We start from the raw sequence: 115,343 nt of genomic DNA, 5'->3' as shown, positions 1-115,343 counted from the left end.
CGAGGAGTTTTTCAAAGACGTGGTGTTATGTCAGCAAATGCCCAAGCTGGCTGGCGTGTTACTAGCCAAAGCTGAGCAAGCATCAGATATTGAAAACGCTCATAACATGACTGGACTGTCCGTCATTGCATTAATAGAGACAGCGCTTGGTTTATATCAAATCGATAGTATGGCAAAATCTGCTGGACTGCTTGCATTCAGCTATGGGTTTTTAGATTTATGCAATGATTTACAGGTGCACATAGGTACAGCGGCAGCAGATGTTATTGCTAATCAAATTCGTTATCAGCTTTTACTCACATCAAAAGTACATCAATTATTAGCACCTATTGATACGGTTTATACTGATTTTAACGATGGTAAGGGGCTTGGGCAGCGAGTACAATTATGGTCACGAATGGGCATGTCCGGAATGCTTTGTATCCATCCAAAGCAAGTAGCAACTGTTAAGCAATCTCTGCAACCGACTGACGCCGATATTGAGTTTGCAAGACATGTGATAGAAGAATACGAGCAAAGCGGGCAGGCGATATTTAAAATAGATGGCGAGATGGTCGATGCGCCCGTGATTGAGCGCTGCCGTCAGTTGCTGAGTTCATAAGAGGTTTTTTAATAGAATGTTCCTTAACAGACTAAAACAGCAAAAAAGGCGCGGTACGACTGGCTTTTGATTTTGCGACTTCTGCTGGTGTGCCTTCTGCCACAATAAGACCGCCTTTGTCACCAGCGCCCGGCCCAATATCGATAATCCAATCACTATTACTAGCGACTTGCATGTCGTGTTCGACCATAATCACAGTGTTACCAGCGTCAACGAGTCCGTTCAATTGTGCCATCAATAGCGACACGTCCGAAGGATGCAGGCCAGTTGTTGGTTCATCAAGGATATAAAGCGTGTCTCCTCGTTGTGTTCGTTGCAGTTCGGTGGCAAGCTTAATGCGCTGTGCTTCGCCGCCCGAAAGCTCGGTTGCGGGCTGACCAAGGCGTAAGTAGCCAAGCCCGACTTTTAGCAACGCGTCTAATGCTCGTAGGATAGGTGCTTCTTCTACAAAGAATTCATAAGCAGATTCGACGGTGAGATCGAGGATTTCAGCGATGTTTTTGTCTCGATAAGTAATCTCAAGGGTTTCATCGTTGTAGCGTTGCCCATGGCACACTTGGCATGGCGAGTAAACGCTCGGTAGAAATAGCAGCTCAACGCTCACAAAACCAACACCTTCGCAATTTGGACAGCGGCCTTTCTTAACGTTAAATGAGAATCGACCGGCATCGTAACGTCGTGCCTTGGCTTCTGGCGTTGCGGCAAATAATTTGCGCACATGATCGAACAGGCCGGTATAAGTAGCAAGGTTTGAGCGCGGCGTACGACCGATGGCTTTTTGATCGACGGTCACCAATCGACTTACGTGCTCCATACCATTAGCAATCTTACCGCTGGTCTGAGTTTCTAGCTCTTGCTCTAGTAAATCAGCTTCGCCAGTCGGTGCTTCGATGATTGTCTTCTGCCCTAATTCGCTATAAATGAGATCGACCAGCGCTTGACTGACTAGACTTGATTTGCCTGAACCTGATACGCCCGTCACCGTTGTCATCACCCCTAGAGGAAACGCTACATCTAGCCCTTGTAAGTTGTTGCGTTCGATATTGACCAGCTGTAGCGAGGATTTCGCTTTTCTTGGGGTATGCTCAACTGCCCCTTCAGTCTCAAAAAGATACTGCCCTGTGCGTGATTGCGCAACGTCCCGCAAGCCTGCTACAGGGCCACTGTAAATAACTTCGCCGCCATGGGTTCCAGCCTTTGGCCCCACATCGACAATCCAATCGGCGTGCCGAATTACGCTGACGTCATGCTCAACAATAAATAACGAGTTACCAGCCGCTGTCAGCTCATCCAATGCGCCCAATAGCGCTTGAGTATCGGCAGGATGTAATCCAGCAGACGGCTCGTCAAGCACATAGACCACACCAAAAAGCTTAGAGCGAATTTGGGTAGCGAGTCTTAGGCGTTGTAATTCACCCGGAGACAAAGTAGGTGTAGTGCGTTCAAGTGAAAGATACCCTAAGCCTAGTGTGGTCAACGCCTCAACTCGAGACAGAATGTCACTGGCAATACGTTGAGCAACAATGGCCTTTTCTCGGTTTGGCATGTTGTCAGTTGGTTTAGTCTTGGCAGCATCCTGAAGTTTGAGCGCCATTTCGGTTAGGGTTAATTGAGACAGTTCACCAATATCAAGACCCGCGAACTTCACCGATAGCGATTCTTTTTTGAGTTTTTTGCCGTGGCATTCTGGACATTCAGAGATTTGCATAAACTGGGAAACGCGCTTTTTGGTACGCGGACTTTGAGTGCTAGCAAAAGAGTGCAATACGAAATTCTTTGCACTGGTAAACGTCCCTTTATAATTGGGTTTTTCACCTTTTTTAATAGCGTCACGTACTTGTTCAATGTTGTACTCTGGATAGACAGGGACTTCTGGCGTGTCTTCGGTAAAGAGAATCCAATCACGAGTTTTTTGGGGCAAGGTATTCCACGGCTTATCGATATCGTAACCCAGTGTGGTCAGGATGCGGCTTAGGTTTTGACCTTGCCACGCAGGCGGCCAAGCAGCAATCGCGCGTTCGCGAATGGTTTTGGTATTGTCAGGAACTAGCAATTCTTCTGTCACCTCAAACACGCGGCCAATACCGGAGCAAGTAGGGCAAGCGCCATCTGGCGTATTTGGAGAGAACGCGTCGGCGTAAAGTATGCCTTGACCAGCAGGGTATTCGCCCGCTCGTGAGTAGAGCATGCGTAAACCATTCGAAATCGTCGTGACACTACCAACCGATGAGCGCACAGACGGCGTGCCTCGTTGTTGTTGCAGGGCAACGGCGGGCGGCAAGCCTTCTATCGAATCGACGTCAGGCTGATCCACTTGATCGATTAAGCGTCTGGCATAAGGCGATACTGAGTCAAGATAGCGATGTTGTGACTCAGCAAAAAGAGTACCAAATGCTAACGAAGATTTGCCTGAGCCTGATATACCCGTAAATACCACAAGGGCATTACGCGGCAAATCAACATCGACGTTTTTTAGATTGTGAACCCTTGCGCCTCTGACTTGGATGCTGTGAGCTGGGTCGCAAGCGATATTTTTAGTGGCATTGTCATCAACTTTTGCAGTGGGTTTTACTTTTTTATTTTTAGTGGTCATAAAACAGTTATTCCTATCAAATCGTATTTTTAGCTATATTTTGAAAAAGACGGGTAAAGTTTTGGCCAAGAAACTGCTTGCTAAATAGTTAGCTAATTAAGCAATGTCTTGGCTTAAGCAACATCTTGGCAATCTAAAACCATCCTAGCATGTCAATATCGAATCCTGAGGTAGGCTTACGCTTTACAGACAGATGACAGACATAGCAATGCCAAACAATAACATTTATGAGGTTTCATCTCTGAATTGCAGCTTATAAGTCTTGAAAAACTGCTTTTAAGACATGCGGATTTTTGAAGTGGGTGAGCTGGCAAGTGGCGAGGTAGCTGATAATGGTTTATCATTAATCATAACTATCAATTATTTATAAAAGCATCCTATGATTTTTATCAGCAATACCATTAGTCTAAATGACAGTGACGTAGATATTAGCGCCATACGTGCGCAAGGCGCAGGCGGGCAAAACGTCAATAAAGTCTCTTCTGCGATTCATCTGCGTTTTAATATCCATGCCTCAAGCTTGAGTGATGTCATTAAGCAGCGTTTGCTTGATAGTAAAGACAGCCGAATTACCAAAGAAGGCGTGCTCATTATTAAGGCGCAGCAATTTCGTACCCAAGAACGTAATAAAATTGATGCGTTTGAGCGCTTACAAAGTTTTATCACCAAAGCTACTTACGTCAATAAAACACGCAGGCCGACCAAACCGAGCAGAAATGCTAAGCGTAAACGTGTCGATCAAAAAACTCAGCGCGGTAAAACAAAAGTATTACGCGGTAAGGTGGATTTTTAATTAGGTAGCTCTTTTTTGCCAATTTTTAAATGAAGCAAAAAGCAAAATGCCAGCCCATCTAAGTGGCTGGCATTTTTTTGTGCGCTGAATGAACTTTGGTTAATCTGCCCTTAGCTAACCAAGCCTTTTACTTAACTCAGGAAAGCGCTTTATCATAAATAGCATCAGTAGCAATGCCATAACCGCGATAGCCGCCCCTACATAGCCCACGCTCGATAGTGAAATATGAGTCACAGCATAGCCTCCGAACAGTGCGCCCGTCCCAATGCCTAAATTGATAATGCCTGAGAACATCGACATCAGCATGTCTTGTGCATTGACATCGACCATGATGACCTTGGCTTGCATGGAGATAATCAGCAGCATGAGCGCCGCGCCCCAGAGTAGGGCAATCAAGCTGAGCGCCCATATTGAGGTTACCGCAAATAACAGCATGAGCATAGACAATAGTATCAGTATCGTCGATATCAGCATTAATCTGGTATTGAATTTATCACACCAACGACTGAATATCACACTGCCCGCAATCCCTGCGACACCGAACAATAGCAGCACAACCGTTGCGGCGTTTTCACTGATTGAGCCGACTTGACGCATAAAAGGCTCGATATACGAGTAAGCCGTATAGTGCGCGGTAAAGACCAGTAAAATTAGTAGATATAGGCAGACCAATAAGGGGTTTTTGAGTAATTCTGGAATCTTTCTAAAAGACCCTTCAAACATACTAGGCAGCGTGGGCAACAGTCTCATTTGCAGAATAAATACGATAAGGGCAAGCCCACCAATACCACCAAAAGTCGCGCGCCAGCCAAACCATTGACCGACCACGCGTCCTAAAGGCACACCCAAGACCATCGCTAATGACGTACCGGTCGCAAGCACGCTAAGCGCCAGTGCTTTTTTGCCCTCCGGTGCCACACGTATCGCAATCGCTGCGGTGATGGACCAAAATATCGCATGCGTGAGCGCAATGCCAACTCGGCTGATGAGCAGCACTTCAAAGCTCCACGCAAATACTGACAACACATGACTGGCAATAAATACTGCAAATAAAGCTAAGAGCAAACGCTTACGCTCAAATCGACTGGTCAGTAGCATCAATGGCAATGACATGGCCGCGACAATCCACGCATACAGCGTCAACATCCAGCCCGTTTCTGCTGTAGTAATCGCAAAGTCTTGCGCAATGTCAATTAATAACGCAACGGGAACGAATTCGGTGGTATTCATAATAAAGGCGCTAACCCCCATCAAAAATACTTGGAAATACTGAGTGCGGCGAGCGTCTGAGCTCACCTCAAGGTTATGTTTCATATGATCCAACGGTCAGAAAGAATGCTAAAAAACTAGCGTAAAAACGGGGCAGAAAGTGAGATGTTCATAGAAAAGCTAAGCAAGATAGCAAGTCAATGGCTTTAGTTAAAGGGGTTTTTTGCTAATGTCATTAATGCTTAGCCTTTTAATGATAAATACTGACTTCGACAATAGGTTTATCTGGTTTGTCAAAATGGATAAATCAGAGGATAATTCCAAACAATATCATACTTATTTAGAAGTTATATTATGCTCATCAATGCAGAATTTTCATGCCGTGCTGCCTTAGCACCTGAACACTATCAGTGGGTCCAATCACCACAAAACGGCGTCGAGCGCGTGATGCTTGACCGTGTTGGTGCCGAAAAAGCACGTGCTACCAGTATCGTACGCTATGCCCCTGAGTCAAATTTTCCGCATCATCTGCACCCAGGTGGCGAAGAGATTCTGGTATTGTCAGGCACTTTTTCTGCGGATAATAGTGATTATCCTGCTGGTTGGTATCTACGCAATCCACCGACTTCAGGGCATCAGCCTTATAGTCATGAGGGAGCTGTTATTTTTGTCAAACTTAGGCAGATGACAGTCGACGAGACCCGTCATGTCGCTATCGATACTAACGATACTGACAACTGGCAAGAACAAGGCGGCCGCGAGGTTTGCTATTTATACTCGGATACAAAGGAGCAGGTGAGCTTGCAACGTATAGATGCAGGTGAGGCATTGTTTACAGATATTATCGTAGGAGGTGCTGAGCTATTGGTGCTAGAGGGTACTTTGATAGAAGCGGGACAGATTTATCAGCGCGGTGGTTGGATACGTCTGCCTATCGATGCGACATCGCAAATAACAGCAGGAGAGAATGGTGCCACGGTTTATCTAAAAACTGGACATTTATCACAAATCATCGGTATCGATGTTCACTGAGTTTATAAGTACTGTTGAGAAAAATAATATGAAGAAAGCATCGGTAGCGATTATTGGCGGCGGTCTAAGTGGCTTGTATGCTGCTTATTTATTGGAGAAAAAAGGCATCGATTATGTGCTGTTAGAGGCGCGTCCGACGTTAGGTGGTCGTATCGTTACTGCAAAATTTTCGAGAGATAATAAAAATATAGATAGTTTTGATTTGGGACCTTCTTGGTTTTGGCCAGACTATCAGCAGCAGTTGGCGCATCTTATTGCAGAACTGCAATTAGAGACCGTAACGCAGTTTGAAGACGGCGATATGATGGTCGAGCGCACGCCTGATATGCCTGCTATTCGTACCCACGGCTATAAAAGCGAGCCACCATCCATGCGACTTAAAGGCGGTATGGCAGCATTGATAGAAGCTCTGTATCTTCGCTTAGATGCATCACGAATTTTAACTGGTCAAATCGTATATCAACTTAATCATGTTGGTCAATATATTGAGATTGCTAGTAAAGATATATCTGAGCAAGTAATGACTTGGCAAGCGCAACATATACTGCTTGCACTACCGCCACGTTTGGTACAAGAAAGTATTACGTTTCAACCTGCTTTACCTTCCCATCTAGCTGTGCAGTGGCAGCAGACAGCCACTTGGATGGCACCACATGCAAAATATGTGGCGGTTTATGACACGCCTTTTTGGCAAAAACAGGGTCTTTCTGGAGCGGCGAGAAGCGCCCAAGGTCCTATGGTTGAGATTCATGATGCTTCGGTGACAGACGGTAGTGGTGCGCTGTTTGGTTTTATAGGTGTACCTGCAGAAATACGTCAAAATATTTCTGAAGCCCAATTAAAAATCCATTGCCGTGCACAGTTGGTAAGACTGTTTGGCGTAGAGGCAGAGAATCCTAAAAGAGAATATCTCAAAGACTGGGCGCAAGAACCGTTTACAGCGACTGCTACTGACGCGAGTGGCAATGGTCAACATGCGTCAGCACCTGTATCTAAAGCAATATCTGGCGTATGGGAAAATTGTCTGACGGGTATTGGCAGCGAATGGTCAACACAATTCCCAGGTTACCTTGCTGGGGCGATCGATGCTGCTAGCATAGGGACGCTAAACCTTCCTGAGTCAGTCTTGACTTAATTAATCCTGCTTATACCAATATAAAGAACCGCCTCTAAACAGTCGTTTTTGGATCAGCTCTTTCCTTGCTATACGGGCGTTTCACTCTTTATAGTAAGGAAAGGTTTGAGCTCAATGCAAAGTGCTGTGCGTCAAGTAAAGCCATATTATCAGTCCGCCTTGCCCCTATAATTCCATCTAGCCTTATCTCATCTAAAATAAACAAAATACATATTAACCCTTCACATTGCTAGATTATTTCTATAAAATACCGACCGTGTGGTTTCTTTAATGTATATACATTATTAATATATGCTCAATTTGAGACAGGTATCCTAATTATGAGTCCTACCACGATTGCTTACGGTTACCTTGCCATTGCTATCATTTGTGAAGTCATTGGCACTACCTTTTTAGCTAAGTCAGAGCAGTTTACACGTTTGGTGCCGACCCTGATTATGGGTGTGCTCTACGCCATCTCGTTTTACTTATTGACACAGACTATCAAGACCATACCGCTTGGTATCGCTTATGCGTTGTGGGCTGGACTTGGGATTGTATTGACCTCATTGGTAGGCTTGGTGTTTTTTAAGCAAACACTGGATACAGCAGCCGTGGTCGGTATTGCGATGATTGTGGGCGGTGTCGTCGTGATGAATTTACTATCTAATTCTGTCGGGCATTAATTGTGTATCTGGAGATAAAAATGGAAGCTGAAAACGCGCATAAGCGCAAAAAACAACCAGAAGTAGTGCGTCGGGCATTACTTGACCAAGCGGCACGCATTACTTTAGAGCAAGGTTTGGCCAAGGTGACCTTCCAAGCGGTTGCTGATGCAGTTGGGGTAACCAAAGGTGGCGTGATGCATCATTTCACCACCAAAAACGCCTTAGTCATGGAAGTATTTCATGACGCTATGAAAAAGTTTGAGCTAGAGGTTGACTCGGCTATGGCAAAAGACCCTGTACGTTTTGGCTCTTTTACCCGTGCTTATATCAATGCCACGATTAGCTTGGGCGAAAAAGGGCAGCATGAGTTCAATAGCCAAGCGACATTATATGCATTGATGCTAGGCGATAGTGAGCTACGTGACTTATGGGCAGAGTGGGCAAATGCACAATTAAAGAAACATGAAACAACCGACAATACCGAAACCTTATGTATGGTGCGTTTAGTCGCTGATGGTATTTGGCTCTCTGATTTTTCAGGAATTAATATCTCAGATAAAACATCTATTCATAAACGCTTGATAAGCATGACGCAATCTGAGAAAGAGTAAGACGCTGCTCTCAACTGATTTATCGAAGAAGCGTTTTTTATTATAGAAGCATTGAACGAACAGCTTATAGAAATAGACGATATAAATTTATTTTAAATACTTAACCCATGACGAGATTATTTGGTATTAACTTTTTTATAAAGCTTTTGCCAGTCGTTGTAAGGAGAAAGAACACATGACAGATTCAAAAACAGTGCTAAATAACTTAACAGACATTATCGGCTTAGAACAAGTTCAAACTGCTTATATTAACGGCCGTTACCTAGCTATTGATGACTCATTAACCACCTTTGAAGATATCAATCCAGCGACGGGTGAAGTGCTGGCGACGATTCAACAAACGACCAATGAGCAAATTGATGAGGCTGTTAAAGCGGCACAAAAAGGTCAAAAAGTTTGGGCAGCACTGACAGCAGTTGAGCGTGGTCGAATCCTATCAAAGGCGGTTGAGATATTACGCGAGCGCAATGACGTACTGGCATTGCTCGAAACGAAAGACACAGGTAAAGCGTACTCTGAAACCAAGTATGTCGATATCGTCACTGGTGCGGATGTCATTGAATATTATGCGGGTCTGGCACCGATGATTGAAGGTCGTCAGATTCCGTTGCGTGATACCAGCTTTGTTTATACTCGCCGCGAGCCACTTGGCGTGGTTGCTGGTATTGGTGCATGGAACTATCCGATTCAAATCGCGATGTGGAAGGCAGCACCGGCACTAGCTGCTGGTAATGCGATGATCTTTAAGCCATCAGAAGTGACACCATTGACCGCATTGAAACTGGCAGAAATTTTGACAGAAGCAGGCTTACCAGATGGCGTATTTAACGTCGTGCAAGGCAATTATAAAGTAGGTGAGGCATTAACTCAGCATCCTGATATCGCCAAAGTATCGTTTACCGGTGGCGTACCGACGGGCAAAAAAGTCATGTCGAGCGCGGCATCATCGTCTCTTAAAGACGTGACATTAGAGCTGGGTGGTAAGTCCCCACTAATTATCTTTGATGATGCAAATATTGACACTGCTGCTGACATCGCCATGATGGCGAACTTCTATAGCAGTGGTCAGGTATGTACCAATGGCACGCGCGTGTTTGTTCCTAAAGCGTTACAAGCCAAGTTTGAAGAAGCCATATTATTGCGTGTTGAGCGTATTAAATTGGGTAATCCAATGGATGAAAACATCAACATGGGCCCACTAGTCAGCTTCCCGCATATGGAAAGAGTGCTTGGTTATATCGAGCAAGGTAAAGCCAGTGGCGCACGCTTGCTAACAGGTGGTGACCGTGTGATGACAGGCGAATTGGCAAATGGCGCATTCGTTGCCCCAACGGTATTCACTGATTGCACCGATGAGATGACTATCGTGCGTGAGGAGATATTTGGCCCAGTGATGTCTATATTGATTTATGAGACCGAAGAAGAAGTCATTCGCCGTGCTAATGATACCGAGTATGGATTGGCAGCTGGGGTCGTGACTGCTGATCTGACGCGCGCACATCGAGTCATTGCTCAAATAGAAGCGGGTATCTGCTGGTTAAATACATGGGGCGAATCCGCAGCACAAATGCCAGTTGGTGGTTATAAGCACTCAGGTGTTGGCCGCGAAAACGGCATTGAAGCCCTTGAACATTATACTCAGACCAAATCTATCCAAGTAGAATTGGGCGCATTTGAGTCTGTCTTTTAATTACTTTTATTGAGAAAGTTTTTGATCAGTTTTTAATCAGTAAAGTAGTTCAGTAGAGCTAATTTGTTTTTTGTTTGACTTTACTGATAGTAAATGATTTATTTTTCAATATTATGGAGCGTTTTATGACATCAACCACACCTGAGTATGACTACATCATCGTTGGCGCAGGATCAGCAGGCAATGTGCTGGCCACGCGTTTGACCGAAGATGCCAACATTAAGGTGCTACTACTAGAAGCAGGCCGTCCAGACCATCGCTTAGATTTTCGTACGCAGATGCCAGCGGCGCTCGCCATGCCGTTGCAAGGAACGACTTATAACTGGGGCTATAAGACAGATCCTGAGCCGAATATGAATAATCGTGTGATGGACTGCGGTCGCGGTAAAGGACTTGGCGGCTCATCATTGATTAACGGTATGTGTTATATCCGTGGCAATGCACTAGATTTTGATGATTGGTCTAAGATTAAAGGCTTAGAAGATTGGACGTATTTGGACTGCCTGCCGTATTTTAAAAAGTTAGAAAACCGTGATGCGGGCGAAAACGACTATCATGGTGTGGGTGGTCCTGTTGAGATGACGACCTCAAAACCTGGAGTCAATCCACTGTTTCAAGCGATGATTGAAGCAGGCGTGCAAGCTGGCTATCCGAGTACCGACGATTTAAACGGCTATCAGCAAGAAGGCTTTGGGCCAATGGATCGTTTCGTGACACCTAATGGTCGCCGTGCTTCAACTTCCCGTGGCTATCTGGACCGTGCCAAACCGCGCAGCAATATAACGATTTTGACGGGTGCACTGACCGATGTGATTTTATTTGATGGCAAGCGCGCTGTCGGTGTCAAAGTCGAGCATCAAGGTGAAACCAAGAACTTTCATGCCTCTCGTGAGGTGATTGTTTCATCGGGTGCAATTGCTTCGCCACAATTATTGCAGCGTTCTGGTATTGGCCCCGGTCAATGGCTAAAAGATCTAGGTGTCAATGAGATTATAGATTTGCCGGGTGTTGGTAATAACCTGCAAGATCATTTAGAGCTGTATATGCAATATGAATGTAAGCTGCCTGTGTCGATTGCACCTGCCAATAAATGGTGGAACAAGCCCGCCATCGGTGCTGAGTGGTTATTCAATGGCACGGGTCTTGGCGCGTCAAATCAGTTCGAAGGTGGCGGCTTTATTCGTACCGATGAGAAATTTACCCACCCAAATATCCAGTATCATTTCTTGCCATTAGCAGTACGCTACGATGGTCGCAGTGCCGTGAAGTCTCATAGCTTCCAAGCGCACGTGGGCTCATTACGCTCGCCAAGTCGTGGTCGTGTCAAGCTGACGTCGAAAGACCCAAGTGCTCATCCGAGTATCTTGTTTAACTACATGTCTCATGATCAAGACTGGCAGGAGTTCCGTGCTGCCATGCGTATAACGCGTGAGATCATGCATCAGCCAGCACTTGATCCGTATCGTGGTCGCTCGATTGCACCAACGGATGATTTAGTGACTGATGCGCAGTTGGACGAGTATGTCCGTAACCATAGTGAGACGGCTTATCATCCATCTTGTACCTGTGCGATGGGCGAAGACAATGATTCGGTCGTAAATGGCGAAGGGCTGGTACATGGTATCGATGGCTTGCGCGTCGTTGATGCGTCAATTATGCCAAATATCATCAGTGGTAATCTAAACGCGACCACCATTATGCTGGCAGAAAAAATCGTCGATAAAATGCGCGGTGTGCAGTTGCCACGTTCGACGGTAGATTATTATATCGCTAATGGTGCACCGCTCAGAGCAGAGCCGATGCGGAGTTATAGTTCTACGGTACAAGCAGTTGAATCATCAATCATATAAGACAGTTTTAATAAGAAGGCCTTTTACAGTAAAGGTCTTTTTTATCAGCGCTAACGTTTAAGAAGATGAGTGCCGTTATGGCTGCCTCTGTTTATCGTTTGCTTTGCTATTTTTTCACATTGTTGACTTAGCAAATTTCATCTATTGGTACTGCTTTGTGCGTCATGCAGTTATTTGTATGTCATGCGGTTATCAGTCATAAAATTATGACGGACAAAGCAATATCAGACCCTGTTTAATTTACCTATTGAGGTCTTTTATGTACAGCTCGCCATCAAAGGATGCGACGAAACCCCTGACTCTAAATAAGACGGTTTTTTTAGGCTCAGCTATTATTTCTATTTTATTGATAATCTGGACGATTGCGTTTCCAGATTATAGTGAGGCATTATTAAGTTCAAGTATGGCATGGGTATCAGAGAGTTTTGGCTGGTATTACATGCTGGTGGTTGCCGCTTATAGTATATTTGCCTTGTTTGTGGGCTTTTCTAAGTATGGCGATATCAAGCTTGGTCAAGATCACGAAAAAGCACAATTTCCCTTTTTAGCGTGGGCCGCGATGCTGTTCTCCGCGGGTATTGGTATTGACCTATTGTTCTTTGGTGCGTCTGAGCCGTTGATGCATTATCTGACGCCGCATACGGGGTTAGAGCCTGCCAGTGAGGCGGCCATGCGTGAAGCACTTGCGCAGACCTTTTTACATTGGGGGCTACATGGCTGGGGCATTTATGCCTTAATCGGGATGGCATTGGCGTACTTTGCTTATCGTAAAAACATGCCACTCGCGTTACGTTCACCACTGACGCCTATCTTTGGCGAGCGCTTAATTAAAGGCTGGCTTGGTGATGGTATTGATACCTTTGGTGTGGTTTGTACCTTGATGGGTATCGCTACCAGTTTGGGTATTGGTGTATTGCAAGCCAATGCTGGTTTGACTCACGTTTTTGGGATTGAATCCAGCAAAATGGTTCAAACCTTTATCATCATAGGTGTTGTCGCTGCCGCGGCGATCTCTGCGATGACTGGTGTAGAAAGAGGCGTCCGCCGTTTATCCGAATTTAATATGCTATCTTCGATATTGCTATTAATCGCGATATTGGTGATGGGTAACACGGTTTATTTGCTGAATACCTTTACCCAAAATATTGGTCAATACTTCCAAACCATCGTTTTCAAAACCTTTGATGTTTATGCTTATGATGGTCAAGCTGGCGCTGATTGGAAATCAGGCTGGACGATATTTTTCTGGGCATGGTGGGTCGCTTGGGCACCGTTTGTAGGCCTATTTATTGCGCGTATTAGCCGTGGTCGTACCCTGCGTGAGTTCGTATTTGGTGTGATGTTTATCCCACTTGGATTCATCTTTGCTTGGTTCTCTATCTTTGGTAACTCAGCGATAGATTTGGTTGCCAATGGTGCCACTGAACTTGGTGAAATCGCAGTCAATGATGCGGCAATGGGCATGTTTGCCTTGTTTGAGTATTTTCCTTACAGCGAAGTGCTATCATTTGCAGGTGTTGTGATTGGGCTAGTATTCTTTGTGACTTCAGCTGACTCAGGCGCGTTAGTATTAGCAAACTTGAGCTCACGCGGCATGACCAATGATACGGATGCACCTGTTTGGTTACGCTTATTTTGGGCAGCAGCGACCGGTCTTATTACCTTAGGATTATTGTTTGCTGGTGGTTTTGCCTCATTACAGTCCGTATCCGTCATTGCAGGCTTACCGTTCTCTCTTATCCTTGTACTCTATATGATGTCGATGTGGAAGTCGCTCAAAGAGGAAGGTAATAAGCGTAAAGCCAGTACGATTGGTACGGCTAATGTGCTTGATAGTGGTAAAAGCTGGAAAGCACGCTTGCAACGTATTGTGAGTTTCCCAAGCCATGCACAAGTTGAACGGTTTTTACAAAATGTGGTCAGACCTGCCATGACGGAAGTTGAAAAAGAGTTTGCCGCAGGCGGTCTAAAGACGTCTTTGGATATCCGTAACCCTGAACATATCGGACAAGATATAGATGAAGGTATGGATGAGAGTAGCGGTCAAATAGATGGTCTGAAATTACGGGTTGGACATGGTGATGAAGACGACTTTATTTATGAAGTGAATTTGATCAAAGCGGAGCGTCCTAACTTTACATTGAGCACCTCAACTAAGAATGCAGAGTACTATTATCGTGCAGAAGTGTTCTTAAGCGAAGGCTCGCAAGAGTATGACTTGGTTGGTTACTCCAAAGAGCAAGTGTTGGTCGATATCTTAAACCAGTACGAGCGCCATTTGCAGTATCTACATTTAGAGCGTTAATAGCTAAGTAATATACTCGACTTTACACTGACCCTATAAGTTGAATGCAGCTTATAGGGTTTTTTAAATGTCAGTATTATAGTCGATTCACTCTAAAAGGAATAGGATATATACTGCTACGTTTTATAATGAAGATTAACAGTATTACCATTATCTGATGTGCTATCATTATTAAAAATGGTCATTCAGACCTATCGTGGGTTTAATGGTTTCGTAGTTTTCACTTGCCATTGTGAATCAATCAATGACAGCGCTACAAGCCTTGCAACTTCCAGCACGATATAAAATAACTCTGGTAAAGCGCATGAGCCTTTTCTCCGACAAAGTCATCCATGCCTTATTTGATTTGCCGAATTTGGCTTATTATTATACTTTTATTGTCGGAGTTATAGGAGTCTCACTTGTTTAATCTTCCTGCTACTCATTCCAAATATACCCGCTATTATAGACCGCAGCATTCTTTGGCGCGCCGTATCATTAATCAAATCGATACGTGTGAGCGCCGTCCCCAAGATATTACCAAAGCCATGGGCTATCCGCTTAAGCATACTATTCCTGCCTGTGATCGCCTGCGTCACGTATTGTCTAGCGAAAAATTGGGCTTGGATGGCAGTTATATCGATGCTTATTTTACCCCTGAGCAATTCTTAGAAAAGCTGGTTTCAGTACTTGATATGCAGGATGAGACGTTTGAAGAAGATATCGCTCAAATCAAGTATGATTTGGCGCATTATGCGTATCCTTTGCCTAAATATCGGTTAAGAGCAGATGTTGATTTTAAGTTTACTGCCGGCGCAAATTGGATGTCCCGTGGTGGCGCGGCTCAATTGGCTCATGCTCACTTGCCTGAAAATATTGCTCGAATGACTGAGACAGAACGTGAGGTCATCGTACAAAAGTGTATGGATGAGCATTACAAAAACTACAATGGCAATTTGCCATATGGCGGCGTGATTAAAGGCTACTGGCTAACGATTGAGCAGTATGGTGAGGTTATTAACAAAGTGGAATACGGGCTGCCAGTTAAATCATGATAGTACGCACCATGACAAGACGTAAGAAAAAACCTTAAAAAGCCTATTTAAAATCCATTTCAATAGAAAACCGCCAAGCACTTTTTAGCATTTGGCGGTTTTTTTGAGCTTCAATATATAAACTATCAGCAACTAAGATTGATTCAAACCGTTTAGTAAGTGCTGCTAAGACCGACAAACAAACTCGTTGATTTGTCATCATCACCTTGCGAGTGCGTAACACCAGCATTGGCATTTAATTGACCAAAGCTTTTGGATACACCAAGCGTCATACCAAAATTATCATCGTCGGTCTGTACCATTGGCGTATCAAAACTGATATTTGCTATGGTGTTAAGACGCGCAGAAGCCGCTTCACGATTGTCACTCAACTGCTTTTGATAATGAACATCCCCGAATACATTAAGTGAATCGCCTAGATTATGGTTGGCTTTCACGCCAAGTTTGCCATACGTGGTAGTATATTTTTGCTCATCGAACTGCATGGCGATACCAGACATTTCTTGCTCTTTTAGCGCGTCCAATCTCACACGGCTAGCCGTTGCACCGATATATGGCGTGATAGCAAGGCTGCTGAGCTGCATCGGATATCCTGCCTGTAAGTTGGCATAGTAACGTTTGCCATCAGCATTAGAATTAAACTCTTGTTTATTGCCACCAAGTGAGACCGCACGTGTGACATCAACGTCTAGATTACCAAAGCCAACCGCACCATTAAGCTGCACGCCGCCAAGCTTATCTAGCGTATTGCTATGATAAACACCAAAGCCTACTTCTTCTAAGTCGATATTGCTTAAGCCAGTGCGAACCCCGGAATTCTCAAAATCCTTTTGAGTGATATTGCCATACAAGCCTGTTACCGCATGTGCTGAGTTAGGATGAGCAAAATCTACACCTAATAATACTTGGGTATTACTATCGCCTTCAAACCCTGCAATATCTTGATTTTCAAACTCACCGGTTGCCCATAACTTACGGGCAGGTTTTTGTTCACTACTTTGGATTTGATTGATGTGAGATTGCAAGCGCTCGCTAGTTGCTAGCCCTGCTGTCGTCGCAATGTGCGGCAACACGCCAATAAGACTAGGAGCGGTAACGATGGCACTGGCGTAATCTGCAATCATCTGGTGCGCACGTCCCGACGGATGGATACCATCAGCAAAGAAATAGCTTTCATTGGCACCTGGCACGACTAAATTACTTGATCCACATAAAAGCGAGCTTGAAGTGTTGCAAGCTTTTTGAGTCATATTAGTAAAGCCGTAAGCTTTAGGATTGGCAGCGACTTGTTGTAATAAGCTAAAAGTATCGAGCGGTATGATATTTGCGCCAGTAGCTACTGCGCCACTATACATAGTTTGGTTATATAAATTTGCTAACATCGTACCAGACGATTGAAACCCTGCTCCTGCAGCGATAGCAGTAGGTGTTAGACCTATATCAGGGATATTAGGTACTAAAATATAGTTGGCCCCATTATCTTTTAGCGCTTTAATAGCGGCGACTTGGCTGCCAGCCGCTGAAGAAATCGTATTTATCGCATTAGCAGGATTTGCAGCTGCCGCAAGTAAATCGTTTGCGCCTCCCCACACCACATACATACCATTAGGATCAACTTTTTTATTAGCCAGATAACCATTAACTTGAGTGTTCACAGACGCAACAGGAACGTTAACGCCAAAGTCCGTATTAACGATATCCTTGCCTGCTCTTGCACCACCAATAGCATAGTTATTACCAGCTTGATTTCCAAGATAAACGATGGGAACAGCTGTTGTACCTAGCTGCTCAGCGAATGACGTTGCCCATACGTTATCAGGATTGGTCGTAAATTGACCTGACTCTTTAATACCGAGCTTGCCTTGGGTAATGGGACTAAAATAACCGCCATCGGTCAAGCTATCACCAAAAAATGTCACACTGCTATAAAGCTCAGCATGCGCTAGACCTGCCATTGATAGCGAGATGGCAAGTATACTTTTGGTCAATGTTTTAAGGGTGGTAGGGTTAACAATAGCGTGAGAGGTATTACGAGGCATATCGACTTCCTTGTCGTGAATGTAGCGGTTTATTAAGGAAGTGTAACTGCTTTAGAAAATCCTATCAATCGAATTTATCGTAAATCCCAATATAAGTTGGATAAGTTAACAAGTATAAAAATTTTAACCATGGTGCTGTAAATATCGTTCTAACTTAGTGCTCTATCTTCTAAATTATCCAGACCATCGTTGAATGCAATTACTTGCATTGTTATGATGTGTAAATGAAGGTATCGTCCCTAGCATTTTTAAAATGATGACACGCCCTAGTAATAATCAACCTCCACGTCTAAACTTATTAATCTCAATTCAACTACGAACCCTACCTATGACTTCCTCTTATCATTGCCTGTATTCTTTTCGTCGCTGCCCTTATGCCATGCGCGCCCGTCTCGGCATACTGTTTGCTGAGCTACAGGTAGAGCTGCGCGAAATAACACTGAAAAATAAGCCGTCGCAGATGCTAGCCATTAGCCCAAAAGGTACGGTGCCTGTTTTACAGCTTTTGGATGGGACGGTGATTGAAGAGAGTACAGAGATAATGATATGGGCGCTTGAGCAGCAAGATCCGCAAGGGCTTTTGGAGGCAGAGGTTTTGCAGCAGGCAAATGCTTTGATTGATAAAAACGACAACGAATTTAAATATTGGCTCGATCGCTATAAATATGCCGATCGTCATATAGACATGACCCAAACAGAGTATCGACAGAAGGGTGAAATATTTTTACAAGTGTTAGAGGAGTTGCTGACTAAAAATCCTTATTTGCTAGGGAAAACTGTAACGATTGCCGATATTGGTATTATGCCTTTTGTCCGTCAATTCGCTCATGTCGATCGCGATGTTTTTTATAGCCTCCCTTATCCAAATCTACAGCGATGGTTACAAGATTGGCTGCAGCATCCGTTTTTTTTGCAAACGATGACCAAATTTCAGCCGTGGCAGGATGGGGATGAAGCAGTAATTTTTTGCTGAGATGCTCTCTAAAATATTTAACAAGTGTTAATACTTTGAAATTTTTGTCTCATGTTTGTTAAGGTTACTACCCTCCAGCTATCTATCTTATTGAATTACTACAAGATTCACAGTACGGATTAACTAAAAATAGGATTGAGCTGCCATAATTTTTACCAATGTGTAAAGAAATAATTTGACAATTATGTACGGTTGGCTTATAAGAGATAAACAGTATGGCTGTTTGCCCATAAGTGCTTTTTTATAGTGCCTATTTGCATTAATTAAGCTCATACACATATCAAGGGAAGCATCTTCTACCCTGATGGTACATCGCAATTTATCTGCACTACTCGTTTTATGGTTTTTAGGCAATCATTGCACAACTGATGACATTCGATGACAGCTACTAGGCTGCCACTGTCCACTGTCACTCTAACCTCACCCGCGCACGTGAATGTATTTTCTCATTTTGCTATTGTCAGCCAATTTGCTGACGATTCAGCGATGTATGTCGCGCTGGGCCTATAAAAAAGGTTTCCAATCGCATGACGATTTTATTTTCTATGCCTGTGCATCCGCAGCCAATCATAGATTCTGGGCATCGTTTTGATGCCAGCCGCCATTGGCCAGCCTCATTAACTTTAGGGTTTGCAGCTTATCCTGAAGCGGACACTCGCATTACTCGCATGAATGTCGCACGTCACTATGGTCCACTGCGGGTACAGCGCGCTTTTTACCCTGAAGGTCGTGATGGCTGCTGTCATGTGTATCTTCTGCATCCGCCCGGCGGTATTGCCAGCGGTGATTCTTTAACCATCGATGTTACGGTGTCTGAAAACGCCCACGCTTTATTAACCACCCCAGCTGCCAACAAACTGTATCGAGCCGATAGCAATAATGTCGCTTGGACACAGCATACTCATCTTAAAATCGAAGACGGTGCCACGCTTGAATGGCTGCCACAAGAAACGCTGGCTTTTGATGGGTCACGCGGTGAGCAAACGGTGATTATTGATTTGGCTGAAACGGCTAAATGCTTGGGCTGGGAAATTATTGGCCTTGGCCGCCCAGCCAGCGACTTACCTTATGTCAGCGGCATCATTGAACAGCGTTTTCAGCTTAGCCGAAAAGGTCAGCCACTATGGTTAGAGCGCCAAGCTATTGACCCGACACATCCTCGCTTTTTAGGTAAATGGGGACAAGGCGGCGCTACGGTTCACGCTACCCTTTGGGCTGTCGGACTGAGTGACCCTGCTGACACCATTATCGAACTACGCGACAAAATACCTGCCAACCACAATTGGGCGGTGACTTATCGCCGCGGTGTGCTCTTACTTCGCTATTTGGGCATGGAGCGCAATGAAGCATGGGATTTATTGCAACAAGCGAGGGAAATTCTGCGTCCTAGATTAACCAGTTATAAAGCCGTCATACCGCGCATTTGGTTAACCTAATAGTTTTTTGCGATTCAATCGGTTTTCAGCACAACAATATCAATAATAATGGAGACAATAATGGAATTAACCCCCAGAGACAAAGACAAATTAATGCTTTTTACTGCTGGGCTTTTGGCCGAGCGCCGTAAGGCAAAAGGGCTGAAGCTTAATTATCCAGAAGCGATTGCTCTGATAAGTTGTGAGATTATGGAAGGCGCACGAGAAGGGCGCACGGTGGCAGAAATGATGGGTGCCGGTCGCGAAATTTTAACTCGTGATGATGTGATGGAAGGTGTACCTGAGATGATTGAAAGTATTCAGGTCGAAGCGACTTTCCCTGATGGCACCAAACTGGTGACTGTTCACAGCCCTATTATCTAATAAGAGCATAAAGCTTAAGGAGAGCATGATGATTCCGGGTGAATATCAATTAAAGAAAGGTGATATTGAACTGTGCGTAGGTCGAGACAGCTTTGTGATTGAAGTGGCCAATACCGGCGATCGCCCTATACAAGTGGGCTCTCACTATCACTTTGCTGAAACCAACAGCGCACTGAGCTTTGATCGCAAAAAAGCCTATGGCCATCGCCTAGCTATACCTGCTGGCACCGCTACACGTTTTGAGCCAGGTCAAAAACGTGAGGTGTCGTTACTGCCTTATGCAGGATTGCGCCGTATCTTTGGCTTTAGAGGTGAGGTGATGGGTGCGCTAGATGACAATTCAGATTCAGGAGAAACACGATGAAAATATCTCGCGATGCCTATGCCAATATGTATGGTCCGACCGTTGGCGATCGCCTCCGTTTAGGCGATACTGAGCTTTGGATCGAGATTGAAAAGGACCATACTCATTATGGCGAAGAGGTAGTATTTGGTGGCGGTAAAGTGATTCGTGATGGTATGGGTCAAAGCCAATTGTGCTCAGAATCAGTGATGGATACTGTGATTACCAACGTGATTATTATTGATTGGTGGGGCATCGTAAAAGCCGATGTTGGCTTAAAAGATGGCCGCATTGCCGCTATTGGTAAAGCCGGCAACCCAGATACGCAGCCAGATGTTGATATTATTATTGGTGCCGGTACTGAGATTATCGCTGGTGAAAACCAAATCTTGACGGCAGGCGCGGTAGATACTCACGTGCACTATATCTGCCCGCAGCAAGTAGATGAGGCGTTAATGAGCGGTCTTACCACGATGATTGGTGGCGGTACTGGACCTGCAACTGGCTCAGTCGCTACCACCAATACTCCTGGACCGTGGCACATTGGTAAAATGATGCAAGCCGTGGATGACCTGCCTATTAACATCGGATTTTTGGGTAAAGGCAGTGCCAGTACGCCTGCAGCACTTGAAGAGCAAGTCAAAGCCGGCGTTATGAGTTTAAAAGTTCATGAAGATTGGGCGGCAACGCCAGCAACGATTAGTAATGCGCTTGATGTTGCTGACCGTTACGATATTCAGGTAGCGCTACATGCTGATAGTTTAAATGAGTCAGGATTTGTTAAAGATACGCTAGAGGCCTTTAAAGACCGCTGTATCCATTCGTACCATACTGAAGGTGCGGGTGGTGGTCACGCGCCAGATATTATTGTCGCTTGTGGTCAGCCAAATGTTTTACCGTCATCGACCAATCCAACACGCCCGTACACCATCAACACTGTTGACGAGCATCTCGACATGCTGATGGAGTGTCATCACTTAGACCCAAATATTCCTGAAGATGTGGCCTTTGCTGATTCGCGTATCCGCCGTGAGACCATTGCTGCAGAAGATATCTTGCACGATCTTGGTGCGATTTCGATGATTTCGTCGGACTCGCAAGCCATGGGCCGTATTGGTGAAGTGGTCTGCCGTACATGGCAAACCGCGCACAAAATGCGCTTGCAACGTGGTCTGCTACCAGAAGATCAAGAGCGCGGTACTGATAACTTCCGAGTTAAACGTTATATTGCCAAATATACCATCAATCCTGCCATCACCCATGGCGTATCACATGAAGTGGGCTCGGTAGAGATTGGCAAAATGGCAGACTTGGTACTATGGCGTCCTAAGTTTTTTGGTGTTAAGCCGTCCATTATCTTAAAAGGCGGCATGATTGCTGGTGCTGCAATGGGTGATCCTAACGCAGCGATTTCGACCCCGCAGCCAGTGCATTACCGCCGTATGTTTGGCGCGCTAGGACGTGCAGTTTCTGCTACTCGCGTTACTTTCGTTAGCCAAGCTGCGATGGACACGGGACTCGAAGAAAAACTGGGGCTAAGAAGCCGATTGGTCGCGTGTAAAAACGTTCGTAGCATGCGCAAAAAAGACATGAAGCTGAACGATTACTGCCCGAATATAACAGTAGATCCAGAAACTTATGAAGTTCGTGTAGACGGTGTGCTTTTAACGTGTGAGCCGCTCTCTGAACTGCCATTAGCTCAGCTTTATCATCTGTTTTAGGTCATTTGTTTTAAATCGTTTGTAAGGATAATAATATGCTTGAATTAATAAAAAGAATGGATGCTAATGCTTCGGTTGATATTTATGACACCTTGACCTTGCCTTATGAGCTGCGTATCCGTGGCCGTCTAAAAGCAGTCAGTGATAATGACCGTAACGTGGGTTTATTTCTTGATCGAGGCCCTGTGCTTCGTCATGGTGATTTGCTACAAGCAAATAGTGGTGAAGTGATTCAGGTTCTTGCTGCTGATGAGCCAGTAGCTAGCGCTTATATCGAAAGCGGTTTACCACTCGCTAGACTTTGCTACCACTTAGGTAATCGACATGTGTCGCTCGCCCTGGGTAGCGATGAAGATGGGCGTCATTGGGTGCGTTTTCCTCCAGATCATGTGCTTGAAGAGCTGGCAGTACTATTGGGAGCCGACTTGATACATCATGACGCACCGTTTGATCCTGAATCTGGTGCTTATGCGCAGGCTGGTCGCGAGCACTCGCACTCAAATAGTCATGCGCATTCTCACTCTCATTCTCATGACCACGACCACGATCATTCTGAACACGACGGTCATAACCATGCGCATTGATGAGCCGTCAAATGCTGTGAGCGATCTGGCATTGTTAGGTTTGATGCAATTAATTAGCCCAGCATTACCTATTGGTGCTTTTGCTTGGTCACAAGGTTTGGAAAGTGCGTTTGAGCTGGGTTGGGTCAATAATGAAGCTCAACTGGGCGAATGGTTGGAAGGCGTTTTAGGAGATGGTTTGACGCGTTGCGAACTGCCTGTCTTAGCACGTTCACAGAGATGTTGGGCAAATAACGACGGTGATGGTTTGGCTTTTTGGAATGACTGGCTACACGCCAATCGGGAAACGGCTGAGCTTAGCGATGAAGACACACGTTTAGGTCAAGCATTGATGCGTTTACTCAACAGTTTAGAGTTGCAGCCACAGACAGCGTTAGGTCATGCCGAGCTACCAAAGGAACCGGGCTATGTCACTTTCTTTGCGTGGACGGCTCATCAAAGGCAGGTGCCTGTACGTCAAGCTCTACTGGGATTTGCTTGGGGCTGGCTAGAAAATCAGCTGGCGGTTGCCTGTAAAGCCCTGCCACTCGGTCATACCGCTGCACAACGTTTGAACGAGACCTTGCGTCCGCAACTGGTGGCGGCAGTTGATAAAGCGTTAGCATTAACTGATGAGCAATTGGGTCCGATTTTACCCGGCTTAGCACTGGGTAGTGCTCAGCATGAAACTCAATATTCACGATTATTTCGAAGCTAAATTATTGCTTCGTTTTTAGATAAGGAAAATATACATGAAACATTGTTTAAGAGTAGGCGTTGGTGGTCCGGTTGGTTCTGGAAAAACAGCTCTATTACGTCAGTTATGTAGTGCGCTAAAAGATCACTATGATATCGCTGTGGTTACTAACGACATCTATACGCGTGAAGATGCTGATTTTTTATTAAAACATGATGCCTTGCCTGCCGATCGTATCTTGGGCGTAGAAACAGGCGGCTGTCCACATACGGCTATCCGCGAAGATGCTTCGATGAATTTGGCCGCTATTGATGATTTGCAAACGCGCCATCCTAACCTAGAGCTGGTGTTAGTAGAGTCTGGTGGCGATAACTTGGCAGCGACCTTTAGCCCAGAGCTTTCTGATTTGACCTTATATGTCATTGACGTCGCTGCTGGTGACAAAATCCCTCGTAAAGGTGGCCCAGGTATCACTAAGTCAGACCTGCTGATTATTAATAAAATTGATATCGCCGAATATGTCCATGCTTCGCTAGATATCATGGAGCGTGACTCAAAGAAAATGCGCGGAGAACGTCCTTTTATCTTCACCAACTTATATGACGGCGTAGGCGTAGAAGAAATCATTAGCTTTATCTTAAAGCAAGGTATGTTGCCTGAGCGTCGTCCTGAAAAGCTAAGCGCCAATGCTTAATGCTTAATTGCTCGCACTTAATAATTACAGTCAGTCCTAAATAAAAAAATGCAAATATTGTCAATCACTACTGGGGTTAATTTTTCTTGCTTGCTGTGGCTACGCAGACAGAGGCTGCGAATAATCAACTCCAGTAGTTCTGTACTCTTTTAAAAGTGGATCAACTATAAGTAGGCGGACAGTACTTCAAAGTACTGACTAGACCAATCAATCAGACAACAGAAAACAAAAAAATAGGAGAGAAAAATGAACAAAATGACTAAATTTCTGCTGACAGCAGGGCTAATGATGACAGCTACTTTGGCGATGGCCCACCCTGGCCATGGCGAGCAGGTGAGCAATGGTTTCCTTAGCGGCTTACTGCATCCGATGATGGGTCTTGACCATTTATTGGCTATGGGCGCGATTGGTTTTTGGAGTATTCGCCAAAACACTACGATGAAACGTGGTACGCCTTTATTTGTCGTAGGTGGCATGATAGCGGGCGCAGGCCTTGCTTGGGCGGGTGTCAGTTTGGCTGGGATAGAGACCGGCATCGCCATGTCTGTATTGCTAGTTGGTGTACTGATCGCTACGTTGGCAAAACTGCCGACTGCTGTTGGTGGAACCTTAGTTGCGCTGTTCATGGTCGCCCACGGTTATGCTCACGGTACTGAAATGACACAAGGTTCAAGCTTATTGCTTTATATGGCTGGCTTCGTTGTCGCAACTTTAGCTATTACCTTTATCGGTCGAGGTCTAGGTACCATGATGCTCAAAGCCGACAATCGTATTACCCGTTCATTAGGCGGCGTGGTTGCTATCATTGGTGGAGTATTAGCTGCTGGCTAATATGTATTAATCAAAAAGTTCTATCTTTTCGCATTAAGCTAAGAAGCCGTAGGGACTTCCTACGGTTTTTTTAGTTTCTCATATTCCTTTTCGCATCTAATAAAGATCTTAAAGCGACGACAGCGGGCTAGATGCCTGCTTCATTAATAAATATATCAAATAGGGATTATCACGATATGAATGATACCATCATAAAATTATCTAGAAACACTGACCGTGCGCCGATTAGCTCAACCTCAACTCAGAGCGTCGCTTTTTCTCATTACAATAATATCTCAGCACAATTACCAAATGATCCGAAGACTGGAACATTAATCGCTGCTGATATCGCAGGACAAGCCAAACAGTGCTTGGATAATATCAAGGCGATTGTAGAAAGCACCGATCATCTCATGGATGATGTGATTAAAATTACTGTATTTTTAAAAGATATTGCAGATATGCAGGCAGTAGATGCTGTCTATCGTACTTTCTTTACCGACTATTTGCCGACACGTAACGTAGTGATGGTCGCAGAGCTGCCTATGGACAATGCGTTAGTACAAATGGATGCATTACTTTCAAATGGTGAAGGCACTCATCCGCAAGCACCTTGCGAGCTAGTAAAAGTGGCAAAAAACACCGATAACGCGCCAATCGATTCCCTATCTACCCAGACAGTTGCTTTTTCTCATTACAATAACGTTTCAGCACAATTACCAATTGATTCTACCTCAGGGCAAATAGTGGCAGGCGGTATAGCAGCGCAGACGGCGCAGTGCCTAACCAATATCAAGGCAATTTTGACTAGTATCGCTGTTGGTGTTGATGACATTGTCAAAATAAATATTAGTCTAACCAACCTTGCTGATATCGCAGCCGTGGATAATGTTTATAGCACTTTTTTCCCAGACACTGCTATTGCCAGAGCCGTCAATTATGTACCAGCGCGTACAGTGACCATGGTTTCAGGGCTACCTATGGGTGCTTTGGTACAGATTGAAGCTGTGGTATCACACGGAGATGGCACACCGCCACAAGCCGTTGAAGATCGACACGGTATCGTGATTAAAGCCAATAATACTGAGCAGGCGCCAATAGATTCTCTATCTACCCAGACAGTTGCTTTTTCTCACTATAATCATCTTTCGGGTCAACTACCTATCAATCCTAAAACGGGTAAGCTTATCGACGGTGATATAAAGGCGCAGACTAAGCAGTGCTTAGAGAATATCAAAGCCATTGTCGAGAGTATCGATCATAAAATGGATGACATCGTTAAAGTAACTATCCAACTCAAAGACATTAGCGATATTGACACGGTCAATGATGTTTATACCACGTTTTTTAACGGTGAGTTGCCCGCTAGGACAGTATTTGGCGTATCAGCAATCCCTATGGATGCATTGATACAAATCGATGCTGTGCTCTCTAATGCCGAAGGTACACCACCTGTAAGATAATGGACATCCAGATTTTGCCATAACAATTGGTTTGACGCGCGTTTGCTAGAGCGTCATAATCAAGTCATGACTAATCACTTAACTTGAATAAAAAAGGCTTTCAAATATTTGGAAGCCTTTTTGTATGTGAAAGATATAACTAAATAGGTAAAAGGAGACAGACAGCGTAAGGTCTAAATAAAAAAGAGTCATTCATATTAGCGCTGTAGCGTTTCGAAATTGAATAGACTATAGTTAGCTAGCAATAGCATTCAGGGAATGTATATCTAAAAAAAGGAATTATAAAATGAAAGGGATTACCCGTTTTTCGAATAGCCTGATGGAGAAGTATTTACCGGATCCATTTTTATTCGTTATTATCTTAACAGTGGTTATTTTTGCACTGGGTTTAGGATTAACTGATTCGTCACCAGTACAGATGGTGGCATTTTGGGGTGAAGGGTTTTGGGCATTACTCGCATTCTCTATGCAAATGGTACTGGTATTAGTCACAGGTTTTGTGTTGGCAAGTAGCCCAATATTTAAAAAAGGGCTAGGTAAACTGGCAAGTTTGGCAAAATCGCCGGGCAGTGCGATTATCTTAGTGACCTTGGTATCCCTTGCAGCAAGCTGGATCAACTGGGGCTTTGGGCTGGTCATTGGAGCGTTATTCGCCAAAGAATTGGCGAAGCGTGTTGAACATGTCGATTACCGTTTATTGATTGCTAGTGCCTATTCTGGCTTTATTATTTGGCATGCTGGGTTTTCGGGATCTATTCCGTTATCTATTGCTACAGAAGGGCACCCGTTCGCTGATAAAATCGGTATTATTCCGACCAGTGCCACTATCTTTGCCAGCTATAACTTAATTATCGTTGTGGCATTAATTATCATCGTTCCTCTATTAAATCGTCTGATGATGCCGAAAAAAGAAGATGCGGTTACCGTCGATCCGAGACTTCTGGTTGATCCAGTTGATGAAGTCTTGCCGGCAAAGTCCGATATGACACCAGCAGAGCGTTTGGAAAATAGCTGGATTCTGTCAATGGTCATCGGCGTATTGGGCATAGCCTTTATTGTCTATTATTTTGTGCAAAACGGCTTTGCTTTGACGCTTGATCTGGTTAACTTTATGTTTTTATTCTTTGGAATTATCTTCCATGGGACGCCTCGCAAGTATTTGATTGCTGTTCAAGAAGCGGTCAAAGGTGCCGGTGCTATTATCGTTCAATTTCCGTTTTATGCAGGAATCATGGGTATGATGACAGCATCGGGCTTAGCAGGCGTGATGTCAGAAGCATTCGTCAATATCTCGTCAGCTGAGACATTACCGCTTTTTGCATTCTTAAGTGCAGGACTTGTCAACTTCTTTGTGCCTTCAGGTGGTGGACAGTGGGCAGTACAAGCGCCCATTATGTTAGAGGCGGCCGAGATGCTTGGCAGTGATCCTGCAAAGGTTGCCATGGCAGTTGCATGGGGTGATGCGTGGACAAATATGATTCAGCCGTTTTGGGCATTGCCAGCCTTGGCAATCGCGGGGTTAAAAGCCAAAGATATCATGGGATTCTGTGTCATCGTCCTGATTGTCAGTGGCGTTGTAATTGGTCTAGGACTCTTGTTTTTATAATTAACACCTAGCACTAGTGGTATAACTTAACGTGTAGACCTTACCTATCAAATAGGTAAGGTCTTTTTTATGAAAATAATTGAACGGTCATGTCTATCGCTGTCTATCTAAAATTGTCCAAATAAGCGACAATACCCGCATAAATTTTAAGCGCATATTAAGAGTGATATATGCGCTTAGAGACGCTCATTTTTTTTGATAGCAGACATTTATTAAATCTAACATATATAAAAGGCCGTCCCAAATGACCAATGATAACCCATATGATTTTTTACCATTACAGTCTACCGGTAGAAACGAGACTGATACTGCCAATACTTACGCGCCCGAAGACATGATCAAGATATACGAGCAGCAATTTCTCATACCAGTGCCTGAAGAGCAGTTGACCGAATTTTTACCTGCTTTAAAGAGCTTCTATGATATTGACAATCATACTCTAGATGTTAGCGCCATTATTTTCGAAGCAATCGCGGATGCGAGTATTATTTACAATCACAAAATAAAAGCAGGGCGCTACCAACTCCTAGAAGGCTTGGTAAAAGAAGAGCTTGAACGTGGCGAAGACGACAAAAATGACTCAGGCGTTGACAGTAATGACAGTGAAGAGGCACTAGCCTATACCCTAGAGTGTAAGCGTACCTTTTTTATTAATGATATAGAGATGCCCTATTATTTTAATTTATTTATTCAGGGCGATAGCTATTCAACATTAACCAAACAAGACACCTTGCTAGAGCAGATGTATTGGTTCGCGAGTGACGGTACCGATGACAACGAGCGCTTAGGGACTATCAATGCGCAGTTAGCTAGCTTAGATATTCGCGCAATGGATCTGACGACGCTCTATCAGATAGTGGATTATGTAGAAGACCACATCATAGATGACCCCATGATAGAAACCCTTAATAAATTATTAGATGATGCTGAGTAGTAAATAACACCAAATAGTTAATCAAACTCTGTATGTGACTTTAAGTTATAACACTTTCTCTTTATACGGTCTGCCAAGGAGAGTGACACGTGGTACATCATAATAACGCCAATATTGAAAGCAAATCAGCATGGGCTGTTTTTCTTATCTTCCTTAGATTGGGGTTGACCTCATTTGGTGGCCCTGTCGCTCATTTGGGCTATTTCCGTGATGAGTTTGTAATACGCCGCAAGTGGCTGACTGAGAATAGCTATGCCGATTTAATCGCGCTCTGTCAGTTTTTACCAGGACCTGCCAGCAGCCAAGTTGGCATTGCTATCGGGTTATCTCGAGCAGGATATACGGGCGCGCTTGCTGCTTGGACTGGTTTTACCTTACCCTCTGCCATAGTGCTTATGTTGTTTGCCATAGGTATTAGCAGTTATGGGGATATTGTTCCACTTGGTGTATTGCATGGTTTAAAGGTCGCGGCAGTGGCTGTGGTTGCGCAAGCGGTATGGGGTATGGGGAAAAATCTCTGTACCGATGTTGCGCGAATCTCTATCATGGCGCTGGCTGCTTGTTTTGTACTTTTGGTGCCTTCTGCATTAGCTCAAGTAAGCGTTATTGCGATTGCCGCCATTATTGGGCTGCTATGGTTCAAACCTGAAAAAGTGATTGCTCATGACCCGCTTCCTATTACTGTGAGACGTCGGACTGGGCTTGTTTGGTTGTTCTTGTTTTTTTTATTGCTCATTGGCTTACCGCTGCTGACTGCATTGTATCCAAGCCAAACCCTATCTATGGTAGATACCTTTTTTCGTGCAGGATCACTTGTATTTGGTGGCGGACACGTAGTATTGCCATTATTACAGGCTGAGATTGTTCCCGCAGGCTGGATAAGTAATGATACTTTCTTAGCAGGTTACGGAGCTACGCAAGCAGTGCCAGGACCTTTATTTACCTTCGCAGCATTTCTAGGTAGCTCGATGAATCAAGCTCCTAGTGGCTGGCTAGGAGGGGTGATTTGCTTGATAGCAATCTTTGCGCCGTCATTTTTATTGGTTATGGGCGCACTGCCATTTTGGGAGAGTCTACGCCAAAATCTGCGCACAAGAGCCGCACTATCTGGTATCAATGCAGCGGTCGTTGGTTTGTTATTGGCAGCGCTTTATCAGCCTGTATGGACAAGCGCTATCATTGAAGCAAAAGATTTTGGTCTGGCATTGGTCGCGCTCATTGCTTTGATGTTCTGGAAATTCCCTGCTTGGCTGGTAGTGATTGGCTGCGGAGCTGCTGGATGGTTATTAACACTATAAGATGGCAATTGAGGTGGTACTAATGACAGACAACTATTTGTATATCGAGCAAATACATTCAGAAATTTCTAATTTTAAAAATTGCTCATTATTAAGCAGTTTTTTCTAATTTTGGAAGGTTTAACTCTCTCAAGAGTCACCACATGAAGTTACGTTTCAACATCCACCTCAAACGGTAAAGCCGAAATTCATCAAATTTATCTTTACCGTTTATGCAGCATAGCTCAAGGTTATTGATAACGCTAAAATAGAGCAGGATAAATGACCCATAATAAGATAAACTGCCCCGCGAGCGCTGATTGGATTCGATATATTTCGGACTGGGCAGACGCACTTAATCAGTTATAAAAGAACATTGATAAAAGATTATTGATATAAGGTACATCACGATGGAACAAGCACAAAGCGCGGTAGAAAAAAGACCTGTATTCATGCCTAGAGTGAACAGTGATAATTTGGTAAAAACAGACATGGTTCGGTTTGAGCGCCATGTGGGATTTGCGAGTCGGCAAAAGAAAAAATCTATCAATGATATGCATCAAGTTATTCGCAAAAAATATGGCTTTAATCACGTTTTAGAGCTGTCGAGTAAATCGGGTAATAAGTTGAGTTTTTTACTCAGCCCTTTGAGTCTAAAGCTAACTAATGAGAATGGTGGCGAGCAGTATAGTGTCGAAAACGCCTTCCAAAGCAGTATGGTTTTTGAGGACGGTGGCCCCTATATTGACTTGCTAAGTGCACCGCCAAGACAAGCCAAAAAAGATGAGCGGTTAATCACCTCGGGTGAACTCATTGGCTATAATTATTTCGGTATGGAGTGGAGTGTAGAGCCATTAACAACGTTTTATGATTGGTTGTATGTGAATGCGCTAAAGCAAAACCCTCAGCTGCATGAAGAGGTCATGCAATATCAAGCCTTTACTGATATGGAGTTTAATCCAAAGAAATCTATCCATGGTGCAGCTTATGCACTGGCTATGTTTGTGGCGCTCAATAAACGAGAGCTACTGGATAATGTTGAAGATCCAGCGGTATTTTTTAACTTATATCATGACTTTAAAGTGAGTAACACCGAGGAGCTTTTGGAAGCAGGTTGGATCTGATAACTAGACCAGCGCTCAATTTAGTATAAGAAATTGGTTAACCAATGTTCTTGCTAGGCTGTAGTGGCATACTAACCTTAGACTGTGCTTAAAAGAAGCGATGTGATACGAATTACCACATCTATTATCATGGAAGAAAATAAAAATAGACTATGAAAACTGATACCAATCCTTCGCTTGCGTTTAGAAGATATCCTTCGACGACTGCGCTGCAATGCTTCGAGACAGCGGCTCGTCACCTAAGCTTTACTAATGCCGCCTTAGAGCTGCATATGACGCAAAGTGCGATTAGTAAGCAAGTGGCACAGTTAGAAGAGATGCTGAATATCTCTTTGTTTTATCGTACCTCGCAGCGTATTTCGTTAACGCCTGCCGGCAAAGCTTACTATATCGATGTACTAAGTATTCTTAAGCATATCGAGACTGCGACGACCAATTTGATGTCGCATAGCAGTAATTTGGAAGTGCTAAAAATGGTCTCGCATCCCACTTTTTGTGCACGTTGGCTGATTCCTGCGCTTCACGGCTTTAGTCAGGAAAATCCTTTAATTAGGCTGGATATTAAAGAGCAGGTAGGTCCATTTTTCTCCGAAGAGCATGATATCGATATTGCGTTTTTATACGGTGAAGGGACGTGGTCAGGGATGCAAAATGTTAAATTGTTTGATGAGTACTGTGTGGCGGTTTGTCGGCCTGATTATTTGCAAGGTAAAGACTTGCAACCGCAGCAGTCGGACAGCTATGTGCTGCTACAGCTGAGCTCACGTCCTAGCGCATGGTATGAGTACTTTAAGCAGCAGCAGATTAGCTTGGATGGTACGTTTGTAGGCCCACGCTTCGATACGTTTCATGCCTGTATTTCGGCAGCATTAACCGGTTATGGCGTTGCCTTGGTGCCGTTACGTTTGGTGGCTCCTGAGCTACAATCGGGTCAGCTGGTGATGGCTTGGCATTATGCGGCTAAGGGGAGAGGGGCTTACTATATGTCTTATCCTTTATCGCTTGGCAACTCGCACAAGACCAAAGTGATGCAAGAGTGGATTGCACGCTACTTAGAGACGTCCAGTCAGAGTCAGGTGGAGTTAGCCAGTTTGCTTGGCATCACTTGTACGAGTGTCAGCCATGGATAACGACAGTAATGTGATTAACCGCTAAAAGCCAGTGGTGAAAAAAACAATCGCTCCAATCAGACACGATGACAAAAAGGAATGCCCGCCCAACTATTATTCGTTTGCCCAAATCCTAGGTTTTTGTTGAAATGAGCGTCTAACTCAAGGAAGATGAGAGACGTTCATGGATTCGTTGTATAACGTTACCGATGCATTCACCATGGTGCATCCAGTGACCCTTAGCAAAGGTAAAAATGCGCACGTTTGGGATACGAATGGCAAGCGCTATATTGATTTCGTCGGTGGTATCGGCGTATTAAATTTTGGTCATTGTCATCCGCATATCGTGGACGCTATCATCGATCAATCACAAAACCTCATTCACTACGCCTACAATGCGGCAGGTCACCTGCCTTACCAAAAGCTCATGCCGAGACTTTGCGATTTAGTTCCTATTGCAGGCGAGCTTGCAGGCATGTTAACCAATTGCGGCGCCGAAGCAACCGAAAACGCGATCAAAATTGCCCGTATGAAGACTGGTCGTGTCGGTGTGATTGCTTTTGATGGCGGTTTTCATGGCCGTACCCTCGCAGCTGTCAACCTTAATGGTAAAGTGGCCCCGTATAAACGCGGCCTTGGCCCTCTTGCCGGCAGTGTCTATCATATTCCATTCCCAAGCCCTGACAATGATATCAGTGACGAGCAAGCCATTGACGCTTTGCTGCGCCTGTTCGAAGTTGAAACGGATATTGCTAATATCGGCGCTATTATCGCAGAGCCTGTACAAGGCGAGGGCGGTTTTCAATTAATGTCGCCAAAATTTGCTCAATATTTACGTAAATTCTGTGATGATCATGGCATCTTGCTCATTATGGATGAGATTCAGTCAGGCTTTGGGCGTGCGGGTATGCCGTTTGCTTTTAGTCATCTGGGTATTGAGCCTGATATGGTATTGCTGGGTAAAAGTATTGCTGGCGGTATGCCATTAGGTGCTGTGATTGGTAAAGCTAGTGTGATGAATGACCTGCCAAAGGGCAGCTTGGGTGGTACATATTCTGGCAACCCAGTAGCATGTGCTGCTGCCAATGCCACGCTCGATATCATGACAGAAGATGCCGTATGGGACTCTGCAAAACACTATCAGCAGACTATTGAATCGACGATAGCGCAGTGGCAACAAGAGGGTCTAACGCCTTGGTTATATGGACTAACAGGTATCGGCGCTATGCGCGGTATTGAACTGCGTCATCCATCTCACGGTACGCACCCAAGCGTGATGGCTTATGTCTTGGCGGAAGCTCGTAAGCAAGGGCTGCTATTGATGCCTAGTGGCAAATACCGCCACATTATTCGCTTATTACCACCATTAACGATTGAGCCTGAAACCTTACAAGAAGGCCTTGATATCCTAAAAGCCATCCTAGCATCTATCCCAAATGAGCTGCCGATTTAGTAAATACGTTTGTTTATAGCTCCTATGTGAGCTACATAAAGCCGCCATCATTTTTAACTATTATTCATTTTTCATTATAAGCAGTTTAAGGGGAATAACCGTGAGTTTAGACCATTCAAGTTCAAACCAACAAGCTATGAGCGGTGATGATATTCGTCATCATTTTTCGCTCGCTATGTCAAATATGTATCAAAAAGAAGTGCCGCTATATACTGATCTTATGAATCTTGTCGCTGAGGTTAATCAGGATGTATTGAACAAGCAACCTGAGATTGCTGAACAGCTTAAGAATACTAATGAAATTGATAGACTCAGCATGGAGCGCCATGGAGCGATTCGATTGGGTACTGCGGCAGAGCTTACGATGATGCGTCGTTTGTTTGCAGTCATGGGCATGCACCCGGTCGGTTACTATGATCTAGCGCCTGCTGGCGTGCCAGTGCATTCTACAGCGTTTCGCGCGATTGATACGGCATCGCTCAATAATAGCCCGTTTCGCGTATTTACCTCATTATTGCGTTTAGATTTGATTGGTGATGCGACGCTCAAGCAACAAGCCCAAGCGGCACTGGATGCGCGCTGTATCTTTACCAATAACGCGATCAAACTGATTGAAGTTTATGAAAACGAGGGCGGTCTAACAAATGAGCAGGGTGAGAAATTTGTCCAAGAAGCGCTCGATACTTTCCGCTGGCATGAGCAGTCGCTTATCTCGAAAGATATATATGAGCAGTTGGCAGGTCAGCATCAACTGATTGCCGATGTGGTTGGGTTTAAAGGACCACATATTAATCATTTGACCCCAAGGACGCTAGATATTGATGCCGTCCAACAAGGTATGAAGAGCCGAGGGTTTACACCAAAAGCCATCATTGAGGGACCGCCACGCCGTTACTGTCCTATTCTTTTGCGCCAGACCAGTTTTAAGGCATTAGTAGAAGCAGTGAGTTTTAAAGATGCTGACGGTCAGTATGAATCCGGTCAGCATACTGCCCGCTTTGGTGAGATTGAGCAGCGCGGTGTAGCCCTGACCCCAAAAGGCCGTGCCCTTTACGACCAATTGCTAACCGAAGCTCGTGAAAAATTGGGTATGACCCCAAATGAAGACAATGCTGAGCAATATTATCGATTATTAAGTGAATCTTTTGCCGCTTTTCCAGACGATTATAAGACACTGCATCATGAGCAGCTTGCTTATTTCCTTTATCAAGTAGCTGATAAAGAGGCTTTTGCAAACCACATTATAGATTCACCGTCAAACGAGCTCTCTGCTGCCGATCTGCAAAGCCTGATTGAGCAAAGTATCATTCTTATTGAGCCGATTGTTTATGAAGACTTTTTGCCTGTGAGTGCAGCTGGTATCTTCCAGTCCAATCTTCATAGTGATAGCGAGAACAGCTATGAGGGTCAGTCTAATCAACAAGAGTTTGAGCAAGCCTTAGGCATGCGTGTGCAAGATGAATTGGCATTATATGCGCAGCGGCAGAACGAGAGTCTACAAGCGTGTTTGGCCTCATTACGACAAGTGGCTTAAAGCAACTTATGGTTAAAAGACAAAACAGTGGCGCAGTTAAAAAATTGTTTTAGGCCAGTAAGGATTAATCTGCTTTAATACAGTGAAAAGGATATCAGTCAATATATTGATTCATTAAGACTTTATCCACTAAGTTTAGAATGCCATTCCAAAAATGAATGACAGCAAGAAATTTATTATTTTGCAACTTGAGCGACGGCAGGGTAGTTTATAGATCTGCACGGACGTAACGAAATACTATACAAAGGAGTCAGTATGATTAAGCAATACATGTCAGCCATGGGCGTCGATGAAAGCCAGTACCAAGCAGGCGATTTCGCAGTCCATAGCCCTATCGATGGTGAAGTCATCGGTAAGGTCGCTTTGCATCAAGTGAATGATGTCGACACACAAATACAAGATGCTAAAAAAGCCTTCAAAGAATGGCGTACAGTGCCTGCTCCTAAGCGTGGCGAATTGGTCCGTATTTTAGGCGAAGTGCTCCGTGAGCACAAAGAAGATCTAGGCGCGCTAGTTTCTCTAGAAGCCGGTAAAATCAAAGAAGAAGGTCTAGGCGAAGTCCAAGAGATGATCGATATCTGCGACTTTGCAGTAGGTCTGTCTCGTCAGCTTTATGGTTTGACTATCGCCTCAGAGCGTCCTGGTCACCACATGCGCGAAACTTGGCAGCCATTAGGTGTCATCGCGGTCATCTCAGCTTTTAACTTTCCCGTTGCTGTTTGGTCATGGAACACGGCGCTAGCCTTGGTCTGTGGTAATCCTGTGATCTGGAAACCTTCAGAAAAAACCCCTTTAACTGCCATTGCTTGCCAAGCTCTATTCGAGAAAGCCCTAGCCAAATTTGGCGATGCGCCTGCCAATCTATCTCAGCTCTTATTGGGTGAAGCTGATGTTGGTAATGCGTTGGTTGAGCATAAAGATGTGGCTCTCGTCAGTGCGACGGGCAGCACACGTATGGGCAGAATCGTAGGGCCAAAAGTCGCTGAGCGTTTCGGTAAGTCTTTGCTAGAGCTTGGTGGTAACAATGCCATGATTCTAACGCCAAGTGCTGATTTAGACCTAGCCTTACGTGGCATTTTGTTCTCAGCTGTTGGTACTGCGGGTCAACGCTGTACCTCGCTACGCCGTCTATTCGTCCACGAATCCGTGAAAGACGACATCTTGCCACGCGTAAAAGCCGCTTATTCAACAGTGAGCATTGGTCATCCACTAGAAGGCAACTTGGTTGGTCCACTTATCGACGAAGATAGCTTTAATAACATGCAAGACGCCTTGACCAAAGCCCGTGCAGCCGGCGGTACGGTCACTGGTGGCGAGCGCGTCTTACAAGATAAGTATCCAAACGCTTACTACGTGACGCCAGCCATCGTTGAGATGGATGCGCAAAATGATGTCGTCCGTCATGAGACTTTTGCACCGATCTTATATGTCATGACCTATACAGACTTTGACGAAGCTTTAGAGCTGCAAAATGACGTGCCACAGGGTTTATCTTCTTGCGTCTTTACCAATGACTTGCGTGAAGCTGAGCTGTTCTTAAGCGCCCGCGGTAGTGACTGTGGTATTGCCAACGTTAATATCGGTACCAGCGGTGCTGAGATTGGCGGTGCATTTGGCGGCGAAAAAGAAACTGGCGGTGGTCGTGAGTCAGGCTCTGATGCGTGGAAAAACTACATGCGTCGTCAGACCAATACGGTCAACTACTCAACTGAGCTACCACTAGCACAAGGTATTAATTTCGGTTAATGCAAGCCATAGTTGCTAATGTAAAAGTGTGTTTTTAGCCAGTTAAGCGCGCGTTATGTGCGCTTAACTGCCCTTAGCGTTACTTGTATCCTTTTAAATTCTGTTTTGAATCTATTTTTAGACCGTCAATAAGCCGCAAAGATAGCGGATAGCCGTTTGAATTAAGATTACTGTTTAACGCTTTTTAACGCTCTATTTTTTAAATCCTTTTAATGATTCATGAATATCTTTCAAATATTTATTTTGATTGATGGCAATACTTTATTCTTTAACATGATTATTAAGTTATTGTTTTAATTGATTATTTAATATAAATGCATTGAGAGAAGTGACTTAGTTTACTAGATTGGTTTGTATCTGACCAATGAGTAACACCGTACGATGACTATATACCAATGGATTTGGTTTTAACTACTAGGATAGGTAGATATATTATGATTGCAGATAAACCTCACAAACCGCATGACCCTGATATCGAAGGTTATGATCCTTCTTCTAGCTTCCTGCTAGATATTGCCCCACTGATATTGACTGCCATTATTTTAATGGTGCAATTTTTTGTCTTTAAAGATTTTACTCCGCATATTCCGCTAGCATGTGGCATCTTGATCACCGGTCTGTTCATGAAGTTACGTGGGCGCAGCTGGGACGGTATGGAAGAGCGTTTTTTAAAGGTTGTGAAAATTGGTCTGCCTGCCATGATCATCTTGATGGGTGTAGGGATGCTCATCGGTGCTTGGATTATCGCTGGTACCGTACCCACTATTTTATACTACGGCTTTAGCGTTTTTTCTCCCTCCTCATTCCTAGTCTCTGTTTGTCTTATTTGTGCCATTATTTCAGTAGCAACGGGTACCTCGTGGGGCACGGTTGGTACAGTCGGTTTAGCTATGATGGGTATCGGTCTGGGATTAGGTATTCCTCCTTCACTCACAGGTGGTGCCATCGTCTCTGGTGCTTTTTTTGGCGACAAAATGTCTCCGTTGTCTGACACCACGAACTTAACACCAGCTGCTGCCGGCGTGGATCTTTGGGACCATATCCGTGGCATGTTGCCGACGACTGTACCTGCCATGGTTACAGCTCTGATTCTCTATGCTTGGATTGGTATGAGCTACGGCGCAGACAATGTCGATCTCACCTCAATCAAAGAAATACAAACCTCATTAGCAGCGAACTATAATCTGAGCATTATTACTTTATTACCTGCTGTTGTCGTCGTCATTGCAGCTGTTATGAAAATGCCAGCCATTCCAACGGTATTGTCAGGTGTGGTAGTCGCAGGTCTTGTCGCATTCTTTATGCAAGGCGTTGGTGTCCATGACATCTTTAACGTCCTACAAAATGGCTTTAAAAGTGAGACCGGCTTTGCTGTGGTCGATCAACTGTTGTCTAAAGGTGGCGTGATGTCCATGACTTGGGTCGTGACCTTAACTATCTTTGCACTAGCTTTTGTCGGTTCAATTGAGCATTACGGTACATTAAAAGCCATCATGGCCAAAATCAACAACATGGTGAAATCGAGATTTGGTTTAGTGATTACGACTTATGCCAGTACCATCGGTGTTGGTACGCTTATCGGTGATGTCTATACCACGCTAGTCTTACCGGGTCGTCTGCTCAAAGATAAGTATAAAGAGATGGGTTACAAGCGCACGACGCTTACTCGCTCTATCGAAGATACGGGTACGCTGTTATCGCCACTCATTCCTTGGAACATGGGCGGTAGCTTTGTCGCGGCAACCCTAGGTATTGCGACCTTAACTTACGCGCCATTCGCCTTTGCCTGTTGGTTATCACCATTGTTTGGCTTGCTATGGGTCGTCTTAAATAAATTTATTCCTCGTGAAGAACCGACTGTCATCGATAACACAAGCACGCTCTCTACCGTAGAAAACGTATAATTTAGAAGGAACTTGAGATGTTGCAAGAGCAATGTTTGTGGAGCGTCACTGCGCCCAAAACTCACCACTACGATACCCTAAAGAGCGAAACGCAAACAAGAGTTTGTATCATCGGCGGTGGTTATACTGGGCTGTCTGCTGCGATTCATCTGGCAGAGCAAGGAGTGGCGGTGGTGTTACTAGAGAGTAAGATCATCGGTAGCGGCGGCTCAGGACGCAATGTGGGTTTTGTGAATGCCGGTACTTGGGCCCGTCCTGATGACCTCAATAAAATCATGGGAGAAGAGATTGGTGAACGTTTAGGGACTGCGCTCGGTCATGCGCCAAGTCTCGTGTTTGACATCATCGATCGCCATAATATTGACGCAAAGGATACGCGTACGGGCAATATTCATATGGCACACAATGCCAAGGGTGAAGCCGATGTAGATATCCGCTACGATCAGTTGATACGTCGCGGTGTTCATGCCGAGGTATTGACCGGTGCGCGCTGTCATGAATATTGTGGTACAACCAGTATCAATAAAGCCTTGCTCGATCATCGTGCGGGCACTATTAACCCATCCGCATACGTCAATGGCTTAGCGGCAGCCGCGACTAAACTGGGCGTACATATCTATGAGCACTCGGCGGTAACTTCAGTTGAGAAGTCTGATGGTAATTGGTATGTGCGTACGGCTGATGCGGCGGTGAAAGCTGAAAAAGTCATCATCGCGACCAATGCTTATACTGAAGGCGAATGGACAGATATTAAGAAGACGTTCTATTTGGTTGATTATTATCAAATTGCCTCTGAGCCATTGACCGGTAAAGTGGCAGATCGAATATTGCCTTATAAAACAGGCGCTTGGGATACGCGCTTGGCCTTGTCCAGTATTCGCCGTGATAACGAGGGTCGTTTGCTCCTTGGCACGGTCGGTGGCAAAGCCATGAAGTCTAAAACCTTCTATCAAAACTGGGCGAATGTCGTACAAAAGAGCTATTTCCCAGATCTGCCTAAATTTAAGTGGCAGTATGAGTGGTACGGTCACTTTGGCTTTACGCAAGACCATATCATGCGTATCTTTGAGCCAGAAGACGGTATCCTTGCCGCGACTGCATACAATGGGCGTGGGATTACTACAGGTACTATGATTGGTAAATGCTTTGCCGATTATATTATCTCAGGTGACCGCGACGTCTTGCCATTACCCTTTAAGACCGTTAAAGAAGCTAAGGTGAGCATGTCGGGACTGCGTTCGGGCTATACGGAGCTGGGGCTGACTTTGTATCATATGGGTCAATGTCTCAAAATCATAGCCTAGTTTTTTGACGCAGGGCGTTGTGTTTATTTATTGCCGCCGCTGATTTGGCGGAGAGATTAAGTGAACGGCACGCTGCTTTTATTTATTTGGAGTGTATATTGTGAATGCTGTTTCAGCACTGCCTACTTTAGAAGCTATGCATACAGAAGCTGGGCATGCTTCAACCATGCTAGCATTGACTCAGCAACTATTGTCTATATTGCAAGAACAGCATGGTTATGATGTATCGCAGATTAAGACAGATGCCGTGAGCTTAGAGCATTGGGGTAAAGACTGGACCAAACATTTTGCGCCAGCACCCTCTGCAATCGTATTTCCGAAATCTACTGAGCAAGTCCAAGCCCTAGTAAAATTGGCAAATGAGCACAATATTGTCATCACACCGAGTGGTGGTCGTACTGGACTATCGGCAGGTGCAGTCGCTAGCAATGGCGAGATAGTTGTCAGCCTAGATAAGATGAATAAGATTGGTCAGTTCTATCCGGCTGATCGTTTGGTAGAGGTAGAAGCCGGTGTGATTACTGAGCAGCTACAGCAGTTTGCTGAAGCGCAGGATTTGTATTACCCGGTCGATTTTGCCTCAGCAGGTTCAAGTCAGATCGGTGGTAATATTGGTACCAATGCGGGCGGGATTAAAGTCATTCGCTATGGCATGACACGTCAATGGGTAATGGGTCTCACTGTCGTGACGGGCAAAGGTGATATACTTAAGCTCAACCGCGGCATGATTAAAAATGCTACTGGTTATGATTTACGTCAATTATTTATTGGCGCTGAAGGCACATTAGGTATCGTCACCGAAGCACAAATGAAGCTCAACCGTCCACCCCAAGATTTGACCGTGATGGTGCTCGGCATGGATGAATTTGACCATGTGATGCAGGTGTTAGCGGCTTTTCAAGCACAAATTGATTTGACTGCGTTTGAGTTCTTTGATGAGGTGGCGATTGATAAATTAATGGCGACTGGGCATGTGCAAGAGCCGTTTGAAGCTCGAACCAAATACTACGTTTTATTAGAATTCGAAGCGCCGTATGAGCCGATTATGGATAAGGCGATGGCTATCTTTGAAGACTGTATGGAGAATGGCTGGGTCGTCGATGGGGTGATGAGTCAGAGTATGGCTCAGGCGATGGACTTATGGAAGCTGCGCGAGTATATCTCTGAGACGATTTCAGTATTCACGCCGTATAAAAATGACATATCAGTACTCATCAGCCATGTGCCAAACTTTATCTATGATATAGAAACGATCGTAAACGCTAAATATTCAGATTTTGAGATTTGCTGGTTTGGACATATTGGTGATGGCAACTTGCATCTTAATATTCTAAAGCCTGAGAATTTATCGAAAGATGAATTCTTTGGGCAATGCCAAACGGTGAATGATTCTATCTTTGAGGTAGTGCAGAAGTATGGCGGTTCGGTCTCAGCAGAACATGGCGTGGGTATGACTAAAAAGCCTTATCTACACTATAGCCGTAGCGAAACCGAGATTGATTATTTGCGTGAGATTAAGAAAGTGCTCGATCCCAATGGTATTATGAATCGCGGCAAGATTTTTGATCTCTAGTTGAGTGGTATCGTAATCAACTAAGACTTATTTTTAATAAAAACTATAAGGAACCCTCATGCATATTTTAGACAGCAAAACGGTAAAGAGTCAATTGACAATGACCATGGCTATCGACTCAATCGAGCAGCTGTTGACTCTACAAGCGCAGCATCCAGAGTGGATTAAGTGCCCTGAGCGCTTGGTCATTCCGACTTTCACTGCCAGTGACAAAAACAGTGGCTCACATCTATCGATGCCTTCAGTATTGTTCGACGGTCATGAAGAATTTGCTATCGTTAAACTGGTCACCATTTGTCCAGATAATCCAAAGCGCAATCTACCGACGACTACCGCTGTGGTGAGTGTCTCAAACAATGATACGGGTGAAATCCTTGCCTTTATGGACGGTGTTTATGTCACTCAAGTACGTACGGCAGCGCTATCAGGTATCGCGAGCAAGTATCTAGCAAAGCCAGATAGCCAGCAAGTGTCAGTCATCGGCTGTGGCGGAATGGCGTATGAGCAGCTGAATGCTGTGCTCACTGTATGTCCAAATATCAAAACAGTCACGCTATGGAATCGAACCGCTAAGGGTGCAAATACCTTTAAAACACAGTTTTCTGAACAGTATCCAGAATGGTCGGTCACCATCGAAGTCTGCGCAGATATCGCGAGCGCTGTAAAAGATGCCGATGTGATTAACTTGGCAACTCGCGCAACCGAAGGCTTGTTTGAGATAAACCAAATCAAAGCCGACGCGCATATTAATGCGGTAGGCGCTTATCAACCTGAGATGAAAGAAGTCAGTGATTCCGTCATTGAAGCCTGCTCACATGTCTTTATCGATGATATCGCGGGCGGACGTCATGAAGCAGGCGATTTGATTCAGGCGGATGCTGCTGAAGGTTGCAGTTGGACTTGGGAAGATTTAAGTGGCGATTTAGCGGACTTGGTCACAAAAAACATGACCATCGACCAAGATAAAAATGGTATAACCCTGTTCAAATCTGTTGGGGCCGCCAGCTTTGACGCGGCAGTCGCTTTGAAAGTTGCTCAAAAGGCTAAAGACGAAGGTCTGGGTCAGCTTATTACTTGGGGGTAGTGATATGCGCTATGACGTTATTGTAATTGGTGCCGGCATAGTAGGAACCTCTATCGCTTGGCATTTGCAGAAAAACAACGCTCAAGTTCTTTTGTTAGATAAAAAATGCCCAGGAGAAGAAACCTCCTATGGTAATGCCGGTATCATTACAAGAGAGGCGGTAAATACAAAACCGTTCCCTAGAAGTTTTAAGGAGATATCTAGAATATTGCCCAATAAAAGTGCTGATATTCGATACCGTTGGTCTGCAATATATCGTCTTCAGCGCCCGCTATTACAATATTGGATTCACTCAAGTCCAAAAAACGTTAAAAAGATCGATGACGAGTGGGCTACGCTCATTCAGCATTGTACAGACGAGCATGAGCCTATGATTAGAGCGTCAGGCGCTGATGAACTGGTCAGTAAAATAGGTTGGATTGAGCTTCATCGTCATTCATATAGCTTTGAAAAAGCAATTAATAAAGCGGTAAAAGCTGCCGATAAAGGCGTGGAGTATCAGGTTCTATCGCTAGCAGAGCTCCAAGCGCTAGAGCCAAATGTGAACTTCATAGATTATATCGGCGGTATACACTGGAAAAACTCTTGGCAGATAAAAAATTCCGGCAGTCTGGTGAAAGCATATGCTAAAAATTTTGAAGCAATGGCAGGAGAGATAAAACAATCTACCGTAAAAAATATGATACAGACAGAAGACGGCTGGCAGGTCATTACCGATAGCGAAACCTATTTATGTCAGAATTTGGTCATTGCTGCTGGTCCTTGGTCAGCTGATCTCATTAAGCCGTTGGGTTATGAAATCCCTCTATTTCCTATGCGTGGCTACCATCAACACTTTAAAAGCACCGACCAAAACGCATTTTCTCACAGCTTATTTGATGTAGATAAAGGGTTTGTGATGGGCACAATTGATCAAGGCGTGAGAATCACGACTGGCGCTGAAATGGCATTGTTAGATGATCCAAAAGACTTTAATCAGTTAGAGACTGTACTGACTTTTGCAAAAAAAGTGTTGCCGCTTGATGCTGCTGTTGAATCTGAAGCATGGTGTGGGACAAGACCCTGCATGCCAGACATGAAGCCAGTTATTGGGCCTGCATCAAAACACGATAATTTATGGTTTGCTTTTGGTCATGCTCATCAAGGTCTGACACTTGGACCGGTGACAGGACGTCTCATTGAAGAAATGATTCATGGTAAGCCATTATTTATTGATGCTCGGCCGTTTAGTAGTAAACGCTTTGATTCCAATCTTTAAAAAACGTAGATCTTAATAAACGTACCTTTTAACCCCGCTAGACCACCTTTTTAATGTCCTTTACAGGTTTAATATTTACTAAGTCTGTCGTCAAAACATCCGCTACCCCCTCCTTTTTCTACTATAAAACTAGCAGCATGAATTTTATTCATGTTATGTTTAAATAGTATCGTTTTTATTCATGTAATGTTTTAGGTATGATTCATCCCATACAGAAATTCGGTTTTATCTCAGTTAATGAGATTAGGGTAGGGGATTACCATGAGCAAAAAATTTACATATTCCATCTCAAGCATTCGTTTTGATGAAAACTATCAACCTGCAGACAGCACCCGTCTGACGACGAATTTTGCAAATTTGGCGCGTGGCGAGAGTCGTCAAGAGAACTTACGCAAAACGCTGACTATGATAAATAATCGTTTTAATGATTTAGCACATTGGGATAATCCGACAGCCGACCGTTATTCTGTTGAAGTTGATATCATTTCTGCAGACTTGGATATTGAAGGCAATGGTCATACATTCCCAGTCATCGAAACGCTAAAGACAACGATTATTGATCATAAAGAGAACAGACGTATTGACGGTATGATTGGCAACAGCTTCTCATCTTATGTGCGCGATTATGATTTTAGCATCGTATTGCCAGCACATTTCGATAACCATCCTGCATCGCCACCACCAGCCGATTTTGGCGATTTGCACGGTAAACTGTTTCAACATTTATTGAACTCAGAGGCGTACCAAGCCAATTTTAATAAACAACCGGTGATTTGCCTAAGCGTTTCAAGTAGTAAAACCTATCATCGTACGGGCAATCAGCATCCTGTATTAGGGATTGAATATAGACAAGATGGCTGCGCTTTGAACAAAGGATCATTGACCGATGAATACTTTTCCACAATGGGCTTGACGGTGCGCTATTTTATGCCTGCTGGTAGTGTGGCACCTTTAGCATTTTATTTTTCTGGTGACTTGCTGACTGATTACACCGATCTTGAGCTAATCAGTGCGATCAGTACCATGGAGACCTTCCAAAAAATTTATCGACCTGAAATTTACAATGCCAATTCCACCGCCGCTCAAATATATCAACCCAGCTTAAAGTACCAAGATTATTCACTGACGCAAATTGTGTATGATCGCGCGGAGCGCAGCCAGATGGCAGTGACACAAGGTAAATTTACGGAAGACGAGTTCATTAATCCTTACCAAGACATTCTTGAAGAATGGGCGACAAGCTATGATGTTGCAAGCGAGACTGTTCAAAGAGAAGCGGCTCAAAAAGAAATGGCTAAAAAACAGGCAGCCTAAGCAATTCAACTCCAGCCAAAATATAGAATACAAATTAATAAGAAGATGAATCACATGACAATATTATTACCGACACAAAAATTATTACCGACCTCAACAGCGGGCAGCTTACCGAAACCTTCTTGGCTGGCAGAACCTGAGAAAATCTGGTCACTATGGGCATTAGAAGGGGAGCAATTGCTCGAAGCCAAACAAGATGCGCTACGTTTAACATTGCAAGAACAGCGTCATGCAGGGATTGATATTGTCAGTGATGGCGAGCAGACGCGTCAGCATTTTGTCACCACTTTTATTGAACATCTTGATGGCGTCGATTTTGAGAATCGTAAAACCGTTAAAATTCGTGATCGTTATGATGCGAGTGTGCCGTCAGTCGTTGAGGCGGTGAGCCGTCAAAAGCCTGTTTTTGTTGAAGATGCCAAGTTTTTACGTCAGCAAACCGATCAGCCGATCAAATGGGCACTGCCTGGTCCGATGACGATGATTGATACCTTATATGATGGTCATTATAAAAGCCGTGAAAAATTGGCATGGGAATTTGCTAAAATATTGAATCAAGAAGCCAGAGAATTAGAAGCGGCGGGTGTAGATATCATTCAATTCGATGAGCCAGCGTTTAACGTGTTCTTTGATGACGTCAACGACTGGGGTATCGCTACTTTAGAGCGCGCCATAGAAGGTCTAAAGTGTGAGACGGCGGTGCATATATGCTACGGCTACGGCATCAAAGCCAATACCGATTGGAAAAAGACACTGGGTTCGGAGTGGCGTCAATATGAGCAAGCCTTTCCAAAATTGCAGCAGTCTAATATCGATATTGTCTCTTTAGAGTGTCAAAACTCACATGTACCGATGGATTTGATAGAACTCATTCGCGGTAAAAAAGTGATGATTGGTGCCATTGATGTGGCAACCAATAACATTGAGACCCCTGAAGAGGTGGCTGATACACTACGCAAAGCCCTGCAATTCGTCGATGCGGACAAACTTTACCCGTCCACCAACTGCGGCATGGCACCGTTGTCGCGCCAAGTGGCACGCGGTAAATTGAACGCATTAAGTGCAGGCGCGGCAATCGTGCGTCAAGAGCTAATGGCTTAGGATTTACCGACTAAACTTATGCAAAATTTAGCTTTTGTAGGTTGGGTCTTTAACTCCGCCTATAAAAGCTTGTTTAAGCTCATGAGTGACCTCAGTTATCAATGTACTTACCGATTTAACATTTAGGATTGCAGCAATGAGTAAAGATGTGATTGAAGCAACCGACTTTAGAGATGCCATGTCTTTGTTGACGACCGCCGTTAATGTAGTCACCACCAAAGGGCAATCTGGTCTACATGGGTTTACTGCCTCGGCGGTATGTAGCGTCACCGATACACCGCCAACCTTGCTGGTCTGTATGAATCAAAAGTCTCGCTCACATGCCCATTTTCTTGAAAATAAAACTTTAAGTGTCAATGTATTGGGTGCACAGCATGAGCCTATATCTAATGCCTTTGCTTCTAAATTATGCTCAGAAGAGCGCTTTGGGCACGGTGCTTGGACGACATTAGCTACAGGTGCGCCTATTTTAGAAGATGCATTGGTCAGTTTTGACTGTGAGATTGAGGATATTCAGCAAGTTGGCACGCACAGTATCTTTATGTGCCGAGTTGTCGCCATAAAACAAGGCTATCAACAAAGCAGTGCTGATGAAAGCTTGGTTTATTTCAACCGTGCTTACCATCAAGTAGGTCAGGTAGAAATCGTTTAAGCTGACTTTCTGACATTGATTATGTAATTGTCATCTAACTATAGTCAGCTCAATATCAAGCCGATACAGTGAAACTGGAATGGATTTTTTGTAGCCTCTGTCGGCGTAGGCACAGCAAGCTAGAAAAAATTGTACCAGTTTCACCTTGTCAGATAACGTATTCATTTTATTTTGTATCGACTATAAAACTATCATTTAACCGAGAAGTAACTATCCTGTGGAACTAATCATTTTTTTAATAATAGGCGCTATAGCAGGATTTGCTGCAGGGCTTTTTGGTGTGGGCGGCGGCACGATTATCGTACCACTGTTATTTATCGTCTTTACCCAAATGGATTACAGTCCTGACAGTATCATGCATTTGGCGTTAGGTACGTCGTTGGCAACCATCATTGTTACCTCTATCAGCTCGCTCATGGCGCACAATAAAAAGGGCGCAGTCATGTGGCCGGTTTTTAAAAACCTGGCACCAGGCTTAGCGATTGGTTGTTTTTTAGGGGCAGGGATTGCAGGACAGATATCTGGGCTGTATCTTCAGCTTATCGTTGGTGTGTTTTTGCTATGGGTCGCTTATAAGATGTTTTTCGGTGGCAAAAAACAAGTCGTTAATCATGCTGATGATGTCAATGGCGCTAATACGGAACTGCCTTCAAAACCTAAGCAGCTAGCAGCAGGCGGGATTATTGGTATTGCTTCTGCCATTTTCGGTATTGGCGGCGGTAGCTTAACCGTACCTTATTTAACGCGTTACGGTGTGGTCATGCAAAAAGCCGTTGGCACATCAGCAGCGTGTGGCTTGCCCATTGCCATCGCTGGAGCGTTAGGCTTTATGTTCTTTGGCATGCAGCAACAAGTTGATGTGCCCAATACCATTGGCTTTGTCCACATTTATGCCTTTTTAGGGATTAGTATCATGAGCTTTTTCACTGCAAAGCTAGGTGCAAAAGTCGCCCATATACTATCACCAGAGCTTTTAAAAAAATGCTTTGCGGTATTATTAACCGTGGTTGGGTGTTATTTCCTTTTTAAAGGGCTGATTTAGGTATTCATAGTCGTTGCTCTAAAAGGCAAAGCTTGCGAACTGAGCTACCCAAAAAGCACATAGTGAAATGCATTATCATGATCTAAATAATCCAAAGCATGACAATCTAGAAAACAGTCTAGAAAACAATGTTGAGACAGTAGCCTAGTCGTGCTTGGGCGGTACAGAATATGTGCCAACAACATGCGCGACCAAGTCGCTAGAGCCTTCTGAGTACAAGGAAACCTCACCTACAATGAGCGTACGCCCTACCTTTAGCAAGGTGCACTCAGCAATGATACGCGCTTCTGCTGATGGTTTACGCAGAAAATTGATGGTAAGGCTTGTTGTTACCGTCAACGCTACAATGCCAATCTTACCAAGTATCGCCACATAGAGTGCAACATCAGCAATGCTCATCAATACAGGGCCAGAGACCGTACCACCAGGACGCAGCTCATCTATACCGATATCATGCGATAAGGTTGAACTATCCTCGCCTACTGCTTCAACTTTGCACTTGGTTTGAGGGAATTCTAATGCCATAAAGGCTGCTATTTCTTCTTTGGTCGCTGACATACATACTCCTGTGGTTTAATTAATCTTGTTGTTAACTATCTTTTCTTCGCACTCAAGTTCATTGGTTCGATTAGCACAACTAGAATCGATAAAATTGGTATCGATTCTAGTTTCTTGCTATAAATGGGTAGTGGATAGATATATTTTTGATACTGACTCAATATTTTCAGTGGCGTATTCTTAAATTAAGGCGTACCAGCATGACCAACTTTAACTGGTGTAGATAGCATACGCCCTTTAGTTTCAACGGTGCGTGACGCTTCATCCCAGTCAGGTGCTGCACACATAAACAATGTTTTGCCATCTTGTCCGCCAAGAGCAACCGCAAAAATGCCGTCAGGTGCCGTATCCACGGTTTCTAGGATTTCGCCCCCTTCTTTAATACGAACAGCACGTTGGTTCAAGGTATCTGCAATCCAAACAGCGCCCTCGCTATCTAAGGCAAGACCATCAGGTAAGATGCTGGCGTTCTCTATACGTGCCCCTAAATTTGGCTCGTCTCCTAACTCTCCAAAGTTAGCAAAGTCACGTTTTTCTCCTAAAGTGCCGTCTTTATTAATATCGAACTGTGAGACTTTATTACCAAATAGCTCATTAACGATTAATGTCTTTTCATCCGCAGAAATGACCATGCCATTTGGAAAGGCCAAACCTTCTGCCACAACCTGAGAGGTACCATCAGGTCTCACCAATACAAGACCAGTGTGTTTATGATCAGCACCACCCATCAGATCAAAACCGAAGTTTCCAACATAAGCGTTGCCATTAGGCGCAACGACCATATCGTTAGCATGCCCCTCACAATGCTTCCAAATATCAGCGTGAACAACTAATTCGCCATTGTCCTCTAAACGTAACACTTTACGATCTTTCATAGAGACAACGAGCATACGGCCATCAGGAAGCCAGCCTAAGCCAGATGGCTGCTGTTCTACATGGACAATCTTTTCTGCAACGCCTTCATCATTAACACGATAAACGCCTTTGTTATAAAAATCGACAAACCATAAAGCGTTTTTGTACCAACGCGGTCCTTCTAGGTAATGGAATCCATCAACTACTACGTCTAACTCATATTTTGACATAACTATCTTCCTTGATTTATAGACAAAATTATTTAAGAAATTTACTGCTTATTAGAGTATTTCTTGGTAGATCATTTTTACTTCCTCTAAAGACATATCCATTGGATTGGTTTCAATGAGACGAGCATAGGTATTAATGACCATATCAGCTAACGCGGGGATATCCTCTGCCGTTATATCTAGCTCATTTAAGCGATATTTTAGACCGCTTGTTTTCAAGAAGTCTTTTAGTTGATTAATAAATTGATGGGCAGCCTCTATGTCAGTCATGCCCGAAGTGTCGATAGGCATCACCGCACGAGCGAGTTCTGCATAAAGAGGTGCTGCTACTGGTAAGTTGAAAGTAAATACACTGCACATCACGAGCGCATTAGCATGCCCATGCGGCACATGGAAGTTAATGCTAAGTGGGTAGGAGAGTCCATGTACAGCTGCTACGGAAGCATTGACAAAAGCGATACCAGCTAGCGTTGAACCCAATAACATATCAGCACGAGCATCAATATCATCGCCGTGATGGAGCACTGTATAAAAGTTACTCCATAGCATTTGCAAACCTTTAACAGCCAACGCATCTGAAATGGGGTTCTTTTTGGTGCGACTCGTGTAAGCTTCGATGCAGTGAACCATCGCATCTAAGGCAGTGGCAGCAGTAATATGGCGAGGAAGCTTGAGAGTTAGCGTCGCATCTAAAATCGCGACATCAGGTAGGATTTTAGGCGTGTATATGGCTTTCTTGCTGCCATCCTTTGCTGTGATTACAGATACAAAGGTAGCCTCTGCGCCAGTACCTGCAGTGGTGGGGATCGCAAACAACGGCATTTTTTTAAAACCACTAATATCTGCCTCTAAGAGTTCATTAACCGACTGAAAGTCATTGGGATATAGCGCGACAATTTTCGCGGTATCGATAGGGCTGCCACCTCCTAAACCGATGACCAGATTACACTGGTTCGCTCTGGCAAGTTCAATAGCTTGTTCGACGACTTCAATAGGGGGATCAGCAACAACCCTGTCGAAAATAACAACATTAATACCAGCCTGCTCTAAAGACTCTTGTGCGATATCGACGTAGCCTAAATCAGAGACACCAGCGTCTGTAATAATAATGGCAGATGTCGCATAGTACTGCTTTGCTAAATCCCCTAGCTTCTGGCGCATACTGTCAGCTTCGCTAACAATGTGTCCATTAGTATAAAAATCCATCCCTGTCATTCTATTCTTCCTTGTGTAGATGAGCGATTATTTTTGTCTATTTATAGCCTTTAGATAAATCGCGTGTATAAAGTCTTAGTATTAACTCAATCACGCTACAGTGTATATCTATTAATTGGCACTTTTTGTAAGAATATTTCTTTATTAAAAGCATTAAATTCTATCGAGATATTACTCGCTATTCCTTTAGCTTTTTGAACCTTTGACATCATTAATAAGCTTTATCGAAGCTATCGCAATCTATATGACTCTGGATATATTTCTAGGTTTCTTCCCATCTCTACTGAAATGGGCACTGAATTTCCTATATAATACGAGCCATCTCGTTGTTGATGATCCATTCAATTTAGGCTTTTTTCTGAACAAGAAAGGCTTTTTATTAGGTAAAAACGGTGCTTTATGTTTAACGCTTCCTCGACTCGTTTAAATAAATACATCAGTGAAAGCGGTATTTGCTCCAGGCGAGACGCTGACCGCTTTATTGAACAAGGTAATGTATACCTCAATGGCAAGCGTGCTGCAGTAGGCGCGCAAGTGGTTGCTGGAGATACGGTGAAAGTCAACGGGCAGCTCATTGAGCCGAAAGAAGCTGATGACTTTGTTTTTATTGTATTAAATAAGCCAGTCGGCATTGTGAGCACCACGGAAAGCTCCGAGAAAAATAACATTGTTGATTTTGTTAGACATAGCGTACGTATTTTCCCGATTGGGCGTTTGGATAAAGATTCTCAGGGTTTAATCTTCTTGACCAGTAATGGCGATCTGGTGAACAAGGTATTGCGTGCTGGTAATAACCATGAAAAAGAATATTTGGTGACGGTGAATAAACCGATAACGGATAATTTTATCGAAGGTTTGGCTGGTGGCGTGCCGATGTTAGGTAAGATGACGAAAAAATGCCCTGTCACTAAGGTGTCGCCTAACGTGTTTAACATCACGCTAGTGCAAGGTTTGAACCGTCAAATTCGCCGTATGTGTGAGCATTTTGGCTATGAAGTCGTGAAGCTTGAGCGTACACGGATTATGAATGTCAGTCTTAAGGGTACGCCCGTTGGAGACTGGCGAGACCTGACGCCAAAAGAGTTGTCTGTTTTACTTAACTCTATAGAAGATTCTTCTTCGCAAGACAGTAAACCGGCTAAGAAATCTAGTAATGCACCACGAAAAAATCCTCGTGCCGATGACTCGTCAAAAGCAAAGTCGTCTTCAAAACCAGCGGGTGCGGCAAAGGGAAATAAAAAATACTCCAAGGATGATGCTAGAAAACCAGCGGGTTCTAAAGGTAGAGATGGTCGTCCTGCTGGTCGTGGTAAGCCGTCAGGGGGTAATGGTAAGTCTGGAGGCAAGGGTAAGCCTGCTGCAAATGGCAAGCGCCCTTCAAAAGGTCGTGGTTCTTCGCGATAGTAAGTTTTCACAGTGCAACTGCTTTATTCATGTTTTAAATGTCAGCAAACTAAATAATTTTAACTTTGACCTTAACAGGATAATATTATGTTTAAAATAAAAGTAGAACGCATTGTCAAAAAACCGATTGATGAGGTATTTGAAGCACTGAGTGACCATGCCAGTTATGGCTCATTTAAAGCGGTCGGTGTAGCTAAGTTGGTGAATGAAGGTGACGAGGAGCGCAATGGCGTTGGGGCTGTACGTACCATTCAATCGGGACCTGTTAAGTTTTGGGAGCGAATTACGGCGTTTGAGCGTCCTACTCATATGCAATACCAAATCGAAAAAGCTAAACCTATAAAAATGCAACATGATAAAGGCGTTATTGATTTAAAAGACTTGGGCGATGGTACCACACACGTGACTTGGGTGTCTGAGGGTCGATTGACTGTACCACTGCCATTAATCGGTCGCCTATTTGACCGTCAAATGCAGAAACAAGGAACTGTAGGGTTCAGTAGCATACTCAAATCTATAGAAAGCCGCTAATCTAGCGGCAATGTTTGGTTTTATCTTAGATTTTTTGTCGTATCTTTTATGGGTTGCTCTGAGTGTCGATTATGGCGTTCGGCCAACTATTGTTACTCTTAATCAGTCTTTTCCTTTATCAATCTCATTCTTAGCAGCTTCAATCTCGTTAAAACGCGCTAACTGCTCTGGCGTTGCTTTTTGTTGATACTTCTCTTTCCACTCAGCATAAGGCATACCATAAACAAGCTCGCGTGCATCTTCGTATTCGATTTCAATACCACGCTCCTCACCAGCCGCTTTATACCATTTGGATAAACAGTTACGACAAAAGTCGGCAAGGTTCATTAGCTCAATATTTTGTACATCTTTGCGCTCGTCTAAATGAGCTAGTAAGCGACGAAATGCTGCGGCTTCTAATTCGATGTTTGATTCTAATTTTGCCATAAGGTTTTTCCTAATTGTAATTGAATCGTTTCAAAACTGAGATGATACTAATGATATAAATATTGCGCAACCTGTGTCGTTCTATATTAAAAAAGGTATACAAAAAAACTTGGTAAAATTGTCATAGTAGGGGTTTGCCAATTTAGAACGTCTTAAGCATAATCGGAGGCTGATCTACTTGAGTCAGGCAGCAATGTCTGACAGGATTAAATTATCATAATACCGCTTTTCAAACTCAAAGGGTGACACATAACCAATCGTGCTATGCAATCGTGTTTTATTGAACCAGTGCACCCATTCAAGGGTTGACACTTCAACATCATTTACACCGTTCCAGTTCTCTTTTAAATACTGGATTACTTCAGTCTTATAAAGGCCATTGACCGTTTCAGCTAGTGAATTGTCGTATGAGTCACCTGTGGTGCCGACCGAGGCAATCACACTGCAGTCAGCCATCTTATCTATGTAGCGAATGGATAAATACTGAACCCCTCGATCACTATGATGAATCACGTCTTTGGGATTGTTTCTATCTGTTATCGCCTGATTTAATGCTGCCATCACCATATCGGTGTTCATACGATTAGATACTTTCCAGCCCACAATGGCACGAGCAAACACATCGATGATAAAAGCGGTATAAACCCAGCAGCTCACACTTGTTGCGGTGGATCTGCTGATTACTAACACCACGATTTATCCAGTTATAATAGCTTGATGGCTTGACATCTAATACGTGACACATACAGGTGATGCTAAATATCTTCTGGTTATCCTTGATAAATACGTACTCCATCAACTGTGTTTTGCGAAGTACGCCGTGGCCTTTTTTAGAATATCTTAGTCTTAACTCTGAGACTTATATCGATGTCAATAATAAAAAGATGAGTCGGTCTGCTGTTAATGAAACAGCTAAGCTAAACACAATAAAACAGTTTAAAAAAATATGTTTGATTTTAAAGGTGATGTAACTTAACTAGATAATTATAACGGCTATTCGCTATCTGTTATCAGCCCAATCGAGCAGCGCAAAAAAGGAAAGTTTTCTTCTGCTTTGATGAGTTCTGTTTTGCATTTATTACTAATAGTTAATGATTTGACCAATTGATGTCTCTTAAATTTATTTCAGCATAGCTCAGAACGGTAAGTTCCTTCTCATAAGCAACTATCGTTTCATACTGCTAAACTAGTGACCAACTTCAAGCGTCGTAATTATTTTATTAGTACACTAATTATACGGCCATATTATCAAATCATACTAAAAATCAGTGCCAATAGCGATTGAAGCCATATTTTAAGTATTTACATACATTGTAGCTGTTTGGCACTATCATTTACTTTAGCAATAAATTCTTTTAAAAATGAGACACGGATGCTGATTTTAAAGACGAAAACCAATCGACCACAATTACAGCAGGTTAGATTGCTAAAGCGGTCTAGATTGTTGAATCAGTTATCTAATAAACTTACTAGCCGTTTGGTGTTGATACAAGCGGCGGCAGGGTATGGAAAAACAACTGTGATGGTACAGCTGAGCGAACAGTTAGAAGAAGATAACTTTGCTGTTGGTTGGCTGACCTTGGATAACGATGATAATGATCCTGTACGTTTATATCAGTACTTATGGTCAGTATTAACGCAATTTCCTGATTCACATTCGTTAACCGAAGGTAGGGTAACTAAAAACCATATTCATCATCTGCTTTCTCAGCTTGATACTACAACTACATACACTTTATTTATTGATGAGTTAGAAGCAGTAACCAATACTACTAGCTTAAACCTAATATGGTGGCTGTATCTTTTTTTACCTACTAATTACCATTTAGTCATTGCCTCACGCATACAGCCAAATTGGCCACTTGCAAAAGAGGAGCTACAGGGATTGGTGAGGATTGTTAGAGCGAATGAATTAAGACTGTCATTACCGGATACTTACGAATTACAGCAATATTTGCAAAGTAACTTGACACACAATATCGCTCTCACACCTTATATGGCAGCTAATCAGTCATTGTCAGAGCTATCGGTATCTTCAACTAATAATATCACTTTGATTGATGACAAACTCGTCTCTATGCTTATTGAAAAAACTGAAGGCTGGTTAACAGGCATTCAGCTCATCAAACCCCAACCTTGGCAATGGTGTCAAACTATTTTACTTAATAGTATTAAGTATATAAGTATATGATATAAATATACTTGTTGATTGTATTTTATAAAATTATTTTATCATATTAGTGTAATTAGTAATAGTGTTTTTATATTTTGGGCACTGTGAAAAAGCATATATTGACACCTAACTATTATTGAGATAGTCTGGAAATACTCCTACCCTATCGTCATTATTTCTAGGAAGGTTTATTATCCTAGCTATTAGAGGTGCTCAATGACAAAGACAAATAAGCCTTCAGCTCGTAATCATTTTTTTACACCCAGTCATACTATGTTGACCGTACATCCTAAAGCGTCAATAGCCTATAAGACTTGGCTGAAATGTCATCCCAAAACATCACCCATTCATCTTGCTGATATCGATAAATATCTTAAGCCGCCGATAAGAATTATTTCTAGTGATAAAGAAGGCTACCTATATTTTGACAACTTTGAGCGTATGGCAGATATTTTTCATTACGAGGCTGATATAAGCCAGCCATTTATAATCATTACAGGTAATGATCAGCAAATTACTAAGATGGCTTGGGCAGAAGTATTGAGGCTTTGCCGCTATCAGAATATTGACCATGTTTCTTTATGGCAGCACTTACGACATGACTGTGCAGCGACAACACTGAAGCAGCTAATGGGGTGTGATAGTTTGTTCAATGAGGATTACTGTGATTTTGCAGGCATCAATATCGATCGATATTTCTACAGGCAAAGGTCTTTAAAGCCAGATAAAAAAACGTTTGATTTAGCACAGAATATGGACTGGACCAATGTATGAAGTGAAAGAATGGACTGTTAGGACTATGGAGGCCGAAAAGGTCCATGGTTTGATCAGACGGATCGTTCCACATGATTCACCATTGTCAGCTCAAGCACATAGACTTGTTTTTGAGCTGATAAAGCTATCTCCAAAATACTTGATGGAAACTAATGATCAGAGTGCCGATACGAGTTTGACAAAGCTAACGCATGACGAGTGCAATATCATTATAAGCACAGTCAAAGCTGATAAAAGCTCGGATGTCTGGTCTGTTTCATATATGTTAGCTGTATTTACTGATTACTATAGAAAAGAACCATTTACTGATAAATCTTGGCTTTTTATAAGTAGGTATTTACAATTTATATTACTAATAGCAGAGCGTGAGGATAAGCATTTTAATAAGATTAACAATCTTGGCGTTCGAATAAGAATGGCGCTCAAAAAGAATTCATCTCAGACTGCAATTATTGATAAGTTGATTAACATACATGGATCATCTGCTAATGTTTACGATAACTTCGCCGATATTGAATCGTATGAACAAGGTATGCAGCATAACGAGCAGACAGGCTTAGTCAAAAATACGAATCTAGCTAAGAAAGTAGGTGAAATAAGACTTGCTTATGAAGTCGTTATTGAGAATAAGGGTTATATCGAAAGGCAATTTAGCAGAAAGGGGCAGTCTGTATTCATAAAAAAGGCGAGAAATGAACAGGCTTTACTTTTTACAAATGAAGTAACCCGACGAATACGCTTTCCTAAAGCATCCTCAGATAACAACGTTGCTAAACCAGAAGACCTAGCAGACGATAATCCACCAGCGCTTTTAGACAATAGATACAATCCCAGTAAGAAAACATCTAAATCATCACAATTACAGCAGTATCAAGTCAAAACCAGCTACTTACACAATAAACGTAATCAATTTATGTTTCCCAGTAATACTAGGTTATTAACGATATCTGATTATCAGTCAGTTTTTGTAAAACTGTGGTCTATAGTATCTGATGATGAACAATGTGTTAGGCGAGTCGCTGCTGTATTATTACTATCAATGATAAGCGGTAGGTCAATTCAAAACGTGATTAAAGAGGTGGCTACTAACAAAAGCCAAAGACAGTTTTTGGTGGAAGAAAAGAGTGGCGTAACTGTGATTCGGAATACGATTAATGTCACAGTCAATCGGCGCGATAAAATAAAGCCAATCACCAAAAGTCATAGCAATAACTTTAGTTTGCCACTGCCATTATCCTTAAGTGTAATATTACAGTACAAATTTGAAGTAGAGCCAAGCGAGATCAATCAGCTCTTAAAGATACTTAGAGAATCCTTATCATTACCTCTATTATCAAATCAACATATTGAATCAGCGCTAGCGTTTGTTATTACCCATCGTATTGGCGAACCATTACACTCAGACATTATTACGGGTGTAGAGGTAGAGCACGCATCACCGCTGTACTATACCAGTATAAAAAAATCTACACTGCTTCATACTTATCAAGCTGCAATCAATATACTAAGTGGTCGCTACTTTAAAGATCTGAGAGCTGTCCACTACTACAGCGTAAATTACGATCAAGTATTCTCCGGTTATTTAGGCCCAAGACACTATCAATTATGGCAAGCTCATAGATATCCTTATTTTTTGGATATGCCAATTGTCGCTAGTAATATTAACAAAACCTACATTGGTAGTGAAATGGCACTGACTGATAAGGTGTGCGGTAATTTTTTCGCTTTACTTGCTAGAAAGGTACAAGGTGATAGGCAACAATTAAGTCATGGCACAAATGCTAGTGAAGATGAATATATCAAACAATTTAATGCTTATGGATTATGGCTATGGCATGTCATTCAGATTCAAACTGGTATAAGACCCGTCAATGACGCACCTGGGTTTTTAAATCAATTCAATTTTAGTCATGACATGTATTGGGTTTCAGATAAATCAATACGCCAAGGCAAAGACTACGGTCGCCTCATCCCTCTAAGTGATTTTTTAAAAAAGGCGCTAAAAAACTACATCAGTTATATTAAATATTTTGCTAGTATGCACAATTCTTTATATGCAGACCACATACTTAAGATTAATAAGATTTTGCAATCAGAAGAACCTTTTTTACAGATATTTAGCTTAAATCCAAAAAAGTTTATGCCTATCACACCAAAACGCATTAGAAATACGGTAGGTAAAGCTTTGCCTCATCAAGATAACTGGTTACGACATCAGTTACGCTCGATGCTGACCAACGAAGTAGACGAGGTATACGTTTGCGCCTTATTAGGTCATGAACACGCTGATCAAGAGATATTTCATCCGATGTCCTCATTATCAATCAATCAATATAAGACAGAGCTATTGCCCCAGCTAGATCTTGTGGCGCAAAAGCTTGATCTTAAGCAAGTGGAGATCAAGCATGGCTAAATCATCAGAGTTATCGTCTCATGAGAAAAGAGCTGCTAATTTACAGCGTCAAAAACAAGCATTAATTAGTAAAGCGGAGGAGGTAGCTGCTGATTATTTATACAGACAACAGCCTTTTAATGAATCTAATATGGAAGAACATTATCATGCGATCGATAATGAACTATCAAATTCATTCACGACATTCAATCAATACCGCTGTGCAAGGCAAGGGTTTTTGCAAGCAGTCAGAACTTATAATAAAGATAAACACTGCTCATTAGATGAACCTGTTGTTCCTATTGTGGCTGAACGAGACAGGCTCACCATTAGTTACGATTGGTTCGTTCAAGGCTCAAAACTTTCAGAGACATGGGAAGGCATGCAGCTGAGCTGGCAACGTAAGCTTAAGTTTAGCGCTAATAATTATATCTCTTATTTTTTGTATAGTAGCATCATGTTCGGTGGTCTAAATGATATTGAGGTATTGAGAGCGTTGTATCAATGGTTGTTTAGCGATCGAAAATTGCATCTTGTTAATCTGGAAAAACAGACTGAACATCATAAGAAGTTAGATGCTAATAAAATTTTGCTCGTGATTCCTTTAGAGATCAGAGATGACAAATATGGTTGCAGAGTTGATGGCAATGAAGACGCATTGATTCGCTATGTTTCTTATATTCCTGATGACCTAAGTCTTATGTTTCTATACGCCTTAAGTGATACTGATGTAAATAAGCGTAAAATACAGCAGTTTGAGACGATTATCAAAGGATTGAACAATACGTTTGAACTTACTTGCCGAGATCCAAAAAAAATCCATTTGTCGCACCTCATCAAATACGCCAATTTTCACTGGCGACAATTACCTGATAGCTATATCGACGGTGCCAATAGTCTGGTTATGCAAGGGCAACTAAAAACCACTTCACTACCTACTGAGCAATTACTCAGTTATAACCAAGAAATCATTCAAAGCACCCAATCTACTATTACTTGGCAACAGCTGTTTGTTCAAAATGTCTCAAGAATTGAAAATCCTGGAAGGAATAAAGGCTATCCTGATTTTAGTAAGAATATTATCCAATTTATTCAGAATGGCTTGAAAGGGACTCGAACCTCTGCCAAAGATAAAATTAGCGACCTAAAAAACGATTTTCCTCAGCCTAATGCCATACGTCTGCTCGGTTGGGTACTGTCTTTACTAGAAGCCAATCAAACCAACCTAGACTCAGTCAGTAAATACATTGGTTGTATTGGACGTGAATGGCTTATGTTGACGATGGATGAAGATTTAGAGGAATGGGGTACCAATGATTATGAAGAAATATATGAGCAAGTTATCTTAAGTAAAGTCAAAGACGCTCGTAAAAAAGATATTTTACAGAAAGATCCGATCGATGATCGAGATGATATTGAGCTTGATTATGACGATATTAAGAGTGGTAAAGGTGATGATCCAGTACCTGATCTAACGCAGGCGTTAGACGAAAGTAACGAGTCTAAGAATGAGGGTCAACAACCTACTAGCTTAGATGAGCTTAAAAATACCCAATCTTATACCTATGGACGATTACGCGCTTTTCATCGATATCAGATGCAGTATTTCGATGCTCCTGACGTGATTTTTGCATGGGGAGAAAACAAACAGGTCGTCAAAGCGAGCATGGTCTCACCTCGGGTGTATAAGGCTATGCATAAGATGCTACTAGCATCTGAATTAAACCAGAGTCATAAGCTTTTATGCCAGACGATACTGATTCTAGCCTATCGTACGGGTATGCGCATTAATGAGATTGCAGGTATAAAACTCAAAAATGTAAAAAAGCTTTCAGATATTAGCGTTGTACTGACGCCAAACCCTTATCTACGTCTTAAAAGTAGCAGTGCCAAAAGAAGGATATTATTGGCGGCGCTTTTAAAGAAAGGTGAGCTAAGAATAGTTACGTTGTTTATTGCTCAGCAAGAAAGAATGGGGGCGTCGTATTTGTTCTCACAAGGGGCTAGTAGGCAGCCACTACCGACGTACTTTTTTAGCAATTTGATGAGAATATTATGGGATGGAGTGCTTGGGCAAGATAAACACAATTATACTTTTCATAGCCTTAGACATACGGCAATCAGTCAATTGGCGCTAGCTATCAATGGTTCGGCATTAGCAGAGGTAATGACGGATTACACCATTGAGGAATGCCAAAATATTGCTGACAGTCTTGCTGGTTATCATCACATTCAAGGTGCTTGGTTTGGGTTAGCAAGTTTCGTAGGTCATCTGACTTGTGACACAACTTTTGAGCATTACATACATACCTCGCATCTATTAGCAGGGTCACAGTTGAGCAAGGCTGAAATAGCAATACTTTTTACTGTACTACAGAATATAACCGGTATAGATTATCAAACTGTCAATTATCACGATAAAACTGCCTATAATAAATCTAATAAGACAGTAGTGTTAAAGAAATTAAGGCCTTACTTTGCAAAAAAGCTAAAAGCACATCACAATCCTTTGTTTATAGCACCCGATGTGAGCGCCCAACTTATCCAGCAGAATACTGAAGGTGAGGGGATACATCGCTCTATTTTTATTGATACTAGGTACGATGCTGTTATTAGCTTTATAAGAGAGATAGATAAAATCAGACCTGAGCTGCGTGAAAAAGATTTAGAAAATATAGCGATAAAACACGGTATTTATCTAAACAATGCACAAGAATTATACAAAAACGCGATTAGCTTAAATAATAACGACAAGCTCATCACTCAAGTCAAAGGTCAAACTGCTCAAGCGATTATTACCACGGCATTAGATAAAGCTTATAACATGTCCGTACAGAAACCTGATACATTGCGAGAGTTTGTCAGGACCTATCAAAAAAAGCACATTACCTCTAGATCTTACTTAAAGTTTGGCATTAAAAAGTCTCAACATGAGCTGTTGGCTGAATTTTTGAGGATAGGCTGTGAAATTATTAATCCTCAGCATTGGCAACTGACTTCTAGCAGTATAAAAGAGGTCAGGGACTTCAAGAAAAAGCATAAACTCAATAGTGCCATTAAGGTGGAAACTAACCAAAATTGCGTAGGCTTTGAAGTTAGAGTTGTCAGAAAAATGAAATCCAAATATGTAAAACAAGCTACTTATGAATCTTCCGGTGTCTTGAAGTTTTTAGGAGAGATGTTGGTAATGCTGCTTGACTGGAGTAAAGATGATGAATAGTAATATAGCTTGGATTATGACGTCAAGTTGTGTAACTAAAACTTCCCAAGTAAATGTCTACAGGATTGACAGCATAGCTCAATGCAGTCTCTAGGTAGAAAATAGGATAGATACTACTCAATGGTCTGTTCTGCCAAGCGGTGATGTTAGCAAAGCTGCTAATACTACCAGCTATTTGCTCAGCCAATTTGTTAATGTCAGATTGAGTAGTCATTGCTTATTCTCTGGTTAGTGAAATATAAGCAGTGACACAGTTTTTAGAAAAGTTTCTAATCTTTACGTTTTCTTCAGCATAGCTCAGTCTTATGCCAGGACACTTTTTAGAACACTACCTTTTTTAGTTATAATCCACCATATTTTCTGTTGAATTCAATGTCACTCATTAGTAGCAAGATGATAAACTCAATAAATGCTATGATTGCAGGTATAAAAGTCCAACAAAATAGTAAGTAGATAATACCCATTCCAACCTGACCCAAGTAAAATTTATGGACTCCAAAAGCACCAAGGAAAAAAGCTAATAAAGCTGCTATTACCCTACTTTTACCATTCTGTGCTGATACAAACCCATTTGACATTGCTATCTGTCTAACGCCACACTTAGGACATATTTCAGCTTTCATATTAATATTCGCTGCACAATCAGTACAAAATTTCTCATTTTCATTTTTAAATCTTTGAGTAACTACGTTGTTCATAAATACATTCCTTAGATAAAATTTTAAATAAAAGCTATGATTTTTTTAAAATACAATTATGTAATTATTAATAGGTTTTCTAATATCGTATGTTACTGACCCCTGCCGTCAATTCCGTACAGTCAAACTTGGGAGATTTTAGTTACGCAGCTTGACGATAATAATCAAACCACACCTGTCTTGGCGATTTATAGCCCAAGCCCTTTTGAATCCTAGTCTGATTATAATATAACTCAATATATCCAATGATATCGCTGATGGCTGCAAACCTTGTTTTATAGTCTTGGTGATACACAAGCTCGTTCTTCCTTGCAGAGCAGTGCTCCTCACCCGAGAAGCTTTCTATTGGCGCATTGTCAAAGCAGTTGCCTTTAGCACTCATTGATCCTTTAAACTGATGCTGCTTGATGATCTTATGATACGCGTGGCTACAGTACTGACTGCCTCTATCAGACTGCACAATCAGCCCTTGGCTTGGCCCTTTATTTTTGATTGCCATATTGAGTGCACGACATACTAAATCTGCGGTCATTCGTTTATTGATAGCGTAGCCGACCAGCTCTGTAGTGTATAAATCTTTGACTCCAGCTAAATACAACCAGCCCTCAAGCGTCAAAATATATGTGATGTCACTGACCCACGCTTGGTTAGGGCGACTGGCATCAAACTTCTGATCCAGTACGTTTGGATAAACCAGCTTGTTGTGATTGGAGTCGGTGGTGACTTTAAAGCGTTTGTGGCGCTTACATTTAATGCCGTGCTCTTCTCTGATACTTATAACCATGTACAAGCTAATATTATGGCCTTGCTCCATTAGCTTTGCATGCAAACGCTCATAACCATAATGCTCTTTACTTTCACGGTGAGCGGCTCTAACCAATAGCTCAGACTAGTTACGATGTATCTGTTGGTCGCTAATGTCACGGCTTATCCAGTCGTAGTAGCTCGAGGGTTTAACCTTTAATACACCGCACATAGTGGTAATGCTAAAAAATGGCTGGTTGTCTTTGATGAAGGCGTACCTGACTAACTGTGCTTTGCAAAGTACGCCGTGGCCTTTTTTAAGATCTCGCGTTCCTCTTCAGCGATTTTAAGCTGGCGTTTTAGCAGTTTAACTTCTTCAAGCGCACTCATAAGATCAGGATCATATTGAGCTGTTCCTGCAATTTTGCCTTGATTGGCTTTATGTGCCAATTAGATAAGGTCTGCATGGCGATACCAAGCTGCTTTTTGGTCGCTGAAATATTGCCATCATTATCCGCTATCTTCTTGACGGCTTCGGCTTTAAATTCTGTACTATAATTTCTGATCTTCTTGGTCATGGTAAACTCCTTATTGACTCGTTAGTTTACCAAGTTTATCTCTACGGTTTCTTCAGCATAGTTCATACAACTACAATTCAAAAGTTATTCGTAAGTCAACATGCTTTAAAGATAAACAAGAAAAACAGATCATTAACTCTAATATTTACAATGAGCGGGTCTTGAGAAATTCTTTTTGAAGTACAAATAGCGGTATAGTTAATCCACTTTTAAAAGGGTACAGAACTACTGGGATTAATTATTCGCAGCCTTTGTCTGCGTAGGCACAGTAAGCAAGAAAAATTAATACCAGTAGTACTTTATAATATTTGTATTTCTTTTATTTAGGATCGACTATATGCTAGCTCAGTAATTTTAATATGCTCACTATAACTGAGTCGAGTGACAATATAAGTTGAGCGATAAATAGGTTTTTTATGTTTATTTAAACTTATACTAGCTTACTCATATTTGTACTTAAGTTGCAAAAAGTTACTTAATTATTACAATCTATTATTATGCACTTTTATCGACTCATGGCAACTGAAATTTCATCATATTTAGGTATTTAACTATGTAGTCAGTTCACAAATACAGCACATATCCTGAAATAACTTATCCAAATTATTCTCCATCTAACCTTGGCATAGAAACTTCGCTTATGCTTACTTTTTTTCAATGGGGTTTAGATTAGGGCTGTAGGGTGGCAGCCATAGAATACGATGGCCATACCTGTTCAGTAATTTCTGAATAGGCTTATTTATATGAAATCGAGTCACTCTAGCACAGCTCTCGTCTTGCGCTCGGGCAAAGCAGTACTTTGCTTGATCCTCGCTCATATCCACAATAATCACGCATTTGGTCTTAAGGCTTGGTATTAGCGTGTATTTGCACCAGTCGTACATTACCTTCCAATTCACATTTTTATAGACATACTCAAGGGCGAACAGTCTTTTTTTATACAGAGCACCAATGACATTGTCCCGTTTCTTCGCTAGCCAGTTGTAACTGTCGAAACAAGGCTTGCCTATCGGTGAATAGCCGTAAGGTCTGATGATTTCAGCTTCAAAGCCACTTTTGTATATTAAATCTTAGATAAAACCGATACAACATTCATAACTAACTTATTTCATGACATAAACGATGACTTACTCAATAGACTTTCGCAAGCAAGTACTGCGTAGCATTAAAGACGGTATGACCATTCGAGAAGCTGCTAACTTTTATAAGCTTAGCACAAGCTTTATTCACAGCTGGCAGCAAAGTTTAGTTCTTAAAAAATAAAAAATAAAGCACCGACTAAAATATAAAATGAAGCGATATTAAAAGATGTTGAGCAGCATTCAGACAATTATATGTACTAGGGAGCACAGCGTTTAGGCTGTAGTAAGTCAGAATTTGAAGCGGCTTTGAAGCGTCAGTCAAAAAAAAGACCTTAGAACATATAAGAGCCTGCCTAATAAAAAGAGCGGCGTATCAGAGTAAGTTCAACAGTTCTATGCAGCAAGGCTATCTCATCGTTTATATGGACAAAAGTGGCTTTGAAGCTGAAATCATCAGACCTTACGGCTATTCACCGATAGGCAAGCCTTGTTTCGACAGTTACAACTGGCTAGCGAAGAAACGGGACAATGTCATTGGTGCTCTGTATAAAAAAAGACTGTTCGCCCTTGAGTATGTCTATAAAAATGTGAATTGGAAGGTAATGTACGACTGGTGCAAATACACGCTAATACCAAGCCTTAAGACCAAATGCGTGATTATTGTGGATATGAGCGAGGATCAAGCAAAGTACTGCTTTGCCCGAGCGCAAGACGAGAGCTGTGCTAGAGTGACTCGATTTCATATAAATAAGCCTATTCAGAAATTACTGAACAGGTATGGCCATCGTATTCTATGGCTGCCACCCTACAGCCCTAATCTAAACCCCATTGAAAAAAAGTAAGCATAAGCGAAGTTTCTATGCCAAGGTTAGATGGAGAATAATTTGGATAAGTTATTTTAGAACAGGGGTGGTATCGATTTTTTACTTTTAAAAAGAACGAGTTAGTTTTCGATAATATCTGCTCGAGAGTTTTTGACTTTACTCAATTTAGATAAATATAAAACTAATATCGGTAAGCTATAGTAAAATTTACTTTAGTCGAGTAGAATTACGCGATATGTATGTACGAATTGCGTAAATTTAGGTCTCATAATTATTTCGACTATTGCAAATATAGAATTCAATCAAAAAAATAGAATTTTCTTGTCTTAGAAAATGTAGGTATTCAAGCATATTTTCTAACACAAAATTGTTTTATTAAATCATTATTTGCATTTTAAGCTAGTCATGTCTTATAACATTAATTTTAAAAATTAGTATGTAGCAAGTATATAAGTTTCGATAACCTATACTCGATAACTGCATAGTTTGATATCTAACGACATATGTCGTATTGAGGGTTTTATGAATAATGCAATAATAAAAGCAATTATTATTACTGGTGTAATTGTCAGTGTATTAAGTGGTTTGATGGTTTTAGAGATGAATGAATTGGCACCTGCTTTTAAACAGACGGGACAATTGACCTTTTATGTCGCAATTACTTTTGTTTCTATTTTTTCTAGTGTTGTAGTTGCTGCCATATTATTCCATCGTAATCGTAAGAACCCACGCATAATGGTCAAACGAGCAAGAATTATTTACGCTACATATGCTGCTGGTATATCTGCGTTATTGTTCATTCTACCGAACTTTTTACTTAATAAGTCTGCGGCTTCTTGTATCAAGCCTAATATATATGCAGTAATTTCAGACCCTTTAAATATCAAGGTTTGCATGAATATTAAGTCTATTTTGTTCGCCAAATTTTTACCATTTACAACACCACTGTTTTTGGGAAGCTTAATAGTGAGCGCAATCGTAATTATGATGATTAGTGCGCTCATCTATCTGCTAGTCACTGCTAAATTCTTATATGGTAATAATAGGTAGCCTATACAAAGGTATTATCTATCTAAAATATATAAATCAATCAGCATTAGTATAATTATTTTATCTAATAAAAAGATTTTATTGTCTAAATTTAGCAGGAGTTTGTCGTGTCAAATGTACTTATTGGGGTTGGTGGTTCAGGTCAGCATATCATTCACGCATATTTACGTGTATTAGCATTAGGTAACGCCGGATCTATAGATGTTCCACACGTCTATATTATTGACGCGGATGCTCAGTCTCAACAAATTGCCAATAGAAGAAGCCAGTTGGTACCAGACATTCAAAGTCTTCATGAGTATCTGCGTCATAGAGGCATTGGTAATAAGACCAGAGAGGCTAATTTTGATATTATTCGGCCCTATAGCCAGAACTTATCTTCTAGCAGTGATTTGACCGTCAAAAACGTTCTATTAGCACAAAAGAGTAAAACCAATGAAGAGATAAAAGCCTTTTTCTATGAAAAAGACTTGAACATAAAAGTCTCAGAAGGAATGCATGCCAATCCAAAAGTAGGATCAACCATATTTGGTGAGAAGCTTGGACGTGTGCTTGATGGCAGCGGAAAAATTAATACAGCTAATAAATTGCTATTACAGCAAGAATTCTTGTCATTATTTGATGATGATGTGACGGGTATTAATACCTCAGATTGTAATATCGTCATCGTAGGATCAGTATTCGGCGGTACAGGTAGTGGTATTATTCCGACATTAGCTCGTACATTTAACGAGATCATCAACAGCTCAAGCTCAGGACGTGCGATTAATTTAGCAACGGTAGCAACGTTACCATGGTTCCAGCTTAAACCTGGTGAAGATGGCTCAACAGGCAGCGCCTTTGATGTTGGGAAGTTAAAGCGCAATACCGCCTTTGCGCTCAGAAACTTCCAGTATGAATTGCAGTCTAATAGTAATAATGCTGTCAGCTCTATTTTTATTCAATCAGGTAGTATGTGGCAAGATATTCAAAGACCAAGCGCAGGCGACTTTGACCAACCGGAACATACACACGTGGTTAACTTGCTGGCAGCAAATGCTGTTCAGAATAGCTTTGCTAGACATTTTACCTCAAACGAATTGTATATGCCTATGAGTCAGCTGTCTCATGAGGTACGTAAAGGGCATTTTCATCCACATACTTCGGCTGCTTTACAATTCGAAGATTTTTCAAAGAATAAAACGTTTGTTAGTCTTTGGATGTTGTTGGTAAAAAACGCATTAACTATCTTAATTCTGCAAGCCTTTATTGAGGTGTTAAATGGATATGCTGAAGGCGAGATTAACCATGCTGTATTAGGGGATTCTGCTGCTCAGTACGACACTGTCAAAAAGCTATTAGACGAAATTAGTGAGCGGTTTGGTGTCAGCCTAGAGAGTAAGAAAGCTTGGTTCGGCTTAAAGTCAGTGACCTTTGTACCGAAAGTTGTAGCGACAAACCTAAAGGATGCTCTGATCTTTGAACAGAAACAATATCAAGACAGCTTAAAATGGCTTTCAAAGCATGATTATGATAATGAAAATGCCTCAGGTATTATCCCAGCGTTTAGAGCCTACCATAATATCAATAGTGCAGATAATGCCAATTCTTTATGGTCGCAATTGGTTGGTGCAAATGACCAAACGGGTTTTGAAAAAGATGAGTTGTGGCAATCATGTGCACTTAAAGTATTAGAGAAAACCGTTGTAAATGATCAAGGTGCTATTGATACTACGCTACAGGCAAAAATCAATAGCATCATAGAGCAAGGCGTCACTGATACGAGTAAGTATTCTCAATTGGCAAGTAATATTGCTAGCTCAGTCTTTAAAAACCTCAACGATTATGTGAAACCAGCAGAGGAGTTTGGGGAGAAATTCTCTGAGTTCCGCACTCTGTCTGATACGGCACAATCTATTAGCCACGTTCAGCTACAGATGCAGCAACAAAGAGATAAAATTTCCCATTACGGCGCGATGGATTGGAACTTGCAGTTAGCAGGCGATGTAGCAGCGTTAGATATTATGGATATAGATCATCCTAAGACACTTCGTTGGTTAGATGCATTGTCCCCCACATCAACCACTTCCAATCTTATTAACACGATTCAATTAGATGAGAGTATCGCGCAAGGTGTTCCTAATATCTTAGCGTCGTTTTTATTGCAGAAATGGCGACTACAGATTCAAAATGATATTACTGTCTCACAGTTAATAGAAAGTAACCATACTGAATATTACAAAATCGTTGCCAATAAATTCCAAAGTACAGAGATGGGCTTATATCTGTATGCACAGCGTGTCATTGAAGCAGCGTTCTGGTTACTGATAAGTGGTTCGACAGAGGTGGTTTATACTGCGATATCATTAGATGAGAACAATGCTTATCATCGTTGGCTCAAGCGCGAGCTGTTGACCCAAAACTGGTCAGATAGCGAGCTTGGTATGATAGTGACTAATGACTCAGAGCGGACACCATTATTTTTATGGAATGGCTATTACTGGTGCTTAGCAGCAAACAGTACTGCTCAAGAGTACTTCGCAGGTCTATTGCAAAACATGCAACTTCCAAGTCTACGTTATAGATATGCTGATTTGTTTTCACGCAAAGACAGTGGGGACAAAAACAATATTAGCTCACTAGATAAATTTTTTGCAGGGCAGCTGAACGTCTTGAAAATTAGACTAAAGAACAGTCCTAGTGCGAGTAAGAATCATAACGAGAACATATTATTAACTGCATTAACCGGTATATTGACCGATTTACCGCCGCCAGCGCCTCCTAGTGTCGTGGCGCCGATTTACCCTGCGCTAACCTTGGGTTGCCGTAATGTCGTGACGCTGAATGAAATTGGTACTTCAAGCTCTGTAGTCAAAACGAGTGGTTATTTAATTAGACACCCACAGGTAGTCATGTTGGATAAACTACCTGATAACAATGGTAACGTGGTTAATATCCAACAATTCTTACCTGTTAAAAAAGAGTACTGGCTTGAACCTGAAGTGATAGAGCAGTTGTCTAAGCCCAACGGTGAGGCGGTTCATACCAAAGTAAAATTTAATGGTGAGAGTAATAATGAGTGTTCAATACAATATACTAAATTGTATGTACCAGAATTAGGTTGGATGGAGTTCCCACATGGTGGCGATGCTAATCAACCAACCATTGCGATCACACCTTATGATTTAGCCTTTGGTGTTGGCGTCTGGCCGAACTTTAAAGTAGAAGGCTGGAGCTACTACTTTATAACGGTAGATATCGAAAAGCGTAACGTGTATGAGGATTTAGCCAGCAAGCTAAATACTACTCTAGGCTCAGAAAAGATTACCGTCACGGTATACTCTCAAGATTTAGAGCAATCTAAAGTGTTTGGTTTTGATGCTATTCCATTAAAAGTTGAGTTTGTCCCTGCCATTATAGAGCTGTCTTGTGGCGATACAGTGATTGCTACGCAACCAATTATATTAAACGAAAATCTCAAATCAGGAAATAGTCATATAAAGTGTATTGGCTTAGATTTTGGTACTTCTAACACTTGTATGGCAAAAGCTTATAATGACCAAGGTCAGATTAAACGCGAAAACCTTAATCTGGCGAATACTGCTAATGAAGCAAGAATGGAGTGGTTAGTCTATTCCGAAACTGATGATATCAAAGGTCAAGAAGAGTGGTTAAAAAACCGTAGCGCCTATTATTTACAGCGTCAGGCAGATGTAGAGCAAAGTATTAGCTATACCATTCCTAGTGAAATCTTACTTGGTTTGAGTAATCGTACCAATCCAGACGGCAGTAATCAGACCGATGTTCAGCTAAAGACCATGAAAGCGAATGCAGATAAAGGTCAGGTACTTATCAATGGTCTAAATTTAGATGCTCCTATTTTTACCCCTTTATGTAGTGATTTTTTAGGGGTGTCAAATTCAGATAATGAGCGCATTAAGTTCTTTAATAGTTTACTTGAAAGTAATGATATTCAGCGTATTTATGGCAATATTAAGTGGCCTCAAGAGACAGGAGGGAGTGACTATCCTTTATCTAGCAGACTGCGTTCTATTTATATAGAGCAGATGTTGATTGGAGTGTTAGCGCGCTTAAGATATTCTGGGGTGACAGATATCGACTATGTGTATGTTACTCGTCCTGATGCCTTTATGTTTGAAAATACGACTTTTGCTAATACTTATGCACGTGATATGAAAACTGTATTAGGCAAATTGGCTGAAAAAACAGGTATTGCGATCAAGAAGCCAGATGTTATAGAGGTTTCTGAAACTGAAGCTGCATTACAGATGTCGATGATCAACCCTAATGAATCTTATGCAATTATCGATATGGGCGGCGGTACAACGGACATCGACATCGAGCTAGCATATACGGATTATGATGACGCAATCCAGCGTTTAAAATACTCTAGTAGTATTAAATGGGCCGGTAATGATTTATTAGGTGCGATGCTAAAGCCTAAAGATAGCCCAATTCGTAAATTCTTAGAGCATAAAGTAAACATACAATCGAAAGATACTAATGAGAAATATTACGAGACTTTGTTAACTTCAGTTATGAAGCTGCAAATCCGGAACGGTATCCGTATCGTTGATGAATTGCCTAGTGATCCAGGTGCAGTTTCAAAGGTTGCCGAGATGTTCTTTGAAAGTATTTATGAATACATTTTCGTGAAAATAAAATTGCTACTACAACAAGCTGGGTTTAAATCTATTGACCATCTAAAGAACCAAAAGCTAAATATCGTACTACAAGGTAATGGCTTTAAGCTAAGCGATTACTTTAGTCATGATACGCATCCGCATCCTGCTATCAATGAAGGTCATTATGCTCACGCAGTTTGGGATACCATATTTGCTGATTACTTTGGTAGTGATGAGATAACACTTAATGTTAGTTATAGTGAGAATAGCAAAGAGCATATGATTCGTGATGGCGCTGGTGGTATAGCTGACCAGATGTATAGTAATAAGATTAGTAGTGTTTTAGAACACCCGAAGATGTTATATCCGCCTAATATGTTTGATAAAAATATGACAGATATTCCAGTATTGGTTGACTACGACAAAGATGGCACTAGACCGTGTCTTAACGATAGCTTATCAGACAAAGAGAATCTACTGCCTGTATTAGAAAGTCTATTCCCTTACACTAAAAAATATTGGAGTAATGATATCGAAAAGGTTGCATATCTATTTATCAACAATAGAACCGGTAACTCTAATTTTTATGACGTCAATGCTATGTATCTGACAGGTTCAGGAAATGGTAACGATCACTGGAACTTTAACTCCGCCATGCATCAGAAGTTACAGGGTAACTAGGATTATAATAATGATAAAAAATATCTGTAACAGTGAGTTAGTAGTACCGCAAAAATCAAAAAAATCCAAGTTCGCTTTAGCGATGGTACTAGGAGCAGCACTGTTGCCCTTATCAGCGATAGCGGCGACAGTGAATAATCAAGAGATAAGTAAATCGCCAGAAAAAATGACGATAGAGGAAGTTGATAATATCCGATCATCTGAAAACGCTGAAGGAATAATTAATGTTGATAACGAGAGTATAAAACCTAAAGCTATAGAACAATCAAATGCCACTAACTCCAATACGCTTGCTGCTAATATAGAGATACCAGCTGCTAGTACAGTAAATACTACTGAGGCTAGTAACATTAGTGAAGAAAATGTTATTGATAATGGTACTAGTAACAACGCGGCTGCTAGCACTGCTGCTTTCGATAATATAGATGGACTGAATCCTGATAACACCGAAGAAAAACCTATTGGAAAACTACCAGAAGCTGCCAAAAAAGTTCCATTTTGGAAGAATACTAACTACCTGTTAGGTGGTGGATTGCTACTTTTGTTCTTAGGTGGAGCGTTATTATCATTCTTAAAAATTAGTAGATTAGGCGACGAAAATCGAGAATTAACCCAAAATTATAAAATATTGAAAGGTGAAAAAAATAGTGTTATTAGTAAGTTGAAGCAATCTAATGCTGATAATGAGAGATTAAAAACTGATCTAAAAAATCAACTCGATATACGTGATGGGCAACATAATATCAGTAGCAAGGGCTTTGGCGCAGTATTACCCCTCATGGATATGGAAGAGCCGTTAGTGATTGAGGATCTAGACGCGTCAGACCGTAAACAACTATCTGATAGTATCACCACATGGTTTCAAAAAAATCGGGGCAACATGAATATTAGTGATTTAGTATCTGCAGAGATCCAGAAAAAGCTAGATCATTGGCAGTATTCGATTGAGCTATGGACGCAGAGTGATGGTGTTGACTCTATTGAATTGGCACAAAATACGATGCGTGCTTCCGTTATTAGTCTAACCAAACCTGATAGACAGGGCTTTGCCTATTGCTATAAAAAACCAAATGCACTATCGACAGTTTGGGTTAATAGAGGGTGGTACAAAGTACAGCGGACGAATAGCACGGTAGAAGTTTCGGGCGAACCGTTGGAGATAAACTAATGCAAATATACCTATCCAAGTATGCTGGTGCATTAAGCGCGGCATTATTAGTTAGTTTAGTTGCAGGTTGTAGTGATGAGCCCGAAGCGATTGCCACTGAGGCGCCTGCGGTAAAAGTCAATGCTACACCTAATTTTATGCCGCCATTGAACTTGGATATATTACCCAAAAATAACAGCCCCTCAGCGATCGATTATATTATCGATGGTTCAGCGAGTATGTGTGGCTATTTTAATGCAGAATTAGATACTACTGAACAAGCTATTCCTATTACCAAGTTGGTCCAAGCCATTCAATCTGTACTCAGAACGAATGATCGCATATTGATATTTATGCAGGATAAGGCATCAGACAAAGCAACTTACATCCCTTTTGAGAAGTTTGAAAACCAATTGATGCAAGGTAAGTGTGATTTAGGCGGGCAGTACACTGAGCTTGGTCTTATTCTTCAGGATTACAGAGAACAACCTGAACTTCAACAACGCTCAGTAGCGATTGTTTCAGATATGCACTTATTGCCTGCTGAGAGAACAACCTTTGAGACGCAGTACGATGCATTCCTTGGTGCCTATGTGAGTGCAGAAAATACCGCTTCTTCGTTATCTAATGGTATCTTATCGCTTCGTTCGCCATTTGTCGGAACTTATTATACGGTGAATAATGCACCTAAGACATTAGAGCAGACACAAAAACATCTACATTTCTTTTGGTTGGCAAAACAAGCGCCGGATGCTGCCCAGATCGAAAAAATACAACAAAATTTAATTGATGCTCAGACCCAGTTTCCAAACAGCGTTATTGCTCAGGCTGAGTTTTTGCCACAGCTTCGACTCTTAACGGATGATGCAAAAAGTTATGAATCATTTAGCTCGCCTGCACCAGTTATTAGTCCAAAAAATATTATTGATTTATCTATGGGTGAACATAAACCCTATATTAGTGCATTTGAAGCCAATAGTTCGCTTAGTGAAGAGCAAAAGAACTGTTACGATATTAGCTGGGATGAGAAGAATGGTATTGCTTTTTATCCTTATTCCAATCCAAAAACTAATCGTGACAAGATTTGTCCGGATGGTCCACTATTTCGATCCAAAACAGGCAGTACATTGAGACTCAACTTGCCATTGCAAAATGGCTACAGTGTCACGCCCAAACCACCAGTAGAGGTAATAGATAATTACCTTTCTATTCCTATCATAGAAGCACAAAAATCTTGTATTGGCGTAAGCTCGGGAATGGCAGATACGCAAAAAAGCGCTCAAGGCTTCGCGCTACAATATGCTGCTAACAGCTCCGCTATAAATACAAATTATTATGCTCAGTACTCTATTGAGCGTGATGGTTGCAGCTCTGATTCGGACTGCAGCAACCTTGTAGATAAGACTTTTCAGTATAATCAGTTGATATCTAGTCTTGCTAATAAGTCGAAACAACATATTGAAAGCCTGTATCCAAGGACTATCAATATTAATCTAACTTGTGACCCAAGCTAATGATAGATGATGATATGTGGGTATTATGGCGGTTGTCGACTCAACAAAATTTAGAGAATAATAGCTTTGAATGTAGTTTAGTCTTAGAGAGTTCAGATGGTTCGCCTCTTGAAGTTATAGATATTAATATCGCAGAGGTTCATGCCAAATCTTGGCTGCGTTTGGTACGGCAAGAAGCACCATTCGACATTATTAGCGACATCGATATTCCAATAAAAAATAATCTATCGTTGTTTTTATCTGGTTTTATCGATGTTGAGGCACTTATAAAACTCAAACCAGATTTAGCATATATCTATTTATGGGCATCAGCAAAACACGAAAAGATATATCTTGAAACGTTATACCCATTAAGTAAACTAAATGAAAAAGCAGAAAGTCGAGACTTTAGTAAAAACTGTATACAGATATACCCCGAAACTCCCTCGCAAAAGTATGTTGATCTAGAAGATCAAATACTAGAAGCAAAGGATTTATCACACTTATTAACAATCATTCAGCATCAAGTTGAAGAGGTTACAGTAGTAAAAGAGCTCGAAATAACTGAAGAGATTATAACAGAATCTGAAGTTGACCAGAACAGCTTTGATATTGAAATGCTAGATAGCAACGATGTGGATTCAGTGTGGGGTATATTTGCTAAGCAAGATTTAGATGATTTGGTAGAAGGCTTTAATGACTGGCAAAGAGTACACGGTAAAAATACGCTGATTGCGAGATTGCCAAAAAGACTATCAAATAAATTAGATGGCGAGTTTAACGTTGTATTTTGGACCAGTGGACAAGGAATCAGCAATATGATCGTAGATGATAAACCGCCTAGACATACTATGGTGTTGGGTATCACGAATCGCTCTGGTGATCAAGGTATCGGCTATTGTATACAAAGACCAACAAGCTTGGATAAAATGTGGACGCATCAGAAATGGCATAGCCTTGAATGCAGTAACAGTGAGATTTTAAGGGTAGAGCCAGTAAATTTTTAAAACTCAACTCTATACATGTCCATTGATATGATAGTGACGCGATAGGTATGCTGTCTAGCAGATTGCATAAAATAATACACAATGTAATATGGCTTAATTCTAATGAATAAAAACCTTCAGTATACGTTAATGAGTTTTACAGGCATTCTGTTGATGGTGATTGCTTCAGGTGTTTTCGATTCCAATAATGATACTTATTATGATGATACAGAGTCTGCTGGATTATATGAGATTGGTGAACCAGGTGAGCAACAAGTAGATGAGTCTGACATAGCAGCAGTAGAAGATGTCGAGGTTGCTGTAAATACAGCAACTGATGAGCAGAATATTGAATGGATTGATCAGCTAGCTGTAATAGATGCGCAGTATCCTAACGATATGGAACGCCTAGAGAAGTATCAAAGTTTACTTGATGATAATAAAAACCCTTTTGCACCAATCTTGCTGGCCAGCACTATCGTCAACGTTAAGAACCAATCTAGAGATGTAGATATATTTGAAGAGTGGTTAGCTAGTTTTGGATTTGATGTTAGCTCAATTGATAGTCTTGAAACCTTGGCAAATAACCAAAATGTTAATGCAATGTTTTTACTGGGCGTTTATTACTATCAGGTACAACTTTATGATCAATCTAGATCTTGGCTTGAGCAAGCTTCAAACCAAGAGCACGCAGGGGCAATGAACCAATTGGCGTGGGTATATCGAGAAGGACTTGGTGTTGATACAGATCTAGATTACGCAGTAACATGGCATCGTCATTCTGCTGAGGCTAATTACCCGCGTGCGATGACCAACTTAGCTTATCTTTATAGTATCGGTGAAGGCGTTGAAAAAGATTTAGACACTTCCGCTATGTGGTATAAAAGGGCAGCTGAGCTCAATAGTGCTTCAGCGATTTATGCAATAGCGACTTATAGTCTAAACGGTACAGGTGGTATGGAAAAAGATGAACAACAGGGCGTTAGTTTATTAATGGAGTCCGCAAAGCTTGGGCATAAGAGAGCAATGTATGCCATAGGAAAGCGCTATGAAAATGGCGACGGATTAGAGATAAATATGGAAGAGGCAATTAATTGGTATAGTGAATCTGCTAAGCTGGGCGAATCTGATGCTATTCAAGCTATGAATCGATTAAATTATTAATATTTTTGAAGCTTTAGAAATTAGTGATGTCTTATATTCATCATAGCTGTATTAGTAAATATTTGGATATTAAAGGCTGTAGCGGAAAGTTTAATAGTAGTAAATTATATTGCATCAGTTAAAGTTAATTAGGGACTAAGAATTAATGAGATTTAATTTATTGTTGTACGTGCCAGCATTGGTCGATAATCTTGATATGGAATACGGAATTTTTATCCAGCATCATTTGATGGATGACGCTGATGTTGAATTGAATTACTTTGACTTCAGCAGGATTAATTCAGAAAACTATGCCTTAGATATAGTAGATAGAAATGAAGTCACTAAAAAAGTAAGAAAAGATTGTCTGGTAGATGGTTATACGCTTAATAGTCATTATTCGATAGATTTAGATAAAGGTTTTAACAGAAACATAAGTAGGGACGAAGTTAGGCAGATATTTATATGTTTTAAAAATAATTCAAAAGAACCTATCGATGCTTTTATTCGTATGACTCACGATGGGGAAACCAACAACTATCGTATTAAAGATAATTTGGTATTCTTTCAACTTTGGGTGGCTCCAGAGATGGCAGGTAGTTCTGATATTGCCTTAAATATAGGAAAAGTTAATTATACGAACTTTGATTACTTTTGTGAGAGTATAAAGAAAGAGGTGAATAATCAATGGCGCTTGATATTAAATAAGAAAAGAGACATCAGTAAAGAGAAGCTTGTTACGCACAATGAAGTTACTCATGAGCAATCAGAACCCCTTCAAGAACCAAAAATACAAGCTAAGCTTGAAAGAATATTTGCACAGCCAGATGAAGTTCCTGATCATGTACGCGTTATAAATACAGATTCGCAAGAAATTCTAATTCCACAAAATGGCAACGTACTAGCTGATAGTAGAAATGGATCGAATAGTTTTAAGATAATCGCTTATATTTTACTAATTTTAGGAGTTTTATCAATTTTAGGAAAAATATTTAGTGGTAATTAATTGACTTGATGTAATTTTTAAAAATTAAGAACTGAATTTTTGATGCAATTAATCAATTACTTGTTTAATTATTTGCTAAGTAAAATAAATACATCGTTAGAAGTCAATAAACTTCTGATTATGTGAAACATGTAATTAAGAAACATAATATTTTTCTTAAGATTTAGCTAGTATTTTATAAATAAAATAAAATTATTTTAAAGTAAAGAGAATGATATTATAATTATAAGTTACCCAGTAGACTTTTGGACCAAAGTCATTAAAAGCATTAAATGTAAAGAAATGAGCATTCGTGAAGCTTATGATTTCTGAATTAATAATACATTTTAGATGGTTTGATTAAATTTGGTTTGCCTTTAATTATCTTACTAATTTTTTAAATCTATAGTTAAAAATTAATAGAATAATTTAAGTCTAAGTGAGAAATATATTTTATTTAAAGGCTCTTTGAATAAAATAATTATTTTTCTGCTAATATACTGCTTTCGATTTTATGACTACTGAGCAACTACTAATGCCTCGATTAACATTATCTGCTGTCCCATATTTATTAATATCCATATACCTGCTATCAGTGAGTAACACTACATATGCAGTAAATACGGACAGATCGAAGACTGATAAAGTAGAGATTGATAATCAAAGATTCGCAATCTGTTTAAACAACCTAGTTAAAACTGGTCCTTTTGTAAGCGTCAAAGAAACTTTTACCCAGTATCGTCCTTCTCTGTTAGATCCTAGCGTATTAGAGTCACTAAATTATCAGCCAGAGTTTGCTAAAGAACCTTGGGATTATTTAGCTAGCTTAGTGGATGAAGAAAGAGTTGTTGATGGTATTGCTGCTGATGAGGATTATGCCAATGTATTGGCAAAAATAGAGACTCACTATGGGGTAAATCGCTATGATGTGCTTGGTGTTTGGGGTGTAGAGTCGGATTTTGGGACTAAGTTAGGCAAAAAAGATGTAATTAATTCCTTGGCTACTTTATCTTGCTTTGGGCGTCGTCAAAGTTACTTCCGTAGGGAGTATGTTAGTGCTTTAAAAATATTAAAAAAAGGCGATATTGCTAAATCAGACTTTAAAGGCTCATGGGCAGGCGCTTTCGGACAGACTCAGTTCATGCCTTCTACATTTCTACAATTAGCACAAGATTTTGATGGTGATAATCGTAAAGATTTGGTGAATAGCCAAGCAGATGCATTAGCATCAACCGCCAACTTCCTAAAGAACAGTGGTTACCAAAGTAATAAACCTTGGGGTTATGAAGTACGCTTACCTTCAGGCACTAATTTTTCGAATGATCGTAAAAACAAAAAGCCTATATCTCATTGGCAAGGTCTAGGCATTACTTTGCCAGATAATAAACCATTACCAGAGACTTTATCTTCAGCAGGTTTGTTTTTACCATCTGGTAAACAAGGCCCAGCATTTTTAGTAGGACGCAATTTTGATGCCTTCTATGCTTATAATGCGTCAGAAAATTATGCACTAGCTATTGCCCACTTATCACAGCGTATTAAACAACAAGATACCAACGTTGACTTTGCAACCCCTTGGCCTACTGATGATCCAGGCTTGAACCGCAAAGAGTCTCGCGAGGTTCAAGAGTCGTTAAACCTTCTAGGTTATAGTATGGACGAAGTAGATGGCATTATTGGAGATAAAACACGCAAAGCGATTCAAAAATATCAAGCAGATATAAACATCAAAACAGATGGTAAAGCTGGACAAAAGATACACCGACATCTAATAGCTAGCTCTGAGGAACTAAGAGAAGCAGCTAAAATAAAGGCAAAGATAAATGCTGATCGAGAAGCTATAGATACTAACAGTTCACAGAGCGAAAATAAGGAAGGATCTAAAACCAAGTCTACGCATGGTTTATCTGATTTAGTAAGGAGTAAATCTTTACTCTTTATTATTTCTATATTATTTTTGCTTAGCATTGCTATCGTAATTTTAAGTAAGAGAAAATTGTAATTAAATAAAATATTAATGTGGGGGCTGTAGTAGATATAAGTACTAGACCTCTTACAAAAGTCATGACCCAAGCTCGAAATTTACAACACCATCAAATAGCATCATTCTGAGATCATTAACCCTTGCTGACCCCTGCCGTCAATTCCGTACAGTCAAATTTGGGAGATTTTAGTTACGCAGCCTGACGATAGTAATCAAGCCATATCTGTATTGGCGATCGATTGCCCAAACCCTTTCGAATCCTCGTTTGGTTATAGTACAGCTCAATATATCCAATGATATCGCTGATGGCTGCAAACCTTGTTTTATAGTCTTGATGATACACAAGCTCATTCTTTAACACGCCCCAGAAGCTTTCTATTGGCGCATTGTCATAACAATTACCTGATCCCTGCTGTCAAATCCGTAGAAATTAACTCGGGAGATTTTACTATGCCTAAGCGACAACAGTTGTCGCAAGCCGCACTTTAATTTCTTTCTTTTCATTGTTTTTTATACTATAGTTATTGAGTCAGGAAGAAATGACGAAATATCGTGACATAGAGTTAACCCTCGAAGCGCAACGCTTCACCTTATAACTCTACTATTTTCGTTCACACTAAAAAGCTCTTAATTGGTATTAACTATTACCATCCTAATCATCAGTAAACATAAGCAATCAAATATAGCCTGCATAAAAATGCTGGTAATAAACCTCTTATTGTCAAAAAACCAAGCTTAAACAAATTAACTCACTCATCTTGCTCCTATAACGTTGCTCAAAAAGCGGCGGACAGACACGGCTGACTTAAAGCTTTAACCACCATAATAAAAAACGCTACTAGCAAACTGCCTTTAAAATAATAAGGACAATCCTATGACGAATACAAAATACACTTTCGAGCAAAAACGCATAGACAATGTACAGTGGTCAGGTGTATCAAGACTCTCAAGTTTACCCTCACTACCGAATGATGGTAAATCTCCATCTCTTAAAATCCCACTGTTCTATCTCACTAGCGTGTCTGTTAACGACTATGAAGATGATATCTATTTTGTTAATAATACCGATCAGACGCTACACTTTGTAGCGCCATTTAAGCTATATCGGAACTTAAATGAAGCGGGTGCCAAGCTTGGTGATGTCAGTGTTGAAAATTTAGATAAAGTGACTTTTTATGCTGATGATATAGACCGGTTATACACTGATGTATTGCCCAATCAAGGCGTGCGTATCGGAAGCTATCATATTATGTATGATAGTGATGAGATGATGCAGTGGTTTATTGATGTTCCCTTTAAAGGGGTTGATAGTCATAATAGCGATTATGCAGTTTGGCATTTTAATGTGGTTGAAAAAGGTGGAATCGGTGGGAACTACCCCCTGCTGTGGAATGACTTTAGCAAGCCCTCACATATGGTCAGTTGTGACTGTATGTCTGATCGGGGTGAGATACCGATAGAGCCTTTACTGTATGAAGAACGCTGTTGGGTCTTAGATAGTCTGACTGAGTCTCTTGGGGTGGCTGATGCCCTATTTGTACTAGCCATTAATGATGTGCTGTACCGTTATTGTGTGGGCTGGAGCGCGCCCTATAACGAGTCTGATATACAGGCCAAAGACATTGCCCATAAATTACAAGAGCTAAAGCCTAGTGATGCTGATGCGGTAAAAGAGATTATACAAGCCGTTTATGATTTCTGGTTTAACGAGGGCTTTGCTAAGAATATTCCAGTGAAGGCTTGTGCGGAGATTTTCGACTTGTATAAAGAGTGGGTGGTTAATCATTAAAAAGGAGAAAGCGATGATGTTCCCTATTGAGAATAACGACACATTCTTACTGTTCTTTCACGGTTTAGATTCGAGTAATGAGACCAGTAAATACACTTGTATCAAACGTGAACCTAAGTACTGCCAAACCGTTAGCTACCGAGATAACTTTGAAGGCGTATTTGATATTTATGAGACGTTGATTCAAGAGAAAATGAATCAGTATCCTAGAGTGGTCTTGGCAGGACATTCACTTGGTGCATGGTTCGCCAATCATTTCGCACACAAATACAATCTGCGTGCGCTATTGATTGCGCCCTGCATCTATCCCAGTGAAGTATTAGCCGATCGTATTCCTCAAGTGGCTGATATGAAACTGTCTTTTCCTACTTCTAACACTGAGATGATGCGAGTGATGATAGAGGTCGATGATGAGTCTTTGGATGTGGCCGTCGCTAGACGAACGTTAGTGAATTTGCCTGACAGTTGGGAAGTGGAGTATTTTGAGCGCGGTCATCACCGTATTGCTCGTAGCGAAGATATTTGGTATCACCTAGTCCATCTGTGCGAAGACCCTATCATTTGGATGGACGAGGCCACCTTTCATGGTGAAGACTAACCACAATTAATATCATTCTTTTTGATATGCTCTTATTACTTAGATTAAGAACTGTTATCAATAGTAATTATAAAAAGCTATCGTGGGTTTAATGGTTTTGTAGATGCCAACTGTTATGGTTAATCAATGATGAGTCTACAAACCTTGCAACTTCCAGCACGATATAAAACAACTCTGGTAAAGCGCATGAGCCTGCACTCTGACAAGGCGATTCATGCCTGAATTGATGAGCTGAAGTTAGCTTACCTTATATCCTTTTCTCATACTTTGTTGTCGGAGTGCAGGAGTCACCTATGTCCATTATCAAAAGTCAAAATACCACTCATCTTAAATATACCAGTCGTTATAGTCCACGTCATCCTTTGGCAAAATATGCTGTTAGTCAAATAGGTAAGCTTGCGCTACGGGCGCAAGATATTGTCGCAGCGATGGGGTATTCTCTTAAACATACTATTCCCGCCTGTGATCGTCTGCGGCATGTATTGTCTAGTGAAATACTGGGACTAAATGCCACTAATATTGATACGTACTTCACTGCGCACGAATTCTTAACAGCCCTGCTTGTAGTGCTCGATATACCATACGAGACGTTTGCAGACAATATCGCTCAAATCGAGTATGACTTAGCACATTATCCCTATCCGCTGCCGAGGTATAGGTTAAGCGCAGATGTCGATTTTACGTTTAGTGGCGGTGCAAATTGGATGTCCCGCGGCGTAGCTAGTAGTAAAGCGAATGCTTACCTGCCTGAGGACATTGCCAAGATGGATAACGTAGAGCGTGAATCGATAATACAAAAGTGTATTGCTGAGCACTATAAAAAGTATCACGATAATTTGTCATATGACGGGGTTATTAAAGGCTATCGACTGATTGTTAAACAGCGTAATGAGAGTGTTGATAGAGTTGAGTATGGACTGCCCGAGTCTCAGTAGGTTTGCTATATAAGTTATAACCCGTCTATTGATTAGCAGTCATTGAACCAACATGAGGCTAAATAACCTTTAACCTAGTAAATAATTTTATAGGTTGTTTGCTATACTAGCCTTTATAATAAATATATAGGCTCAACATCATGAATATTTCTTCAAATAACCATGCAGCCCAAAATATGCTTCCTACAGCACAAGCCTGTGCAATCACCTTCCAAGGTAATGCCAGCAATAACCTGCAACAAGACGCTTTTTTCTTTTTAGATAATTGGTATCAAGAAGACTTAGGCGTGATGACAGTGACATCAGTCGAGCTTCCTTTTTGTTTAGCAGTCTCTGACGGTGTTGCCAGCTCCAATCATTCACAGCATTGCTCAAAGGCGGTGGTAAAAGCGATTAGTCGGCTGTGGAGTGAGCAGAAGAGCATCCGTTCAGAGGGTCTTCATCAGCTGATTAATAAAACCAAGCATTCATCAAAGCGTCATGGTGCAGCGGCGACCCTTGCTATGATTGTCGGAGAGTTAGATAGTATTGGGACAATAGAGGCGACGATAACGCATGTCGGTGACAGTCGTGTTTACTGGCTGACTAAAGACGCATCACAGTGGCAGTGCCTGACACGCGATCATAACTTGTTAAATGAGCTTATTGATCAGCAAGCACAAGAGCAAGGCCGCTATGCAGAGTTTGCAGACTATAATCGAGAAGGGATGGCAGGGAGTTTATATATCATCACTGAATGCTTTGCATTGACCAGTGATGATAGTTATACAAGCAGTGAAGCGCCAGAAAGTATGTCTCGAACGATTGATGTTAATAGTGGCGATTGTATGTTGGTTTGTACGGATGGCATTCATGATTTAGTGCCAAGTCATGAGTGGCAACCTGTCAGTGCGGAGACTGATTTACAGCATTGGCTAATCACTCTTAAAAACCAAGTTTATGATTCAGAGGGCAATGCTTATGATAATGGCACCGCGATTTTGGTTCGTTTTGATTGAATCATTGTTTTAATAATGAAGCTATAAACTTACCATTGAACGATTTAACTGAGAAACCCATATGCCCACACACCCAATCGCAAGCTATACAAAGTCGACACGTCTATTCGCTTTATATCAATGTCTGCCTCGGAGTGAAGCTGATGCTATGTCATTAACAGAGCTTATGGTTGGTTATGGTGATGATTCAGATAATTTTGCTAACGAACGTAAAAACTTAGAGAATGATCTAATTGGCTTAAATCAAATATTTAACGATATTTTTTATAGTGACGCTTTAATTCGAGTGCCAGCATGGGGTCAGAATATTAGTGGACAGAAAGCACGCTTTTATATTGAGCCGAGCTTCAATATCGATATTATCAATGAGCAAACGGTGTTCTTTTGGGAAATGCTAGATAAATATACCGCAAACTATTTACCAGTATCTTTTAAACAAAGTATCACAGATAAACTTACCCAATTAGGCCGGCACAACAAGGATGGTTTCCATCGAAGTAAGCTAGGACAATGGCAAGATCATCTCATTACCTTACCTAGTATCGTACAAGCACCGACGCTTAAGAATGACGTAATGGCAAGTATTCACCAAGCTCTGCTAAATAGACTGCAACTTAAAATAAGTTATCAAAATAAATGGCATGGCAGTTCTGCTGAAAGAGTCATCTACCCCAAAGGACTTATCTTTATAGATAATATGGTTTATCTCACAAGCTTTAATCCTACTGATGATCATATTGATGATGAGGTACTGATAAAAGCGCATCGTAACTTTGCAATCAATCGTATCACTGAGGCAGTAGTCATAGATAAGCAAGTACCTGACTGGGTAGGACGAGATATTTTTTCATTAGATAACTTGAATAAATTAGGTAAGTTAGAACCTACTGATAGTGTTCAGATCAAACTGGTTTTAAGGGTGCAAAAATATGCCTGTCAGCATCTTTATGAGCGTCCATTATCGCAAGATCAGCAGATTACTATGATAGATGATACTTGGAATCAGGTAAGTGCTACTGTTGCCAATACTAAGCGTCTGCAAGATTGGCTGGTCAGTATGTCGCAGCTGGCCGTGGTCGTTGAGCCAAGTGAGCTGAAAACAGTGATCCTTGAGCGCTTGCAGAGTGGGATAGAGCTTTATGAGCATTAATAAAATACTATGTACTAAACAGCTGTTAATAAATTATAAGGAAGTGTAATTGTGAGCGAAGTCCAAACCTTAATAAATGAAGTGAGTCAAAAAATCCAAGCTTTAGAGACAGCGCAAGCACTCTATAGTCGTCAGCTTTCACCAGATTTTAATACTTTTGATTATATCAATACCGATGAATTAGGACTTAGTCGTATCTTAGCGGCTTTGCTTGATCCAAAAGGCAGTCATGCACAGCAAGAAACCTTTTTAAGACTATTTGTTGAGCATTGTTTGCCAGATATGTATAAAACTTCAGAAAGGCAGGTTTTTCTTAATAATCTTGAGAAGACAGATGTTTTTCTTGAAGAGATCACTGTAAAAAGCAATACTCAACGCCGTATGGATATTTATCTACAATGTCAGGTGGGTGATGACAGTTACGGTATTTGTATTGAAAACAAACCTTATGCGGCAGACCAGTTTGAACAGTTGAAGGATTATGCAGAAGAGCTTGAAAAAAGAAGCCACAAGGCTTGGCACCTTGTTTACCTTAATGAGTCTGATGAAGGTCCGAGCAAATACAGTATTGATACGAGTAAATTAGAAGCGTTGAAAAATGAGAGGCAATATAGCCATCTTCGATTTAGTGGCTTAGTAGGTTGGCTCAAAGCGTGTCAAGTAGAATGCCAGAATCATAGTGTTAGTGAGTTTATTGCACAGTTAATCAATTTTATTCAAAAGCAATTTATGGGGATTGAAGATATGAATGAAGCACAGTCTGTATTGAATACAATGTTATCTAGCCAAGAAAATATAGCTAGCGCATTAAAAATTGCTTTAAGTGCTCATGAAATGAAAAAGCAACTCATCGAGAAATTGCAGCGTGATCTTATTACGATTATTGAAGAAAAAAGTAAACCTTATTCAATGATTAAAACTGACCTAAAGGGTGTTAATCGAGAAGAGCAAATTACCTTTAATATTAAAAAAAGTGCTCTAGATCTTTGTTTGGGTTTTGGCGGTACGGTTTTTAATTACCCTTATTTGGGTATCTTTATAGCTAATAAAGATGCAACACCAGACTATGAATATTATGAAAAAATTCTGAGTAAGTGTAAATCTAGCGATAGTATTGCTAGTGAAAATATAAAAGCAGAAGAAGATAAATCAAAGGATGGTTATTGGTGTGCTTGGTACAGTTTTGAACCCCATGATTGGTGGTCTAAAACTGAGCCGTGGGAACAAATTCATAACGGTGAGATGGCAAATAAAATTATTGAACAGCTTGATGGGTACTATAAAGTTTTAAACGATAATAATTTATTAAATAAATAATTTTTCTAAATAAACAAGGAAGCCCATTATATGTCAGAGCTGAATAGTAAAGTCGGAAACAACGCTATAGAGCCATGGCTGACAGAGCTGTGGGCATGGGCTGATAAGGTTGCGATTCCTGATGAAGTGTTGCCACGTGATCACGCTACTTTATTGGCGTTAACAGACCTGAGTATTGATTGTAGCCAATTAACTAAGCTACCTGAAAGTATTGGCTACTTATACAACTTAACTAAGCTGACGCTAAACTGTGAATCACTTGAGCGTTTACCAGAGTCAGTAGGGCAGTTAAATGAGTTAGAGGAGCTTACGGTTAATAGTCATAAAGTACAGGAGTTTCCTGATAGCATCGCTAATCTTGAGAATCTTCGCCTAATAGATGTTCCTAATCAGTTAATTAGTCGATTACCAACAGCTGTCATTGAAAGATATCGTAACAATGAATTGTGGATTAAAAATATCACTTTTACAAAGTTGTATACGGCGCAAATAAGCGAATATGACTTAGCCGCATTTGTTTTTTTCCTTGTTAATGATGATTGGGATGAAAATAAATTAATTGATCTGAAGCAAAAGACAGCACCAGAATTTTTATTCGGTCTGCAAACGACTGAAAAAACTATCAAGCAATTTGATGTGGTGGATGGCATTATTATTTGCAAGCCTGATGAAGTACAACAAGTCATGAAGATGTTTAAAGATACATTTTGCAATGAGTTTACGGCTATACCCTATACAGACGTTGAAGAGGCGCTAAGTTTTGCGAAACCTGCTAAGTTTATACAAGCTAGTGCATTAGGAATGTCTAAATCAGACCAAGTACTCAGTCAGATTATTAATCAAATTCCTGAAGATATCACTATAAACTCTATGATGTTTCAAGCTGAAAGTAACCGCGAATTTACGCTTGATAACTTTCAAATTGTAGTAGATGCTTTTGGTAAAATGGGTATAAAAGATGAACATACTTTCTATAATACAGAAGTTGTCGATAAGACTGAGTACTGTTGGATGGGTATGATATATATGGTTTCGTAGTTGTATAGTTAGTTCAAAATAAAAGCGAGACGTTATAGCTATGTGCGACTGGTATAAATTTTCCTTGCTTGCTGTTATCACAGAGGCTATGAAAAACTCATCCCAGTCGCACTGTATCGATTTTTAAGTAATTCTACTGTATTAAGTATAAATATAGCTTAAATAAAATTGTAGGCATCATTGGCAAACGATTATTACTTAAGAAGCAAGGAATATAGAAGGTGAGAGATATGAGTACAGCTTTATTTAATGATTTTATCCAAGCTCAAAATACTATTTATCCATCGGTTATTAACGAGTTAACCGAAGGGCAGAAGCGTACGCATTGGATGTGGTTCATTTTTCCACAGGTGAAAGGCTTGGGACTCAGTACAATGGCTCGGCGTTTTGCAATAGAAAGTTTAGAGCAAGCAAAGGAGTATTTGCAGCACGACGTGCTTGGAGCACGGTTGAGAGAGTGTGCTGAATTATTATTGTTGCATCCTGATAAAAGCGCTTTAGAAATTTTCGGATCAATCGATACGCTGAAATTACACTCTTCGCTTACACTGTTTACTTTAGCGTCCTCTAACAAAAAATGTGTTTTTAACGAGCTTTTGGATCAGTATTTTGAAGGCAGTTACGATATAAACTCTATCAGAATATTAAAGCAAATCAATGATCAACAAGCTAAGTAAATAAAACTGAATGATACTCTAAAAGGACATGTGATTATGAGCACAGTACAAAGTTTGATAAACGAAGTGAGCCAAAAGATAAGTTCTTTAGAGACAGCACAAGCACTTTATAGCCGGCAGCTTTCACCAGATTTTAATACTTTTGATTATATCAATACGGATGAGTTGGGACTTAGCCGTATTTTAGCGGCTCTTCTTGATCCTAGAGGCAGTCATGCACAGCAAGAAACCTTTTTAAGACTATTTGTTGAGCATTGCTTACCCAGTATGTATAAAACTCCTGAAAGGCAAGTTTTTCTTAATAACCTTGAGAAAACGGAAGTTTTTCTTGAAGAAGTAACTGGGAAAAGCAATACCCAACGCCGTATGGATATTTATTTGAGCTGTCAGGTGGGTGATAATAGCTATGGTATCTGTATTGAGAATAAGCCCTATGCGGTAGACCAGTTTGAGCAAATGAAAGATTATGCTATTGAGCTTGAGAGTAGAAGGCATACTGCTTGGCATCTTATTTATCTAAACGAGTATAAAGATACACCTGATAAGAAAAGTGTCGACTCTATTACTTTAGAGGAATGGATCAATAATAATCAATATAGTTCTCTTCGTTATAGTGACTTAATTGATTGGCTTAAAGTTTGCCAAGTTGAATGCCAGAATCACAGCGTCAGTGAATTTATCGCGCAGCTAGTTAAATTTATTCAAAAACAGTTTATGGGTATCGAAGATATGAATGAAGATAATGCGGTTTTAAATATTATTAAAAAAGATGCAGCTACCATCGATGCCAGTATCAAGGTGTCTAATACAGTAGATCGCATGAAGAAAGAGCTTATAGCAAAGCTGAAAATAGACTTATTAGCAAAATGTAAAAAAACTGATTATGAGGTGGATGTTAGTTATATTGGTAACGGTAAAAGATATGAACAGATTTATTTCCTAATACCTGGTTATGATAATGGATATATCTGCTTTGAGTTTCAAGGTGCAAATTTTGATCGCCCATGTTTAGGCATTGCGTTTATTTCCGCAGAAGCAGCAAGAGCTTGTCCATATACGGAAAAAATGAAAACAGTTTTAAATGACGTCTTAACAGATAGGAAGGTCCTTTCATCACCATCATGGCCAGCATACTATTACTTTTGTCCACAGGATTGGAAGGGTTCGAGTGAGGCATGGCTAATGATAAATCAAGGCACAATGGCAGATAAGATTTTAGAAGAAATGGACAAGGTTTTTAACATCTTAAAAGCCAATGATTGTTTTATCAAATATTGATTAGAAGAATCTAGTTTTAGAATGCTTTACTCAATAATCATGATCCATGCTGTCAAATTCGTAGACAATAACTTGAGAGACCTTGGTTACGCAGATTGAAGATAATAATTAAACTATATCTTTTTTTTCATGGTGTTTTGTAGTCTAAGTTCTTTTGACTTCTAGTCCTACTTAGCAATGATACATTAAATCGGTACAGCCCCAAGATATATCATCCAGAAAAAAGCCAGACAACATAAGCTGTCTGGCTTTAAAATTTGAACGACTTATCTATGATTATGTTCCCGCCATACAGCATGCTCACATACCTCACAGCACCAACTGTCTTTTGAGCGCATATAAGGGATGTCTGCTGGTATCTGTAGAGGACAAACATAACCACAGTACTCGCATCGCACATCATCTAAATAAGCAAAACACTCACCGATTGTCTTGAATAGTACTTGTGCGCTAATATCATACTTCTCACAGACGGTTTCTACATGCGCGATATAATCATTTTCGTTATCATATGCCCAATAATCCTCACAGATATTTAGATCTCGCGCGTTCTGCGTCATATTCGGCTGAAGTTTTACACCCATCATGTTCTCCTCAGTAGCCGACATAGTCAGAGTGCGGTAATAGCTCATAAAGCTCGCTCTGAAGCTGACAACGCATATCCTCTATCACATAGTCAAGATTCGCATCCAAGCGCTTCTGCACCCATACACGCATCGCCATATCGTTATTAAAGCAGCGCTTTACTCCTAAGAAGCGTGCGAGGTTATTACCCGATGAAACATACAACTCACGCATCAATGCATTAGCAATCTCATTCGCATCCTCACTGATTGCACCGTCGGATTTAAACTCACCAAACAGCTCTTCATAATTGATGATTTTCATTGTGACGTCTCCTTGTCAGTTTGTGCATTAGAGCTATTCAATGCGCTGGTTAACTTCTCCTTGCTCGCGAGTAGCAAGTTATCCATCGCTGAGCCATCCTGACGGGTAATATCAGGCACATAACGGCTATACACCCGAAACAGCATCTCCGTACTACTGTGACCCATCTGCCGAGCTATCCACTCAGGATTCTCACCAGCAGCCAGCCAAAGTGTCGCTGCTGTGTGCCGAGTCTGATAAGCTCGCCTATGTTTAAGACCGAGTAGGGCAAGCGTGGGTTTCCATACCCTCCGATTCACATTACGGTACTCCATCGGATTGCCTTGTGAATTGCAAAACACAAACTCTGACTTACCAAAGGTACGTGCCTTTTGTTCTAACAAGGCGTCATAGACCAACTGCGACATTGCAATATCACGTTGTGAGCCCAACGTCTTGGTTGGTCCCATTTCCCCATTGACTAACGCGCCTCTAATACTGATCTCACGCCTATCAAAGTTAATACAGTCCCACTTAAGCCCATCAATCTCACTGGTACGCATTCCTGTAAAAAAGCGGATGGTGTAGTAGGGCTTATAATCAGCACGGACATGCTTTAAAATCAGCCATACCTCATCTAACGTAAAAGGACTCACATCAGGACGAGCTTGTTTGAGATTCTTAATATTTTTATAAGGCATCTCAAACTCATGGCGATCTGATGCTTCTTCTAGTATCATACGAAGAAGTATCATGATCTGGTTGATCCGTGCTACTGACAGACTTGACTGACCATATTTACCGTAACGAACTTTGGCGAGAGAGCTACGGAAGGTCAGCAAGTCTGGTTTTTTTATCGCATGTACCGCTTTGCCACCAAACTCAGGTAGTAAGTACTTATCCAAGATAATCTGCGTCTTTTGCCGATAACTCGGCCGCCATTCAATCTTCTTCTCTTCATAAAAAATATCGGAAAACTGCCTAAAGGTTGGATTGCGACTGATACAAGCTTCCGCTCTATCAGCCAGTGCTGTCATCTCTTTTAAACGCGTACTCTTCGGAAAGTAGGCGCCATAGTCGAAGATGCCTAGGGTTATTTCTGCTTCCATTTTTTTTGCTATTAAAGCCAGCTTTTTAACGTTTGCCGGAGTATCAGGGAAGTTAGTTGTCTCACGGCAACGAATATTCATATATGTGAAATCTATGAATAGTTTGCCACGCCTTGCTCTTACTGATGCCATTGTTAATCTCCTTGTTTAAATAAAACTTACTGTAAAGCCATACCATTGATGGCACTCATCACTGGCTTACACATATCTTCTTCGATACGCTCCCAGACATATAAAATCTTACGACCGCCAAAAGGACGGATGTAGTGAATGTTTTCAATCAAAACAGTGTCTTTCATTTGATTGCGGATAGTACGTGCGTCGTATTTGATACGTTCGGCTAGTTCTTGAGTAGTGAGATAAGTCTGTGACATAATGATTCTCCAGTCAGTATTAAATAGTTTTTGATAAACACTTTGTTGTTGCCAACGAGTACTATACTAACAGAAAAGTAGTCATTGGCAATTACTTTTTACTTACCAATAAGGAATTTATTGTGATTTTGTGTAACTTACCAGTTCTTTTAGCAGAAAGAAGGTTGCGAGTCGCAGACTTAGTTAGAACGACAGATATTAGTAAATCAACATTGCATAGAATTTATAACGACGAAACTACTCGCATAGAATTTGATACTCTAAGCAAGTTGTGCGAAGTATTAAAGGTAACGCCAGGGGATATTTTGAAGTATGTTCCAGATGAAGTTTCTAAACAGGATTCTTCAGACGAGAGATAAAGAGACTACTAAGAATAGTCTCTGATATGGAGCTGCTAGCTAATATAAAGCTAGTGTAGCGAAAGCACTTACTTGCAGAGATTTGCTTCGAATAATAAGTTGGGGTCTCTTTTAAGACAAAGATTAATTTTAGGTATTATTATAAATACGGATGCCACAATTTTTTAAAGGAATGAAATGTATTTTCATCTTGTAACTTTAATTGATTTTTGCTGAATTGAGGTTGGGTTCAAAAATCAGCATAGTGCCAAATTCACTAGGTTAGGTGTCATGATGGTTTTTGAACCAAAAGTAGCTAGGTTGTGGTCAGATACGTATACGCAGTTTTAGGGCAGGGCACGGTTTGGGCACCAAATGGGCACCGCACCGAAAATGAGCTTTTTGACTGAGTAGATAAGCTTAACTATATTCAAGAATATATCTCGAGAATTTCTCTACAACCCCCGAAAATTAGACAAAAAAAAGCCTCACTGTTAAGTGAGGCTTTTTAAGTATTTGGAGCGGGAAAAGAGATTCGAACTCTCGACCCCAACCTTGGCAAGGTTATGCTCTACCACTGAGCTATTCCCGCTAATTATCAATTAACTATCGTCAGTTGATGATGGCGTATTATACGCAGTTTTTTTGGTGTGTCAACAGCTAGTATGAAAAAAAGCAAAAGATAGTAGATTGGCATATTATCGCATCGTCTATCTATGTTATAACAGATTGTTATAATCTATATTCCAAAAGCTTTGCTTTCTATAAATAGGCTGGAATGCAGTTTTATAATTACTTTTATCATATTTATGATTAATAAACATAACACTTAAGGATAAGTAGTATGAGTCAACAATATACCATCGCTGATTATTTGTTTGATCGTGTCGCAGAAGCAGGTGCGTCAGAGGTATTTGGCGTACCTGGTGATTTTAATCTAACGTTTTTAGATAATGTACTTGCCTCAGATAAATTACGCTGGGTAGGTAATACCAATGAGTTAAATGCTGGTTACGCAGCAGATGGCTATGCACGTGAGCGTGGGTTTGCGGCGATGGTGACAACCTTTGGAGTGGGTGAGCTGTCCGCTATCAATGCCACCGCAGGCTCGTTTGCGGAGTATGCGCCAGTGCTTCATATCGTAGGCGCGCCAAGTACAGCATTACAAGATTCAAAGCGTCGCATCCATCACTCACTTGGTGATGGCGTGTTCAATCATTTTATCAAAATGGTAGAGCCGGTTACGGTAGCACGGGCACAGATTACGCCTGAAAATGCTGCCTCAGAGATTGACCGCGTGATTCGCTTGATTCTCAAAAAGCATCGCCCAGGCTATTTATTACTATCACCAGATGTAGCAAAAACGCCAATTTATCCGCCAACGACCAAACTTATCGATAGTGAGGAAGACATTACTAGCCAAGCGGCGTTAGCAGACTTTAAACAAGCGCTGATAGAATTTTTACCCAATAAAACCACGACGCTCATGGCAGATTTGATGGTGCATCGTTTGGGTCTGCAAAATCAGCTTAAGGCTTTGATTGCCGATACTGACATTCCTTATACGACGTTATCGTGGGGCAAAACTTTGCTTGATGAAAATAGTGAGCGTTGGGCAGGCACCTATGCAGGCGTGGCATCGCGTCCTGTCGTTAAGGATATGGTCGAAAACTGTGAGTGTTTGATAAAAATTGGTGTGCAATATACTGATACTACTACTGCAGGTTTTAGCCAAGATATTGATGAAAACGTGGTGGTTGACCTGCATTATGAGCGTGCGAGTATCGCAGGCAAAAACTTTGCGCCCATTGCCCTAAAAGATGCTCTAAAAACACTGCATGAGGTAATGACCTCAGATATTAATATTGTACCGAAGCAGTTCTGTGAAGAGGTAAAGCCGCATGAGCAACATGGCAAGGATGATGAGGCTATCCGTCAAGATGATTTATGGCATATCATTGCCGATGCGCTCGATGATAAAAACTTGGTGTTTTCAGAACAAGGTACTGCCTATTTTGGTATCAGTGATGTGCGTCTGCCAGAAGGCGTGACGTCTTATGGTCAGCCGATGTGGGGTTCTATTGGTTATACTTTGCCTGCGAGTTTAGGTGGTGCCATTGCTTCACCGCATAAGCGTAGTATTTTACTCATTGGTGATGGTTCTGCTTTATTAACCATCCAAGAAATTGCGGTAATGATTCAAGCACGCATCAACCCGGTGATTGTACTGATTAACAATGATGGCTATACCGTTGAGCGCGCGATTCATGGTGAAAACCAGTACTATAACGACATTCCTAAATGTGACTGGCAGTTGATGCCAAAAGCGTTTGGTGCCACCGATGATAATAGTCTGCTATTAAAAGCAGAAACAGCAGGTGAGTTAAAAGAGGCTCTCAAGCAAGCCGCTGCCGCCAAAGACAAGTTAGTTATGTTGGAAGTCATCGCTGGTAAGCATGATATCCCGCCACTATTAGCCGATATCAGTGCTGCGCTTAAGCCAAAAGCTAATTAAGTCTATTTAATAAATTTCAATTAAAAAAAGCCCATTGAGTTTAATGACTCAATGGGCTTTTTTGAGGATTTTTTTCGATATCGACCAACTAACTAGAGATACTGCTTATGTCAATTTGCATACTTTAGTATCATGATAGGTTGGGCTGTATGCAGCCATTAACACTCAAAGGGACATACCTTATTATGATTTGGCTGAAAATGCTTATTGGTGCCTTAATGGTATTAGCGATTCAATTATTTGCGCAAACCAGATTCTTCTATTTGGCGGCGCTTGCGCCACTTTTCCCCACGTTTACGTTAATCAGTCACTTTATTGTGGGTACTGAGCGTAGCCCAGCTGATTTAAAGGTCGCCTTAATATTTAGTATGCTCGGCGTCATCCCTCATCTTATCTATACCTTTGTAGTCTTTTTTAGCATCAGCTACGTCAGCTTATATAAGGCACTTTTATTGGGCACCGTCGCTTGGACAATTGCAGCGGCTATATTAGTACTTACGTGGCAATACATTCAAGCTTAATGATAGTTGGAAACGGGCAGTGCTCGCAATAGTGCGAAAATGGCATTCTAGAAGCGGATAAATTCAGATAAAGGTATTTAAAGGATTTTGAAGAGGGTTCTTTGCAGACAGGTTCTCTATATTTGGTCAACGATGTTATGCTTAAGGATGGTTGCGTCATGCTATTTACAGAAAAGTAAGGTCAATACTCTCGCACCAGCGCGACTCATCATAACTGACAAACATAGGGCTTAAAAAAAGATGGATACCTTAAATATCCTTTATTTCGTAGGAGCAGTATTAATTTTTGCCAGTATTATGGCAAGTACCTTGTCAGCGCGTTTGGGCGTTCCTTTATTGCTATTGTTTTTAATGGTAGGAATGCTGGCGGGCGAAGAGGGTATCTTAGGTATCGAGTTTTCCCAATATGCTATTGCTAATTTTGTCGGGCAGGCTGCTTTAGCTTGTATCTTGTTAGATGGTGGTCTACGTACCTCTTTTAAGTCTTTTCGAGTCGGTCTTAAGCCTGCAGTAACCTTAGCGACTTGGGGTGTCCTCGCTACTGTCATGATACTGGGCGTATTCGTGACTTGGCTGCTCGATGTCGATTGGCGTTTTGGTCTATTAATGGCAGCGATTGTCGGTTCGACCGATGCTGCAGCGGTATTTTCATTGCTGCGTAATGGTGGCGTTAAGCTTAACGACCGTGTACAAGCCACACTGGAGCTAGAGTCAGGCGCCAACGACCCTTTGGCTATTTTACTTGTGACAGGATTGATTGCCTTAAATGTCGATCCCGCAGGGCAAACGGTACTGGGCTTTTTAGGATTACTATTACAGCAGCTCAGCTTTGGCTTGGGGATGGGTTTACTGTTCGGTTATTTATTAGCAAGACTATTACCCAAGGTACATTTGGCAGAGGGCATGTATGCCATCTTAATTATGTCTGCTGGCTTGGCAGTATTTGCTGCGACCAACCTTATCGGTGGTAGTGGATTTTTGGCAATTTATCTGACCGGTGTGCTGATTGGTAACCATAAAGTACGCTCAACTGAGCATGTCATGCGGGTGATGGATAGCTTTGCTTGGTTGTCACAGGCGGTGCTGTTTGTGGTGCTAGGTTTGCTCGTGACGCCATCGAACGTTCTTGATGTTTGGTATTATTCGGTCGCTATTGCCGCCTTTATGATTTTGATTGCTCGTCCTATCGCTGTCTATACGAGTGTCAAACCTTTTAAATTTAAAGACAGAGAAATCGGCTTTATCTCTTGGGTAGGGCTGCGCGGCGCGGTTCCCATTACCCTTGCCATTTTGCCAGTGATGGCGGGCATAGATGGTGCCTTTATGCTATTTGATATTGCTTTTGGTGTGGTGGTTCTGTCATTGATTTTACAAGGCACTACCATTCCTATCATGGCGAATTTGTTCAAAGTACGTATCCCGAGCAATAAAGACCCAGAAGAAGAGCATGAAGTCTGGGTATCTGATAAGGCAAGTATTACCTTATATGAATTTGAAGTAAAACCTGGCGCATTTGCAATTGACCGTCATCCAATGGGTATCTCTAACCATGTTAGCCCTGATGAAATTAGCATCTTTGCTTTGGTACGTAGGCAACACATTGTGATGGTCGAAGAAACGACCAAGCTCAAATGCGGGGATAGAGTCTGGTATGCGATGAGGGGTAATCATGCCAGTCAAATTGCCAAGATTTTCAATGACACAACACTCGATCGTAAAGCCATCGATGACTTTTATGGTGATTGGTTACTATCACCAAGTGTAAAGCTTGGAGATTTACCGTTTTTTACCGGTATCATGGCGTCTGAGTCGCTTGTCGATAAGCTAAAGTCAAAACCTGAAGACAGCTCAAAAAATATGTGGGAGCAAACGGTCGCTGAATATGTCATAGATAACTTAGATATGAAGCCAGTATCAGGCGATATGGTTGCTATCAGTGATGAGTGGTCATTGGTCATCAAAGAAGTGGATGATAAAGGAAAGCTCAGAACGATTGGTTTAAAGCATCAAGAGTTTGCCAAGGCGATGTGATTTTTTTCTATGTATAAATCTCAGCTGAGATGCCTGCGCAAAAAAGCCCTATTGATTATCAATAGAGCTTTTCAATAGCATTACTTATAGTGATGATTACCACATCAAATCATCTGGAATCACATAAGCGGCATACGGATCGTCTGCTGCTAGCTCATCTTCTGCAGTATCGTTTGATACCACCATAAAACCTGTCATCTTTGAATCGATACGATCGGCAAGCGGGCGCGGTAGTAGGGCATAGCTGTCATCTAAACGGGCGATGACCACATGACCTGCCACAATTTGATCATATAGCTTTTGAGTAATAGAGATTTTTTTGACTTTGGTATCGTCGACAAACTGATAGCTGATATCGCCGTTTGTCTCAGTCAATTGATGCTGCTTAATCATTTGAACGATATTTGCTTTTAGCATCTTCTCTTCTAAGACTCGCTGTTTTTCTTGATTGAGCTTTTGGTCTTTTTCTAGCTTTTTAGCTTGGGCATCTGCCAAGGCCTTTTTAGCTTCGATATTTGATGCATCACCAGTGCGCTTAGCGTGTTGCGCCTGTTTGCTTATTTTATTGGCTTTTTTACTATCAACCAAACCTGCTTTTAGAAGTTGAGCCTGTAGGGCATTTTTTGCCATATCTGCATTACCTAAATGAAACTACCTAAGTGAAATGATATAAATCGTCATCAGTCATGGTAACAAATTCTGCCAAGAGATGTCATCAAATACGGTAATCCCAAAGTTTTTTATTAAAAAATCGTCTGTCAGATAAGTGAGTCATATAACTATCTAGGGTAATTGCCATAAATTGTTGTCCATCGGCCTAAGAGCTTTGATGATTAATAATGTGTTCAGCGAGGGTGATGAGGTCTGAAGCGATGAAGTCTGGTTTTGGTACATTGGTTGCCGAAAGTAGCGCGTTATAAGGTCGGGTTACGAAAGCCCCTTGGCAGCCAGCAGCTTGAGCACCAATAACATCCCAGAGATGACAAGCGACAAGACATAGCTCTGAGGTCTCAACGGACAGCTCGCGAGCGACCATCTGATATGTTGCCGCTGCAGGTTTAAATTGGCTGACGTTTGCAACACTAAAATTCTGCTCAAAGAATTCACTCAGTCCTGCTTTTTCAAGCGGTGTCGGAGAGGAGACGCTGGGCGCTGAGTTGGTCAAGGTCACTAATCTAAATCCTGCATCACGTAGTTTGGTCAAAGCAGGGATAGCGTCAGGGTGAGCTGACATCTCACTCATGCGCTGCTTAAACTCCTGTACATCTTCTTCTGTTAGCGTAACGGCATGAATATCTGCGGTCATTTGCAAGGCACCCATGCCAAGCTCGCCAAAAGGTGTGTAGAGACCAGATAAAGTCATGGTTTGCGAATAAAGTACCAATTGCCCGAACCACTCTCTAAGTCTGTTATTATCGCCAAATAAGCGCGTGAATAAGGGCGTGAGCGTCTCGATATCGAGTAAGGTTTCGTTGACATCGAATACGATAATCGGAGCTGAGTAGATAGAGGACATAAAAGTTCCTTTTTTAATACAAGTAAGCCTTACTAGTGATATATTGATAATATAATAAAGACATTCGGCAAACTTACTTTAGCTGGACTTGAGTAATCATTCAAGATAAAATTGAGTAGTCACTCAAATTGTATAACCATGTTTACTTTATTGTCTAAAATCATGGGACAAAAATTGGAATATTATGTCACGTACCACACTATATAATCGTCATGAAGCATTAGAGCGGGCCATACAGCTGTTTTGGCAAAAAGGCTTTCATGCAACCTCTTTAAAGGATATCGAGCAAGCGCTTGATATGCGACCGGGCAGTATTTATGCCGCTTTTGGTAATAAAGATGGATTGTTTCAAGAAGCGCTTGATTACTATGCGCAGGCAGGGCTAAAGGAGCTTGAGCGTACATTAGGCAGCTATGAATCCCCTTTATTAGGATTGGCAGCTTACATGCGTCAGCTTGGCGGTATCCGCGAAAAAAATCTGCCCAGTCGGGCATGTATGCTGGTTAAAAGTCTGCTTGAGCTTGGTGCCCGTGAACAGTTAGCGCTAGAGAAAGTTGAAAAATTACTAGCGGGTATGGAGGCGCGTTTTGCCGCATGTTTTGTGGAAGCGCAGCAGCTAGGAGAGCTGGATGACACACTCGATCCACTGAGGTTGGCCCGTCGATTACAAGCCGAGGTTATGGGACTGCGTGCTTTTGCTCAGCGCGATGTTGATAGTGCAGCGGTTCATGCACTTGCAGAGGATATGGCCTCTTCTATAGAAAGCTTGCGCAATAATGAGTCTGTGGGTTAAAACGATGCCTAGTGGCCAAGTTTAGTTTAAATGATGAGTCTGAATAAGCGTACGTTCGCTAGTATGATGGTCATGTAAGCTGAAAATCGAACATGAGTATGGATATTAACGGTCATTTGTATAATAGCAGGTGTAAAAAAAGGCTACTTGAAAGTTTAAGTAGCCTTTTTAGTTTTAAATTTTGCAGAGTATTTTTATTATTAATTAGAGATACATCTATTGTGGCATGTCCGCTAATTGCTGCAAAATACTTTTGAAATTCTCGACCCCTTGAGCACCGCTAACCAAGTGTTTTTGGTTAAAGATAACAGAAGGTACGCTTTGAATGCCTTGCTGCCTCCACTGTTGTTGAGCATTGCGGACGTCTTCAGCAAAGCGTTGATCTGCTAATACCGCTAGCGCCTCACTACGATCTAAACCAATCTCTGCTACGATATCGGCTAAGACTTCTTTGTTAGAAATATCTCTAGCGTGAGTAAAGTGAGCCGCGAACAAGGCTTGCTTTAAATCATGCGCGTACCCTTGCTGATCGGCCCAGTGCAGTAGTTGATGCATAGCAAAGGTATTATAAGTGCGACTCTCTTCAGTAAAGTTAAACGCAAAGCCTACCTCACGACCAGCCTCAGTCATTTTAGCGCGGCTGGCATCAGATTCTTCTCGACTTGAGCCGTATTTCTTAGCGATATGATCACGATAGTTTCGTCCTTCGCTTGGTGTATCAGGATTAAGCTCAAACGGATGCCAATGAATCTCATACTCAGTATTGGTTTGTTTGAGTGCTTCGGCCAACTGTCCATAGCCTATAGCGCACCAAGGGCAGACCACGTCCGACACGATATCTATTCGTAATGGTTTTTTTAAATTACTCATAGTGGCTCCTTATTGTATGCTTAGATAAATGGTCTTCTTATATACTGTACTTACTTGTATATGATGTTTTCTTATAGGCATTATACAAAAGGCTATCCTAAATAAAATAATCTAGAATAGCCCTTTGTATTTTACACAATCAGTCAGCTTTAATTAGTCAGCCTTATGCCATTCAAATTTTTGAAAAGGCTTATCGATTGGCGTATTAGCCAGATGGTTGGTGTAGTTACTCATTACTTTCTGTGCTGTTGCTAATATCACTTCTAGCACTTGACGCTTAGTGAATCCTGCGTCCAAAAACGCTTGTACAGCGTCATCATTGACATTGCCACGATCACGAACCACAGATAGAGTAAAGTCACGTAAAGCTTCTAGTTTTGCAGTTGGTAGTGGCGTCTCGTCACGTAATGCATCAGTGATAGCATCATCGACTTTCATGCTTTTGGCAATACCAGTATGAGCTGGCACACAATAATGACATTCATGCTCGACGTTGATGGTTTGCCATACTACCGTAGTCTCTTCGTCATCAAAGCTGCTGTCTAAGAACAATTGATGTAGACGTTGGTAGCCTTCAAGCAATCCAGGCGCTTCAGCCATTACGGCATGTAAGTTTGGAACCATACCAAATGCATTGATTGAGACATCAAGTAGTGCTGTGCTTTCTGCTGGCGCGCTTTGTTTGTCATGTAATGTAAAGTCAGTCATATATAATTCCTATTTGGTATTAGTAATAGTATTAAAATTTTATTCAATCATTCAGGTTGAAAAATAAAGATAATATGTGATTAAAGTTAGAGCTCGTTATCGTAAAGGTATCACCTTCTACTTGATAACTGACATCACTATAAATGATTTTGAGCAATCACTCAAATATAAATTGAATGATTGCTCAAATATTTGTAACGCTGGTTAACAATTAAAGGTTTTGCTAGCAATTAATTGTTCTTATTTACCCGTTTAGTGATGGTTAGATGCTGCATCTACTTTTGATTGGATTGATTTTTAGAGGGTTTATTTTTAAAAGGCATGAGCAACAACCCCCATAGTGAGGCATTTTGCTTGGCATCGGGATACTCTTTTAAACCAATATCTAATGCTTGGTCAGGTTTTGACGCGTTACTTTTATAACTACCGAAGAGCCTGTCCCACCAAGTCACACTAAAACCGTAGTTGGAGTTGGTCTCACTGGCCCGTTGGCTGTGATGAATACGGTGTAAGATTTGCGTGACTAGAATCATGCGTAAAGGCTTCTCAATCACTGGTGGCAGACGAATATTGGCATGATTAAACATAGCCAACCCATTTAAGGCAATCTCGAATATAAGTACCACGATAGCAGGGACACCAAGCACACTAATGACAACGAGCTTAAGCAATATGCTTAAGACAATTTCGATAGGATGAAATCTAAGCCCGGTGCTGGCATCGATGTGCGCATCAGCGTGATGGACACGGTGCAAGCGCCAGAGAAGCGGCACTCCATGAAACAAGCGATGTTGCCAGTAGATAACCATATCAAGCAACAATAAGCTTAAAATAATCGCCGCGATATTCGGTATCTCAATTAAATTAAATAAACCGATACCGTTTTCTTGATTATAAATGGCGACCGTTGTCAGCCCAATGGGGACTGCCAAACGCGCAACAAAAGAAGAGGCAAATACTAATCCAAGATTAGCAAACCAACGTGTGCTACTCTTAATTGGTGATTGACGTGCGGGATGCCTATGCTCAATGAACATCATAATGACCAATATGCTAAAGAAAAAGCCCAAACGCCACCACATCTCATTCGCCATTACTGACCTCCTTAATGGGCTTATGTATATCGGTTTCGAGCCGTTTAAGCGTATGATAACCGCCATATATACGAGTCATAATAGTAACCGCACACGCCGCTGCAAAAATACTAGCTAATACCACAAAGTGCTGTGGCCAAATACAAAAGGCGATAAACAAAACAATGGTTTCAGTACCCTCAGTGAGACCATTTAGATAATAAAAGCTCTTATATTTAAATTGCGGCTTATCTAATTGAAATTTTTCAGCAGCAATAGCAAATGCCAAAAAGCTAGAGCCAGTACCAATAAAAGCGGCTAATAATAATGCGCCTGCAATGGCGTTTTGCTCGGGATTAACCAATACAAAGCCGAGTGGCACCGCTGCATAGAATAAAAAATCTAGGGTAATGTCTAAATAGCCGCCCGCACTTGAGCTTTGCTCAGCATAACGTGCCAATGCACCATCTAATCCATCAAAAACACGGTTTAATATAATCGCGATTAGTGCTGCATACCACAGCTCAAAAGCAATCAATGGCAACGCCAACATACCAGTGAGAAAACCAGTGACAGTCAACTGATCTGCGGTAACACCGCCCTTATAAAATAGCACGACCAATGGCTCTAATAGAGGCTTGATGATGGGTGTAATAAACTTATCGAGCATATTTCTGCCTTTTGTATCGTCATTCTTTTAGAAGCAAGCAGTCGAACTTTTTATACTGGTTTCTAAGTATTGTTTATCAAGCTTTTTATTTTATCAAAAGCTAAAGGCTGTTTATCAGGCAAACGCTTTCTTATTAAAGGCGAATGATTTTACCGTTTGCTGCTTCAGCATCGCTATGGTCATGGGTAACCATGATAGTAGGTAACTTATGCTGACGGATTTGACTGAATACCAATTGTTGGGTTTCCGCTCTAAGCTGACTATCAAGTTTGCTAAAAGGCTCGTCTAGTAATATTGCCTTAGGCTGGCTCAATAGAGTGCGCAGCAGTGCAACGCGTGCTTGCTGACCCCCAGATAAGCTATCGGGATGTCGATTTGCCATATCTGCCAAACCGACTTGTTCAAGTGTGTCTGCTATTTGCTCAAAGCGCTGCTTTTTATTGCCTTTAGGCATTGAAAAGGCAATATTTCCTGCAACCGATAAATGCGAGAATAACAGCGCATCTTGATACAAAACACCGATATGGCGTAAATGCGCGGGCAGGTGACTGATGTTTTGACCATGTAGCCAAACCTCACCCGTGGCACTCAAACCGCTCGGCAAAGTGCCGGTCATCCAATTTAACAAACTTGATTTGCCACTACCAGATGGACCCATGATAGTGAGAATATCACCACCCTCAATCTGCTCATCTAACTGAAGGAGCAATTTATCTTCTCGAAAGAGCTGTAGATTTTTTATCTCTAAAGATGATTGCATTAAAGCGCCTTTATGTAGTCAATTAAAAATATAGCCAGTTAAAAAAATCTTCAGTTCAAAATAAAAAAGACACAGATAAATGAAGTTTAAAAAAATTTTTATGATTGAACATTCTAACGCACGCCACTTCTAAAGAAATACTTCGGTAGCAGCCATGCCACCATAAAGCCAATCAGTGGTAACCCCATTTGTATAATGGCATATACGGCGCTGGTACGGCGGCTGGCACCATTAGCAAGCGTCACCGCTTCGGTCGTAATGGTAGCAATACGTCCGCCACCCGTGAGTAACGTTGGTAGATATTGACCAAAGCTCACCGCCAATCCTAGTGCCATTGCGATGAGTAGCGGTGCAAATAACTGCGGTAACTTAACTTGGAAGAATACTCTCATAGGCGGCGCTCCAAGACTGGCTGCTACAGTGGCAAAGCGCTTATCTAACCTTCTATAGCTGCTGGCAAGGGATAAAAATACATAAGGTAGTACAAATAAGACATGGGTAAAAGCGACGTTAAAAAATGCCGCTTGGTTATGGGCAAGTTGCTGTAACCACACCAAGCCAAATAAGAAAGCAATGCTCGGCACCAGAAGTGGCAGATAAATAATCAAGCTGGTAAAATTCGAGATGGGTTTATTGCTTAACTGCTCTGCCTCTAAGCACAACAAAGTGATGCCAATAGCAAAAAGCGTTGAGACAATGCCAAGAATGAGCGTGTTAAATAATGGCGTGCTTATTTGCATCAAGGCACTTTGAAATTGTGATAGTACGAGCTGCTCTGGCAAGGCGGCAGGGAAGCGCCAATAGCCAGCTAAAGACCACATCAGCAGACCAATGAGCGATAGGGCGATAAACCCTATGATGAATACCGTGGCGCTTGCAGTGAGTTTCTGCCAAATAACATCCTTATACTGGCGTTTTCCATTAATCAGTGCGTTGCTGCATAGCGCTTTGACCATACGCTCACCGCCAAGCCATAATGCAATTAAGCTGCTGGTCACTATAAGCTGTAATATTGCCCCAGCCGAGGCTTTGATACGTAAGTTCAAATCAACATCATTGAACCACTGCATGATAGTGACAGCAAGCGTGGGCGGAGTGTTGGGTCCTAAAATTAATGGCATCTCAACACTGGCACTGGCGTAAGCAAGTACTGCCAAAATAGGCAAACGCAAGAAGGGGTACAAAATAGGAAATACTGCTTTAAAAAAGGCAGTGATGGGATAGTAGCCTAAGTTTAGGGCAACTTGATATTGCTGGCGCAGCTTTTTACCAAGCTCAGGCTGTGCGAATACGCCAAGTGCCATTAACAGTAAAAAGGGCAGCTCTTTGAGTACTAGACCTAAGATGATACTAATGCCATAAGGGTCATGCGGTAGTATCCCCTGTGGTGCCAGCTCCCAACCACTTAGCCATGGCGATATCATTCGTGCAATCATGCCAGAGGGTGCAATCAAAAATCCAACAGCAATCGCCGCTGCGGCATGCGGGATTACTAAAATAGGGCTAAGCAAACGTTCAATACGTGTCAGCCAAATACTATTAAAAAACGTTGCCAATATCATAATCGCAATGACAAAGGCGAGTAAGGTGCTGAGAAATCCGGTTGCTACACTGAGCGCGACCATTTGTTTAAGTCCTAGAGTGTCACCCAGCGCTTTAAATCCTCGTAGACCAAATGTTGTTGTTTCTAGAGCAGGCACCCAGCCAAACGCTGGCAGGATGACGCTTATCAAACCTCCTAATACAGGAAGAATAAGGAGTATTAGTAAAAGACTGGGGCTTAGGGTCACTAAACGCGTAAAAAGGTCGGTTTTATAAGTTGCGGCTATTTGATTGCTTGAATTAGAATGAACGATAGCAGCATGGAGAGTATCAGTATTCATGCCATCAGCATTATTGTTATCAGTATCAGCCGTGTTTTTCTCGATAGATTTTTTCATTCGCTAACCCCGTAGCGCGTTTGCCAACCTTGCATAATGGCGTCGACCCAGCTGGGGTGTGGTTCACTGACGGTTCGTTTAATAGCATCAAAATGTAGGGCGCTTGCATGCGGTTTATTGGCTTTAAAGAGTGCTTGCTGCTCGGCGCTCAGTGTCGATTGAACCAGCACGGTTTTATCTCCCCAGACAGCTGGATTTTGTTTATGCGCCTGTGCTTCTGGGCTCAATAAAAAGTTTGCCACCAATTGTGCTGCGGCTGCATGGCTTGCATTATAAGGAATAGCAACGAAGTGAGTATTACTCAAACTGCCATCTGTCATAGCATAACTGCGAATACTGGGTGGCAAGTCATAGCGCTGAACGGCAGCTGGTATTTCGGGTCCTGAAAAGGTAAAAGCCAAGCTTAGCTCAGTATCATCGACCAAACGGCGCATTTGTGCGCCGCTTTGCAGGAATTGCTCACCTTTTCGCCATAGCCTGGGATGTAGCTCATCCAAAAAATTCCACAGCGGATTGAGTATCAAATCTTTGTTTTGTGCATCTACCGGCTGGTTAAGCTCTGCTCTGAGAGTGGTTCCATTCTTACTATCATTTTGCTCATGCAGCATGACCAAAGCATACTTCAAAAAACTCATACCCAAAAAATCAGGCGGCTTTGGGTAGCCAAAACGTCCGGGGTTCTGCTGTGCCCACATCTTTAATTGCTGCAAGGTAGCAGGCGGTTTATTTATCGCTAAGTTATCATAATAAAAAGTCAATGACGCCTGTCCCCATGGCGCTTCCATACCATTAGTAGGTATGCCAAAGTCAAGAGTGACAGAGGGATTGTTATCAGGATCAGTCAGAGCAAAGTTTGGCAGAGTAGACGCCCAGTCCTTTAATAGTAATTTATTCTCACTCATAGCGGCAAAGTTTGCACCGTTGATCCAAATTAAATCAACGCTACCTTTTTTATTATTATTGGCAGATTTTTCTGCAAGGACACGGCTGACAGCTTCACTGGTGTCGCTTAATTTGACATGAACCAAGTTAATATTATATTTTTTATCGACCGCTTTTGCAGCCCACTGAATATAGGCATTAATTTGTGGATCCCCGCCCCAAGTATGAAAGTAAACGTCCTGATTTTCACCAGCTTGTACTATCTGCTGCCACTGCAAGGTGCTTTTATTATCCATGGCAGCGGGAGGCGAAGCGGTACTTGCAGAGATGCCAACACATATACCAAGCACTATGATAAAGGCGCTATAGCGGCGCAGTTTTTTTGGTATCATCAAAGCTGCGGGCAAGCTGAGAGGGTGCATGAATTAACCTCGACGCCAAGTATGATACTTCTCAAGCAACTGTAGCGCTTTTTTAGGCGCATGATTGCGTTTCCATTCGCCAGCTGCATACTTATTGCCTTCCGCCCATGTTGGATAGATATGAATGGTACCCAGTATTTTATTCAGCCCTAGATTGTGTTTCATGGCCAGTACAAACTCAGCCATCAAGTCGCCGGCATGTTCAGCGACGATAGTCACACCCAATATCTTATCTTTGCCCTTTGGGGTAATGACCTTGATAAAGCCATGATTGGCGCTTTCGGTTACCGCCCGATCTAAGTCTTTAAAGTCATAACGTGTGATTTCAAAGTCGATACCTTTATCAATCGCTTCTTGCTCATTTAAGCCCACTCGTGCTACTTCTGGATCAATAAAAGTCGTCCACGGAATCACCCGATAATCTACTTTGAATTTTTTAAGATGACCAAATAAGCCATTGACCGCAGCGTACCATGCTTGATGGGAAGCTACATGAGTAAATTGATAAGGACCTACGACATCACCTGCCGCATAGATATTGGGGTAAAGCGTTTCGAGATACTCATCTGTACTGATGGTGCGCTCAGTATCGATGCCTAAGGTGTCAAGCCCGTAGCCTTCTAGGCGCGCACTACGACCGACTGCACAAATCAACTCATCATACTCAATGGCAGTTTCTTGTTGATCATCAGTGCTGCCTTTTGGTGCGACGATAATATATTTTTTGCCATCACGAGTTTCACAGCGAATTGCTTGCTGTGAGGTTAGGATAGTAACGCCACTCTCAGTCAGTGATTCTTGCGCAAATACAGAAACGTCGACATCTTCTTTTTTCATCAGCCGCGTGCCTCTTTCGATTTGGGTCACAGCAGAACCTAAACGAGCAAAGGCTTGTGCCAGCTCACAGCCAATGGGTCCGCCGCCAAGTACGACCAGCTTGCTCGGCGCTTTATCAAGTTTTGCAAATTTATCCCAAAGAGTATCGCTTGTCACATAACCTGTCTCCTCTAAACCCGGTAGGTCTGGGACAAAGGGGCGTGCGCCCGTCGCGATAACGATAGAGCGAGCAGTTAATGTCTGAGTACCGCCATCATTGAGGGCAATCTCAACCGTCCATGGATCAATGAGTTTTGCATAGCCTTTTAATACCTCGACACCCAAATCTGTATAACGCTCAACACTGTCATTTGGAGCAATATCAGCAATGACTTTATGGATGCGAGACATGATGTTCTTGAATGCAAAATCCGGTTGGGTATTGTTGAGTCCGTAACGCTCGCCATGGCGTATCTGCTCAACCACTTTTGCGCTTTTTATCAGCGCTTTACTGGGGACGCAGCCATAGTTTAAGCAGTCGCCGCCCATCTCACCTGCTTCAATCAATGTGACTTTTGCTTTGACGGTCGCAGCAATATAGCTGGTAACAAGTCCGCCAGCACCAGCACCAATCACAATCATATTACGGTCGAATTTTTTTGGTTTATTATAGTTCTTATAGACACGGCGTTTTTTTAGTATCGTTAATATGCCTTTCGCTATCAGCGGAAATAACCCTAATAACGCAAATGAAGCCAGCAGATTAAAAGACAAAATGCCAGATAACTGCTCGATTTGTGCCAATTGCGTACCGGCATTCACAAATACAAAGGTGCCGGCAAGCATACCGATTTGGCTGACCCAATAAAAGGTCCGTGCTTTGATAGCAGTCAAACCCATTAGTAAGTTGATAAGGAAAAAGGGGAATATTGGCACCAGACGTAGCGTGAATAAGTAAAATCCGCCTTCTTTTTTTACCCCAGCATCGATAGAGGCAAGACGATCAGGAAAGCGCTGTTTGATGGTATCGCGTAACAAATAACGCGAAGTCAAAAAGGCGAGGGTGGCACCGATACTGGAGGCAAATGAGGCGACCAATACACCTTGTACTAAACCAAATAAAGCACCGGCTGCCAAAGTTAAAATAGCGGCGCCTGGTAAAGATAATGCCGTGACTAAGATGTAGACTACAAAAAAGCCGCCGATGACTAACCATGGCGACTGTGTTTTATATTGCTCAAACTGATCCATCGAGCCTTTTAAGCCCTCAAGTGTTAATAATTCATTGAGGTCAAAATAAAAAAAGCCAATGACGCCAATCAAGACCGCGAATATCAAAACTATTTTTTTAATCATGGGTTATCCAGATAAATAATATAAAACATCATGTAGTAAAGAATTACTTAGCAAAGAATAACGCTGTATTCCTACTATAAGCTAGTTTTTCATATAGTTATGTTATAAATGACTGTTCAAAATCTAGTCATAGATATACGTAAAATATGACATTTATCCATTGTAATCGTTATTGAGCGATTGTTCAAATATAATATTGTGGATGGCTTGAGACAAATTTTAAAGTGATATAGAAGAAGGTAGTGATAGTTGGCCTCTGCTTATATCAGTATTATAAAAAACCGCCAAATACACTCATTATTTGGCGGTTCTAAAATACAATAGCTAATGTCCTAATTACGACGAGAGTTATAAAGAGATATGCTGAGCTTCACCTTTTTCAAGAGCAAGTTTAGCGGCAGCAGAGGCTACTGCTAAATCCTGTAAACCAACACCCGTACCATCGAACAAGGTAATTTCATCATCTGAGCTGCGACCTTGGTGATCTCCATTAATAACATCACCAAGCGTGGTGATATCACTCTCTTTAATAGCACCAGATTTAATCGCATGCTGGGCTTCACCAAGAGTGATTGATTGCGCGATTTCATCCGTAAATACAGTAGCAGCCGCTACTAAGTTGACATCAACTTCTTGCTTACCAACGGTATCGGTACCCATACAGGCGATATGCGTACCGGGTTTGATCCACTCTTTCATCAGTAATGGCTCAAACGCTGAAGTAATGGTAATGATTACATCCGCCTCGCTACATAACTGCTCACGCTCAACGGCTTCAAACGGTACCCCTAATTCTTCAGCGACGGCTTGTAGGTTTTTGAGACGATCTTTATTCTTATTCCAAGCGACTACTTTTTCGAAATTGCGTTGCTCAAGAGCGGCACGCAGCTGAAAAGTAGACTGATGGCCGGCGCCGACCATACCAAGCACTTTGCTGTCTTTACGTGCTAGATGGGCGATTGATACGGCCGATGCGGCGGCGGTACGTACGGCAGTTAAATAGTTGCCGCCGACCAGTGCACGCAATTTACCATTATCTGGATTGAATAAGAAAATCGTGGATTGATGATTGGTCAAGCCTTTAGCCGCATTACCTGGCCAGTAGCCACCTGATTTTAGACCTAGTGATTTTCCTGCACGGTCAAAACCTGATTTAAAGCCGTATAACGCATCAGCATAGCCAATGGCTTCGCGGATAACAGGGAAGTTATAGGCGTCCCCTCGTGACATTGACGCAAAAACATTTTCAACGGCGATAAATGCAGAAGGGCGATCAATCACCGATTTGCAAGCGTCTTCTGATACGATCAATAAACCTTCGTCACTATTAACACTATTTGCTTCACTCATTATAAATTCCTTTTTATACTTTTTGATTTGTAATTCTTGAATACTTGAAATAAATAAGGGCTGCTGTAGGCTAAAGCTACAACAGCCCATCTAAACTAAACGGATAGAATCATACTAATTTAGCTTATAGTTCCTAATACAGTGCTTAGTACATTTTACCGCGTGCAGATACTGGCCATACGGTTTCAACTTTACCATTACGCACACCAATATAGAAATCATGAACGTTACAAGTAGGGTCACAATGACCAGGTACCAGTTTTAGTTTTTCATTGATTTCCAGTACGCCATTTGGATCGCTGACTACGCCATGCTCGTCTGAACATTTAACATATTCAACATCGTCACGACCATAGATGAACGGTAGGCCGCTATCAACTGACTGAGCTTTTAGACCAGCATCAACGATGGCTTTGTCGGTTTTGGCATGGCTCATCACAGACGTTAGGATAAATAACGCATTTTCCCACTCGCCAGCATCGATGCGGTTGCCGTCTTCATCTAGAATACGACCGTAATCGGCATCCATAAACGCGTAAGAGCCACACTGTAATTCGTTGAAAACACCTGAATTACTTTCGAAGTAATAACTACCTGTACCGCCACCCGATACAAATTCTGGTTTTAGCCCGATTTCAGTTAATGCATCGATTGCTTCTTGCACTTGATCGATAGCGATTTGTGTTTTCGCTTTGCGATCGCTAAAGCTGTCCATGTGTTGCATCGCACCTTGATAAGCTTGGATACCAGTGAATTTTAGATTTTCAGCGGCATCAATTGCTTTGGCAATCTCAACAACCGCTTCAGTCGTCGTTACACCACAACGCCCAGCGCCACAATCGATTTCGATATAGCAGTTCAGTTCAGTGCCTGCTTTGGTTACAGCAGCTGATAATTCAGCGACGTTATCGACATCATCGACACAGACGGTGATGGTTGCACCCAACTTAGGTAGATTCGCTAAACGCTCAATTTTAGCTGGATTACGGACTTGGTTTGATACCAATACGTCTTTAATGCCACCACGTACGAATACTTCTGCTTCAGAGACCTTTTGACAGCAAACGCCAATAGCGCCGCCAAGCTCTTCTTGTAAATTTTGTACGTCAACTGATTTGTGCATTTTACCGTGGCTACGGTGACGCATATTATGCGCTTTAGCATAATCGCCCATTTTTTTGACGTTACGCTCAAGGGCGTCAAGATCCAAGATCAAACAAGGGGTTTGAATGTCAGCTTCGTCCATACCAACAGCGGCGGGTACGTTGTAACCTACTTCTAATTCAGCAGTCATTGTCATTTTAATTCTTCCATGTTATTAGTTAGTGTTATAAAAAGCCGTTTAAACTTGCGCATTACTGGCGCTTAGTTAACGCTCCATTTGTAATCAGTTATTGATACCTAATTACTGATATTTAGTTGCCGATCATTAATTCCAAGGCAACTTGTCGAGATCAACGTTACCACCAGTGATGATGACGCCAACCTTTTTACCTGCAAAAACGTCTTTGTTCTTCAAAATGACAGCAAGCGGCACGGCACAGCTTGGTTCAATGACGATCTTCATATGCGTCCAAGTCAGTTTCATCGCTTCAACGATTTCTTCTTCAGTCGCGGTCAAAATATCAGTCACATAATTGCTAACAAAATGCCAAGTCAAATCCTTCAGCGGCACTTTTAAACCATCGGCAACCGTGTTTGGTGCATCATCAGCGATAATATGACCGGCTTTAAATGAGCGTGCAGCGTCATCAGCGTTTAATGGCTCTGCTGCATAGATTTTGACATCAGGGGCTAGATTAGATAACGTCAAACAAGTACCTGAAATCATACCGCCACCACCAATGGGTGCCACAACCATATCAGGTTTTTCACCAATCTCTTCCATTTGTTCTAAAAACTCACGTGAGCAAGTGGCTTGTCCAGCGATAACGCGTGGATCATTGTACGGATGGACAAAGTCGCCGCCTGTTTCTGCTTGAACTTTGGCAAAGACTTCTTCACGCGATGTGGTTGATGGCTCACATTCGGTGATGATACCGCCATAGCCACGTACCGCGGCTTTTTTAGCTTCAGGCGCGCTATGCGGCATCACCACATTACATGGTATACCACGCTGGCCTGCAGCATAAGATAAAGATAGGGCATGGTTACCTGAGCTGTGTGTACAAACGCCATTTTTGGCATCTTCGTCAGAGAGGCCAAACACTGCATTTGAGGCGCCACGTACTTTAAATGCCCCCGCTTTTTGAAAGTTCTCACATTTAAAGAACATCTCACAGCCAGCCAGCTCATTTAAAAAGCGAGAGGTCAGAACAGGGGTGCGATGGATATATGGTTTGATGCGCTCATGCGCTTCTAACATATCATCAAGGGTTGGAATCACTAATCCATTATCATTTGTTATCATAAAAAATAGTCCTTCATCTTTTGTTTAACTCTTGTTATTTAATAGCTTGTTATCTAATAAATTTTATTTAGTTGGTGCGCTGTTGCGATAATACTCTTGCGCAGCAGCAACGCCTTGACCCAGTTTAATAGGGTAGCCCAAATCAACCATTGCCATCTCAATCGTTGCAAGTCCTGCTAGTACCATAACTTCAGTTAATGAACCTAGATGGCCGATTCTAAATGCTTTACCATTCATCTCGCCCAAACCAATACCAAATGAGATACCATATTTATTAAAGGCATGATCGGTCAGCTTGTTACTGTCAAAGCCTTCAGGAACAAAGATGGCGCTGACGGTATTAGAATAAAGGTCAGGTGTTTTTGCACACAGTTTCATACCCCAAGCGCTAACCGCTTGTCGTACGCCTTCGGCTAGACGGTAATGACGTGCATAGACATTCTCAAGACCTTCGTCAAACAACATCTCAAGACTTTCTCTTAGGCCATAGATGAGATTTAATGGTGGTGTATAAGGGAAGCCGCCGTTGGCATTGGCATTTAACATATCACGAAAAGCAAAATAAGTACGTGGAAGCTTTGCCTCATCCATATGACTCAAAGCTTTTTGACTGACGCCCAATATTGCCATACCCGTTGCGAGCATAAAGCCTTTTTGTGAGCCGGCAACAGCAACGTCTACGCCCCAAGCATCCATCTCAAAAGGGACACAAGCAATTGAGCTAACACCATCTACGAATAATAAAGCAGGGTGGTCACTGCTATCCATGGCTTCGCGAACGGCGCCAATATCACTTAAAACACCTGTTGCTGTTTCGTTATGGGTGACCATGACGGCTTTGATTTCGTGTGCGGTGTCTTCGTTTAAAATTGCTTGGAATTTATCAGCAGGTGCGCCTGTTCCCCAATCGCATTCTACAACTTGCACATCAAGTCCGTGGCGCTGACACATATCGATCCAGCGATGCGAGAACATACCATAGCGTGCAATCAGAACTTTATCACCAGGTGACAAGGTATTGCTAATAGCAGCTTCCCAGCCACCTGTGCCGCTAGAGGTAAATAGAATGATTTCGCCATCTTGGGTGCCAAATACTTTTTTACAATCAGCAAGCACTGGTAAGAACGTGTCTGAGAAATCAGGCGCACGGTGATCTTGCGTCGGCACGTTCATTGCGCGACGTAATCTGTCAGGAATATTGGTAGGGCCAGGAATAAAAATTGGGTTTTGTAGCGACATGATTGACATCCTTGTAAGTGCATATAAAGGGGCACGATTGTTGTATAAGCAGGGGTTCATGCGAATTTAATGCAAGAGTCTTCCTGACTCATACAGTTTAGGTTTTGTGTTTTTAAGATTTAAAAAATTAACCATGTCAAAGAAAGGAGTTGCAGGTGATTGGTCACTTTACTACTTACTGCGTTCTTTTTATGGTGTTCTTGCGGTAACGATTTTTACGAAGGATAAAATAAGAGGTTTTGGTTGAAAAAGTGTAGATACTCATCAACTGGTTAAAATATAGCACTAATAGTAAGTTGTAACAAGGTGTTTTTAAATAACCTTTGTGCTAGACTTCTCAAGACTATTACAGTGACTGTTTTGCGTAAATAGCCGACATTAGTCCTATTTATTCTTTTATGCTTTGACCGAAATAATTCATGATTGCTATTTCAGTTGTATGATGTCTTCAAGAGCTGCTATAACTTCAGTATAATAGGGATTCTTGCCGACAACTTTGCCTTGATGGGTTATATCAATTGGATAACGTTTGTATCGCTATTCTTGATTACTAAGCCATCACACTTAAGTTATCTGTTAGATAGCCTC

General features: G+C 41.7%; 95 protein-coding genes, 1 tRNA gene and 3 pseudogenes (1 of these 99 only partly in view). 67 read left to right on the top strand and 32 right to left on the bottom strand.

Features of this window, described 5'->3' with window-relative positions:
• On the top strand, positions 1 to 601 hold the 3' portion of the coding sequence (locus FQ082_RS07425) for an HpcH/HpaI aldolase/citrate lyase family protein (RefSeq protein WP_149492616.1). The gene continues 233 nt to the left of window position 1, outside the view; 601 of the gene's 834 nt are visible here — the last part of the coding sequence; its start codon lies beyond the left edge, outside the window; the stop codon is at positions 599 to 601.
• A 31-nt stretch (positions 602 to 632) separates the two neighbouring features.
• Here the strand turns inward: FQ082_RS07425 and uvrA are convergent, their stop codons facing one another.
• Complete coding sequence (gene uvrA / locus FQ082_RS07420) at positions 633 to 3,194, bottom strand: excinuclease ABC subunit UvrA (RefSeq protein ID WP_149492615.1); 2,562 nt, start codon at positions 3,192 to 3,194, stop codon at positions 633 to 635.
• A 379-nt stretch (positions 3,195 to 3,573) separates the two neighbouring features.
• Here uvrA and arfB point away from each other — a divergent pair, with 379 nt between their 5' ends.
• Positions 3,574 to 3,987 carry an alternative ribosome rescue aminoacyl-tRNA hydrolase ArfB gene (arfB, locus tag FQ082_RS07415; protein ID WP_149492614.1) on the top strand — a complete coding sequence of 138 codons (414 nt, stop codon included), beginning with the start codon at positions 3,574 to 3,576 and terminating at the stop codon, positions 3,985 to 3,987.
• Positions 3,988 to 4,101: 114 nt separating this feature from the next.
• Here the strand turns inward: arfB and FQ082_RS07410 are convergent, their stop codons facing one another.
• Positions 4,102 to 5,301, bottom strand: coding sequence for a sugar transporter (locus FQ082_RS07410; RefSeq protein WP_149492613.1), 1,200 nt, complete (start codon positions 5,299 to 5,301; stop codon positions 4,102 to 4,104).
• A gap of 249 nt (positions 5,302 to 5,550) precedes the next feature.
• Here FQ082_RS07410 and FQ082_RS07405 point away from each other — a divergent pair, with 249 nt between their 5' ends.
• From FQ082_RS07405 to FQ082_RS07370, 8 genes are all read left to right on the top strand, one after another.
• Positions 5,551 to 6,228 (top strand): cupin domain-containing protein, encoded by a 678-nt coding sequence (locus FQ082_RS07405; protein ID WP_149492612.1) that lies wholly within the window; start codon positions 5,551 to 5,553, stop codon positions 6,226 to 6,228.
• A 28-nt stretch (positions 6,229 to 6,256) separates the two neighbouring features.
• On the top strand, positions 6,257 to 7,363 hold the full coding sequence (locus tag FQ082_RS07400) for a flavin monoamine oxidase family protein (RefSeq protein ID WP_262498178.1): 1,107 nt from the start codon (positions 6,257 to 6,259) through the stop codon (positions 7,361 to 7,363).
• A 320-nt stretch (positions 7,364 to 7,683) separates the two neighbouring features.
• Positions 7,684 to 8,028 carry a DMT family transporter gene (locus FQ082_RS07395; protein ID WP_149492610.1) on the top strand — a complete coding sequence of 115 codons (345 nt, stop codon included), beginning with the start codon at positions 7,684 to 7,686 and terminating at the stop codon, positions 8,026 to 8,028.
• Positions 8,029 to 8,048: 20 nt separating this feature from the next.
• Complete coding sequence (locus tag FQ082_RS07390) at positions 8,049 to 8,621, top strand: TetR/AcrR family transcriptional regulator (protein ID WP_149492609.1); 573 nt, start codon at positions 8,049 to 8,051, stop codon at positions 8,619 to 8,621.
• A gap of 175 nt (positions 8,622 to 8,796) precedes the next feature.
• The gene (gene betB / locus FQ082_RS07385) at positions 8,797 to 10,311 is read left to right on the top strand and encodes a betaine-aldehyde dehydrogenase (protein ID WP_149492608.1); all 1,515 of its coding nucleotides are present in this window, start codon (positions 8,797 to 8,799) and stop codon (positions 10,309 to 10,311) included.
• 125 nt (positions 10,312 to 10,436) lie between these two features.
• On the top strand, positions 10,437 to 12,161 hold the full coding sequence (betA, locus tag FQ082_RS07380; protein ID WP_149492607.1) for a choline dehydrogenase: 1,725 nt from the start codon (positions 10,437 to 10,439) through the stop codon (positions 12,159 to 12,161).
• A 259-nt stretch (positions 12,162 to 12,420) separates the two neighbouring features.
• Complete coding sequence (gene betT / locus FQ082_RS07375; RefSeq protein WP_011513217.1) at positions 12,421 to 14,466, top strand: choline BCCT transporter BetT; 2,046 nt, start codon at positions 12,421 to 12,423, stop codon at positions 14,464 to 14,466.
• Between the two features lie 401 nt (positions 14,467 to 14,867).
• Complete coding sequence (locus FQ082_RS07370) at positions 14,868 to 15,500, top strand: hypothetical protein (RefSeq protein ID WP_149492606.1); 633 nt, start codon at positions 14,868 to 14,870, stop codon at positions 15,498 to 15,500.
• Positions 15,501 to 15,652: 152 nt separating this feature from the next.
• Here FQ082_RS07370 and FQ082_RS07365 read toward each other — a convergent pair whose 3' ends face one another.
• On the bottom strand, positions 15,653 to 17,539 hold the full coding sequence (locus tag FQ082_RS07365; RefSeq protein WP_149492605.1) for an autotransporter domain-containing protein: 1,887 nt from the start codon (positions 17,537 to 17,539) through the stop codon (positions 15,653 to 15,655).
• Between the two features lie 328 nt (positions 17,540 to 17,867).
• Here FQ082_RS07365 and FQ082_RS07360 point away from each other — a divergent pair, with 328 nt between their 5' ends.
• From FQ082_RS07360 to FQ082_RS07230, 27 genes are all read left to right on the top strand, one after another.
• Positions 17,868 to 18,512 carry a glutathione S-transferase gene (locus FQ082_RS07360; RefSeq protein ID WP_188018925.1) on the top strand — a complete coding sequence of 215 codons (645 nt, stop codon included), beginning with the start codon at positions 17,868 to 17,870 and terminating at the stop codon, positions 18,510 to 18,512.
• 527 nt (positions 18,513 to 19,039) lie between these two features.
• A complete protein-coding gene (locus tag FQ082_RS07355) occupies positions 19,040 to 19,948 on the top strand; it encodes an urease accessory protein UreD (protein ID WP_149492603.1) in 909 nt (302 codons plus the stop codon).
• Positions 19,949 to 20,008: 60 nt separating this feature from the next.
• On the top strand, positions 20,009 to 20,311 hold the full coding sequence (gene ureA / locus FQ082_RS07350) for an urease subunit gamma (RefSeq protein WP_011513222.1): 303 nt from the start codon (positions 20,009 to 20,011) through the stop codon (positions 20,309 to 20,311).
• Between the two features lie 28 nt (positions 20,312 to 20,339).
• On the top strand, positions 20,340 to 20,675 hold the full coding sequence (locus FQ082_RS07345) for an urease subunit beta (RefSeq protein WP_011513223.1): 336 nt from the start codon (positions 20,340 to 20,342) through the stop codon (positions 20,673 to 20,675).
• Positions 20,672 to 22,375 (top strand): urease subunit alpha, encoded by a 1,704-nt coding sequence (ureC, locus tag FQ082_RS07340; RefSeq protein ID WP_149492602.1) that lies wholly within the window; start codon positions 20,672 to 20,674, stop codon positions 22,373 to 22,375. Before FQ082_RS07345 ends, ureC begins: the two co-directional genes overlap by 4 nt.
• 35 nt (positions 22,376 to 22,410) lie before the next feature.
• A complete protein-coding gene (ureE, locus tag FQ082_RS07335) occupies positions 22,411 to 22,959 on the top strand; it encodes an urease accessory protein UreE (protein ID WP_149492601.1) in 549 nt (182 codons plus the stop codon).
• On the top strand, positions 22,907 to 23,656 hold the full coding sequence (locus FQ082_RS07330; RefSeq protein WP_262498177.1) for an urease accessory protein UreF: 750 nt from the start codon (positions 22,907 to 22,909) through the stop codon (positions 23,654 to 23,656). Before ureE ends, FQ082_RS07330 begins: the two co-directional genes overlap by 53 nt.
• A 34-nt stretch (positions 23,657 to 23,690) precedes the next feature.
• Positions 23,691 to 24,329: an urease accessory protein UreG gene (ureG, locus tag FQ082_RS07325; RefSeq protein ID WP_149492599.1), complete on the top strand. Its 639-nt coding sequence runs from the start codon at positions 23,691 to 23,693 to the stop codon at positions 24,327 to 24,329.
• Positions 24,330 to 24,575: 246 nt separating this feature from the next.
• Positions 24,576 to 25,160: a HupE/UreJ family protein gene (locus tag FQ082_RS07320; RefSeq protein WP_149492598.1), complete on the top strand. Its 585-nt coding sequence runs from the start codon at positions 24,576 to 24,578 to the stop codon at positions 25,158 to 25,160.
• A 176-nt stretch (positions 25,161 to 25,336) separates the two neighbouring features.
• Positions 25,337 to 26,602, top strand: a complete 1,266-nt coding sequence (locus FQ082_RS07315; RefSeq protein ID WP_149492597.1) for a RidA family protein — start codon at positions 25,337 to 25,339, stop codon at positions 26,600 to 26,602.
• A 286-nt stretch (positions 26,603 to 26,888) separates the two neighbouring features.
• Positions 26,889 to 28,208 carry a short-chain fatty acid transporter gene (locus tag FQ082_RS07310; protein ID WP_149492596.1) on the top strand — a complete coding sequence of 440 codons (1,320 nt, stop codon included), beginning with the start codon at positions 26,889 to 26,891 and terminating at the stop codon, positions 28,206 to 28,208.
• A gap of 244 nt (positions 28,209 to 28,452) precedes the next feature.
• On the top strand, positions 28,453 to 29,142 hold the full coding sequence (locus tag FQ082_RS07305) for a hypothetical protein (protein ID WP_149492595.1): 690 nt from the start codon (positions 28,453 to 28,455) through the stop codon (positions 29,140 to 29,142).
• An 89-nt stretch (positions 29,143 to 29,231) separates the two neighbouring features.
• Positions 29,232 to 30,440, top strand: coding sequence for a chromate efflux transporter (chrA, locus tag FQ082_RS07300; RefSeq protein WP_149492594.1), 1,209 nt, complete (start codon positions 29,232 to 29,234; stop codon positions 30,438 to 30,440).
• A gap of 389 nt (positions 30,441 to 30,829) precedes the next feature.
• Positions 30,830 to 31,543 carry a DUF6977 family protein gene (locus FQ082_RS07295; RefSeq protein ID WP_149492593.1) on the top strand — a complete coding sequence of 238 codons (714 nt, stop codon included), beginning with the start codon at positions 30,830 to 30,832 and terminating at the stop codon, positions 31,541 to 31,543.
• Between the two features lie 152 nt (positions 31,544 to 31,695).
• The gene (locus FQ082_RS07290; protein ID WP_149492592.1) at positions 31,696 to 32,673 is read left to right on the top strand and encodes a LysR substrate-binding domain-containing protein; all 978 of its coding nucleotides are present in this window, start codon (positions 31,696 to 31,698) and stop codon (positions 32,671 to 32,673) included.
• Positions 32,674 to 32,836: 163 nt separating this feature from the next.
• Positions 32,837 to 34,105 (top strand): aspartate aminotransferase family protein, encoded by a 1,269-nt coding sequence (locus FQ082_RS07285; protein ID WP_149492591.1) that lies wholly within the window; start codon positions 32,837 to 32,839, stop codon positions 34,103 to 34,105.
• Between the two features lie 136 nt (positions 34,106 to 34,241).
• Positions 34,242 to 35,639, top strand: coding sequence for a VOC family protein (locus FQ082_RS07280; RefSeq protein ID WP_149492636.1), 1,398 nt, complete (start codon positions 34,242 to 34,244; stop codon positions 35,637 to 35,639).
• 255 nt (positions 35,640 to 35,894) lie between these two features.
• A complete protein-coding gene (locus tag FQ082_RS07275; protein WP_149492590.1) occupies positions 35,895 to 37,385 on the top strand; it encodes an aldehyde dehydrogenase family protein in 1,491 nt (496 codons plus the stop codon).
• A gap of 434 nt (positions 37,386 to 37,819) precedes the next feature.
• The gene (gene nhaC / locus FQ082_RS07270) at positions 37,820 to 39,289 is read left to right on the top strand and encodes a Na+/H+ antiporter NhaC (RefSeq protein WP_149492589.1); all 1,470 of its coding nucleotides are present in this window, start codon (positions 37,820 to 37,822) and stop codon (positions 39,287 to 39,289) included.
• A 17-nt stretch (positions 39,290 to 39,306) separates the two neighbouring features.
• Positions 39,307 to 40,593 (top strand): NAD(P)/FAD-dependent oxidoreductase, encoded by a 1,287-nt coding sequence (locus FQ082_RS07265; RefSeq protein ID WP_149492588.1) that lies wholly within the window; start codon positions 39,307 to 39,309, stop codon positions 40,591 to 40,593.
• A 166-nt stretch (positions 40,594 to 40,759) separates the two neighbouring features.
• The gene (locus FQ082_RS07260) at positions 40,760 to 42,166 is read left to right on the top strand and encodes an FAD-binding oxidoreductase (RefSeq protein ID WP_262498180.1); all 1,407 of its coding nucleotides are present in this window, start codon (positions 40,760 to 40,762) and stop codon (positions 42,164 to 42,166) included.
• A gap of 58 nt (positions 42,167 to 42,224) precedes the next feature.
• Positions 42,225 to 43,250 carry an ornithine cyclodeaminase family protein gene (locus FQ082_RS07255; protein WP_149492587.1) on the top strand — a complete coding sequence of 342 codons (1,026 nt, stop codon included), beginning with the start codon at positions 42,225 to 42,227 and terminating at the stop codon, positions 43,248 to 43,250.
• A gap of 4 nt (positions 43,251 to 43,254) precedes the next feature.
• Positions 43,255 to 44,508 carry an NAD(P)/FAD-dependent oxidoreductase gene (locus tag FQ082_RS07250; protein ID WP_149492586.1) on the top strand — a complete coding sequence of 418 codons (1,254 nt, stop codon included), beginning with the start codon at positions 43,255 to 43,257 and terminating at the stop codon, positions 44,506 to 44,508.
• A 261-nt stretch (positions 44,509 to 44,769) separates the two neighbouring features.
• Positions 44,770 to 45,822: a DUF1852 domain-containing protein gene (locus tag FQ082_RS07245; protein ID WP_149492585.1), complete on the top strand. Its 1,053-nt coding sequence runs from the start codon at positions 44,770 to 44,772 to the stop codon at positions 45,820 to 45,822.
• Positions 45,823 to 45,876: 54 nt separating this feature from the next.
• Positions 45,877 to 46,923 (top strand): methionine synthase, encoded by a 1,047-nt coding sequence (locus FQ082_RS07240; protein ID WP_149492584.1) that lies wholly within the window; start codon positions 45,877 to 45,879, stop codon positions 46,921 to 46,923.
• 148 nt (positions 46,924 to 47,071) lie between these two features.
• Positions 47,072 to 47,575, top strand: coding sequence for a flavin reductase (locus FQ082_RS07235; protein WP_188018927.1), 504 nt, complete (start codon positions 47,072 to 47,074; stop codon positions 47,573 to 47,575).
• A gap of 217 nt (positions 47,576 to 47,792) precedes the next feature.
• Entirely contained in the window at positions 47,793 to 48,617 is an 825-nt protein-coding gene (locus FQ082_RS07230) for a sulfite exporter TauE/SafE family protein (protein ID WP_149492583.1), read from the top strand.
• Positions 48,618 to 48,761: 144 nt separating this feature from the next.
• On the opposite strand, the gene FQ082_RS07225 is transcribed toward FQ082_RS07230, so the two are convergent.
• From FQ082_RS07225 to FQ082_RS07215, 3 genes are all read right to left on the bottom strand, one after another.
• The gene (locus FQ082_RS07225; protein ID WP_149492582.1) at positions 48,762 to 49,175 is read right to left on the bottom strand and encodes a PaaI family thioesterase; all 414 of its coding nucleotides are present in this window, start codon (positions 49,173 to 49,175) and stop codon (positions 48,762 to 48,764) included.
• A 185-nt stretch (positions 49,176 to 49,360) separates the two neighbouring features.
• Positions 49,361 to 50,260 carry an SMP-30/gluconolactonase/LRE family protein gene (locus tag FQ082_RS07220; protein WP_149492581.1) on the bottom strand — a complete coding sequence of 300 codons (900 nt, stop codon included), beginning with the start codon at positions 50,258 to 50,260 and terminating at the stop codon, positions 49,361 to 49,363.
• A gap of 51 nt (positions 50,261 to 50,311) precedes the next feature.
• On the bottom strand, positions 50,312 to 51,475 hold the full coding sequence (locus FQ082_RS07215) for an iron-containing alcohol dehydrogenase (RefSeq protein WP_149492580.1): 1,164 nt from the start codon (positions 51,473 to 51,475) through the stop codon (positions 50,312 to 50,314).
• A gap of 399 nt (positions 51,476 to 51,874) precedes the next feature.
• On the opposite strand from FQ082_RS07215, the gene rluF reads away from it, so the two are divergent.
• Positions 51,875 to 52,879 carry a 23S rRNA pseudouridine(2604) synthase RluF gene (rluF, locus tag FQ082_RS07210; RefSeq protein ID WP_149492579.1) on the top strand — a complete coding sequence of 335 codons (1,005 nt, stop codon included), beginning with the start codon at positions 51,875 to 51,877 and terminating at the stop codon, positions 52,877 to 52,879.
• An 87-nt stretch (positions 52,880 to 52,966) separates the two neighbouring features.
• Positions 52,967 to 53,410, top strand: a complete 444-nt coding sequence (locus tag FQ082_RS07205; RefSeq protein WP_149492578.1) for an SRPBCC family protein — start codon at positions 52,967 to 52,969, stop codon at positions 53,408 to 53,410.
• A 102-nt stretch (positions 53,411 to 53,512) separates the two neighbouring features.
• On the opposite strand, the gene FQ082_RS07200 is transcribed toward FQ082_RS07205, so the two are convergent.
• Positions 53,513 to 53,836 (bottom strand): DUF1244 domain-containing protein, encoded by a 324-nt coding sequence (locus FQ082_RS07200; protein ID WP_149492577.1) that lies wholly within the window; start codon positions 53,834 to 53,836, stop codon positions 53,513 to 53,515.
• A gap of 183 nt (positions 53,837 to 54,019) precedes the next feature.
• Positions 54,020 to 54,490: pseudogene (locus tag FQ082_RS07195) on the bottom strand (DDE-type integrase/transposase/recombinase); the annotation flags it as partial.
• 718 nt (positions 54,491 to 55,208) lie between these two features.
• Here FQ082_RS07195 and FQ082_RS07190 point away from each other — a divergent pair.
• The 4 genes from FQ082_RS07190 to FQ082_RS07175 all read left to right on the top strand — a co-directional run bounded on the left by FQ082_RS07190 (position 55,209) and on the right by FQ082_RS07175 (position 62,395).
• Positions 55,209 to 56,027, top strand: a complete 819-nt coding sequence (locus tag FQ082_RS07190) for an AAA family ATPase (RefSeq protein ID WP_149492576.1) — start codon at positions 55,209 to 55,211, stop codon at positions 56,025 to 56,027.
• A gap of 198 nt (positions 56,028 to 56,225) precedes the next feature.
• A complete protein-coding gene (locus FQ082_RS07185; protein ID WP_149492575.1) occupies positions 56,226 to 56,783 on the top strand; it encodes a hypothetical protein in 558 nt (185 codons plus the stop codon).
• Positions 56,776 to 59,196: a hypothetical protein gene (locus FQ082_RS07180; protein ID WP_149492574.1), complete on the top strand. Its 2,421-nt coding sequence runs from the start codon at positions 56,776 to 56,778 to the stop codon at positions 59,194 to 59,196. The genes FQ082_RS07185 and FQ082_RS07180 overlap by 8 nt, the downstream gene beginning before the upstream one ends.
• Complete coding sequence (locus tag FQ082_RS07175; protein WP_149492573.1) at positions 59,189 to 62,395, top strand: tyrosine-type recombinase/integrase; 3,207 nt, start codon at positions 59,189 to 59,191, stop codon at positions 62,393 to 62,395. Before FQ082_RS07180 ends, FQ082_RS07175 begins: the two co-directional genes overlap by 8 nt.
• 22 nt (positions 62,396 to 62,417) lie before the next feature.
• On the opposite strand, the gene FQ082_RS07170 is transcribed toward FQ082_RS07175, so the two are convergent.
• From FQ082_RS07170 to FQ082_RS13220, 4 genes and pseudogenes are all read right to left on the bottom strand, one after another.
• Entirely contained in the window at positions 62,418 to 62,609 is a 192-nt protein-coding gene (locus FQ082_RS07170) for a hypothetical protein (protein WP_149492572.1), read from the bottom strand.
• Positions 62,610 to 62,736: 127 nt separating this feature from the next.
• Positions 62,737 to 63,093 (bottom strand): TM2 domain-containing protein, encoded by a 357-nt coding sequence (locus FQ082_RS07165; protein WP_149492571.1) that lies wholly within the window; start codon positions 63,091 to 63,093, stop codon positions 62,737 to 62,739.
• A gap of 142 nt (positions 63,094 to 63,235) precedes the next feature.
• Positions 63,236 to 64,415, bottom strand: a pseudogene (locus FQ082_RS07160) (IS3 family transposase).
• Positions 64,416 to 65,059: 644 nt separating this feature from the next.
• On the bottom strand, positions 65,060 to 65,233 hold the full coding sequence (locus FQ082_RS13220) for a transposase (protein WP_410477382.1): 174 nt from the start codon (positions 65,231 to 65,233) through the stop codon (positions 65,060 to 65,062).
• A 304-nt stretch (positions 65,234 to 65,537) separates the two neighbouring features.
• Here FQ082_RS13220 and FQ082_RS13140 point away from each other — a divergent pair, with 304 nt between their 5' ends.
• The 10 genes from FQ082_RS13140 to FQ082_RS07110 all read left to right on the top strand — a co-directional run bounded on the left by FQ082_RS13140 (position 65,538) and on the right by FQ082_RS07110 (position 80,433).
• A complete protein-coding gene (locus FQ082_RS13140) occupies positions 65,538 to 65,678 on the top strand; it encodes a helix-turn-helix domain-containing protein (RefSeq protein ID WP_262498176.1) in 141 nt (46 codons plus the stop codon).
• A gap of 214 nt (positions 65,679 to 65,892) precedes the next feature.
• Positions 65,893 to 66,339: a transposase gene (locus tag FQ082_RS07150; protein WP_149492570.1), complete on the top strand. Its 447-nt coding sequence runs from the start codon at positions 65,893 to 65,895 to the stop codon at positions 66,337 to 66,339.
• A gap of 504 nt (positions 66,340 to 66,843) precedes the next feature.
• Positions 66,844 to 67,371, top strand: coding sequence for a hypothetical protein (locus FQ082_RS07145; protein WP_149492569.1), 528 nt, complete (start codon positions 66,844 to 66,846; stop codon positions 67,369 to 67,371).
• 107 nt (positions 67,372 to 67,478) lie between these two features.
• Positions 67,479 to 72,677, top strand: a complete 5,199-nt coding sequence (locus tag FQ082_RS07140; RefSeq protein WP_149492568.1) for a tubulin-like doman-containing protein — start codon at positions 67,479 to 67,481, stop codon at positions 72,675 to 72,677.
• A gap of 10 nt (positions 72,678 to 72,687) precedes the next feature.
• A complete protein-coding gene (locus FQ082_RS07135; protein WP_149492567.1) occupies positions 72,688 to 73,845 on the top strand; it encodes a hypothetical protein in 1,158 nt (385 codons plus the stop codon).
• A complete protein-coding gene (locus FQ082_RS07130; RefSeq protein WP_149492566.1) occupies positions 73,845 to 75,338 on the top strand; it encodes a hypothetical protein in 1,494 nt (497 codons plus the stop codon). The genes FQ082_RS07135 and FQ082_RS07130 overlap by 1 nt, the downstream gene beginning before the upstream one ends.
• The gene (locus tag FQ082_RS07125) at positions 75,338 to 76,324 is read left to right on the top strand and encodes a hypothetical protein (RefSeq protein WP_149492565.1); all 987 of its coding nucleotides are present in this window, start codon (positions 75,338 to 75,340) and stop codon (positions 76,322 to 76,324) included. The genes FQ082_RS07130 and FQ082_RS07125 overlap by 1 nt, the downstream gene beginning before the upstream one ends.
• Before the next feature lie 102 nt (positions 76,325 to 76,426).
• The gene (locus tag FQ082_RS07120) at positions 76,427 to 77,467 is read left to right on the top strand and encodes a tetratricopeptide repeat protein (RefSeq protein ID WP_149492564.1); all 1,041 of its coding nucleotides are present in this window, start codon (positions 76,427 to 76,429) and stop codon (positions 77,465 to 77,467) included.
• A 196-nt stretch (positions 77,468 to 77,663) separates the two neighbouring features.
• Positions 77,664 to 78,452 (top strand): hypothetical protein, encoded by a 789-nt coding sequence (locus FQ082_RS07115; protein ID WP_223145349.1) that lies wholly within the window; start codon positions 77,664 to 77,666, stop codon positions 78,450 to 78,452.
• Between the two features lie 493 nt (positions 78,453 to 78,945).
• Entirely contained in the window at positions 78,946 to 80,433 is a 1,488-nt protein-coding gene (locus FQ082_RS07110) for a lytic murein transglycosylase (protein ID WP_262498175.1), read from the top strand.
• 172 nt (positions 80,434 to 80,605) lie between these two features.
• Here the strand turns inward: FQ082_RS07110 and FQ082_RS07105 are convergent.
• A pseudogene (locus tag FQ082_RS07105) lies at positions 80,606 to 80,818 on the bottom strand (IS3 family transposase); the annotation flags it as partial.
• Positions 80,819 to 81,289: 471 nt separating this feature from the next.
• Here FQ082_RS07105 and FQ082_RS07100 point away from each other — a divergent pair.
• From FQ082_RS07100 to FQ082_RS07060, 9 genes are all read left to right on the top strand, one after another.
• Entirely contained in the window at positions 81,290 to 82,204 is a 915-nt protein-coding gene (locus tag FQ082_RS07100; protein ID WP_149492562.1) for a hypothetical protein, read from the top strand.
• Between the two features lie 13 nt (positions 82,205 to 82,217).
• A complete protein-coding gene (locus FQ082_RS07095) occupies positions 82,218 to 82,802 on the top strand; it encodes an alpha/beta hydrolase (RefSeq protein WP_149492561.1) in 585 nt (194 codons plus the stop codon).
• A 293-nt stretch (positions 82,803 to 83,095) separates the two neighbouring features.
• The gene (locus tag FQ082_RS07090; RefSeq protein WP_149492560.1) at positions 83,096 to 83,737 is read left to right on the top strand and encodes a hypothetical protein; all 642 of its coding nucleotides are present in this window, start codon (positions 83,096 to 83,098) and stop codon (positions 83,735 to 83,737) included.
• A gap of 140 nt (positions 83,738 to 83,877) precedes the next feature.
• Entirely contained in the window at positions 83,878 to 84,735 is an 858-nt protein-coding gene (locus FQ082_RS07085) for a PP2C family protein-serine/threonine phosphatase (protein ID WP_149492559.1), read from the top strand.
• Positions 84,736 to 84,796: 61 nt separating this feature from the next.
• Entirely contained in the window at positions 84,797 to 85,885 is a 1,089-nt protein-coding gene (locus tag FQ082_RS07080; RefSeq protein ID WP_149492558.1) for a helix-turn-helix transcriptional regulator, read from the top strand.
• 51 nt (positions 85,886 to 85,936) lie between these two features.
• Positions 85,937 to 87,202, top strand: coding sequence for a PD-(D/E)XK nuclease family protein (locus tag FQ082_RS07075; protein WP_188018924.1), 1,266 nt, complete (start codon positions 85,937 to 85,939; stop codon positions 87,200 to 87,202).
• A gap of 30 nt (positions 87,203 to 87,232) precedes the next feature.
• Complete coding sequence (locus FQ082_RS07070) at positions 87,233 to 88,240, top strand: leucine-rich repeat domain-containing protein (protein ID WP_149492556.1); 1,008 nt, start codon at positions 87,233 to 87,235, stop codon at positions 88,238 to 88,240.
• Between the two features lie 230 nt (positions 88,241 to 88,470).
• The gene (locus tag FQ082_RS07065; RefSeq protein ID WP_149492555.1) at positions 88,471 to 88,917 is read left to right on the top strand and encodes a DUF1810 domain-containing protein; all 447 of its coding nucleotides are present in this window, start codon (positions 88,471 to 88,473) and stop codon (positions 88,915 to 88,917) included.
• A 36-nt stretch (positions 88,918 to 88,953) separates the two neighbouring features.
• Positions 88,954 to 90,195 (top strand): PD-(D/E)XK nuclease family protein, encoded by a 1,242-nt coding sequence (locus tag FQ082_RS07060; protein ID WP_149492554.1) that lies wholly within the window; start codon positions 88,954 to 88,956, stop codon positions 90,193 to 90,195.
• A 266-nt stretch (positions 90,196 to 90,461) separates the two neighbouring features.
• On the opposite strand, the gene FQ082_RS07055 is transcribed toward FQ082_RS07060, so the two are convergent.
• Genes FQ082_RS07055 through FQ082_RS07040 form a run of 4 tightly spaced genes read right to left on the bottom strand, consistent with a single transcriptional unit; the run spans position 90,462 to position 92,545 of the window.
• Positions 90,462 to 90,827, bottom strand: a complete 366-nt coding sequence (locus tag FQ082_RS07055; protein ID WP_262498174.1) for a hypothetical protein — start codon at positions 90,825 to 90,827, stop codon at positions 90,462 to 90,464.
• Positions 90,790 to 91,083, bottom strand: coding sequence for a hypothetical protein (locus FQ082_RS07050; protein WP_149492553.1), 294 nt, complete (start codon positions 91,081 to 91,083; stop codon positions 90,790 to 90,792). The genes FQ082_RS07055 and FQ082_RS07050 overlap by 38 nt, the downstream gene beginning before the upstream one ends.
• Positions 91,080 to 92,303, bottom strand: coding sequence for an Arm DNA-binding domain-containing protein (locus FQ082_RS07045; RefSeq protein ID WP_149492552.1), 1,224 nt, complete (start codon positions 92,301 to 92,303; stop codon positions 91,080 to 91,082). The genes FQ082_RS07050 and FQ082_RS07045 overlap by 4 nt, the downstream gene beginning before the upstream one ends.
• Positions 92,304 to 92,329: 26 nt before the next feature.
• Entirely contained in the window at positions 92,330 to 92,545 is a 216-nt protein-coding gene (locus tag FQ082_RS07040; RefSeq protein WP_149492551.1) for a hypothetical protein, read from the bottom strand.
• 122 nt (positions 92,546 to 92,667) lie between these two features.
• Here FQ082_RS07040 and FQ082_RS07035 point away from each other — a divergent pair, with 122 nt between their 5' ends.
• A complete protein-coding gene (locus FQ082_RS07035; protein ID WP_149492550.1) occupies positions 92,668 to 92,904 on the top strand; it encodes a helix-turn-helix domain-containing protein in 237 nt (78 codons plus the stop codon).
• Positions 92,905 to 93,400: 496 nt separating this feature from the next.
• Here the strand turns inward: FQ082_RS07035 and FQ082_RS07030 are convergent.
• Positions 93,401 to 93,475, bottom strand: a tRNA-Gly gene (locus FQ082_RS07030).
• A gap of 252 nt (positions 93,476 to 93,727) precedes the next feature.
• Between FQ082_RS07030 and FQ082_RS07025 the strand changes: the two genes are divergently transcribed.
• The 3 genes from FQ082_RS07025 to FQ082_RS07015 all read left to right on the top strand — a co-directional run bounded on the left by FQ082_RS07025 (position 93,728) and on the right by FQ082_RS07015 (position 97,950).
• The gene (locus tag FQ082_RS07025; protein ID WP_149492549.1) at positions 93,728 to 95,398 is read left to right on the top strand and encodes an alpha-keto acid decarboxylase family protein; all 1,671 of its coding nucleotides are present in this window, start codon (positions 93,728 to 93,730) and stop codon (positions 95,396 to 95,398) included.
• A 149-nt stretch (positions 95,399 to 95,547) separates the two neighbouring features.
• Complete coding sequence (locus tag FQ082_RS07020) at positions 95,548 to 95,919, top strand: GlpM family protein (RefSeq protein WP_262498173.1); 372 nt, start codon at positions 95,548 to 95,550, stop codon at positions 95,917 to 95,919.
• A 240-nt stretch (positions 95,920 to 96,159) separates the two neighbouring features.
• Positions 96,160 to 97,950 (top strand): potassium/proton antiporter, encoded by a 1,791-nt coding sequence (locus FQ082_RS07015; RefSeq protein WP_149408648.1) that lies wholly within the window; start codon positions 96,160 to 96,162, stop codon positions 97,948 to 97,950.
• A gap of 96 nt (positions 97,951 to 98,046) precedes the next feature.
• Here FQ082_RS07015 and FQ082_RS07010 read toward each other — a convergent pair whose 3' ends face one another.
• On the bottom strand, positions 98,047 to 98,580 hold the full coding sequence (locus FQ082_RS07010; RefSeq protein ID WP_149408647.1) for a DUF2058 domain-containing protein: 534 nt from the start codon (positions 98,578 to 98,580) through the stop codon (positions 98,047 to 98,049).
• 187 nt (positions 98,581 to 98,767) lie between these two features.
• On the bottom strand, positions 98,768 to 99,466 hold the full coding sequence (locus FQ082_RS07005) for a haloacid dehalogenase type II (RefSeq protein WP_149408646.1): 699 nt from the start codon (positions 99,464 to 99,466) through the stop codon (positions 98,768 to 98,770).
• Between the two features lie 184 nt (positions 99,467 to 99,650).
• Between FQ082_RS07005 and FQ082_RS07000 the strand changes: the two genes are divergently transcribed.
• Complete coding sequence (locus FQ082_RS07000; protein WP_149408645.1) at positions 99,651 to 100,259, top strand: TetR/AcrR family transcriptional regulator; 609 nt, start codon at positions 99,651 to 99,653, stop codon at positions 100,257 to 100,259.
• 216 nt (positions 100,260 to 100,475) lie between these two features.
• Here the strand turns inward: FQ082_RS07000 and FQ082_RS06995 are convergent, their stop codons facing one another.
• From FQ082_RS06995 to bhcA, 12 genes are all read right to left on the bottom strand, one after another.
• Entirely contained in the window at positions 100,476 to 101,129 is a 654-nt protein-coding gene (locus FQ082_RS06995) for a DsbA family oxidoreductase (RefSeq protein ID WP_149408644.1), read from the bottom strand.
• Positions 101,130 to 101,282: 153 nt separating this feature from the next.
• Positions 101,283 to 101,837, bottom strand: coding sequence for a carboxymuconolactone decarboxylase family protein (locus FQ082_RS06990; RefSeq protein WP_149408643.1), 555 nt, complete (start codon positions 101,835 to 101,837; stop codon positions 101,283 to 101,285).
• A 275-nt stretch (positions 101,838 to 102,112) separates the two neighbouring features.
• A complete protein-coding gene (locus tag FQ082_RS06985; RefSeq protein WP_149408642.1) occupies positions 102,113 to 102,931 on the bottom strand; it encodes a sterol desaturase family protein in 819 nt (272 codons plus the stop codon).
• Positions 102,921 to 103,580: a CDP-alcohol phosphatidyltransferase family protein gene (locus FQ082_RS06980; RefSeq protein WP_149408641.1), complete on the bottom strand. Its 660-nt coding sequence runs from the start codon at positions 103,578 to 103,580 to the stop codon at positions 102,921 to 102,923. The genes FQ082_RS06985 and FQ082_RS06980 overlap by 11 nt, the downstream gene beginning before the upstream one ends.
• 133 nt (positions 103,581 to 103,713) lie before the next feature.
• The gene (locus FQ082_RS06975; RefSeq protein WP_149408640.1) at positions 103,714 to 104,340 is read right to left on the bottom strand and encodes an ATP-binding cassette domain-containing protein; all 627 of its coding nucleotides are present in this window, start codon (positions 104,338 to 104,340) and stop codon (positions 103,714 to 103,716) included.
• A 113-nt stretch (positions 104,341 to 104,453) separates the two neighbouring features.
• Positions 104,454 to 106,280, bottom strand: a complete 1,827-nt coding sequence (locus FQ082_RS06970; protein ID WP_149492548.1) for an ABC transporter permease — start codon at positions 106,278 to 106,280, stop codon at positions 104,454 to 104,456.
• Entirely contained in the window at positions 106,277 to 107,584 is a 1,308-nt protein-coding gene (locus FQ082_RS06965) for an ABC transporter substrate-binding protein (RefSeq protein ID WP_149492547.1), read from the bottom strand. The genes FQ082_RS06970 and FQ082_RS06965 overlap by 4 nt, the downstream gene beginning before the upstream one ends.
• 3 nt (positions 107,585 to 107,587) lie before the next feature.
• The gene (locus FQ082_RS06960; RefSeq protein WP_149492546.1) at positions 107,588 to 109,756 is read right to left on the bottom strand and encodes an FAD-dependent oxidoreductase; all 2,169 of its coding nucleotides are present in this window, start codon (positions 109,754 to 109,756) and stop codon (positions 107,588 to 107,590) included.
• Between the two features lie 348 nt (positions 109,757 to 110,104).
• The gene (gene bhcD / locus FQ082_RS06955) at positions 110,105 to 111,106 is read right to left on the bottom strand and encodes an iminosuccinate reductase BhcD (RefSeq protein WP_149492545.1); all 1,002 of its coding nucleotides are present in this window, start codon (positions 111,104 to 111,106) and stop codon (positions 110,105 to 110,107) included.
• A 145-nt stretch (positions 111,107 to 111,251) separates the two neighbouring features.
• Complete coding sequence (bhcC, locus tag FQ082_RS06950) at positions 111,252 to 112,406, bottom strand: 3-hydroxy-D-aspartate aldolase BhcC (RefSeq protein WP_149408635.1); 1,155 nt, start codon at positions 112,404 to 112,406, stop codon at positions 111,252 to 111,254.
• 129 nt (positions 112,407 to 112,535) lie between these two features.
• Entirely contained in the window at positions 112,536 to 113,516 is a 981-nt protein-coding gene (gene bhcB / locus FQ082_RS06945; protein WP_149408634.1) for a beta-hydroxyaspartate dehydratase BhcB, read from the bottom strand.
• A gap of 63 nt (positions 113,517 to 113,579) precedes the next feature.
• On the bottom strand, positions 113,580 to 114,755 hold the full coding sequence (bhcA, locus tag FQ082_RS06940) for an L-aspartate--glyoxylate aminotransferase BhcA (protein ID WP_149408633.1): 1,176 nt from the start codon (positions 114,753 to 114,755) through the stop codon (positions 113,580 to 113,582).
• Positions 114,756 to 115,343: the final 588 nt, after the last annotated feature.

This window comes from Psychrobacter sp. ANT_H56B, assembly GCF_008369245.1.
GTDB lineage: Bacteria > Pseudomonadota > Gammaproteobacteria > Pseudomonadales > Moraxellaceae > Psychrobacter > Psychrobacter cryohalolentis.
The sequence above is the reverse complement of the archived record's forward strand: the minus strand, read 5'-3'. Positions and strand labels throughout refer to the sequence as shown.

Excerpts from the sequence above, each read along its gene's own strand:
- FQ082_RS07145 (WP_149492569.1), top strand. The coding sequence starts at position 66,844 with ATGAATAATGCAATAATAAAAGCAATTATTATTACTGGTGTAATTGTC.
- bhcC (WP_149408635.1), bottom strand. The coding sequence starts at position 112,406 with ATGACAATGACTGCTGAATTAGAAGTAGGTTACAACGTACCCGCCGCT.
- FQ082_RS06975 (WP_149408640.1), bottom strand. The coding sequence starts at position 104,340 with ATGCAATCATCTTTAGAGATAAAAAATCTACAGCTCTTTCGAGAAGAT.
- FQ082_RS07190 (WP_149492576.1), top strand. The coding sequence starts at position 55,209 with ATGCTGATTTTAAAGACGAAAACCAATCGACCACAATTACAGCAGGTT.
- FQ082_RS06965 (WP_149492547.1), bottom strand. The coding sequence starts at position 107,584 with ATGCACCCTCTCAGCTTGCCCGCAGCTTTGATGATACCAAAAAAACTG.
- FQ082_RS07250 (WP_149492586.1), top strand. The coding sequence starts at position 43,255 with ATGCGCTATGACGTTATTGTAATTGGTGCCGGCATAGTAGGAACCTCT.
- FQ082_RS07150 (WP_149492570.1), top strand. The coding sequence starts at position 65,893 with ATGCAGCAAGGCTATCTCATCGTTTATATGGACAAAAGTGGCTTTGAA.
- FQ082_RS07090 (WP_149492560.1), top strand. The coding sequence starts at position 83,096 with ATGTCCATTATCAAAAGTCAAAATACCACTCATCTTAAATATACCAGT.
- FQ082_RS07165 (WP_149492571.1), bottom strand. The coding sequence starts at position 63,093 with ATGAACAACGTAGTTACTCAAAGATTTAAAAATGAAAATGAGAAATTT.
- FQ082_RS07330 (WP_262498177.1), top strand. The coding sequence starts at position 22,907 with ATGACCACGACCACGATCATTCTGAACACGACGGTCATAACCATGCGC.
- FQ082_RS07260 (WP_262498180.1), top strand. The coding sequence starts at position 40,760 with ATGCTAGCATTGACTCAGCAACTATTGTCTATATTGCAAGAACAGCAT.
- betT (WP_011513217.1), top strand. The coding sequence starts at position 12,421 with ATGTACAGCTCGCCATCAAAGGATGCGACGAAACCCCTGACTCTAAAT.
- FQ082_RS07095 (WP_149492561.1), top strand. The coding sequence starts at position 82,218 with ATGATGTTCCCTATTGAGAATAACGACACATTCTTACTGTTCTTTCAC.
- FQ082_RS13140 (WP_262498176.1), top strand. The coding sequence starts at position 65,538 with ATGACTTACTCAATAGACTTTCGCAAGCAAGTACTGCGTAGCATTAAA.
- FQ082_RS07025 (WP_149492549.1), top strand. The coding sequence starts at position 93,728 with ATGAGTCAACAATATACCATCGCTGATTATTTGTTTGATCGTGTCGCA.
- FQ082_RS07220 (WP_149492581.1), bottom strand. The coding sequence starts at position 50,260 with ATGTCAAAATATGAGTTAGACGTAGTAGTTGATGGATTCCATTACCTA.
- FQ082_RS07400 (WP_262498178.1), top strand. The coding sequence starts at position 6,257 with ATGAAGAAAGCATCGGTAGCGATTATTGGCGGCGGTCTAAGTGGCTTG.
- FQ082_RS07125 (WP_149492565.1), top strand. The coding sequence starts at position 75,338 with ATGATAGATGATGATATGTGGGTATTATGGCGGTTGTCGACTCAACAA.
- rluF (WP_149492579.1), top strand. The coding sequence starts at position 51,875 with ATGTTTAACGCTTCCTCGACTCGTTTAAATAAATACATCAGTGAAAGC.
- FQ082_RS07175 (WP_149492573.1), top strand. The coding sequence starts at position 59,189 with ATGGCTAAATCATCAGAGTTATCGTCTCATGAGAAAAGAGCTGCTAAT.
- FQ082_RS07315 (WP_149492597.1), top strand. The coding sequence starts at position 25,337 with ATGAATGATACCATCATAAAATTATCTAGAAACACTGACCGTGCGCCG.
- FQ082_RS07015 (WP_149408648.1), top strand. The coding sequence starts at position 96,160 with ATGGATACCTTAAATATCCTTTATTTCGTAGGAGCAGTATTAATTTTT.
- FQ082_RS07225 (WP_149492582.1), bottom strand. The coding sequence starts at position 49,175 with ATGTCAGCGACCAAAGAAGAAATAGCAGCCTTTATGGCATTAGAATTC.
- FQ082_RS06960 (WP_149492546.1), bottom strand. The coding sequence starts at position 109,756 with ATGATTAAAAAAATAGTTTTGATATTCGCGGTCTTGATTGGCGTCATT.
- FQ082_RS07310 (WP_149492596.1), top strand. The coding sequence starts at position 26,889 with ATGAAAGGGATTACCCGTTTTTCGAATAGCCTGATGGAGAAGTATTTA.
- ureG (WP_149492599.1), top strand. The coding sequence starts at position 23,691 with ATGAAACATTGTTTAAGAGTAGGCGTTGGTGGTCCGGTTGGTTCTGGA.
- FQ082_RS07050 (WP_149492553.1), bottom strand. The coding sequence starts at position 91,083 with ATGAAAATCATCAATTATGAAGAGCTGTTTGGTGAGTTTAAATCCGAC.
- FQ082_RS07240 (WP_149492584.1), top strand. The coding sequence starts at position 45,877 with ATGACAATATTATTACCGACACAAAAATTATTACCGACCTCAACAGCG.
- FQ082_RS07005 (WP_149408646.1), bottom strand. The coding sequence starts at position 99,466 with ATGTCCTCTATCTACTCAGCTCCGATTATCGTATTCGATGTCAACGAA.
- FQ082_RS07070 (WP_149492556.1), top strand. The coding sequence starts at position 87,233 with ATGTCAGAGCTGAATAGTAAAGTCGGAAACAACGCTATAGAGCCATGG.
- FQ082_RS07365 (WP_149492605.1), bottom strand. The coding sequence starts at position 17,539 with ATGCCTCGTAATACCTCTCACGCTATTGTTAACCCTACCACCCTTAAA.
- FQ082_RS07290 (WP_149492592.1), top strand. The coding sequence starts at position 31,696 with ATGAAAACTGATACCAATCCTTCGCTTGCGTTTAGAAGATATCCTTCG.
- FQ082_RS07275 (WP_149492590.1), top strand. The coding sequence starts at position 35,895 with ATGATTAAGCAATACATGTCAGCCATGGGCGTCGATGAAAGCCAGTAC.
- FQ082_RS07285 (WP_149492591.1), top strand. The coding sequence starts at position 32,837 with ATGGATTCGTTGTATAACGTTACCGATGCATTCACCATGGTGCATCCA.
- bhcD (WP_149492545.1), bottom strand. The coding sequence starts at position 111,106 with ATGAGTGAAGCAAATAGTGTTAATAGTGACGAAGGTTTATTGATCGTA.
- FQ082_RS07200 (WP_149492577.1), bottom strand. The coding sequence starts at position 53,836 with ATGGCAAAATTAGAATCAAACATCGAATTAGAAGCCGCAGCATTTCGT.
- FQ082_RS06985 (WP_149408642.1), bottom strand. The coding sequence starts at position 102,931 with ATGGCGAATGAGATGTGGTGGCGTTTGGGCTTTTTCTTTAGCATATTG.
- FQ082_RS07085 (WP_149492559.1), top strand. The coding sequence starts at position 83,878 with ATGAATATTTCTTCAAATAACCATGCAGCCCAAAATATGCTTCCTACA.
- FQ082_RS07135 (WP_149492567.1), top strand. The coding sequence starts at position 72,688 with ATGATAAAAAATATCTGTAACAGTGAGTTAGTAGTACCGCAAAAATCA.
- FQ082_RS07115 (WP_223145349.1), top strand. The coding sequence starts at position 77,664 with ATGGAATACGGAATTTTTATCCAGCATCATTTGATGGATGACGCTGAT.
- FQ082_RS07255 (WP_149492587.1), top strand. The coding sequence starts at position 42,225 with ATGCATATTTTAGACAGCAAAACGGTAAAGAGTCAATTGACAATGACC.
- FQ082_RS07205 (WP_149492578.1), top strand. The coding sequence starts at position 52,967 with ATGTTTAAAATAAAAGTAGAACGCATTGTCAAAAAACCGATTGATGAG.
- FQ082_RS07360 (WP_188018925.1), top strand. The coding sequence starts at position 17,868 with ATGACTTCCTCTTATCATTGCCTGTATTCTTTTCGTCGCTGCCCTTAT.
- FQ082_RS07320 (WP_149492598.1), top strand. The coding sequence starts at position 24,576 with ATGAACAAAATGACTAAATTTCTGCTGACAGCAGGGCTAATGATGACA.
- FQ082_RS07215 (WP_149492580.1), bottom strand. The coding sequence starts at position 51,475 with ATGACAGGGATGGATTTTTATACTAATGGACACATTGTTAGCGAAGCT.
- FQ082_RS07280 (WP_149492636.1), top strand. The coding sequence starts at position 34,242 with ATGAGCGGTGATGATATTCGTCATCATTTTTCGCTCGCTATGTCAAAT.
- FQ082_RS07410 (WP_149492613.1), bottom strand. The coding sequence starts at position 5,301 with ATGAAACATAACCTTGAGGTGAGCTCAGACGCTCGCCGCACTCAGTAT.
- FQ082_RS07100 (WP_149492562.1), top strand. The coding sequence starts at position 81,290 with ATGACGAATACAAAATACACTTTCGAGCAAAAACGCATAGACAATGTA.
- betA (WP_149492607.1), top strand. The coding sequence starts at position 10,437 with ATGACATCAACCACACCTGAGTATGACTACATCATCGTTGGCGCAGGA.
- uvrA (WP_149492615.1), bottom strand. The coding sequence starts at position 3,194 with ATGACCACTAAAAATAAAAAAGTAAAACCCACTGCAAAAGTTGATGAC.
- FQ082_RS07065 (WP_149492555.1), top strand. The coding sequence starts at position 88,471 with ATGAGTACAGCTTTATTTAATGATTTTATCCAAGCTCAAAATACTATT.
- arfB (WP_149492614.1), top strand. The coding sequence starts at position 3,574 with ATGATTTTTATCAGCAATACCATTAGTCTAAATGACAGTGACGTAGAT.
- FQ082_RS06995 (WP_149408644.1), bottom strand. The coding sequence starts at position 101,129 with ATGAGTAATTTAAAAAAACCATTACGAATAGATATCGTGTCGGACGTG.
- FQ082_RS07020 (WP_262498173.1), top strand. The coding sequence starts at position 95,548 with ATGCAGCCATTAACACTCAAAGGGACATACCTTATTATGATTTGGCTG.
- FQ082_RS06970 (WP_149492548.1), bottom strand. The coding sequence starts at position 106,280 with ATGAAAAAATCTATCGAGAAAAACACGGCTGATACTGATAACAATAAT.
- FQ082_RS07010 (WP_149408647.1), bottom strand. The coding sequence starts at position 98,580 with ATGGCAAAAAATGCCCTACAGGCTCAACTTCTAAAAGCAGGTTTGGTT.
- FQ082_RS07395 (WP_149492610.1), top strand. The coding sequence starts at position 7,684 with ATGAGTCCTACCACGATTGCTTACGGTTACCTTGCCATTGCTATCATT.
- bhcB (WP_149408634.1), bottom strand. The coding sequence starts at position 113,516 with ATGATAACAAATGATAATGGATTAGTGATTCCAACCCTTGATGATATG.
- FQ082_RS07185 (WP_149492575.1), top strand. The coding sequence starts at position 56,226 with ATGACAAAGACAAATAAGCCTTCAGCTCGTAATCATTTTTTTACACCC.
- FQ082_RS07245 (WP_149492585.1), top strand. The coding sequence starts at position 44,770 with ATGAGCAAAAAATTTACATATTCCATCTCAAGCATTCGTTTTGATGAA.
- ureC (WP_149492602.1), top strand. The coding sequence starts at position 20,672 with ATGAAAATATCTCGCGATGCCTATGCCAATATGTATGGTCCGACCGTT.
- betB (WP_149492608.1), top strand. The coding sequence starts at position 8,797 with ATGACAGATTCAAAAACAGTGCTAAATAACTTAACAGACATTATCGGC.
- ureA (WP_011513222.1), top strand. The coding sequence starts at position 20,009 with ATGGAATTAACCCCCAGAGACAAAGACAAATTAATGCTTTTTACTGCT.
- FQ082_RS07110 (WP_262498175.1), top strand. The coding sequence starts at position 78,946 with ATGACTACTGAGCAACTACTAATGCCTCGATTAACATTATCTGCTGTC.
- FQ082_RS07405 (WP_149492612.1), top strand. The coding sequence starts at position 5,551 with ATGCTCATCAATGCAGAATTTTCATGCCGTGCTGCCTTAGCACCTGAA.
- FQ082_RS07060 (WP_149492554.1), top strand. The coding sequence starts at position 88,954 with ATGAGCACAGTACAAAGTTTGATAAACGAAGTGAGCCAAAAGATAAGT.
- FQ082_RS06990 (WP_149408643.1), bottom strand. The coding sequence starts at position 101,837 with ATGACTGACTTTACATTACATGACAAACAAAGCGCGCCAGCAGAAAGC.
- FQ082_RS07130 (WP_149492566.1), top strand. The coding sequence starts at position 73,845 with ATGCAAATATACCTATCCAAGTATGCTGGTGCATTAAGCGCGGCATTA.
- ureE (WP_149492601.1), top strand. The coding sequence starts at position 22,411 with ATGCTTGAATTAATAAAAAGAATGGATGCTAATGCTTCGGTTGATATT.
- FQ082_RS07295 (WP_149492593.1), top strand. The coding sequence starts at position 30,830 with ATGGAACAAGCACAAAGCGCGGTAGAAAAAAGACCTGTATTCATGCCT.
- FQ082_RS07345 (WP_011513223.1), top strand. The coding sequence starts at position 20,340 with ATGATTCCGGGTGAATATCAATTAAAGAAAGGTGATATTGAACTGTGC.
- FQ082_RS07120 (WP_149492564.1), top strand. The coding sequence starts at position 76,427 with ATGAATAAAAACCTTCAGTATACGTTAATGAGTTTTACAGGCATTCTG.
- FQ082_RS07170 (WP_149492572.1), bottom strand. The coding sequence starts at position 62,609 with ATGACTACTCAATCTGACATTAACAAATTGGCTGAGCAAATAGCTGGT.
- FQ082_RS07045 (WP_149492552.1), bottom strand. The coding sequence starts at position 92,303 with ATGGCATCAGTAAGAGCAAGGCGTGGCAAACTATTCATAGATTTCACA.
- FQ082_RS07180 (WP_149492574.1), top strand. The coding sequence starts at position 56,776 with ATGTATGAAGTGAAAGAATGGACTGTTAGGACTATGGAGGCCGAAAAG.
- FQ082_RS07055 (WP_262498174.1), bottom strand. The coding sequence starts at position 90,827 with ATGAGCTATTACCGCACTCTGACTATGTCGGCTACTGAGGAGAACATG.
- FQ082_RS07080 (WP_149492558.1), top strand. The coding sequence starts at position 84,797 with ATGCCCACACACCCAATCGCAAGCTATACAAAGTCGACACGTCTATTC.
- FQ082_RS07265 (WP_149492588.1), top strand. The coding sequence starts at position 39,307 with ATGTTGCAAGAGCAATGTTTGTGGAGCGTCACTGCGCCCAAAACTCAC.
- FQ082_RS07390 (WP_149492609.1), top strand. The coding sequence starts at position 8,049 with ATGGAAGCTGAAAACGCGCATAAGCGCAAAAAACAACCAGAAGTAGTG.
- FQ082_RS06980 (WP_149408641.1), bottom strand. The coding sequence starts at position 103,580 with ATGCTCGATAAGTTTATTACACCCATCATCAAGCCTCTATTAGAGCCA.
- FQ082_RS07355 (WP_149492603.1), top strand. The coding sequence starts at position 19,040 with ATGACGATTTTATTTTCTATGCCTGTGCATCCGCAGCCAATCATAGAT.
- nhaC (WP_149492589.1), top strand. The coding sequence starts at position 37,820 with ATGATTGCAGATAAACCTCACAAACCGCATGACCCTGATATCGAAGGT.
- FQ082_RS07305 (WP_149492595.1), top strand. The coding sequence starts at position 28,453 with ATGACCAATGATAACCCATATGATTTTTTACCATTACAGTCTACCGGT.
- FQ082_RS07000 (WP_149408645.1), top strand. The coding sequence starts at position 99,651 with ATGTCACGTACCACACTATATAATCGTCATGAAGCATTAGAGCGGGCC.
- FQ082_RS07040 (WP_149492551.1), bottom strand. The coding sequence starts at position 92,545 with ATGTCACAGACTTATCTCACTACTCAAGAACTAGCCGAACGTATCAAA.
- FQ082_RS13220 (WP_410477382.1), bottom strand. The coding sequence starts at position 65,233 with ATGAGCGAGGATCAAGCAAAGTACTGCTTTGCCCGAGCGCAAGACGAG.
- bhcA (WP_149408633.1), bottom strand. The coding sequence starts at position 114,755 with ATGTCGCTACAAAACCCAATTTTTATTCCTGGCCCTACCAATATTCCT.